At 63.0% G+C, this 111,997-nt stretch carries 114 protein-coding genes, 1 tRNA gene and 1 riboswitch (1 of these 116 cut by a window edge); of the genes, 44 read left to right on the top strand and 71 right to left on the bottom strand.

Annotation, left to right across the window (positions count from 1 at the left end):
- The 3 genes in view from PJL15_RS12955 to PJL15_RS12945 are tightly spaced (each overlapping or abutting the next) and all read right to left on the bottom strand, a layout consistent with a single transcriptional unit that may run on beyond the window.
- On the bottom strand, positions 1-1,349 hold the 5' portion of the coding sequence (locus PJL15_RS12955; protein ID WP_281451544.1) for an ATP-dependent helicase. Its footprint begins 2,179 nt before the window's first position; the window shows 1,349 of its 3,528 coding nt (coding positions 1-1,349); its start codon is at positions 1,347-1,349; its stop codon lies beyond the left edge, outside the window.
- A complete protein-coding gene (locus tag PJL15_RS12950) occupies positions 1,346-4,690 on the bottom strand; it encodes an ATP-dependent helicase (protein WP_281451543.1) in 3,345 nt (1,114 codons plus the stop codon). The genes PJL15_RS12955 and PJL15_RS12950 overlap by 4 nt, the downstream gene beginning before the upstream one ends.
- On the bottom strand, positions 4,687-5,103 hold the full coding sequence (locus PJL15_RS12945; protein ID WP_281451542.1) for an MGMT family protein: 417 nt from the start codon (positions 5,101-5,103) through the stop codon (positions 4,687-4,689). The genes PJL15_RS12950 and PJL15_RS12945 overlap by 4 nt, the downstream gene beginning before the upstream one ends.
- A gap of 66 nt (positions 5,104-5,169) precedes the next feature.
- On the opposite strand from PJL15_RS12945, the gene PJL15_RS12940 reads away from it, so the two are divergent.
- The 4 genes from PJL15_RS12940 to PJL15_RS12925 all read left to right on the top strand — a co-directional run bounded on the left by PJL15_RS12940 (position 5,170) and on the right by PJL15_RS12925 (position 8,663).
- On the top strand, positions 5,170-5,880 hold the full coding sequence (locus PJL15_RS12940; RefSeq protein ID WP_281451541.1) for a 3'-5' exonuclease: 711 nt from the start codon (positions 5,170-5,172) through the stop codon (positions 5,878-5,880).
- Between the two features lie 321 nt (positions 5,881-6,201).
- Positions 6,202-7,152 carry an ABC transporter substrate-binding protein gene (locus PJL15_RS12935; protein WP_281451540.1) on the top strand — a complete coding sequence of 317 codons (951 nt, stop codon included), beginning with the start codon at positions 6,202-6,204 and terminating at the stop codon, positions 7,150-7,152.
- Positions 7,153-7,164: 12 nt separating this feature from the next.
- A complete protein-coding gene (locus PJL15_RS12930; protein WP_189013345.1) occupies positions 7,165-7,929 on the top strand; it encodes an amino acid ABC transporter permease in 765 nt (254 codons plus the stop codon).
- Positions 7,926-8,663: an amino acid ABC transporter ATP-binding protein gene (locus tag PJL15_RS12925; RefSeq protein WP_281451539.1), complete on the top strand. Its 738-nt coding sequence runs from the start codon at positions 7,926-7,928 to the stop codon at positions 8,661-8,663. The genes PJL15_RS12930 and PJL15_RS12925 overlap by 4 nt, the downstream gene beginning before the upstream one ends.
- Positions 8,664-8,771: 108 nt before the next feature.
- On the opposite strand, the gene PJL15_RS12920 is transcribed toward PJL15_RS12925, so the two are convergent.
- The 10 genes from PJL15_RS12920 to hemE form a co-directional block, all read right to left on the bottom strand.
- Positions 8,772-10,046 carry a glycoside hydrolase family 3 N-terminal domain-containing protein gene (locus tag PJL15_RS12920; protein ID WP_281451538.1) on the bottom strand — a complete coding sequence of 425 codons (1,275 nt, stop codon included), beginning with the start codon at positions 10,044-10,046 and terminating at the stop codon, positions 8,772-8,774.
- Between the two features lie 111 nt (positions 10,047-10,157).
- Entirely contained in the window at positions 10,158-11,471 is a 1,314-nt protein-coding gene (hemL, locus tag PJL15_RS12915) for a glutamate-1-semialdehyde 2,1-aminomutase (protein WP_281451537.1), read from the bottom strand.
- Positions 11,472-11,528: 57 nt separating this feature from the next.
- Positions 11,529-12,605 (bottom strand): LLM class flavin-dependent oxidoreductase, encoded by a 1,077-nt coding sequence (locus PJL15_RS12910; protein WP_281451536.1) that lies wholly within the window; start codon positions 12,603-12,605, stop codon positions 11,529-11,531.
- Complete coding sequence (gene hemB / locus PJL15_RS12905) at positions 12,605-13,585, bottom strand: porphobilinogen synthase (protein WP_281451535.1); 981 nt, start codon at positions 13,583-13,585, stop codon at positions 12,605-12,607. Before hemB ends, PJL15_RS12910 begins: the two co-directional genes overlap by 1 nt.
- Positions 13,582-14,376, bottom strand: a complete 795-nt coding sequence (locus PJL15_RS12900; protein WP_281451556.1) for a uroporphyrinogen-III synthase — start codon at positions 14,374-14,376, stop codon at positions 13,582-13,584. Before PJL15_RS12900 ends, hemB begins: the two co-directional genes overlap by 4 nt.
- Positions 14,377-14,491: 115 nt before the next feature.
- Positions 14,492-15,490 (bottom strand): hydroxymethylbilane synthase, encoded by a 999-nt coding sequence (gene hemC, locus PJL15_RS12895; protein WP_281451534.1) that lies wholly within the window; start codon positions 15,488-15,490, stop codon positions 14,492-14,494.
- Positions 15,487-16,710, bottom strand: a complete 1,224-nt coding sequence (locus PJL15_RS12890) for a ferrochelatase (protein WP_281451533.1) — start codon at positions 16,708-16,710, stop codon at positions 15,487-15,489. The genes hemC and PJL15_RS12890 overlap by 4 nt, the downstream gene beginning before the upstream one ends.
- Positions 16,707-17,408 carry a hydrogen peroxide-dependent heme synthase gene (gene hemQ / locus PJL15_RS12885; protein ID WP_281451532.1) on the bottom strand — a complete coding sequence of 234 codons (702 nt, stop codon included), beginning with the start codon at positions 17,406-17,408 and terminating at the stop codon, positions 16,707-16,709. The genes PJL15_RS12890 and hemQ overlap by 4 nt, the downstream gene beginning before the upstream one ends.
- 72 nt (positions 17,409-17,480) lie before the next feature.
- Positions 17,481-18,968, bottom strand: coding sequence for a protoporphyrinogen oxidase (gene hemG, locus PJL15_RS12880; protein WP_281451531.1), 1,488 nt, complete (start codon positions 18,966-18,968; stop codon positions 17,481-17,483).
- A 5-nt stretch (positions 18,969-18,973) separates the two neighbouring features.
- Entirely contained in the window at positions 18,974-20,089 is a 1,116-nt protein-coding gene (hemE, locus tag PJL15_RS12875) for a uroporphyrinogen decarboxylase (protein WP_281451530.1), read from the bottom strand.
- Positions 20,090-20,247: 158 nt separating this feature from the next.
- Here hemE and PJL15_RS12870 point away from each other — a divergent pair, with 158 nt between their 5' ends.
- Positions 20,248-21,570 (top strand): glutamyl-tRNA reductase, encoded by a 1,323-nt coding sequence (locus PJL15_RS12870; protein WP_281451529.1) that lies wholly within the window; start codon positions 20,248-20,250, stop codon positions 21,568-21,570.
- A 21-nt stretch (positions 21,571-21,591) separates the two neighbouring features.
- On the opposite strand, the gene PJL15_RS12865 is transcribed toward PJL15_RS12870, so the two are convergent.
- Positions 21,592-22,581 (bottom strand): SDR family NAD(P)-dependent oxidoreductase, encoded by a 990-nt coding sequence (locus tag PJL15_RS12865; RefSeq protein WP_281451528.1) that lies wholly within the window; start codon positions 22,579-22,581, stop codon positions 21,592-21,594.
- 72 nt (positions 22,582-22,653) lie between these two features.
- Positions 22,654-23,856: a molybdopterin-synthase adenylyltransferase MoeB gene (gene moeB, locus PJL15_RS12860; protein ID WP_281451527.1), complete on the bottom strand. Its 1,203-nt coding sequence runs from the start codon at positions 23,854-23,856 to the stop codon at positions 22,654-22,656.
- A gap of 6 nt (positions 23,857-23,862) precedes the next feature.
- On the opposite strand from moeB, the gene PJL15_RS12855 reads away from it, so the two are divergent.
- From PJL15_RS12855 to PJL15_RS12845, 3 genes are read left to right on the top strand one after another with little or no spacing between them, the layout of a single operon-like run.
- Complete coding sequence (locus PJL15_RS12855) at positions 23,863-24,597, top strand: TetR/AcrR family transcriptional regulator (protein ID WP_218670569.1); 735 nt, start codon at positions 23,863-23,865, stop codon at positions 24,595-24,597.
- A 50-nt stretch (positions 24,598-24,647) separates the two neighbouring features.
- Entirely contained in the window at positions 24,648-24,872 is a 225-nt protein-coding gene (locus PJL15_RS12850; protein ID WP_144659727.1) for a DUF3107 domain-containing protein, read from the top strand.
- Positions 24,873-24,909: 37 nt separating this feature from the next.
- The gene (locus PJL15_RS12845) at positions 24,910-25,212 is read left to right on the top strand and encodes a hypothetical protein (RefSeq protein ID WP_281451526.1); all 303 of its coding nucleotides are present in this window, start codon (positions 24,910-24,912) and stop codon (positions 25,210-25,212) included.
- A gap of 63 nt (positions 25,213-25,275) precedes the next feature.
- Here the strand turns inward: PJL15_RS12845 and PJL15_RS12840 are convergent, their stop codons facing one another.
- The 4 genes from PJL15_RS12840 to thiO form a co-directional block, all read right to left on the bottom strand.
- The gene (locus tag PJL15_RS12840; RefSeq protein ID WP_281451525.1) at positions 25,276-25,620 is read right to left on the bottom strand and encodes a 4a-hydroxytetrahydrobiopterin dehydratase; all 345 of its coding nucleotides are present in this window, start codon (positions 25,618-25,620) and stop codon (positions 25,276-25,278) included.
- A gap of 44 nt (positions 25,621-25,664) precedes the next feature.
- The gene (locus tag PJL15_RS12835) at positions 25,665-26,465 is read right to left on the bottom strand and encodes a thiazole synthase (protein ID WP_281451524.1); all 801 of its coding nucleotides are present in this window, start codon (positions 26,463-26,465) and stop codon (positions 25,665-25,667) included.
- A gap of 2 nt (positions 26,466-26,467) precedes the next feature.
- On the bottom strand, positions 26,468-26,704 hold the full coding sequence (thiS, locus tag PJL15_RS12830) for a sulfur carrier protein ThiS (RefSeq protein ID WP_281451523.1): 237 nt from the start codon (positions 26,702-26,704) through the stop codon (positions 26,468-26,470).
- Between the two features lie 37 nt (positions 26,705-26,741).
- Positions 26,742-28,004, bottom strand: coding sequence for a glycine oxidase ThiO (gene thiO / locus PJL15_RS12825; RefSeq protein ID WP_281451522.1), 1,263 nt, complete (start codon positions 28,002-28,004; stop codon positions 26,742-26,744).
- Positions 27,997-28,116: riboswitch (TPP riboswitch) on the bottom strand. It overlaps the preceding gene by 8 nt.
- Before the next feature lie 27 nt (positions 28,117-28,143).
- Between thiO and thiE the strand changes: the two genes are divergently transcribed.
- The 4 genes from thiE (at position 28,144) to PJL15_RS12805 (ending at position 33,294) form a co-directional block, all read left to right on the top strand.
- Entirely contained in the window at positions 28,144-28,827 is a 684-nt protein-coding gene (thiE, locus tag PJL15_RS12820) for a thiamine phosphate synthase (protein WP_281451521.1), read from the top strand.
- A gap of 132 nt (positions 28,828-28,959) precedes the next feature.
- Positions 28,960-30,459, top strand: a complete 1,500-nt coding sequence (locus PJL15_RS12815) for an RNB domain-containing ribonuclease (RefSeq protein WP_281451520.1) — start codon at positions 28,960-28,962, stop codon at positions 30,457-30,459.
- Between the two features lie 277 nt (positions 30,460-30,736).
- On the top strand, positions 30,737-32,407 hold the full coding sequence (locus tag PJL15_RS12810; protein WP_281451519.1) for a DEAD/DEAH box helicase: 1,671 nt from the start codon (positions 30,737-30,739) through the stop codon (positions 32,405-32,407).
- Between the two features lie 8 nt (positions 32,408-32,415).
- A complete protein-coding gene (locus PJL15_RS12805) occupies positions 32,416-33,294 on the top strand; it encodes a DNA-methyltransferase (protein ID WP_281451518.1) in 879 nt (292 codons plus the stop codon).
- An 11-nt stretch (positions 33,295-33,305) separates the two neighbouring features.
- Here the strand turns inward: PJL15_RS12805 and PJL15_RS12800 are convergent, their stop codons facing one another.
- Positions 33,306-33,914, bottom strand: a complete 609-nt coding sequence (locus PJL15_RS12800; protein WP_281451517.1) for a MarC family protein — start codon at positions 33,912-33,914, stop codon at positions 33,306-33,308.
- 13 nt (positions 33,915-33,927) lie between these two features.
- Positions 33,928-34,773, bottom strand: coding sequence for a PHP domain-containing protein (locus PJL15_RS12795; protein WP_281451516.1), 846 nt, complete (start codon positions 34,771-34,773; stop codon positions 33,928-33,930).
- A gap of 80 nt (positions 34,774-34,853) precedes the next feature.
- On the opposite strand from PJL15_RS12795, the gene PJL15_RS12790 reads away from it, so the two are divergent.
- Positions 34,854-36,428, top strand: a complete 1,575-nt coding sequence (locus PJL15_RS12790; protein ID WP_281451515.1) for an aminopeptidase P family protein — start codon at positions 34,854-34,856, stop codon at positions 36,426-36,428.
- 87 nt (positions 36,429-36,515) lie between these two features.
- Here the strand turns inward: PJL15_RS12790 and PJL15_RS12785 are convergent, their stop codons facing one another.
- Complete coding sequence (locus tag PJL15_RS12785) at positions 36,516-37,355, bottom strand: general stress protein (protein WP_281451514.1); 840 nt, start codon at positions 37,353-37,355, stop codon at positions 36,516-36,518.
- A gap of 76 nt (positions 37,356-37,431) precedes the next feature.
- Between PJL15_RS12785 and PJL15_RS12780 the strand changes: the two genes are divergently transcribed.
- The 3 genes from PJL15_RS12780 to PJL15_RS12770 are packed head-to-tail and all read left to right on the top strand — an operon-like array spanning position 37,432 to position 40,560.
- Positions 37,432-38,715 carry a magnesium transporter MgtE N-terminal domain-containing protein gene (locus PJL15_RS12780; protein ID WP_026266967.1) on the top strand — a complete coding sequence of 428 codons (1,284 nt, stop codon included), beginning with the start codon at positions 37,432-37,434 and terminating at the stop codon, positions 38,713-38,715.
- Positions 38,696-39,427, top strand: coding sequence for a DUF1003 domain-containing protein (locus PJL15_RS12775; RefSeq protein ID WP_281451513.1), 732 nt, complete (start codon positions 38,696-38,698; stop codon positions 39,425-39,427). The genes PJL15_RS12780 and PJL15_RS12775 overlap by 20 nt, the downstream gene beginning before the upstream one ends.
- Before the next feature lie 5 nt (positions 39,428-39,432).
- Positions 39,433-40,560 (top strand): Mrp/NBP35 family ATP-binding protein, encoded by a 1,128-nt coding sequence (locus PJL15_RS12770; RefSeq protein ID WP_281451512.1) that lies wholly within the window; start codon positions 39,433-39,435, stop codon positions 40,558-40,560.
- A 68-nt stretch (positions 40,561-40,628) separates the two neighbouring features.
- Here the strand turns inward: PJL15_RS12770 and PJL15_RS12765 are convergent, their stop codons facing one another.
- The 3 genes from PJL15_RS12765 to sigE form a co-directional block, all read right to left on the bottom strand.
- A complete protein-coding gene (locus PJL15_RS12765) occupies positions 40,629-41,024 on the bottom strand; it encodes a Sec-independent protein translocase TatB (protein ID WP_281451511.1) in 396 nt (131 codons plus the stop codon).
- Positions 41,025-41,055: 31 nt separating this feature from the next.
- Positions 41,056-41,874, bottom strand: a complete 819-nt coding sequence (locus PJL15_RS12760; protein ID WP_281451510.1) for a hypothetical protein — start codon at positions 41,872-41,874, stop codon at positions 41,056-41,058.
- A 100-nt stretch (positions 41,875-41,974) separates the two neighbouring features.
- On the bottom strand, positions 41,975-42,598 hold the full coding sequence (gene sigE, locus PJL15_RS12755) for an RNA polymerase sigma factor SigE (protein WP_281451509.1): 624 nt from the start codon (positions 42,596-42,598) through the stop codon (positions 41,975-41,977).
- Between the two features lie 234 nt (positions 42,599-42,832).
- Here sigE and PJL15_RS12750 point away from each other — a divergent pair, with 234 nt between their 5' ends.
- A complete protein-coding gene (locus PJL15_RS12750) occupies positions 42,833-43,465 on the top strand; it encodes an O-methyltransferase (RefSeq protein WP_281451508.1) in 633 nt (210 codons plus the stop codon).
- An 83-nt stretch (positions 43,466-43,548) separates the two neighbouring features.
- Here the strand turns inward: PJL15_RS12750 and PJL15_RS12745 are convergent, their stop codons facing one another.
- The 4 genes from PJL15_RS12745 to PJL15_RS12730 form a co-directional block, all read right to left on the bottom strand.
- Positions 43,549-43,716 carry a DUF3117 domain-containing protein gene (locus PJL15_RS12745; protein WP_064721643.1) on the bottom strand — a complete coding sequence of 56 codons (168 nt, stop codon included), beginning with the start codon at positions 43,714-43,716 and terminating at the stop codon, positions 43,549-43,551.
- A 228-nt stretch (positions 43,717-43,944) separates the two neighbouring features.
- Entirely contained in the window at positions 43,945-45,120 is a 1,176-nt protein-coding gene (locus PJL15_RS12740; protein ID WP_281451555.1) for a hypothetical protein, read from the bottom strand.
- A gap of 77 nt (positions 45,121-45,197) precedes the next feature.
- Positions 45,198-45,539: a DivIVA domain-containing protein gene (locus PJL15_RS12735; protein ID WP_281451507.1), complete on the bottom strand. Its 342-nt coding sequence runs from the start codon at positions 45,537-45,539 to the stop codon at positions 45,198-45,200.
- Positions 45,540-45,557: 18 nt separating this feature from the next.
- Positions 45,558-46,394, bottom strand: a complete 837-nt coding sequence (locus PJL15_RS12730) for a TIGR00730 family Rossman fold protein (RefSeq protein WP_281451506.1) — start codon at positions 46,392-46,394, stop codon at positions 45,558-45,560.
- A 163-nt stretch (positions 46,395-46,557) separates the two neighbouring features.
- Between PJL15_RS12730 and PJL15_RS12725 the strand changes: the two genes are divergently transcribed.
- The 4 genes from PJL15_RS12725 to PJL15_RS12710 all read left to right on the top strand — a co-directional run bounded on the left by PJL15_RS12725 (position 46,558) and on the right by PJL15_RS12710 (position 49,899).
- Positions 46,558-47,313, top strand: coding sequence for an amino acid ABC transporter ATP-binding protein (locus tag PJL15_RS12725; RefSeq protein WP_018776543.1), 756 nt, complete (start codon positions 46,558-46,560; stop codon positions 47,311-47,313).
- Between the two features lie 75 nt (positions 47,314-47,388).
- A complete protein-coding gene (locus PJL15_RS12720) occupies positions 47,389-48,267 on the top strand; it encodes a glutamate ABC transporter substrate-binding protein (protein WP_281451505.1) in 879 nt (292 codons plus the stop codon).
- Between the two features lie 91 nt (positions 48,268-48,358).
- Positions 48,359-49,009, top strand: a complete 651-nt coding sequence (locus PJL15_RS12715; RefSeq protein ID WP_026539962.1) for an amino acid ABC transporter permease — start codon at positions 48,359-48,361, stop codon at positions 49,007-49,009.
- Positions 49,006-49,899 carry an amino acid ABC transporter permease gene (locus tag PJL15_RS12710; RefSeq protein WP_281451504.1) on the top strand — a complete coding sequence of 298 codons (894 nt, stop codon included), beginning with the start codon at positions 49,006-49,008 and terminating at the stop codon, positions 49,897-49,899. Before PJL15_RS12715 ends, PJL15_RS12710 begins: the two co-directional genes overlap by 4 nt.
- Positions 49,900-49,970: 71 nt before the next feature.
- Here PJL15_RS12710 and dapE read toward each other — a convergent pair whose 3' ends face one another.
- Entirely contained in the window at positions 49,971-51,095 is a 1,125-nt protein-coding gene (gene dapE / locus PJL15_RS12705; RefSeq protein ID WP_281451503.1) for a succinyl-diaminopimelate desuccinylase, read from the bottom strand.
- 85 nt (positions 51,096-51,180) lie between these two features.
- Here dapE and dapD point away from each other — a divergent pair, with 85 nt between their 5' ends.
- Together dapD and PJL15_RS12695 are read left to right on the top strand one after the other, a co-directional pair.
- Positions 51,181-52,206, top strand: coding sequence for a 2,3,4,5-tetrahydropyridine-2,6-dicarboxylate N-succinyltransferase (gene dapD / locus PJL15_RS12700; protein ID WP_281451502.1), 1,026 nt, complete (start codon positions 51,181-51,183; stop codon positions 52,204-52,206).
- 13 nt (positions 52,207-52,219) lie between these two features.
- Complete coding sequence (locus PJL15_RS12695) at positions 52,220-53,062, top strand: hypothetical protein (RefSeq protein WP_281451501.1); 843 nt, start codon at positions 52,220-52,222, stop codon at positions 53,060-53,062.
- A 35-nt stretch (positions 53,063-53,097) separates the two neighbouring features.
- Here the strand turns inward: PJL15_RS12695 and PJL15_RS12690 are convergent, their stop codons facing one another.
- Positions 53,098-53,709: a hypothetical protein gene (locus PJL15_RS12690; RefSeq protein WP_281451500.1), complete on the bottom strand. Its 612-nt coding sequence runs from the start codon at positions 53,707-53,709 to the stop codon at positions 53,098-53,100.
- A gap of 97 nt (positions 53,710-53,806) precedes the next feature.
- Complete coding sequence (locus PJL15_RS12685) at positions 53,807-54,430, bottom strand: TetR/AcrR family transcriptional regulator (protein ID WP_281451499.1); 624 nt, start codon at positions 54,428-54,430, stop codon at positions 53,807-53,809.
- Between the two features lie 80 nt (positions 54,431-54,510).
- Between PJL15_RS12685 and galE the strand changes: the two genes are divergently transcribed.
- Positions 54,511-55,527 carry a UDP-glucose 4-epimerase GalE gene (gene galE / locus PJL15_RS12680; protein ID WP_281451498.1) on the top strand — a complete coding sequence of 339 codons (1,017 nt, stop codon included), beginning with the start codon at positions 54,511-54,513 and terminating at the stop codon, positions 55,525-55,527.
- Positions 55,528-55,666: 139 nt separating this feature from the next.
- Here the strand turns inward: galE and PJL15_RS12675 are convergent, their stop codons facing one another.
- The 3 genes from PJL15_RS12675 to fdxA form a co-directional block, all read right to left on the bottom strand.
- Entirely contained in the window at positions 55,667-56,950 is a 1,284-nt protein-coding gene (locus PJL15_RS12675; RefSeq protein ID WP_024817462.1) for a citrate synthase, read from the bottom strand.
- 231 nt (positions 56,951-57,181) lie between these two features.
- The gene (dapC, locus tag PJL15_RS12670) at positions 57,182-58,330 is read right to left on the bottom strand and encodes a succinyldiaminopimelate transaminase (RefSeq protein ID WP_281451497.1); all 1,149 of its coding nucleotides are present in this window, start codon (positions 58,328-58,330) and stop codon (positions 57,182-57,184) included.
- A 14-nt stretch (positions 58,331-58,344) separates the two neighbouring features.
- The gene (gene fdxA, locus PJL15_RS12665; protein WP_018776555.1) at positions 58,345-58,671 is read right to left on the bottom strand and encodes a ferredoxin; all 327 of its coding nucleotides are present in this window, start codon (positions 58,669-58,671) and stop codon (positions 58,345-58,347) included.
- 134 nt (positions 58,672-58,805) lie between these two features.
- Between fdxA and PJL15_RS22720 the strand changes: the two genes are divergently transcribed.
- Positions 58,806-59,072, top strand: a complete 267-nt coding sequence (locus PJL15_RS22720) for a hypothetical protein (RefSeq protein WP_432443821.1) — start codon at positions 58,806-58,808, stop codon at positions 59,070-59,072.
- Here PJL15_RS22720 and PJL15_RS12660 read toward each other — a convergent pair.
- Together PJL15_RS12660 and typA are read right to left on the bottom strand one after the other, a co-directional pair.
- Positions 58,990-59,406 carry a hypothetical protein gene (locus PJL15_RS12660; protein ID WP_281451496.1) on the bottom strand — a complete coding sequence of 139 codons (417 nt, stop codon included), beginning with the start codon at positions 59,404-59,406 and terminating at the stop codon, positions 58,990-58,992. The two genes, PJL15_RS22720 and PJL15_RS12660, sit on opposite strands and share 83 nt — an antisense overlap.
- Positions 59,407-59,440: 34 nt before the next feature.
- Positions 59,441-61,357 (bottom strand): translational GTPase TypA, encoded by a 1,917-nt coding sequence (gene typA / locus PJL15_RS12655; protein ID WP_281451495.1) that lies wholly within the window; start codon positions 61,355-61,357, stop codon positions 59,441-59,443.
- A 283-nt stretch (positions 61,358-61,640) separates the two neighbouring features.
- Here typA and PJL15_RS12650 point away from each other — a divergent pair, with 283 nt between their 5' ends.
- Positions 61,641-62,483: an SGNH/GDSL hydrolase family protein gene (locus PJL15_RS12650; protein WP_281451494.1), complete on the top strand. Its 843-nt coding sequence runs from the start codon at positions 61,641-61,643 to the stop codon at positions 62,481-62,483.
- A gap of 90 nt (positions 62,484-62,573) precedes the next feature.
- On the opposite strand, the gene PJL15_RS12645 is transcribed toward PJL15_RS12650, so the two are convergent.
- The 7 genes from PJL15_RS12645 to PJL15_RS12615 all read right to left on the bottom strand — a co-directional run bounded on the left by PJL15_RS12645 (position 62,574) and on the right by PJL15_RS12615 (position 69,620).
- Positions 62,574-64,283, bottom strand: coding sequence for a dipeptide ABC transporter ATP-binding protein (locus tag PJL15_RS12645; protein WP_281451493.1), 1,710 nt, complete (start codon positions 64,281-64,283; stop codon positions 62,574-62,576).
- 10 nt (positions 64,284-64,293) lie between these two features.
- Positions 64,294-65,238 carry an ABC transporter permease gene (locus PJL15_RS12640; RefSeq protein ID WP_189013448.1) on the bottom strand — a complete coding sequence of 315 codons (945 nt, stop codon included), beginning with the start codon at positions 65,236-65,238 and terminating at the stop codon, positions 64,294-64,296.
- Complete coding sequence (locus tag PJL15_RS12635; protein ID WP_281451492.1) at positions 65,228-66,157, bottom strand: ABC transporter permease; 930 nt, start codon at positions 66,155-66,157, stop codon at positions 65,228-65,230. The genes PJL15_RS12640 and PJL15_RS12635 overlap by 11 nt, the downstream gene beginning before the upstream one ends.
- Positions 66,158-66,281: 124 nt before the next feature.
- Positions 66,282-67,964 carry a peptide ABC transporter substrate-binding protein gene (locus PJL15_RS12630; protein ID WP_281451491.1) on the bottom strand — a complete coding sequence of 561 codons (1,683 nt, stop codon included), beginning with the start codon at positions 67,962-67,964 and terminating at the stop codon, positions 66,282-66,284.
- Between the two features lie 314 nt (positions 67,965-68,278).
- Entirely contained in the window at positions 68,279-68,446 is a 168-nt protein-coding gene (locus PJL15_RS12625; protein WP_281451490.1) for a HepT-like ribonuclease domain-containing protein, read from the bottom strand.
- 161 nt (positions 68,447-68,607) lie between these two features.
- A complete protein-coding gene (locus PJL15_RS12620; protein WP_281451489.1) occupies positions 68,608-69,051 on the bottom strand; it encodes a helix-turn-helix domain-containing protein in 444 nt (147 codons plus the stop codon).
- 56 nt (positions 69,052-69,107) lie between these two features.
- A complete protein-coding gene (locus PJL15_RS12615) occupies positions 69,108-69,620 on the bottom strand; it encodes a DUF1877 family protein (RefSeq protein WP_281451488.1) in 513 nt (170 codons plus the stop codon).
- 108 nt (positions 69,621-69,728) lie between these two features.
- Between PJL15_RS12615 and PJL15_RS12610 the strand changes: the two genes are divergently transcribed.
- Positions 69,729-69,860, top strand: coding sequence for a hypothetical protein (locus tag PJL15_RS12610; RefSeq protein ID WP_281451487.1), 132 nt, complete (start codon positions 69,729-69,731; stop codon positions 69,858-69,860).
- A 126-nt stretch (positions 69,861-69,986) separates the two neighbouring features.
- On the opposite strand, the gene ychF is transcribed toward PJL15_RS12610, so the two are convergent.
- A complete protein-coding gene (gene ychF, locus PJL15_RS12605) occupies positions 69,987-71,072 on the bottom strand; it encodes a redox-regulated ATPase YchF (RefSeq protein WP_281451486.1) in 1,086 nt (361 codons plus the stop codon).
- A gap of 111 nt (positions 71,073-71,183) precedes the next feature.
- Here ychF and PJL15_RS12600 point away from each other — a divergent pair, with 111 nt between their 5' ends.
- Positions 71,184-72,416, top strand: coding sequence for a DNA recombination protein RmuC (locus PJL15_RS12600; RefSeq protein WP_281451485.1), 1,233 nt, complete (start codon positions 71,184-71,186; stop codon positions 72,414-72,416).
- Between the two features lie 89 nt (positions 72,417-72,505).
- Here the strand turns inward: PJL15_RS12600 and PJL15_RS12595 are convergent, their stop codons facing one another.
- Both PJL15_RS12595 and PJL15_RS12590 read right to left on the bottom strand, forming a co-directional pair.
- On the bottom strand, positions 72,506-73,591 hold the full coding sequence (locus PJL15_RS12595) for a 4-hydroxy-3-methylbut-2-enyl diphosphate reductase (RefSeq protein ID WP_281451484.1): 1,086 nt from the start codon (positions 73,589-73,591) through the stop codon (positions 72,506-72,508).
- A 24-nt stretch (positions 73,592-73,615) separates the two neighbouring features.
- Positions 73,616-74,479 carry a hypothetical protein gene (locus PJL15_RS12590; protein WP_281451483.1) on the bottom strand — a complete coding sequence of 288 codons (864 nt, stop codon included), beginning with the start codon at positions 74,477-74,479 and terminating at the stop codon, positions 73,616-73,618.
- 182 nt (positions 74,480-74,661) lie between these two features.
- Here PJL15_RS12590 and xseA point away from each other — a divergent pair, with 182 nt between their 5' ends.
- The gene (gene xseA / locus PJL15_RS12585) at positions 74,662-75,939 is read left to right on the top strand and encodes an exodeoxyribonuclease VII large subunit (RefSeq protein ID WP_281451482.1); all 1,278 of its coding nucleotides are present in this window, start codon (positions 74,662-74,664) and stop codon (positions 75,937-75,939) included.
- Between the two features lie 99 nt (positions 75,940-76,038).
- On the top strand, positions 76,039-76,302 hold the full coding sequence (locus PJL15_RS12580) for an exodeoxyribonuclease VII small subunit (RefSeq protein WP_281451481.1): 264 nt from the start codon (positions 76,039-76,041) through the stop codon (positions 76,300-76,302).
- Positions 76,303-76,305: 3 nt separating this feature from the next.
- On the opposite strand, the gene PJL15_RS12575 is transcribed toward PJL15_RS12580, so the two are convergent.
- The 9 genes from PJL15_RS12575 to PJL15_RS12535 all read right to left on the bottom strand — a co-directional run bounded on the left by PJL15_RS12575 (position 76,306) and on the right by PJL15_RS12535 (position 85,947).
- The gene (locus PJL15_RS12575; protein WP_281451480.1) at positions 76,306-77,160 is read right to left on the bottom strand and encodes a polyphosphate kinase 2 family protein; all 855 of its coding nucleotides are present in this window, start codon (positions 77,158-77,160) and stop codon (positions 76,306-76,308) included.
- 55 nt (positions 77,161-77,215) lie between these two features.
- Positions 77,216-78,436: a pyridoxal phosphate-dependent aminotransferase gene (locus PJL15_RS12570; protein ID WP_281451479.1), complete on the bottom strand. Its 1,221-nt coding sequence runs from the start codon at positions 78,434-78,436 to the stop codon at positions 77,216-77,218.
- A 120-nt stretch (positions 78,437-78,556) separates the two neighbouring features.
- A complete protein-coding gene (locus PJL15_RS12565; RefSeq protein ID WP_281451478.1) occupies positions 78,557-79,513 on the bottom strand; it encodes an ABC transporter substrate-binding protein in 957 nt (318 codons plus the stop codon).
- Positions 79,510-80,253: an ABC transporter permease gene (locus PJL15_RS12560; protein ID WP_281451477.1), complete on the bottom strand. Its 744-nt coding sequence runs from the start codon at positions 80,251-80,253 to the stop codon at positions 79,510-79,512. Before PJL15_RS12560 ends, PJL15_RS12565 begins: the two co-directional genes overlap by 4 nt.
- Entirely contained in the window at positions 80,250-80,990 is a 741-nt protein-coding gene (locus tag PJL15_RS12555; protein ID WP_281451476.1) for an ABC transporter permease, read from the bottom strand. Before PJL15_RS12555 ends, PJL15_RS12560 begins: the two co-directional genes overlap by 4 nt.
- Positions 80,990-82,084 carry an ABC transporter ATP-binding protein gene (locus PJL15_RS12550; protein WP_281451475.1) on the bottom strand — a complete coding sequence of 365 codons (1,095 nt, stop codon included), beginning with the start codon at positions 82,082-82,084 and terminating at the stop codon, positions 80,990-80,992. Before PJL15_RS12550 ends, PJL15_RS12555 begins: the two co-directional genes overlap by 1 nt.
- A 155-nt stretch (positions 82,085-82,239) precedes the next feature.
- Positions 82,240-83,400: a ribosome small subunit-dependent GTPase A gene (rsgA, locus tag PJL15_RS12545; RefSeq protein ID WP_281451474.1), complete on the bottom strand. Its 1,161-nt coding sequence runs from the start codon at positions 83,398-83,400 to the stop codon at positions 82,240-82,242.
- Between the two features lie 254 nt (positions 83,401-83,654).
- Positions 83,655-84,104, bottom strand: coding sequence for an NUDIX hydrolase (locus PJL15_RS12540; protein WP_281451473.1), 450 nt, complete (start codon positions 84,102-84,104; stop codon positions 83,655-83,657).
- Positions 84,105-84,150: 46 nt separating this feature from the next.
- Entirely contained in the window at positions 84,151-85,947 is a 1,797-nt protein-coding gene (locus PJL15_RS12535) for a glycoside hydrolase family 35 protein (protein WP_281451472.1), read from the bottom strand.
- A gap of 47 nt (positions 85,948-85,994) precedes the next feature.
- Here PJL15_RS12535 and PJL15_RS12530 point away from each other — a divergent pair, with 47 nt between their 5' ends.
- Positions 85,995-87,020: a pirin family protein gene (locus PJL15_RS12530; RefSeq protein WP_281451471.1), complete on the top strand. Its 1,026-nt coding sequence runs from the start codon at positions 85,995-85,997 to the stop codon at positions 87,018-87,020.
- Between the two features lie 63 nt (positions 87,021-87,083).
- Here the strand turns inward: PJL15_RS12530 and PJL15_RS12525 are convergent, their stop codons facing one another.
- The gene (locus PJL15_RS12525) at positions 87,084-88,019 is read right to left on the bottom strand and encodes an N-acetylglucosamine kinase (protein WP_281451470.1); all 936 of its coding nucleotides are present in this window, start codon (positions 88,017-88,019) and stop codon (positions 87,084-87,086) included.
- 41 nt (positions 88,020-88,060) lie between these two features.
- On the opposite strand from PJL15_RS12525, the gene PJL15_RS12520 reads away from it, so the two are divergent.
- Complete coding sequence (locus PJL15_RS12520; protein WP_281451469.1) at positions 88,061-89,095, top strand: nitronate monooxygenase; 1,035 nt, start codon at positions 88,061-88,063, stop codon at positions 89,093-89,095.
- Here PJL15_RS12520 and PJL15_RS12515 read toward each other — a convergent pair.
- Entirely contained in the window at positions 89,070-90,044 is a 975-nt protein-coding gene (locus PJL15_RS12515; protein WP_281451468.1) for a LysR family transcriptional regulator, read from the bottom strand. The two genes, PJL15_RS12520 and PJL15_RS12515, sit on opposite strands and share 26 nt — an antisense overlap.
- 109 nt (positions 90,045-90,153) lie before the next feature.
- Between PJL15_RS12515 and PJL15_RS12510 the strand changes: the two genes are divergently transcribed.
- Genes PJL15_RS12510 through PJL15_RS12500 form a run of 3 tightly spaced genes read left to right on the top strand, consistent with a single transcriptional unit; the run spans position 90,154 to position 92,632 of the window.
- Positions 90,154-91,398: an MFS transporter gene (locus PJL15_RS12510; protein ID WP_281451467.1), complete on the top strand. Its 1,245-nt coding sequence runs from the start codon at positions 90,154-90,156 to the stop codon at positions 91,396-91,398.
- A 31-nt stretch (positions 91,399-91,429) separates the two neighbouring features.
- The gene (locus PJL15_RS12505) at positions 91,430-92,071 is read left to right on the top strand and encodes a TMEM175 family protein (RefSeq protein ID WP_281451466.1); all 642 of its coding nucleotides are present in this window, start codon (positions 91,430-91,432) and stop codon (positions 92,069-92,071) included.
- 54 nt (positions 92,072-92,125) lie between these two features.
- Positions 92,126-92,632 (top strand): Lrp/AsnC family transcriptional regulator, encoded by a 507-nt coding sequence (locus tag PJL15_RS12500; RefSeq protein ID WP_011775479.1) that lies wholly within the window; start codon positions 92,126-92,128, stop codon positions 92,630-92,632.
- Positions 92,633-92,652: 20 nt separating this feature from the next.
- On the opposite strand, the gene PJL15_RS12495 is transcribed toward PJL15_RS12500, so the two are convergent.
- Entirely contained in the window at positions 92,653-93,888 is a 1,236-nt protein-coding gene (locus PJL15_RS12495; RefSeq protein WP_281451465.1) for an MFS transporter, read from the bottom strand.
- 172 nt (positions 93,889-94,060) lie between these two features.
- Here PJL15_RS12495 and PJL15_RS12490 point away from each other — a divergent pair, with 172 nt between their 5' ends.
- Genes PJL15_RS12490 through zapE form a run of 4 tightly spaced genes read left to right on the top strand, consistent with a single transcriptional unit; the run spans position 94,061 to position 97,193 of the window.
- Entirely contained in the window at positions 94,061-94,576 is a 516-nt protein-coding gene (locus PJL15_RS12490) for an Lrp/AsnC family transcriptional regulator (protein ID WP_281451464.1), read from the top strand.
- 19 nt (positions 94,577-94,595) lie between these two features.
- Positions 94,596-95,021, top strand: a complete 426-nt coding sequence (locus PJL15_RS12485) for a DUF1761 domain-containing protein (protein WP_281451463.1) — start codon at positions 94,596-94,598, stop codon at positions 95,019-95,021.
- Between the two features lie 10 nt (positions 95,022-95,031).
- Positions 95,032-96,027, top strand: a complete 996-nt coding sequence (gene corA, locus PJL15_RS12480; RefSeq protein ID WP_281451462.1) for a magnesium/cobalt transporter CorA — start codon at positions 95,032-95,034, stop codon at positions 96,025-96,027.
- Positions 96,024-97,193 (top strand): cell division protein ZapE, encoded by a 1,170-nt coding sequence (zapE, locus tag PJL15_RS12475; RefSeq protein WP_281451461.1) that lies wholly within the window; start codon positions 96,024-96,026, stop codon positions 97,191-97,193. Before corA ends, zapE begins: the two co-directional genes overlap by 4 nt.
- A gap of 37 nt (positions 97,194-97,230) precedes the next feature.
- Here zapE and PJL15_RS12470 read toward each other — a convergent pair whose 3' ends face one another.
- The 6 genes from PJL15_RS12470 to PJL15_RS12445 all read right to left on the bottom strand — a co-directional run bounded on the left by PJL15_RS12470 (position 97,231) and on the right by PJL15_RS12445 (position 101,449).
- Positions 97,231-97,761 (bottom strand): ferritin, encoded by a 531-nt coding sequence (locus PJL15_RS12470; protein ID WP_281451460.1) that lies wholly within the window; start codon positions 97,759-97,761, stop codon positions 97,231-97,233.
- 43 nt (positions 97,762-97,804) lie between these two features.
- On the bottom strand, positions 97,805-98,182 hold the full coding sequence (gene crcB / locus PJL15_RS12465; protein ID WP_281451459.1) for a fluoride efflux transporter CrcB: 378 nt from the start codon (positions 98,180-98,182) through the stop codon (positions 97,805-97,807).
- On the bottom strand, positions 98,179-98,622 hold the full coding sequence (locus tag PJL15_RS12460; RefSeq protein WP_281451458.1) for a fluoride efflux transporter FluC: 444 nt from the start codon (positions 98,620-98,622) through the stop codon (positions 98,179-98,181). The genes crcB and PJL15_RS12460 overlap by 4 nt, the downstream gene beginning before the upstream one ends.
- A complete protein-coding gene (locus PJL15_RS12455) occupies positions 98,609-99,142 on the bottom strand; it encodes a universal stress protein (protein ID WP_281451457.1) in 534 nt (177 codons plus the stop codon). Before PJL15_RS12455 ends, PJL15_RS12460 begins: the two co-directional genes overlap by 14 nt.
- A 77-nt stretch (positions 99,143-99,219) precedes the next feature.
- Positions 99,220-100,932 (bottom strand): ABC1 kinase family protein, encoded by a 1,713-nt coding sequence (locus PJL15_RS12450; protein ID WP_281451456.1) that lies wholly within the window; start codon positions 100,930-100,932, stop codon positions 99,220-99,222.
- A 4-nt stretch (positions 100,933-100,936) separates the two neighbouring features.
- Positions 100,937-101,449 carry a PadR family transcriptional regulator gene (locus tag PJL15_RS12445; RefSeq protein WP_281451455.1) on the bottom strand — a complete coding sequence of 171 codons (513 nt, stop codon included), beginning with the start codon at positions 101,447-101,449 and terminating at the stop codon, positions 100,937-100,939.
- Between the two features lie 231 nt (positions 101,450-101,680).
- Here PJL15_RS12445 and PJL15_RS12440 point away from each other — a divergent pair, with 231 nt between their 5' ends.
- Positions 101,681-102,340 (top strand): DedA family protein, encoded by a 660-nt coding sequence (locus tag PJL15_RS12440; RefSeq protein WP_281451454.1) that lies wholly within the window; start codon positions 101,681-101,683, stop codon positions 102,338-102,340.
- Here the strand turns inward: PJL15_RS12440 and PJL15_RS12435 are convergent.
- Complete coding sequence (locus tag PJL15_RS12435; protein ID WP_281451453.1) at positions 102,306-103,727, bottom strand: MFS transporter; 1,422 nt, start codon at positions 103,725-103,727, stop codon at positions 102,306-102,308. The two genes, PJL15_RS12440 and PJL15_RS12435, sit on opposite strands and share 35 nt — an antisense overlap.
- 217 nt (positions 103,728-103,944) lie before the next feature.
- On the opposite strand from PJL15_RS12435, the gene PJL15_RS12430 reads away from it, so the two are divergent.
- Together PJL15_RS12430 and PJL15_RS12425 are read left to right on the top strand one after the other, a co-directional pair.
- Positions 103,945-104,835, top strand: coding sequence for a helix-turn-helix transcriptional regulator (locus tag PJL15_RS12430; protein WP_281451452.1), 891 nt, complete (start codon positions 103,945-103,947; stop codon positions 104,833-104,835).
- A 519-nt stretch (positions 104,836-105,354) separates the two neighbouring features.
- Positions 105,355-106,968 carry a DUF6119 family protein gene (locus PJL15_RS12425; RefSeq protein ID WP_281451554.1) on the top strand — a complete coding sequence of 538 codons (1,614 nt, stop codon included), beginning with the start codon at positions 105,355-105,357 and terminating at the stop codon, positions 106,966-106,968.
- A 175-nt stretch (positions 106,969-107,143) separates the two neighbouring features.
- Here PJL15_RS12425 and PJL15_RS12420 read toward each other — a convergent pair.
- The 5 genes from PJL15_RS12420 to galU all read right to left on the bottom strand — a co-directional run bounded on the left by PJL15_RS12420 (position 107,144) and on the right by galU (position 110,645).
- Positions 107,144-107,216 (bottom strand) — tRNA-Ala (locus PJL15_RS12420).
- A 36-nt stretch (positions 107,217-107,252) separates the two neighbouring features.
- The gene (locus tag PJL15_RS12415; protein WP_281451451.1) at positions 107,253-108,053 is read right to left on the bottom strand and encodes an SDR family oxidoreductase; all 801 of its coding nucleotides are present in this window, start codon (positions 108,051-108,053) and stop codon (positions 107,253-107,255) included.
- A gap of 6 nt (positions 108,054-108,059) precedes the next feature.
- Positions 108,060-108,947, bottom strand: coding sequence for a hypothetical protein (locus tag PJL15_RS12410; protein ID WP_281451553.1), 888 nt, complete (start codon positions 108,945-108,947; stop codon positions 108,060-108,062).
- A 130-nt stretch (positions 108,948-109,077) separates the two neighbouring features.
- Positions 109,078-109,704 carry a GNAT family N-acetyltransferase gene (locus PJL15_RS12405; RefSeq protein ID WP_281451552.1) on the bottom strand — a complete coding sequence of 209 codons (627 nt, stop codon included), beginning with the start codon at positions 109,702-109,704 and terminating at the stop codon, positions 109,078-109,080.
- Positions 109,705-109,709: 5 nt separating this feature from the next.
- Positions 109,710-110,645, bottom strand: coding sequence for a UTP--glucose-1-phosphate uridylyltransferase GalU (galU, locus tag PJL15_RS12400; protein ID WP_432443820.1), 936 nt, complete (start codon positions 110,643-110,645; stop codon positions 109,710-109,712).
- Between the two features lie 98 nt (positions 110,646-110,743).
- On the opposite strand from galU, the gene PJL15_RS12395 reads away from it, so the two are divergent.
- Both PJL15_RS12395 and PJL15_RS12390 read left to right on the top strand, forming a co-directional pair.
- A complete protein-coding gene (locus PJL15_RS12395; protein WP_281451449.1) occupies positions 110,744-111,358 on the top strand; it encodes a 5-formyltetrahydrofolate cyclo-ligase in 615 nt (204 codons plus the stop codon).
- Positions 111,359-111,599: 241 nt separating this feature from the next.
- On the top strand, positions 111,600-111,869 hold the full coding sequence (locus PJL15_RS12390; RefSeq protein ID WP_281451448.1) for an FmdB family zinc ribbon protein: 270 nt from the start codon (positions 111,600-111,602) through the stop codon (positions 111,867-111,869).
- Positions 111,870-111,997: the final 128 nt, after the last annotated feature.

Genomic DNA, 111,997 nt, shown 5'->3' with positions numbered 1-111,997 from the left:
GCTTCGTCCTCATCCGTTCCGAAGCGGCCGATTACCACGCTGCCATCCACGGCAGCGGGACTGGGGACCAAGGGCGGCACGGAGACTTGCCCTGGGGCTCCCCTCTCCCCTGCAGCCCCACTGGTGGCCGCAGCCTGGTTCAAGGGTGCCGCGATGGTGTTGGCGGCCTGGAGGATGTTCCTCCCGTTCCGCCAGGCTGTAGTCAGATACGAGGTGGGAGCCACGGCATAGGAGTTGGAATCCTCCCCTTCATCTTTGCGTACCACCGGGAATTCCTGCACGAAGTGGAAGAGCTGCCCGGCCGAAGCGCCCCGGAATCCGTAGATGGACTGGTTGGGGTCCCCCACGGCCGTGACGGCATGGCCTTGCCCGAAAAGCCGGGAGAACAACACCAACTGGGCATGTGACGTGTCCTGGAATTCGTCCAGAAGCACGACTTTGTAGCGGGCACGCTCGGTGGTGGCGGCCAAGGGAATGTCACGGGCAATCCGGGCGGCCAGGGCTACGAGGTCGCCGAAGTCGAGGACACCGCGTTGACGTTTGGCGTCCTGGTAACGCACCACCATGTCGGCCACACTGGCGCGCGTGCGGAGCATGGCGGCCAAGTCTCCCGCGGCTTGTGCCGGGTTCTTCTTTGCCCCCGCCACGTAGGGAAGCTGCTCAAAACCCTGGACGCGTTCAAGTACCCATTCACGCACCGCGGCAGGGCCCTGGAGATGCTCGGCACACTCGCCCGCCAACTGGATGACACCGTTGACCAAGGTGGACTTGGCGGCCGTGAAGTGCTCATAGTCGCCGTCGTAGGCCTCCACGACCTGGCTGGCCAGCTGCCAGGACTGTGCCCCGCCCAGCAGGACGACATCGCGCTCGATTCCCAGCCGCAGGCCATAATCAGACACGATTCCACTGGCGTACGAATGATAGGTGGAGACCCTGGGTTCAAGATCATCGGCCCCCAACAGTCCTTCGGGGAAACCGATGCTGCCATCGTCTTCAGCAGCAACGCGTTGAAGGGTGGCCAGCTTGCTCCGGATCCGGCTGGCGAGTTCTCCGGCAGCCTTGCGGGTAAACGTCACGCCAAGGACTTCTTCAGGGCGAACCCAACCATTGGCGACAAGCCACACCACCCGGTCGGCCATCGTGGCAGTCTTGCCCGACCCAGCCCCGGCAATGACCAGGCGCGGCGTCAGGGAAGAGGCAATGATGTGGGACTGTTCGGCAGTGGGGTGGTTCTTCTCCCCCAGGATGTCAGCCAGTTGCGAAGGAGTGAACCGGGGCGCCGGGAGGTCCGGGCTCCCGGCAAAGACGGATGATGGCCGGCCGACGCCGTCGAGGAGTTCTGTGCTCATTCGGTAACCTGCTTTCCTCGGGCACATAACGGGCAAATATCCGGAAGGCGGCAACCATGTCCGCCGTGGCTGCCCTTGCCGGGATCATGCCGGGCTTCGAACGTTGCCCCGGCCATCAACGCAGCAGCCTCATTGACAAGCCCATCTGCCCAGTTGTCGCCACGCTCCAGAGGATCCTGCTGCTGAACGGCCGGACTCTTGGTCTTGGTACCGAGTTGGGCCAGCACCGCACCGCCGGGGACAAGGTTCCTGACCGGTTCGGTGCCGGGCCCGACGTCGGGGTCTTGCCCGACGGGCAGCGCGTCCATGAACGCACCCCTCAGAACGGCAGCCTGATAGGCGCCCAACTGCGGATGGTTCGCGACCTCAGCTTTGCCAGGCTGCCGCTTGCCGGTTTTGAGGTCGACGATGACCAGCCTTCCCTCGCCATCGATCTCCAGACGGTCCACCTGACCACGGAGCACGGCATGGCGTTGAAGGATTGCGGGGTCCGGATGATCAAAGGCGGCAGCTTCCAAAACGACATCCTCCAGCTGGACCTCAAAGTCGTGCTCGACCGCCAGGAGGCTCCTTCCTTCGCTGCGCATGACCAGGACATACTGGGCCAGCTTTCGGACCATGAGTTCAGCCCGCTGGAAATCGAGTTTTCCCTCCCAGTTATCTTTCATGCCCAACGTGGGCCAGCGCCGGACAAGTTCGGCTACGTATTCTCCGCCCGAGGCCTCGGGCATGTCCTGGGCAATGCTGTGGACCAGGGTCCCCAGGCTCCGTGCGAAGTCAGTGGCGGCCTCGCCTCCTGCGGCCTGGACAAACCAGTCCAGCGGGGATTTGTGGACGGCTTCCACCTTGGAAGGTGAAACGGAAACTGTGCCACCCGGAGGCACCACCGGGTCCATGGAACTCAGCGGCGCCAATCCCCACCATGTGTCCGGATCTGCGCCGGGAACCGGGGGCTCCGTGCTGGCAAGCCTGGCCAATATCCGGGCAGCCTCATGGACAATTGGGGCCTCCTGGGCCGAAGACCCGCCCGACTGGACATGCTGCCTCAGCTCGGCGACGAGCGCACGGAGGGTCATGGGACGGTCCACCGGGGTGTAGCCGCGTTTGTACTCGCCCTGCGCCAAAGGAGCCACGTAGTCGAGGAACGCGGAAGGCTGTTCATCCTCGGAAGACACAGCAGTGCAGACAAGGACTTCCCGTGCACGGGAGACGGCAGTGGAGAAACTCCGCAATTCGTCGTATCGGATGTCGCGCAGCCGGCTGAGCGGCCCCCGGCCCAGGGCATAGTCCACGCCGTGCTCCACAGCATCGGCATAGACCGTGCTGCCCAGCAGTTCGCCGCGCAGGCGGGTGTTCGGCCAGACACCTTCCTGCAGGCCTGCCACGATCACCACTGGCCATTCGCGTCCGGCGGCGCTGGCGGGGGTCATGATTTCCACGCAGTCCTCAAGCTGCGCGCGCGCAGCCAAGGTATCCATGGGCAGTTCCTGGTTCAACAGATAGTCAAGGAACTGCTCCGGACCCGAGCCCGGGAGCTGATCCACGAACCGTTCGGCCGTGTGGAACAGTGCCATCATCGTGTCAAGGTCGCCATCGGCGCGGGCCCCGGCCGCACCGCCTTCCAGGGCCGCTTCAGCCCATCGCGATGACAAGCCGGTGGCTTGCCACAACGCCCACAGAACGGACTCAGCATTGGCTCCGGGCTCCGCGGCGGCTGCAGCGCCGGCCGCGATCATGCGCGCAAGCCTGCGGGCCGCGCTTCCCTCGATTCCCAACGAGGCCAAGGCTCCAGCTTCCAGCAGGGCTTCCACCAGCAATGCGTCGCTGGATCGACCACCACCCCCAAGAAGTTCCTCACGCCGCAAGGATTGTCGCAGCCGCCGCAACTCGATAGCGGTGGCCCCGCCGATGCGGGAGGTCAGGAGTGAGACAGCGGTCTCGGGAGTCAGCTTGGCCGGGTCCAATACGACGGCGAACGCCTCGAGCAGCGGACGCACGGCGACTTCGTCGCGAACCGCGGTGTCTGCCACCGGAACCCGAACCGGTATGCCCTGTCCGCCCAGATAACGCTGCAACGTAGAGATTTGGCCGCCATTGCGGACAATCACTGCGATGTCACTGAACTCGCGGCCTTCCCGTAGTTGCGCTTCAAGAATTCGCTGGGCCACATAGCGCATTTCATGGACCGCAGAGGGAAGCACATGTCCTTCCACCCGTCCTTGGCTTCCGGGACGGGATTCCCCGGACGCCGACGGCGGTTGTTCCATCTGTCGGGCCAGCTGACCGCCGGAACGCTGGGAAATACGGGCCGCGACCCGCGTCCATGCCTCTGCCACGGCAGGGGCATGGCGATGGGTGACGGACAGGGGACGCACCGCCACAGACTGCTCCGCACCACCGAGCAGGCTTGGCAACTCAGCCACCAAGTCTGGCCTGGCGCCGCGGAATCCCTGCACGACGGTATCCGGTGAGTAGGTCACCACGACGTCTTTACCCTCAGCGACGTCGGCCAGGAGTTCGAACACTGCCGGGTTGGATTCCTGCGCGTCATCGACGAGGAAAAGCTGTATGCGCTGCCGTTCTGCCGCAAGGAAAGCCGGGGAATCCTGGAAAATCTGCCGGGCAGTGGTAATGATTCCTGCGGGATCGAAAGCCTCCGGCATGCGCAGGTCAAGGACATCCCTGTACTCGCTGTAGAGTTCGGCAGCCGCCATCCAGTCCGGACGCCCGCATTCATAGGCCAGGCCCACGAGGTCGTCTGCAGTCCGTCCGGATTCAATGATGCGGTCGAACAGCTGCCGGATCTCGTGCCTGAACCCGCGGGTGGGAAGGGCTGCTGCAAGATCGTCCGGCCAGGGCAACTGGAAGCTTGGCCGGGAGTGGCCTTCCAGCAGCTCCTTGATGATGAGGTCCTGCTCAGGGCCCGAAAGAAGCTTCGGTGGCCGCGCCAGCGGCAGGACACCTTCGGCCTTTGCCCGCCGGATGACGTCGAAGGCATAAGACGCCCAGGTGCGTGCCGGCGTCGTACTAAGACTGCGGTCCAGCCGCCCCGTGAAGGTGTCCCGCAGGGCAGCGGCAGCATGGCGGCCAGGAGCAAGAATGAGGATCTGTTCCGGGTCCAGTCCGTCCTCGCGGACGCGGCGGACAGCTGACTCCACGAGCACGGTGGACTTCCCGGTTCCCGGTCCTCCGGGGACGAGGATCGGGCCGCTCCCCTGGGGGAGGGACACCACAGCATGCTGGTCGGGCGATAGGACGGGTGCCGCGTAGTGGGTTTCCCGCGGCGGCAGCAGCCGAAGGGCTGCGGATGCTTGGCGTGTTTTGGCAGGAGTTGCGGTCACACAGTCATTTCATCATCGGGGACCGACAATATATGGAGTTGACGCTCCAACTGGTCGGAGATCACATCGAGTTGGTCGAAATCCCCGTCCGTGGGAGCCCACCGGGCCGAGGCGAGATCGACGCGCCAGCGACCCTCGCCGGTCCTGAGGAAGGCCTCATGGGCGCCGTGCAAGGGGGTGGACTCGTCGAGGTAGTGGCGCAGGGCCTGGACCTCGTGGCCCTGAGGCGCTTCTCCACTTGCCCGCAGCACCCGCCACCAGGCAACGGCACTGCCGTAATGGCTCATCACGGCACCAACCTGCCGCGGACCGCCTGCACCCAGGAGCTCAGCGACATCGCCGTACGAGACGGCCGAGCCGCGCGGAACGAGGTCCACGACGGCCAGCACTGCCGTCACATACTCCATCCGCATGTGTTCAGCCTAACGGCAGGAGTGTCTTACCCAATAACGTCGGTGCCAGCCGGTAGCGTGAAAATCATGAGCTCCTGGAACACCCTCGCACGTGCCGCATTCGACCTCGAGACCACCGGGAAGAACTCCCGATCTGCGCGGATCGTCACCGCTTCCATCACCGTTGTGGATGCCCATGGTGAGCTCATGGCCGAGCACGAGTGGCTGGCAGACCCGGGCGTGGAAATCCCGCTCGAAGCCAGCGAGGTCCACGGCATCACGACGGAAAAAGCCAAGGCCGAAGGCCGGCCGGCAGCTGAGGTAACCCGCGAGGTTGCCGCGGTTCTCCAGGAACTGTTCGACGCCGGGACTCCGGTCATTGCTTATAACGCCAGTTACGATTTCACCGTCCTGGCTGCGGAGTCCGCCCGGTACGGTGTTCCCCAACTGACCCGTTTTCCCGTCCTCGATCCCTACGTCATGAACAAGCAGGTGGACCGCTACCGGAAGGGCAAGCGGACGCTGACTGCACTGTGCGAGGAGTATGGCGTGGACCTGGACAACGCCCACACCTCGGCAGCAGATGCCCTTGCCACGCTCCGGGTGTTGGATGCCATGGCCGGCAAGTTCCCCAAGCTCCAGATGCCCGCGCCAAAGCTGCACCAACTGCAAGTAGACTGGGCCGCATCCCAGGCTGCCGACTTCCAGCAATATCTGCGCCGAAGCAAGCCCACAGCCGTCATTGAGGGTGAGTGGCCGGTGCTTCCTCCCGAGGACGCGAGCCGCGGAGGCTTCTAGCTTTCGGCCACCAATACGTGCGTTCTGCGACGCATGTCACATGATTTTCGGGAACCCCCATCAGCGCTGGAGTTCAGGCGTGGATTCCATAGCGGAGGCCGGACTCGGAACAGTCAGCCTACCTAACCCCGTTCCGAGAAACATGATTCGGAAAAATCGAGGGTAAACAACCGTTTCTTCGATTCACCGGGCGCCTGCGGGCTGGTGACATAATTAAGTTTGGCGGGTTGAAGTCTGCTAGGACAGCCAACCCTCGTTCGGCTGCCGTGTTCCCCGCCCACCACGAACATCATTTGTGACCCCGATGAAAGTGATTTCTCCATGAAATTCAAAGCCCCTAAGTGGCTGTCTGTTGCCCCCGTGGCCGCAGCCCTGGTGATTTCCCTGGCAGCATGCGGCGGCGGAAGCTCCGAACCCAGCGGAACAGCCACTGACGCACTCGCCGGCAGTGACCAGAAGTCCCTGGACAGCTTCACCACCGCTGACGTTACTCCGCTGGACAAGATCGACAAGTCCAAGCTGGGCCTCATCACCGATGGCACCCTGCGCGTGGGCACGTTGTCCGACGCCCCGCCGAACATCTTCATCGATCCTTCCGGCAAGTTCACCGGCTACGACAACGAGCTCCTGCGCGCCATCGGCGACAAGCTGGGCCTCAAGGTCGAGTTCGCTTCCACGGACTTCTCCGCATTGCTGTCCCAGGTGGGCAACAAGCAGTTCGACGTCGGATCCTCCTCGATCTCCACCACCGACGCCCGCCGCAAGACAGTTGGCTTCACCAACGGCTACGACTTCGGCTACATGGCAGTGGTGACCAAGAGCGATTCCAAGATCACCGGCTTCGGGGACATCAAGGAAGGCGCTCGTATCGGCGTCGTCCAGGGCACCGTCCAGGACGACTACATGACGAACACCCTCAAGATTGAGCCGGTTCGTTTCCCCGACTACAACACCGTCTACGGCAATGTGAAGAACGGCCAGATCGACGCGTGGGTTGCCCCGTCCCAGCAGGCCGAAGGCCAGGTCAAGGATGGCGACAACACCAAGATCGCCGAGAAGGTAGTCAACACCCAGAACTTCACTGCATACGCTGTGAACAAGGACAACCAGCCGCTGATCGACGCCCTGAACTCCGGCTTGGATGCTGTCATTGCTGACGGTACCTGGGCCAAGCTCACGGCCGAGTGGTACAAGGACCGTCCGACTGCCGCTGAGCAGACCCCCCAGGGTTGGAAGCCGGGCAGCAAGGCCGTCCAGCTCCCGGCCAAGTAACCAAGGCGTTCCATGGATATCCTCAATCAATTAGCCGATACCTTCTTTGACTGGGAGGCGATGGGCCAAGTCATTCCCAAGATGTTCGCCGTCGGCCTGCCAAACACGATCGTTCTGGCTGTGGTCTCCGGCATCATTGGGACCGCGCTCGGGATGCTCCTTGCCCTGATGGGGATTTCCCGGAACGCGGCTGCACGGTGGGTAGCCCGAATTTACACGGACATACTCCGCGGGCTCCCACCGGTGCTGACCATCCTGGTGATCGGATTCGGTTTCGGTCCGATCATTCGTGAACTAACGGGCTCCACCAGCCCGTACCCCATGGCCATCGCGGCGCTGTCCTTGATGTCCGGTGCGTACATTGGCGAGATCTTCCGGTCCGGTATCCAAAGCGTGGATAAGGGCCAGCTCGAGGCCACCCGTGCCCTCGGATTCAGTTATGGCTCCTCCATGCGGCTCGTGGTGGTACCCCAGGGCATCCGCCGCGTCCTCCCGGCGTTGGTCAACCAGTTCATTGCCTTGATCAAGGAATCTTCCTTGGTCTTCATGCTTGGCCTGCTGGCGACTGAGCGCGAAATCTTCCAGATCGGCAAGGACGCAGCAGCCAACAGCGGCAATCTCTCGCCCTACGTGGCAGCAGCCATCTTCTATCTGGCAATGACGATCCCGCTCACGCACTTCGTGAACTGGATTGATGCCCGCATGCGTGCTGGCCGTCCGGAGAAGAAAGAACCGGATGAGGCAGCAGCAGTGGTCGGAAAAGGAGCCCAAGCATGAGTGAATTCGCTTCAGGCACGCTCACCGCAAAGAACATCCACTTGTCGTTCGGCAGCAACCACGTGCTGCGCGGCATCGACCTCCACGTCGAGAAGGGCACCACAGCCTCTGTGATCGGCCCGTCCGGCTCGGGGAAGTCAACGCTGCTCCGTGTCATGAACCGGCTCATCGAACCGGATCAGGGCGACATCCTGCTGGATGGTCGTTCGGTGCTGAAGGACAATCCCGATGAACTCCGCCGCCGCATCGGCATGGTGTTCCAGCAGTTCAACCTGTTCCCCCATAAAACGGTGGCGGAGAACATCTCCCTGGCCCTGCGCAAGCTCCGTGGCATGTCCAAGGAACAGGCCCGCGATGAGGCCCTGGCACAGCTGGACCTGGTGGGATTGAAGCACAAGGCCGATTCACGTCCCGCCAACCTCTCCGGTGGACAGCAGCAACGCGTTGCGATCGCCCGTGCGCTGGCTATGAAGCCCGAGGTCATGTTCTTCGATGAAGCCACCTCGGCACTGGACCCGGAACTCGTCAAGGGTGTCCTTGCCCTCATGACGGACCTGGCACAGGGAGGCATGACCATGGTGGTGGTAACCCACGAAATGGGCTTCTCCCGTAACGTCTCCGACGTTGTGACGTTCATGGACGCTGGCGTAGTGGTTGAATCCGGTCCGCCGGAGCAAATGTTCACCAACCCGCAGACTGAACGCCTCCAAGGCTTCCTTTCGGACGTTCTCTAGGCAGCACCAGCCCACAGGCAGCACCGGGCACAACGCACAAAAGCCCCGCCCTCCCGGACGATCATGCGAATGACCGTACGTGTGAGGGCGGGGCTTCCTGCATCCCGCCTACTCTCCGTTCTTGACGCGCAGCACCGTAAGGGCCGCAGCATCGACCTTGGCACGGAACGCAGGGTCTGCCTGGGCTTTCTTAACCACAGCCTGGTGCATTGCCGGAATGCTGGTGGGGTCGGCGCAGACCAGCATCGTGCCTCCGGCTCCGAAGAAGTTCAGGGCACGGTCGGCATCGGACCAGGCTTCCAGTTGTGCTGCACTGCAGAGGTCGTCCGAGAGGACTATGCCCTTGAAACCGGCGTCTCCCCGCAACATTGTGTCCATCACGATGGGGGAAAACGGGGCGATGTTGGCGGGGTCGATTTTGTCGTAGTAGGCATTCGAGAGCATGACCCACTTGGTTCCCGACTTAATCGCAGCCTTGAAAGGCTCAAGGGCAGGATCCGTGCGCGTAGTGGCACTGTCCCGTACATGGCTGGTGACATCGGTGTTGGGCACCACGCGTCCCAGCCCCGGGAAGTGCTTGACCACAGGGGCCACCCCGGCGTCCTTCATGCCATCGGCGAAGGCATTCCCCAATTCCGAAACAGTTTCCGGCGCAAAGCCGTACTCCCGCTGGAAGTGGCCGATAGGGCCGTTGGAGGGCGCAAATTGCGGGCTGGTAACCGTGTCCAGGACTGGAGCAAGGTTGACGTTGACGCCGGCGCTGAGAAGTTCCCTGCCCCATGTTGCGGCGTCAGAACGGATTTTCGCCGGTCCCGTTGATGCCTGCACCAGTGCGGCGGGAATGGTGGAGAATCCCGGCCCGGAAAGGACCTGGACAAGGCCCCCTTCCTGGTCTGTGGCGACAAAGAGGGGCACGCCGCCGGTTGTCGCAGCTGAGACCGTGCCGGTCAGCGAGGAAACGACGGCGGCCGTGGATGTTGTCCCGGCCTTGCTGCGCCCACTGAGGTACACGTTTCCGGCGTGGTACTTCTTCAGCGCCTCCATTGTTCCCGGCTCGGCGCCCGTTGCTTTCGCCGCCACCATAAACAGTTGCCCAACACGCTGTTCCAGGCTCAGAGCGGAGAGTTGCTGCTCGGCGGCCGACACGGTGGTGGTGGCGGGGGCCGGTGCAGCTGAGGTGGCCGCGGACGGAACGGACGGGCTGGCGCTCGTCGGCGCGTCCGTCGTGCTTGGTTGCGATGAGGACGGTGCGGACGATGTTCCTGCCGCAGACGAAGGCCCTGCAGGTGCCTGTCCGGCGGAACAGCCTGAAGCCAGGGCGATGAACGCTCCTGCGGCGGCGATGGTAACGCTGAGGGATGCAATTGTTTGGGACTTGCGCATGGTAAACCGTGAGTTCGTTGGGGTCGGGTTTCCACCTATGAGCCTACCCTGATCGGGTACGACAATGCCCCGGCCAGCTGCCGTCAGCAGCTGGCCGGGGCATGGGACGTGCTAGGCCGAAGCCGCCGCCTTGGCAGCAGCCGGCAGGGCTTCGATGATGCGGTTCATCGCCGCGTCGTCGTGGGCTGCGGAAAGGAACCAGGCTTCAAAGACCGACGGCGGAAGGTAGACACCGGAATCCAACATGGAGTGGAAGAACGGCGCATAGCGGAAGCTCTCCTGGCCCTGGGCGTCGTCGTAGTTGTGCACGCCCTTGGCCGAAGTCCCGAAAGCAACGGAGAACAAGTTTCCAGCCCGCTGAATGGAGTGATCCACTCCTTCAGCATCAAGGGCGGTTGAGAGCGCCGCTGAAAGTTCCAAGGAACGGGCATCCACGTACGCGTAGACCTCCGGCGTTGCATTGCTCAGCGTAGCGACGCCCGCGGCCATGGCAACCGGGTTACCCGACAAAGTACCGGCCTGGTAAACCGGGCCAACAGGAGCGAGGAAGTCCATGACGTCGGCACGGCCGCCGAGTGCCGCCGTCGGCATTCCGCCGCCGATGACCTTGCCGAAGGTGAGGAGATCAGGCGCCCAGCCTTCCTGCCGGCCCGTAAGGCCCCAGTAGCCGGCGTAGCCGGTGCGGAACCCCGTGAGGACTTCGTCGAGGATGAGCAGCGCGCCGTGTTCGGTGGTGATGCGGGACAGCCCGGCGTTGAAGCCCTCCCCCGGAGTGACGACGCCCATGTTGGCCGGAGCAGCTTCTGTGATGACAGCCGCGATGTTCTTGCCGTGGGCAGCGAAGGCGGCCTCAACGGCGTCGAGGTCGTTGTACGGCAGTACCAAAGTCTCGGCTGCGGTAGCTTCCGTAACTCCAGCGGAACCCGGCAACGCCAGGGTGGCGACGCCGGAGCCCGCTGCAGCCAACAGTCCGTCCAGGTGGCCGTGGTAGCAGCCGGCAAACTTGATAATCAGGTTGCGGCCGGTGAAGCCGCGGGCGAGGCGAACCGCCGTCATAGTCGCTTCAGTACCCGTGGATACCATGCGCAGGCGCTCGACGGCGGACACACGATCCTTGACGATCTCGGCGAGGTTGGCTTCGTCAGGGGTTGAGGCGCCGAAGGACAAGCCCCGGTCCACGGCTGCATGGACCGCGTCAAGCACGGCCGGGTGTGCGTGGCCAAGCAAGGCCGGGCCCCAGGAGCATACGAGGTCCACGTATTCCTGGCCATCGGCGTCAGTGAGGTAGGCGCCCTTGGCGGAGACCATGAATTTCGGATTGCCTCCCACAGAGCCGAAAGCGCGTACGGGCGAGTTCACACCGCCGGGCATCAGGGACCTTGCGCGGTCGAAGAGCTGATCGGACACTGGGGTGTTTGACGTCATGGTTCCTATTCTTTCAGTGTTTCCCGGCGGGCCGTGCCGCCCGGTGGTGGCCGTGGCTTAGGCCGAAGCCAGCAGCTTGGCAACCCGTGGGGCCACCTCGGTGCCGTAGAGCTCGATGCATCGCATCATGGATTGGTGGGGCAACGTCCCGTTGCTGTATTTGAGATCGAAGCGATCCACTCCGAGGTTCCGCTTAAGCAGGGCGATTTTCTGCGCCACGGTTTCCGGCGACCCAACATAGAGGGCACCTTCAGGCCCGCACATGGCATCGAATTCGCCTCGGTTTCCGGGTCCCCAGCCGCGTTCGGCGCCGATCCTGTTGCGCTGTTCAAGCCAGTGCGGGAAGAGCTCCTCGCGCGCGGCTTCGTCGGTATCGGCAATGAAGCCGGGCGAGTGCGTCGCTATCTGGCGCATGGGGTGGCCATACTTGGCCATTGCTTCGCGGTACAGATTGACCAAGGGGGCGAAACGACGGGGTTCTCCCCCAATGATGGCGAAGATGATGGGGTAGCCGTATTCGGCGCAGCGCAACACCGATTCGGGGGTGCCCCCCACTCCGATCCAGGCGGGCAGCAGGTGGTGCTGCAGCTTCGGGTAGACCTGCAAACCGTTGACGTTCGGCCTGGTGCGTCCTTCCCAGTGCACCGGCTTTTGGGCCCGCACTTTGTCAAAGAGTTCCAGCTTCTCTTCAAAGAGGACCTCGTAGTCTGCCAGGTCCAAGCCAAACAACGGGAACGACTCGACAAACGATCCCCGCCCGAGCATCACTTCAGCCCGTCCGTTGGACAGTGCGTCGACAGTCGCGAACCGCTGGAAGACCCGGATGGGGTCATCGGAACTGAGGACAGTCACAGCCGAGCCAAGCCGGATCCGCGACGTCGCCGCTGCGGCGGCAGCCAGGAACACTTCGGGCGCCGACACCGCAAAATCGCGGCGGTGGTGTTCGCCCACACCAAACGCATGGATCCCGACGGCGTCAGCCAGTTTGGCTTCCTCCAGCAGCTCGCGCAGGACTTGCGCGTGCTCCTTCGGGTTCCCGTCGGCGTCGAGACCTGCATCGCCGAAGGTGTTCACGCCGAGCAGGATCTGGTTGGCAGCCACCGGCGTCGTCGGATCGGAGGGTACGGATGTCATCAGGACTCCTTCAGCCAGCCTGCCAGTTCGGAGGCCCAATAGGTAAGGACGGTATCGGCACCGGCCCGCTTGATCCCGAGCACGGATTCGGTAATCGCACCGCGCCTGTCGATCCAGCCGTTGGCGGCGGCAGCTTCGATCATGGCGTACTCACCTGAAATTTGGTAGGCCGAGACCGGGACGGGGCTCATGGCAGCAACGTCCGCGAGGATGTCCAGGTAGCTCATGGCCGGCTTGACCATCACCATGTCCGCGCCTTCCTCCAGGTCCAGCTCAACCTCAAGAATGGCTTCCCGGCGGTTGGCGGCATCCATCTGGTAGGTCCGCCGATCACCCTTGAGCTGGGAATCGACGGCCTCACGGAAGGGGCCATAGAACGCCGAGGCGTACTTGGCTGCGTAAGCAAGAACTGCAGTGTTCTTGTGCCCGGATTCCTCCAGCGCCTGGCGGATCACGGCAATCTGGCCGTCCATCATGCCCGATGGTCCCAGCACATGGGCGCCCGCTTCGGCCTGCGCCACGGCCATCTGGCCATAAATCTCCAAGGTGGCGTCGTTGTCCACGTAGCCTTCGGCGTCCAGCACGCCGCAGTGGCCATGATCAGTGAATTCGTCAAGGCAGACATCGCCCATGATGACCAGTTCGTCGCCGACTTCGGCCTTCACGTCGCGGATGGCCTTGTTCAGGACGCCTTCGGGATCGAGGGACGCAGTGCCCTGTGCATCCCGTACAGCTGGCACGCCGAACAGCATAATGCCGCCCACGCCGAGCTCAACTGCCTCCGCGGCTGCCCGCTTCAAGGAGTCGGTGGTGTGTTGGACGACGCCGGGCATGGAACTGATGGGGCTCGGTTCCGTCAGGCCCTCACGGATGAACGCCGGGAGGATCAGGTCAGCCGGGGCCAACCTGTTTTCCGCGGTGAGCCTGCGCATGGCGGGAGTGGTGCGCAGACGGCGGGGACGATGGTTTGGAAAGCTCATTGCGGGTTCCCTTCGTTGGCGAAAACAGATTGCAGGGCGGCCACGATGCCGTCCGGGGTTGGTTCCTGGGCGGTCGCTCCCACGGTCATGCCGAGCCGTGAAGCTTCAACCGCCGTCGGACGTCCGATTGCCACGAAACGGCAGGTCCCCAGGGTCGGAAACATCGCGGCGAGGCGCCGGGCGGCACTTGGTGAGGCGGCAACCAAGGCGTCTAGAGTCCCGGCGTCGAAGGCCTTACGAACGTCGTCCGGGTTGAGGACAGCCAGCGTCCCGTTGCCCGGATTCACGACGGCGGCAGGAACTTCCGCGGTAAGGCGCGCTTCCTCGCGGGCCGGGTAGTCCACGGTGTGGTAGGCGACAACCGCGGTGACGTCCGCGCCCTTGGCGGCCAGGCCCTCCCTCAGGCCGGGCGCTGCAATATCGGCTTGCGGGAGGAAGACCCTCGACGAAGCCTTTTCCCACACCTTCAATAAGCCATCGGCGGACTGGACATCGCCGGGCACCAGGTCAACGGTGAGCCCAACGGACTCCAGGACGTGGCGGGACGAGGTGCCGATAGTGGCAACCTTGGTTCCAGCCGGAACCAGCTCTGCCAGGGGAACGCCGCGCTCCGCGGCTTCGGCCAGCAGGACCTGTACCGTGGTGACGCTGCTGACCACCAGCCAGTCGAAACCGCCCGCCGCGAGCCGGTCGAGTCCTGCATCCAGGGGAGCTGGGTCGGCTGCCCGTTCGAAGTCGATGAGTGGCAGGACCAAGGGCTCCGCCCCCAGGTGCTGCAGCAGCGCAGCCAAGGGGCGGGCGCGGTCGGCGCTCCTGGTGATCAGGATCCGCCGACCGGCAAGCCCCGCCGCTTTGGCATGCTCCGCTTCGGCATGCGCGGGTGTTGATTGCCCGGGCCTGGATTGCTCAGGACGCTGCAAGGTCCGCGATCTCCGCGGCGCCCGCCGCGAGCAGAAGCTCAGCAACTTCAATGCCCAGCAACGTAGCTCCGACTTCGGTCAGTCCGTCGGTGGCTTTCTTTTCCCGGACGGTCTTAGTGCCGTCAACAGCGCACACCACGGCTTCCAGGTGCAACATGCTTCCCTTACGGAAGGCGTAGGCACCAACAGGCGCGGCGCAACCGGCCTCGAGCCTTGCCAGCACCGCACGCTCGGCCGTCACCGCAAGGCGGGTGTCGTCGTCGTTCAGGGCCGCAAGCGCCTGGGCAAGCACGGCGTTGGAACCGTCGCCGGACGCTCCCTGCTGCGGCGCATCTTCCGCACGGCATTCGATGGCCAGTGAACCTTGTCCAGGAGCAGGCAACATCACATCGGTAGCGAAGAACTCGCTGACCGCGTCCAGCCGATCGATGCGTTCCAGGCCGGCGGCTGCAAGCACCACGGCATCGAGGTCGCACGTCTTGCCGGGGACAACCTCATCGGTCGCATTTCCGGGGAGCCCGGGTACGCGGCCCAAGCGGGTGTCGACGTTGCCGCGGATGTCAAGGACTTCGATGTCCGGGCGGGCGGCCCGCAGTTGGGCTGCACGTCGGGGTGAGCCTGTTCCCACTTTGGCCCCGCCCGGCAATTCCGCGAGCGTCATGCCGTCACGGGCACAGAGGACATCCCTGACGTCCACGCGCTGCGGAGTAGCGGCAATGGTCAGGCCAAGCGCAGCTCCGGTCGGAAGGTCCTTGAGCGAATGCACGGCGACATCGCACGTTTCGGCGAGCAAAGCATCCCGGAGCGCGGCAACAAACACACCAGTACCGCCCATTTGGGAGAGGGATCCGGTTTTGACGTCGCCCTCGGTCTTGATGTGCACCAGCTCCACAGGGAAGCCACCCACCGCAGCCAGCTTGTCTGCTGTTTGCTGGGTCTGCGTCAGGGCAAGCTTGCTCGCCCTGGTTCCGATCCGGACTCTCACTTGGCGGCCTCCGCAGCGGGGTAGGCGTCGTGGCCTGTGCCCACCGTGCTGCCCACCTCTGAAATCACCGGCTTGGCACCACGGAAGTTCTCGCAGCAATTCGGGCGGCAGACGTCATACCAGGGGCCCAGATCCGTCACATGGGGTCGTTCGGCGATGTTGTTATCGACGGTCCGCTCACAGATGAGGTCCACAAGTCCCGAGACGAAGGCAGCGTGCGTGCCCGGCGTGGGAACGCGGGTTGCCGCAATGTCCAGGTTCTTGCAGGTTTCCAGTGCCTCTGTATCGAGGTCCCAGGCAACTTCCATGTGGTCACTGACAAAACCGAGGGGAACGATGACGACGCCGCGGACGCCTTGCGGGGCAATTTCTTCGAGGTGGTCGTTGATGTCCGGTTCCAGCCAGGGAATGTGGGGCGCGCCGGAGCGGGACTGGTACACGAGGTCCCATGCCACATGCGGTGCCACGGTGTCCATGATGGCCTTGGCGTTGGCAAGGTGCTGGGCCGCGTAGGCAGACCCCTCTGCGAATTCGCGGGGCTCGTCTTCGGACCGTCCGGCAGCCTCTGCGTCACGCGTGGGGATTGAGTGCGTGGCGAACAGGACCCGGATCTTGGAATCCGGATCTGCTTCGCCGGCTGCGGTGAGCTTGTTCCGGATCTCCTCAAGGCCAGCTGCGGTGCCTTCCAGGAAGGGCTGGACCACGCCGGGGTGATCGAAGTACTGGCGGATTTTGTCCACCTGCAGCTTGCCGTCCAATCCAGTTTCGGTCAGGGCGACGCCGATGTCCTCGCGGTACTGGCGGCAGCTGGAGTAACAGGAGTAGATGCTGGTGGTGAGCATCAGGATGCGGCGGTGACCCGCGTCGTAGGCGTCCTGCAGGACCGGCGCGATGTACGGGTCCCAGTTCCGGTTGCCCCAGAGGACCGGCAATTCAATGCCGCGCCCCGCGAGCTCGGCCTCGATTGCAGCCTTCAACTCGCGGTTCTGCTGGTTGATGGGGCTGATGCCACCGAAAGCGCGGTAGTGGTGCGAGACCTCTTCGAGGCGTTCGTCCGGGATTCCGCGGCCACGGGTCACGTTGCGCAGGAAGGGAATGACATCTTCCTGCCCCTCGGGACCACCGAATGATGCCAGGAGCACGGCATCATAGTTCCTTGGTTCCTGGCGGCCGCGTTCGGTCACTTCGTTGGGGGCGGTGGAGATGGTGGGCGTGCTCATGCGAGGACCTCGGCAATCTCTGCGGCGGTGACGCGGCGGCCGGTGTAGAACGGAATTTCTTCACGGACGTGGTTGCGGGCGTCAGTTGCGCGGAGGTGGCGCATCAGGTCCACAAGGTCCACGAGTTCAGGAGCTTCCAGGCCGAGGATCCATTCCCAGTCGCCCAGGGCGAAGGAGGAGACCGTGTTGGAGATGACCTGCGGGAATTCGCGGCCCAGCATGCCGTGTTCGCGCAGCATGGCGCCACGTTCTTCGGCGGGCAGGATGTACCACTCATAGGAACGGACGAACGGGTAGACACAGAGCCAGGTGCTGGGCTCAACGCCGCGGGCATAGGCCGGAACGTGGCTCTTGGCGAACTCCGCTTCGCGGTGCACGCCCATGGCCGACCAGACGATCTCGGTTCCGGCGAAGAGCTTGCTCCGGCGGATGGAACGGACCGCGGCCTGCAGGTCCTCCGGCTTGGCCCCATGGAGCCACACCATGATGTCCGCGTCCGAGCGCATGGCCGAGACGTCGTAGCTGCCTCGGAGGACCACCCCATCGGCGGCAAGTTTTTCTACCAGGGCTTCGAATTCCTGGGCAGCATCGCCGCTGCGCAGGACGTCGGCCGAGCGCTTGAATACAGTCCAGAGCGTAAAGAACTGCTCTTCGGATTCAGCAGTTTTAGTGACAGATTCGACAGAAGTGTGGCTCATGGTTCAAGTTTGCCCCGTGCCAGCCGCTAAGTCGAAACGGATCAGTTCTACATGGCGTAGAAGTGACATAAATCACGGAATTGCCGGTTCGTCCGCGCTTCCTTGGGCCAGTTGCCTCCGGGTGTCCGCCACTACGGCCGCCAAGCCGTTTCCGGCCAACCAGCCACCCACGACCACCAAACCATCGGCCGCGGCACAGACCTTACGCACCTGGGCTACGCGCTGTTTATGACCGACGGCAGCGAAGGGCAATGCCCCTGCCCACCGCACCACGTCCCAATCAACGATGTCGGCACGGGATACGGGTACGGTCAGCAGGGCCGAAGCGTCCTCCAGGGCCGCGGCGAGGAGCGAGTCGTCGTCCAGGACTAGATCCACTCCCCCACCGGCCTCCTCGCGGCGGCCATAGGAAAGGCGCAGGACATGCGTCCCGGGGCCGGCTTCCTCAGCCAGCCAGTCCCATTTGGCCGTGGCATGGGTCAGTGCCTTGGCCTTGATCCCGGGCGTTTGGGGCGCCACCAAAATTCCGGTCCCACGCGGGCGGCTGTCGAGCTCGGGCAGATCCACTACAAGGGTCACCAGGCTTACCAGCGGCCCGGGTGCCGGGCGCAAGTCGGCCAACCCAGCCACGGACTTCTCCAGGAGCCCGACGGCGGCGGGGCCGTCCAGCGCAACCACCAGCCGGTCGGCGTCGAACGTGGAACCGGCGGCGAGGACACGCCAGCCGTTCCCGGTCCTCAGTACGTCCTCGGCACGCTTTTCCGTGATCAGTTCAACGCCGCGGTCCCGCAGGTCGGCAACCAAGGCCGCAACCAGCGTGTTCATGCCGCCCTTCAAACCGGCGACGGCGGAACCCGCCTTTGCCGGTGCGGTTCCGGCAGTTCCAGCACCAGCAGTTCCGGCGCCGGCTTTGCGCTGGGCAGCTACCGCGGCAGCAAGCGAACCATGCTTGCGGAGGCCTGCCCGGAGTCCGGGGGCCACCATGTCCACATCCAGGAGGACGGGATCGGCCGAGTGGACGCCTCCAACCACCGGCGAGACAAGTCGCTCCAGGACCTTTTTACCCATCCGGGCGCGGACCAAGGCAGAAACACTGGTGACTTCCGAAGATGTACCTACGGACGCCGGAAGCCAACGGTCCAGGGATGCACGCAATGCCCCTGCGAATCCCAATGAGCGCCGCACTTCCGGGTCCCAGGGGTTCGCGGGGATTCCAAGGACACCTGTCTTGGGGAGTTCCCGTGCGCCGTCCGGTAGCTGCACCCAGGCACCTCCCGGATGTGGGGCGACGATCTTCTCCGCCAGGCCGACCTCGCGCGCGAGGTCGGCTACGGCCTGGGAGCGGGTGGCGAAAGATTCTGCTCCGCTGTCCAGGTGCAAACCGGCAACTACGTGGCTGCCCACGCACCCGCCCCACGACCCGGTTGCTTCCAGTACGGTGACAGACGTGCCGGCGATGGCCAGTTCCCGCGCAGCGAGGAGCCCCGAGATTCCGCCGCCCACCACCACTGCCGTGGCGCCTGGCGTGCGTGGCTTGTTCGTTGCGTGGCCGCCGCGCATGCGCCCTACTTGGCGGGGATCGAGTGGATAAGTTCCACAACCCGTGTGAGCACCGTGGGATCCGTTTCCGGGGGCACTCCGTGGCCGAGGTTGAGGACATGGCCAGGTGCTCCGGCGCCGGCGGCGATGACTTCGCGGACATGCGCCTCAAGCACCTCCCACGGGGCCGAAAGCAGCGCGGGGTCGATGTTGCCCTGCAACGGAACCGTCCCGCCCAAGCGCCGGCTGGCTTCATCCAGGGGAAGCCGGTAGTCAACTCCAACGACGTCTACCCCGACATCGCGCATGGCGACAAGGAGCTCGGAGGTTCCGGTACCGAAGTGGATCAACGGAGCGCCCAGGCCGCGGACGTGGTCCAGCGCGCGGGTCGAGGCCGGTGCCACGTATTTGGTGTAGTCGGCCAGGCCCAGGGAGCCGGCCCAGGAGTCAAAGAGCTGGCCGGCAGAGGCACCGGCTTCGAGCTGTGCCTGGAGGAACAGCCCCGATGCATCGGCGGCCCAGTTGGCCAGCGCAGTCCACGTTTCGGGATCGGCGTGCATCATGGTCCGCGGGCCGAGGTGGTCGCGGGAGGGCTTTCCCTCCACCATGTATGCGGCAAGAGTGAACGGCGCGCCGGCGAATCCGATGAGCGGTGTGGTGCCAAGTTCGGCGACGGTGAGCCGCACGGCTTCACGAATGGGTTCAAGCGCTTCCCACGTCAATGTGGGAAGGGCTGCGACGTCCTCGGCGGTACGCACGGGCTTGTCCAGGACCGGGCCGACGCCCGGAACGATGTCTACGCCAACACCTGCCAGCTTCAGGGGAATGACGATGTCCGAGAAAAAAATGGCGGCATCGACGTCGTGGCGCCGAACGGGCTGAAGGGTGATTTCAGAGGCCAGCTCCGGCCTCAAGCACGAATCCAGCATCGCAACGCCCTCACGGACCTTGAGGTATTCAGGCAGGGAACGGCCGGCCTGGCGCATGAACCACACCGGCCTGCGCGAGGGCGTGCCGCCGCGGTAGGCCGTGATCAGCGGTGAGTCCGAGGTGCGGCCGTCCTTCAGCGGGTGGTTGGCGTCGAGGCTACCCGCCGGGGAGTTGGAGGCCGTACTCTGGGATGCTGCCGAGCTAGAAGTCATGCCTTTGATTGTGCCGAAAATCCGGGCCAAAAGATAACGACAAACTGTCACGTCCCGGCCCAACCCCGGCGTTGTGACACGGATCACCGAACCCCGTGGGGATTCCCACGGCGCCATATTGTTCTACCGGCCTACGAAAAAGCTATGATTGGGGTGCTGTGGTTCTTTTCTCATTGGTGGCTACACACGCCGACATCGACCTCGAAACCGTCGCTCAGTTGAGCAACGGTTCCTCTGGGCTTGCCTCGGCGGCCCTGACAGATTCCCCCGTGGTGTCCGGAGCAGTGGTGCTGGCCACCTGCAACCGCTACGAGGTTTACGGCGAAACGGCCAACGGGGCTGACCTCGAAGCAGCCCGTTCCGCCCTCGTTTCCCAGATCAGCGAGTTGAGCGGCCTCAACGAACAACTTGTCTCACGCTCCTTTGCTACCCACACGGGTCCCGAAGTCACCCGCCACTTGTTCGCAGTGAGCGCCGGACTGGACTCCGCCGTGGTGGGTGAACGCGAAATTGCAGGCCAGGTCCGCCGGGCCCTCATCACTGCCCAGCAGGAAGGGACCGCGAGCTCCGGGCTCGTCCGGCTCTTCCAGGCCGCGTCCAAAACGGCCAAGGATGTTGGCGCACAAACCGCGCTCGGTTCACGTGGACTGTCCATCGTTTCAGTTGCCCTGGACCTCGCCACGGACCTTGCCGAGAATGAAGACTGGTCCACCAAGAAAGTGGTGGTCTTCGGCACAGGCGCCTATGCCGGCGCCACCATGTCCCTCCTGCGGGAACGTGGTTGCACGGACGTCTCCGTCTACTCTTCTTCCGGCCGCGCGGAAGCATTCGTCGCCACTCGCGGCGGTAACGCGCTCGACGCCGATACCCTCCCGGCCGCAGTGGCCGCAGCTGACGTCATGATCGGCTGCAGCGGCTCGGACAACCGGGTGGAAGCCGCCGACCTTGCCCGCGTCCGGGCCAACTCCGGCAAGCCGTTGATTGCAATTGACCTGGCCCTGACCCATGACTTTGATCCGGCCGTTGGCGAACTGGAAGGCGTGGAATTGTTGACCCTTGAGTCGGTACGCCTCGCCGCTCCCCAGGAGCAGTCAGAATCGTTGTCGCAGGCCAGCGCAATCGTCACAGGCGCAGCAGCTTCCTTTGAATCCGAACGCGAAGCCCGTTCCGTGGACACAGCCATCGTGGCGCTGCGCCGCCACACCATGAATGTCCTGGACGCCGAGATGGAGAAGGTCCGTGCCCGCCACGGTTGCACAGCTGCAGCCGAGGAGGTGGAGTTCGCACTTCGCCGCATGGTCAAGCAGCTCCTCCACATCCCCACGGTCCGTGCCCGCGAGCTTGCCGCCAACGGCCAGCAGGACGACTACGTCGCAGCCCTCGAGGCACTCTATGGAATCCAGGTGGAGCAACCGCAGGCTGCTGCCGCAGCCCCGGAATGCCCCGTGGACCACGACCAGCTCCGTTCCGAAAGCGCCTGACGAGTACCCTGCGCCACGCGCCTACGCGAAAGCGTTGACTCCCGTCAGTTCCGCCGACAACGCCCACAACTTCCTGGCGTCAGCCTTGTCCACGGCGTGCGCGTCCACTCCCTGGTAGCGCGCCAACGGGGATGCCTTGTCCGTCGGATTCGCTATGTCGCAGTCCTCGCAGTAAACGCCGCCCTTCCCGTTGAGGGCTTCCGAGGTGGCTGCCCACACGGATGTCGCGGCCCCTTGTTCGGGAGTCTTGAAACCCTCGCGCACGTTGCCCTCGGCGTCCATCCAGCCCGCTGCCACCATTTCTTCCTTGGGCAGGTGCCGCTGCAGCTCGGTCATGATTCCGCCGGGATGGACGGCGAACGCGCGCACGCCTGAGTCCCGGCCCAAGTGGTCGAGCTCCACGGCAAAGAGGGCATTCGCTGTCTTGGCTTGCCCGTAGGCCTGCCACTTGTCATAACCGGCGTTGAAATTGAAGTCATCGAACCGGATCGACGAGATCTTGTGCCCCGTAGAGGACAACGAGACAACGCGTGCGTTACCTGAGGCTTTCAAGGCCGGCCACAAGGTGTTGACCAAGGTGTAGTGCCCCAGGTGGTTGGTGGCGAACTGGGCTTCCCAACCCGGTCCCACGCGTTGTTCCGGGCTGGCCATGATGGCAGCGTTGTTGATCAGGATGTCCAGCTTGTCGTGTTCGGCCACGTAGCGCGCGGCGAATTCCTTGACGCTTTCCTGGTCGGCGAGGTCCATGTGCTCCACGTGCACATCCTCGGAAAGACCGGCCTCTGCCAGGACCGAACGGGCGTGCTCAAGGCGCCGTGCAGGTACGGTCACATCCGCCCCCGCCGAGACCAGTGCCCGCACGGTCTCCAACCCCAACCCGGAATATCCTCCCGTGACGATCGCCGTCCTGCCGCGCAGGTTGATCCCCTCGATAACTTCCATGGCGGTGGATCCGTGCCCGAAGCCGGAACCAATGGGCCGCTGCACTGTCTCTGTCTGCTCTTCACTCATGCTTGAGCTTCCCAGACAAGCCTGTGAACGGGCAACGGTCAGTGGATTGGGCCGGTCAGTGAACGCGCCCGGTCAGTAGACGGGCTTGGCCGGTTCCACCTGCCGAACCCAGGCGAGGATGCCGCCGTCGAGGTGTTTGACGCGGCTGTAACCGGCCTTCTGCGCCGCTTCCAGCACAGTTGCCGAGCGGGTTCCGGCCTTGCAGTGGAACACGATGTCCTTGTCCTGGGGCAGATCCACCCAAGCTTCGCCGGACAGGATGCGGCCCTGTGGGATGAGCACCGAGCCATCGATACTCACAATGCTGTGCTCGCCGGACTCACGGACGTCCACGAGTTCAAAGTCCCGCTCCCCCGATTCGCGTTCGGCAAGCATCCGGGCAAGCTCCGTGGCGGTGACCGTGTGGTCCTGGTCCGTTGCGGCAGCGGGCGTCACACCGCAGAAGGCCTCGTAATCGGTCAGCTCGGTGATGGGCTCTGCTTCCGGGTCCTTGGATACCTTGATTTCGCGCCAGCTCCCGCCCAGGGCGTCGAACAGCGCCACCCGCCCCAACAAGGAACGCCCGACGCCGGCAATCAACTTCACGGCTTCGGTCACCATGAGCGAACCCACGGCTGCGCACAGCATGCCAAAGACGCCGCCCTCGCCGCAGGACGGTACGGAGCCTGCTGGCGGCGCCTCGGGATAGAGATCCCTGTAGCTGGGTCCGTGCTTTGCCCAGAAGACGCTGACCTGGCCATCGAAACGGAAAATCGAGCCCCAGACGTAGGGTTTGCCGAGGATGGCGGCGGCGTCATTGACGAGGTAGCGGGTGGCAAAGTTGTCCGCGCCATCGAGGATGAGGTCGTACTGGGCGAAAAGCTCCAGCGCGTTGGAGGAGTCCAGGCGGATGTTGTGGAGGACAACGTTGACCAAGGGATTGAGTTCCGCAATCGCATTACGAGCCGACTCAATCTTTGGCGTGCCCACGTCCTTCACTCCGTGGATGACCTGGCGCTGCAGGTTGCTGAGGTCGACGTCGTCGTCGTCAACGATTCCGAGCGTTCCCACGCCTGCGGCAGCCAGGTACAGCAGGGCGGGCGAGCCGAGGCCGCCGGCGCCGATGACAAGAACTTTCGCATTCTTAAGCCTGCGTTGGCCCACGGCTCCGATTTCCGGAATGATGAGATGCCGTGAGTACCGCTCCACCTCGGCCGGCGAGAGCTCGGCGGCCGGTTCAACGAGGGGTGGCAGGACAGTGGGCGCAGCGGAGTGGGCAGCAACAATTGAGGCCATACCCCAATGTATGCCTGCCGATGCCGCCCGGTCATATTACCCACCGGTAGAGTGGTCATAACTGCAAAGGAAAGGCGGCAGACTGTGGCTGACGGCACACGGGCAAACGATGGGGCACCCGCAAAGCAGGAACGGACCGGTTCACCTCGTTCACCAAGGCTGCCGCGCGACGAGCGCCGGGCGCAGTTGCTGAACGCTGCCTTGGAAGTGTTCGTTTCCAATGGCTTCCACGGCGCCGCCATGGACGAAATCGCCGAGACGGCACACGTCAGCAAACCGGTGCTCTACCAGCACTTCCCGTCCAAGCGTGAGCTGTACATGGCGCTGCTGGACAGCCACCTGGCCACTCTGACGGACCTGATGCTCGGCGCGCTGAACTCCACCACGGACAACAAGGAGCGCGTCAAGGCCGTCATGCGGGCCTACTACAGGTTTATTGCCGACGACGACCAAGCGCACCGGCTGGTGTTCGAGTCCGACCTCATCAATGATCCCGACGTCAGCTCCCGCCTGGAGACGTTCAACAAGACCTTCGCCGACGCCGTCGCGCACGTTATCGCCGAGGACACCAAACTGCCGCCGCTTGAAGCCCAGCTCCTGGGCCGCGGCCTGGCCGGAATGGCCCAGGTCAGCGCCCGGTATTGGCTCGAAACGGACGGAAACCTGGACCTCGATGTCGCCAGTGATCTGATCTATCGTTTAGCTTGGCGCGGAATCAGTCGATTCCCCAAAGAGTCCTAGGCTACAAATAGAGGACTGACTTAATACTTGATTGGCTTGGAGGCCTTGCTGTGGAAGTAAAGATCGGCATTCAGAACGTTGGCCGTGAAATTGTGCTCGAATCCGCCCTCGATGCTGACGCAGTAGCCAAGATCGTGGCCGAAGCCGTGTCCAAGGGCTCGGAACTGCGGCTTACTGACGAGAAGGGCCGTCAGATCATCGTTCCCGGCAACGTCCTGGGCTACGTGGAAATCGGTGCCGAGGAAGTCCGCAGGGTCGGCTTCGGCGCACTCTAGCGAATTCCGTCCTGCTCTCATCCGCTAAGGAGTCCCCATGCTTTCACTCGTCATCGTGGTCCTGGCCACCGTCGCCACAGGTTTCATTGTGTGGGCAACCGACAAGCGGCACAGCAGGTATGGGATCGCGTTGCCGGTGGGCATTTCGGCCGCAGTAGCAACGCTCAGCTGGATCGCGTTCATCAGCGCGGGTCTGGGCTACCAACCCGGCGCCACCTGGATTCCGTGGGTCCTGCCGATTGTTCTGGGTACGGCCGTGGCAGCAGGCGTGGTGGTCTATCTGGGACGCACGCGTACCAAGCGCGACACAGAGGCGCTGACAAAAGCGCTGCGTCTCTAGGCACTGGTTCCAGGCACGAAAACAACGACGACCATCACCCTGGCGGGTGATGGTCGTTTTTGTTCAGCTGCCCTCTGCGCCTGGGTAGCGCCCCGGCTCGGCGACGGCGCCCAACGCCGAGGCTGCCTCGCTCACGGAGGCTGCGGCGTCGAGGTCCCGTTGCGTCAGCTCCCCGCCTGCGTCATGGGAAACGTAGCGGAGGAAGACCCTGTTGTACCGCCACTGAAGATCCGGGTGGTGGTTTTGCTCTTCGGCGATGCGTCCTATCTCTGCAATCAGCGCCAAGGCGTTGGCCGCCGTCGAGCATTTGTACACGGTGACGAGGCCGTCCCGGAGTTTCCATCCGGGGAGGTCCCTCAGGGCGGCTTCAACCGCGGCATCGGGGACGGGACCGTCCGTACCAGCCATGACTGCTCCTTCTTCGGGAGAACCTCAAGGGGAGAACCTCAAGCTCAGAGGAACTCTGCCCGGCCTTCCATGGCCGAGGACGCGAGGGCGTGCTCACGGCGCGGAATCCGGCCTGCCTGCCTGGCCAGCCTACCGGCGATGACGGCGTGTTTGAAGGCCTGACCCATTTGGACAGGGTTCTGTGCCCTGGTCACGGCGGTGGCAAGCAGGACCGCGTCACATCCGAGTTCCATGGCGAGGGCGGCGTCCGAAGCTGTGCCGATCCCGGCATCCAGCACCACCGGGACTGATGCCCGGGACACGATGAGTTCGATGTTGTGCGGATTAAGGATGCCCAGTCCGGTTCCAATGGGCGAACCAAGCGGCATGACGGCCGTGGCGCCGAGGTTTTCGAGCCGGAGCGCAAGGACGGGATCGTCATTGGTGTAGGCAAACACGTTGAAGCCCCGGTTTACCAGTTGCTCGGTGGCTTCCACCAGCTCCACGGCGTCCGGGAGGAGCGTGTGTTCGTCGGCGATGACTTCCAGTTTGACCCAGTCGGTCTCCAGCGCCTCACGCGCCAGTTCTGCCGTCATCACAGCGTCCTTGGCCGTGAAGCAGCCCGCTGTGTTAGGCAGGACCCGGATGTTGTTGTCCACGAGCAGCTGGAACAGGGAGCCCGTTTCGGCCGGCGAATAGCGCCGCATGGCCACGGTGGTGAGCTCGGTTCCCGATGCCAGGAGCGCGGCTCCCAGGCCATCCAGGCTCGGCGCGCCTCCGGTGCCCATAATCAGTCTGGAGCCGAATTCGACGCCGTCAATCACCAGGGCGTCGTCGGTGCGAATGTCGGTGCTTGCTGTTGTCATTTTCAGCCTCCCTGTACTGCTGTAACGAGTTCGAGTTCATCGCCGTCGGCCAGCGGAGTCGCCGCCCATTGGCTGCGCGGCACCACCTCGGAGTTGCGCGCGACGGCGACACCCAGCTTGCCGCCGTCGGCCGCTTGTCCCCGGAGGTCCAGGGCACGGCCGGTGACGGAGGTGACCACACTGCTGACGGACGCGTCATCGGACACTTCGTGGACGGCGCCATTGATCTTGATGTTCATACTGTTTCCTTGATGTCTGAATGAGGGCAACGCGGGGTCACTTATGGCCCCCCGCAGGGGCTTCCATGGGCCACAAGTGACCCCGGGTTGCGCTGAAACGGTCGGGTCGGAAGATGGACCAGCGGGAATCTGCGGAACCACTGATCAATTGGCCCACGATGTGTGCAGCTGCGGGGGTGAGAAGGACACCGTGGCGGAAGAAACCGGTGGCTATCACCAGGCCTTCGACCTCGCCCGTGGGCTCAAGGCCGCCTGTGGACTTGCAGACGCGGCCCAGCAACGGGGCGTTGTCCGGGGTCCCTGGCCTTGCACGGGCAGTTGCCTCCAGGAGTTCAAGTTCAGCAACCGCGGGAACGAGCACTTGGGCGTCGCGCAGGAGCTGGTAGACACCTCCGGCGGAGACAGCGTTGGACGTCGCTGACAAGGCGTCTTCGCGCTGGGTGGCTCCGATCACCACGGTTCCGTCGTCCCTGGGCACGATATACACGGGAACCCCGCGGACCATGCCACGGACCGTGGCCGTGAGAAGAGGCTGTAGATGCCCAGGGACCCGAAGCCTGAGGATGTCACCGTAGACCGGCCTGACCGGAAGGTTGAGTCCCTCCGGCAGGCCTGCCAGTGCAGGGGCGCCCAAACCATTGGCCACCACGGTTTCCCCGGCAAGGACAGTGCCACCGGTTTCAAGTTCGACGCCGGAAACGCGGTCCCCGTCCCACAACAACCCCCGCGCGGAGGCGGACACTGCGAAACCTTCCTTGGCGCCGCCCACCCAACTGCGATCCCTGGGTGAATGCGCCGCCAGCCCCGCCAGGAAATGGTCCGTCAGCTTTCGGGGATCCACTTGGTGGTCGGCCGGGATATCAAAGGCGCAGGAAATTTGCGGGCTAAGGAGTGGCTCGCGATCCCTGGCCGTGCGCAGCGACAACGGCTCCACCTCAAGCCCAGCGGCAAGCTGCACCGTGCGAAGGTCTGCGAGCGCGCGCCGGTCCGCAGCGTCGGCACCCACGGCGAGGGTCGGCGTCGTGCGGTATCCGGTAGCGGCCCCGCCGTCGGACATTCCGTCCACAAAGGCAGGCCAGAGCCTGGAGGATTCGAGCATGAGTTCCAGGAGGTCTTCCTCCTGGTAGTGCAGCTCGCTGACGGGCGCCAGCATGCCGGCGGCCGCAAATGTCGCGCCCGTTGCGGGCGCGGGATCAATGAGGGCCACGGATTGGCCCAGTTTCCGTATCTGGTGGGCGATGCCCAGGCCTATGACGCCCCCGCCGATGACGGCGACATCTGCGTGTATGGCTTCTGCCATGTATTTCCTTCCCTACGCCGGTACTAGCCGGATCAGGTCAAGCGGTCGGCTCTGAAGCCCTCTCAGCCGGACAGTCATAAAGTGGCATGTCCCGGCTCCCGCAGTACGTGCCCAGTTTAGAGGAACTACTGTGGTTTCCATGACCCAGCACGATGCCCTTGCCAGCGCCCGCCTCTACCTGTGCACCGATGCGCGCAAACGCCAAGGCGACTTTGAAGACTTTGTAGACGCCGCGTTCGAAGGCGGTGTGGACATCATCCAGCTCCGCGACAAGACGATCGAGGCTGCCGAGGAACTGGAATTGCTGGCCGTCCTGCGCAGTGTCGCGGAAAGGCACGGACGGCTCTGGGCGGTCAACGACCGGGCCGATGTCGCCAGTGTTTCCGGGGCGCCTGTGTTCCATGTGGGCCAAAAAGACTTGCCGTTGGGGGTTGCCCGCTCGTTCCTCCCCCGGCCGGCGGTGATCGGTCTTTCCACGCACACACCAGAGCAGGTTAACGCAGCCATTACCGCTTCGCCGGGCGAGCAGGGACTGGACTACTTCTGCGTCGGGCCCGTGTGGGCAACTCCCACCAAACCTGGCCGCGAAGCTGTTGGAACGGGTTTGGTCACATACGCCGCGGAAGCCATCAAACGCGCCGAAGAGACCACGGGCGGCGCCGTGGAACTGCCATGGTTTGCCATCGGTGGAGTCGACCTTGGCAACGTCGAACAAGTACTGGCTGCGGGAGCCAGCCGGATCGTCGTCGTCCGTGCCATCACCGAGGCGGAGGACCCGACGGCGGCAGCGAAGTCGCTGCTCGAGGCCCTGGACAGCGTTTAGAAGCCCTCGGGCGGAACGCTGTCAGAAGGTCAGGCCTGTCACCTTGCGCGTGCGCTTTTCCGCAAGGCCTCAGGTCAGTCGAAGTGCCTATAATCCAAGACTATCGGCCTGTTTCGGGCTAACCTGATTTTCGTGTCACATCATCGGATAGCGCCCAACGTCGACGACTCATCGGACCAACTCGCGGCTGCCCTTGCGGCCCTGAGGACCGAGTTGGAACTGCCCGGTGATTATCCGGCCGCGGCCGTACGGGAGGCAAGGAACGCCGTCGAATCCCGCCGCCTGCCCGACCGGGACCTGAAGCACATCCCGTTCGTGACAATCGATCCCGCCACGTCTACTGATCTTGACCAGGCCTTGTTCATTGAGCGTGCCGGCGACGGATACAAGGTTCTCTACGCGATCGCCGATGTGCCGTCCTTCGTGGCTCCGGATGGAGCCCTGGATGCTGAAACCAGGCACCGGGGACAGACGTTCTACGCGCCCGACGGACGCATCCCCCTGCACCCTGAGATCATCAGCGAAAACGCCGGCAGCCTGCTGGCCGGGCAGGACTGCGGAGCGTTCGTCTGGGATTTCGACCTTGACGCCGAAGCGGAAGTGCTGGGTGTCTCCGTTGCCCGTGCCACCGTTCGCAGCCGCGCCAAGCTGAGTTACAAGAGCGCCCAGCAGCAAATCGACGACGCAACAGCCCCGCCCGTCCTTCAACTTCTTAAGGAAGTGGGTTTGAAGCGGGTTGAGCTGGAGAGGCTGCGTGGAGGCGCAAGCCTCAACATGCCGGAGCAGGAAATCGTCCAAGCGACCGACGGCGGCGGGTACAGGATCGTCGCTGCGCCCTCACTGCCGGTGGAGGACTGGAACGCACAGATCTCCCTCATGACCGGAATGGCTGCGGCCAAGCTGATGCTGGACGGAAAAGTCGGCATCCTTCGGACCATGCCCGCGCCGGATGAGAGATCGCTGCAGCACTTCAAGCGGCAAACGGCAGCATTGGGCAAGCCATGGGACGGCCAGGTCACCTACGGCGAGTACCTGCGGACCCTGGACGCCTCTGATCCGAAGCAACTGGCCATCCTGCACTCGGCCGGGACGCTGTTCAGGGGCGCCGGCTACACACCGTTTGACGGCGAAGTGCCCGACACTGTCACCCAGGCAGCCATCGGCGCCCCCTATGCCCACACCACCGCTCCCCTGCGGCGGCTGATTGACCGGTTCGTCCTGGTGATTTGCGATGCCCTTTGCAACGGCAAGGAAATTCCCCGCTGGGCACGTGAGGCCTTGCCTTCCCTGCCCGAAATCATGGGCGCCTCCGACCAATTGGCGGGACGGCTGGAGCGTGCCGCACTGGACACCGTGGAAGCCGCACTTGTAGCAAACCATGTGGGCCAGGAATTCGATGCAGTGGTGATTTCCGGCTCCAAGCCCTCCAACGGGAACGGAAACAACAACGGCAAGGGCAAAGGCAACGGAAATGGAAACGGCAACGGCGGCCCCTATGGCGTGGTCCAGATCGCTGAGCCTGCAGTCACGGCCCGCTGCGACGGCGAATTGGAGTCCGGCACCAAGGTCCGGGTGCGCTTGGTGAAAGCCGAAATTGCCAGCCGTGAGATCCGGTTCGAACTCCTGAACTGACGCGCTTCAACGCATCGATCCGGGCTTTATGGCTCCCAGAGGATAGACTGGCCATGTAGTAATGGATGCCCGGTCGTTGATTCAGTTAATTTTTGAACTCAACAAGCCCGCCCCTACGCGATCTTGAGATGTACCAACTGGTCACCAGTGCCAGTACTTAGATAGCCCGCGATCGGCTTCCACTGGACTTGCTTGCGCGCCCGTTCTGCTCCGGTACGGCTCCGCCGCCCCCGTTGAGCATGCAGCGCCAATGCCCAAATGAATAAGGAAACTCCCTGTGAGTGAATTGCACACCCATGAAGTCCTGACGGACTCCACCGGAACTGAATCCATCGAACCCGAGGAAACGATCATCTCGGATGAGACGCCCCACGAGATCGAAGAGAAGTCGTTTGCGGACTACAACGTCCGTGCCGACATCGTTGAGTCGTTGGCCGACGCCGGCATTACGCACCCCTTCCCCATCCAGGCCATGACCCTTCCGGTCGCCCTGGGCGGCCACGACATCATCGGCCAGGCAAAGACCGGTACCGGTAAGACCCTCGGCTTCGGTATCCCGGCTCTGCAGCGTGTTGTCGGCCGGGATGACGCCGGCTACGGGAAACTTGCTGTCCCGGGCGCCCCGCAGGCCCTGGTGATCGTCCCCACCCGTGAATTGGCTGTGCAGGTCGCCAACGATCTCCAAGCCGCCTCCCGCAAGCGGAACGCCCGCATTGCCACCATCTACGGCGGCCGTGCCTACGAGCCGCAGATCGATGCCTTGCAGAAGGGCGTTGAAATTGTTGTGGGCACCCCCGGGCGATTGATCGACCTCTACAAGCAGAAGCACCTGAGCCTCAAGAACGTCAAGATGGTCATTCTGGACGAGGCCGACGAGATGCTGGATCTCGGCTTCCTCCCGGATGTGGAGACCCTGATCGCCGGTACGCCGGCCGTTCGGCAGACGCTGCTCTTCTCCGCCACCATGCCCGGCCCCGTGATCGCCATGGCACGGCGCTACATGACGCAGCCCACGCACATCCGTGCGGCTGATCCCAACGATGAAGGCTTGACCAAGCGCGATATCCGCCAGCTCATCTACCGTGCGCACAGCATGGACAAGACCGAGGTGGTAGCCCGCATCCTGCAGGCCCGCGGACGCGGCCGGACCATCATCTTCACCAAGACCAAGCGCACTGCCGCAAAGGTAGCCGAGGAACTGGTTGACCGTGGCTTCGCTGCAGCGGCCATCCACGGCGACCTGGGCCAGGGTGCCCGCGAACAGGCCCTTCGCGCCTTCCGCAACAACAAGGTGGATGTCCTCGTGGCTACCGACGTCGCCGCCCGCGGCATCGACGTCGACGACGTCACGCACGTGATCAACTACCAGTGCGTCGAAGACGAAAAGATCTACCTGCACCGCGTTGGCCGCACCGGACGCGCCGGCAACAAGGGCACCGCCGTCACGTTCGTTGACTGGGACGACATGCCCCGCTGGGGCCTCATCAACAAGGCCTTGGGACTCAGCGTTCCTGAGCCTGTGGAGACCTACTCCTCCTCGCCGCACCTCTACACCGACCTCGACATCCCCGAGGGAACCAAGGGCCGCCTGCCGCGCAACAAGCGCGTCCTTGCGGGTGTGGATGCCGAGGTTCTTGAGGACCTGGGCGAGACCGGCAAGAAGAACGCCCGCTCCGGCGGTTCGGGTCGCGACGGCGGCCGTGGCCGCACCGGCAGGTCCGGCGACGCCAGCGAGTCCAAGGGCGACGGCGGACGCAACCGCACCCGTCGTCGTCGTACTTCCGATGGCGAAGCAGCTCCGGCTGCAGGTGCCGGCGAAAACCGCACTACGACTACGGACAACGCCGAGAAGCCTGCCCGTACGCGTCGTACCCGCACCCGCCGCCGCAACGGCGAAGTTGTTTCGGGTGAGGCAGCAGCAGCACAGCCTGGCAACGCCGAGGCTTAAAACCTTCAATGACTGAAAATGTTTGGGCGCCGGACGGCGGCAATATGGTGGTGCACGCGGATAACGCGGAATTCCTTCCAACGCTGCCGGACGGCGCCTTCACACTCATTTACGTGGACCCGCCCTTCAACACGGGCCGGGTCCAGCGTCGCCAGGAAACCCGCATGGTCCGCAACGCTGACGGCGACGGCGACCGCGTGGGCTTCAAAGGCCGCTCCTATGACACCATCAAGGGCGCCCTCCACAGCTACGACGACGCCTTCAGCGACTACTGGTCGTTCCTTGAGCCCAAGCTGGTGGAAGCGTGGCGGCTCTTGGCCGATGACGGCACCCTGTACCTGCACCTCGACTACCGCGAAGTGCACTACGCCAAGGTGATGCTTGACGCCATCTTCGGGCGCGAATGCTTCCTCAACGAAATCATCTGGGCCTACGATTACGGCGCCCGTGCCAAGAACCGCTGGCCCACCAAGCATGACAACATCCTGGTGTACGTCAAGAATCCCACCAAGTACCACTTCGACAACGCCGAAGTGGACCGGGAGCCTTACATGGCACCGGGCCTGGTCACTCCGGCCAAACGCGAGCTAGGCAAGCTGCCCACCGACGTCTGGTGGCATACGATCGTCTCCCCCACTGGCCGCGAAAAGACCGGCTACCCCACGCAAAAACCTGAAGGACTGGTGCGCAGGATCGTCTCGGCTTCCAGCCGTGAGGGCGATTGGTGCCTCGATTTCTTCGCAGGTTCAGGGACGCTCGGTGCAGTGTCCGCCAAGCTGGGCCGCCGCTTTGTGTGCGTGGACCAGAACGAACAGGCCATCGAAGTCATGCGGAAACGGCTGGGCAGCTCGGCGGTATTCCACCAGGTTCACGCCACGGCCCTCTAAGCCAGGGCCCGTCAGGCCACACCCTTGACGAAAGCGGTCACGGAGTCTGCAATCATCTGCACGGCGATGGCCGAAAGCAACAGTCCGGCGATCCGGGTGACCAGCTCCACGCCGTTCTCCCCCAGGACGCGTTGAACCACGCCCGCGAACCGCATGGCCAGGTACAGCGAGGCGAGCACCACCGCGATGCCCAGGCCCACTGCGAGGTACTCCGACAGCTCGCCGGACTGTTGGACGAACACCATGACCGCGACAATGGCGCCCGGCCCGGCCATGAGCGGCGTTCCCAACGGCACGAATGCCACGTTCTTGTACTTGGCGGCGTTCTCTTCCCCGCTGGTGGAACCGGTCAGCAGCTGCAAGGCAATGAGCACCAGAAGCAGGCCACCGGCTCCCTGCAGAGCTGCCAGGGAAATGTGCATGTAGTTCAGGATGGACTGGCCAAAGATGGCGAAGACGACAATCACGCCCGTGGCAACCAAAAGTGCCTGGAACGCCGAGCGGTTACGGTCCTTCGCGGATAGCTGCGCAGTCAATGACATGAAGATCGGCACCGTACCTGGTGGGTCCATGATGACGAACAGGGTGACGATCACGGACGCCAGCAATTGCAGATCCATCAGCAGGTCCCTTTCACCGAACCACCGTGCTGCCCGTTGCCAGCTCTTCAATCCGCGCCAGCACCTGCGGTGTCGTCAGGTTCTCGCCCAACAGGTTCGGCTTGCCGGTTCCGTGGTAGTCGGAGGAACCGGTCATCAGCAGGCCGTGCTCGGCGGCAAGCTCTCGGAGGAACCTCCGGCCCTCTTCAGGGTTGTCCCGGTGTTCCACTTCCACACCCAACAAGCCGGCGTCGATCATCTCCTGATATGTATCCTGCCCCACCGTGCGTCCCCGGGACGACGCCACGGGGTGGGCGAAGACGGGAACGCCTCCCGCCGCCCGGACAAGCTCGACGGCGGTTGCCGGGTTGGGTGCGTAATGCTGCACGAAGTACCGCGAATGGGAGGTCAGGATGGAGGTGAAGGCTTCCGTGCGGTCCGCAACGACACCCGCCGCCACCAAGGCATCGGCAATGTGCGGCCGACCCACCGTGGCACCGGGGGCCACGTGGTGGATGACGTCATCCCACGTCAGCGGATAATCCTCGGACAACAAAGTCACCATGTGCTCGGCCCTGGTCAGGCGGGCATCCTTGGACTTCGTAATTTCCTCAAGCAAACCCTTATGGGTGGGATCGTGGAGGTAGCTGAGCAGGTGGACACTGATCCCCTTCCCGGTCCGACAGGAAATTTCCATGCCCGGGACGAACGCAATACCGTGCTCCCTGGCCGCGGCAGCTGCGGAATCCCAGCCGTCCGTGGAATCGTGGTCGGTCAAAGCAACGGCATCCAGTCCGGCGGCCACGGCGGAAACAATCACGCCGGCCGGTGGCTCCGTTCCGTCGGAAACATTCGAGTGTGCATGCAGGTCTATCCTCACTTCCCCAGCCTAGGGGATGCAGGCCCGCCAGGAGCGTTGCGCCGTTGGCCTCCTCAAGGAACTGGTGGGACGATGTAACGGTGAACGATGCCGAAAACACCCAGAACTCGTCCTCCCAGCCACTGCAAGAGCGCGTCAACAACCGCTCGCAAAGGCCCACTTCCGATGCCTTCAAGGCATTCATGGCCAGCAATTGGGCTCCCGCCCCGCAGGTAACCCCTGCGCGTGATGCCGTTGCAGACCACGCCGCGCGCCGCCGTCGTACCATTTCCGAACTGTTCAAAGGCGAACGGCTTGTCATCCCCGCCGGTCCGCTGAAGGTCCGCTCAAACGACTGCGACTACCGTTTCCGGCCCCACTCCGGCTTCGCGCACCTTACCGGCCTGGGCGTGGACCACGAACCAGACGCAGTGCTGATCCTTGAGCCGGTTGCTGAAGGAAAGGGCGACGACGGCGGTCACCACACCGCCACGCTTTACTTCCGGCCGCTGGCCGGCCGCGATACCGAACAGTTCTACGCCGACTCCCGCGCCGGCGAATTCTGGATCGGCGCCCGTCCGACACTCGCGGAATTCGAAGCCCGCCTTGGCCTGCCCACGGCACACATTGCCGAACTGGAAATGGCAATCACCAAAAACGTGGGAGCACCCGAAATCGGTGGCATCTCCATCCGCCTGGTCCGCAAGGTGGACGAGAACATTGATGCGCTGGTGGACACCGCCCGCTACAACACCGCCAAGGATCCCGAAACCCTCGACCTCGGTGAACTCGATGCCCTGGATGAAAAGCTCAGTGAAGCCCTCTCCGAGCTGCGCCTCATCAAGGACGATTGGGAAATCGAGCAGATGAAGATCGCGGTCGACGCCACGGTTGAAGGCTTCGCGGACGTCGTCCGGGCCCTTCCCCGCGCGTTGACCCACCCCCGCGGCGAGCGCGTTGTCGAGGGCGCCTTCTTTGCCCGTGCCCGCGAGGAAGGCAACGAGCTCGGATACGACACCATTGCAGCGTCCGGCAACAATGCCACGGTGCTGCACTGGACGCGCAACTCGGGAACCGTCAACGCCGGCGAACTGCTTCTCCTGGATGCCGGCGTGGAAGCTGATTCCCTCTACACCGCCGATGTCACCCGTACGCTGCCGGCCACCGGTAGCTTCACCGATGTCCAGCGCAAAGTCTACGAGGCAGTGCTGGATGCAGCCGACGCCGGTTTCGCCGCTGCGCAGCCGGGCGTGAAGTTCCGCGACATCCACACCGCCGCCACCACCGTTCTGGCCGAGCGCCTGGCGGAGTGGGGTCTGTTGCCCGTTTCGGTCGAGGAAGCCATCAGCCCCGAGGGCCAGCAGCACCGGCGTTGGATGCCGCACGGCACCAGCCACCACCTGGGCCTTGATGTCCACGACTGCGCCCAGGCCAAGCGGGAGCTGTACCTCGACGGGATCCTCACTGAGGGCATGGTCTTCACGATCGAGCCGGGCCTCTACTTCAAGGACGAGGACCTGGCCATTCCGGAGGAATACCGCGGGATTGGCGTCCGGATCGAGGACGACATCCTTATGACCGCCGACGGTCCCGTCAACCTCAGCGCCGCGCTGCCGCGCAAGGCCGACGACGTCGAGTCGTGGATGGCAGGCATCTACCAGGAAGCACAGGGCTGATCCCCGTACTTCGAGTCAAACAAAAGTGAAGGCCACCGGTGATCCGGTGGCCTTCACTTTTTTGGTGCCTGTTATTTCTTGTGTGCGCTATTGCTTGGACGAGCCTTCATGGCCTGAGTGCTGCGCGGCTTCGTCCTGTGAAGCATGGTCCTGCGGCGCATGGTTTTGCGGCGCGTCATTCTGTGTTTCGGTGACCCTGACCCCGTACTGCGGACGGCCGTCCGGGAGGTCCGGGTAACGGACAGCAGCCGGCGTCGGGTTCTGCACAGGCTGGTGTCCGGAAGGTGCACCCTGGCCGTCCGCGCCCACGGGGTCGGCAGCGCGCTGGCCGTAGGGGTCGTTCCAGGTGGCGGGGCGCTCCGGAGCTTGGCCCGGCTGCTGGAAGGGAGGATTCTGCGGCGTGTAGTTGCCGCTCTGGTGCGTGGCGGCCTGCGAGGTATTCATCGGCAGTTGCTGGAGCAGGCGGCGAGCTTCATGGGCTGCTTCCCGGGCAACGATGACGTCGTAGTTCGTGGCTACAACCTGGCTGGTGGACGTGAAGTCTCGCTTGCCGCGCTGCGTTGCGTACGTCACGATGCCGAACAACATAAAGAAGGCTGCGCCCATCAGGACGGAAGTGATGATGGAGAACGGACCGCCCGCCGGGGTGAAGAAGGAGAGCATGACGCCGACGAAAAGGCCGAACCACATACCGCTCAAGGCCCCGGACAATGCCACCCTCGGGTAGCTCAGGCGTCCGGTGACCCGCTCCACCATTTTGAGGTCGTTGCCCACGATCGACACCAGCTGGACCGGGAACTGCTGGTCCGCAAGGTAGTCCACCGCCTTCTGGGCATCCAAATAAGAGGTATACGAACCCACGGTGTCGCCTTGGGGCACGCTGCGGGATTCCTCAATGGCTTTGGGAGCACCAAAAATGTTAGACATAGCCCCATTGTGTCCCATGGACATGTGAAGCGGCTGGAATTCAGCTAAAAGAGAGCAGACTCGGTAGCCTGTAAACATGAGCACACATCCTTCACGCGTCTTTGTGGCGCGCCTTCTGGGCTTGGACGTCTTCGACCCCCTGGGCGATCGTCTGGGCCGGTTGCGGGACGTCGTGGTGCTCTCCCGTGGAACCCGCGGCGCGCCCCACGTAGTTGGCATCGTCGTCGAAGTCCCGGGCAAGAAACGGGTCTTTGTTCCCATGACGCGCATTACTTCCATCGACCAGACCCAGATCATCTGCACCGGGCTGGTAAACCTGCGCCGCTTCGAGCAGCGCGGTGCCGAAACGCTGGTGGTGGCCGAAATGTTCGACCGCCGCGTAACGCTCGCCGATGGCAGTGGAGACGCCACCATTGAAGATATCGCCATGGACCAGCACCGGTCCAAGGACTGGTTCGTCAGCAAGCTGTTCGTGCGCCGTGGACACTCGCTTTCCCCGCTAAGCAGGCTCCGCCGGAACGAGACCCTGATCATTGATTGGGCCGACGCCCAGACCGGAGGCCACAACGAGCCCCAGGCGGCTACCCAGTTCGTTGCCACCCACGAAGACCTCAAGCCTGCCGACTTCGCAGAAGCCCTGCAGGAAATGAGCGACAAGCGGCGCTTTGAAGTAGCCAGCGAGCTTCAGGACGAGCGGCTCGCCGATGTCCTCCAGGAGCTTCCGGAGGACGACCAGGTCACCATCCTTTCGGCGTTGGATGTGGAACGCGCGGCCGACGTCCTCGAGGAGATGGACCCGGACGACGCCGCCGACCTCCTGGCAGAGCTGCCTTCGGCCCAGGCGGAAGAACTGCTGCAGCTGATGGAACCCCAGGAAGCTGAAGACGTCCGCCGTCTCCTTGAGTACGACGAAGACACCGCCGGTGGCTTGATGACCCCTGTTCCGGTGATCCTCCCGCCCGAAGCCACTGTGGCGGAGGCTCTGGCCCACGTTCGGCGCGAGGAACTCTCGCCGGCCTTGGCCTCGTCCATTTTCATCGCCCGCCCGCCCTTGGAAACACCCACAGGGCGGTTCCTCGGAGTGGTGCACATACAACAGCTGCTGCGCTTCCCTCCGCCGGAGCCGCTGGGCAATCTCGTCGACAAGAACCTGGAGCCCCTTTCAGACCAGGCCCACATCAGCGAGGTGGCCCGTACCCTGGCCACGTACAACCTGAATTCGCTTCCAGTCGTGGACGACGACGGCCGCCTTGTGGGGGCGGTGACTGTTGATGACGTGCTGGATCACTTGTTACCGGATGATTGGCGCGCCCACGAGGACGATGCCCCTATAAGGAAACTTGGAGGCCGCATTGGCTGACATCAACGCCACCCGATCCCCCAGGAACACAGCACGCCAGGGCAGCAGCCTGGATACGCCACTGAGCGGTCGTCAACGGATCCTTCCCAAGTTCTCCCCCAACCCTGACGCCTTCGGAAACGCAACAGAGGGTTTTGCCCGTTTCATGGGTACGCCGACTTTCCTCGTCTACATGACGGTGTTTTGCGTGTTCTGGCTGGCCTGGAACTCCTTCGCGCCCACGGAGTGGCAATTCGACCGCATGGAGCTCGGGTTCACTCTGCTGACGCTGATGTTGTCGCTCCAGGCATCGTATGCCGCACCGCTGCTGCTGCTGGCCCAGAACCGTCAGGATGACCGGGACCGTGTCTCGCTTCAGCAGGACCGCCAGCGCGCTGAACGCAACCTCTCCGACACCGAGTACCTCACCCGGGAGCTCGCCTCGCTCCGCATCGCCCTGCGCGAAGTGGCTACCCGCGACTACGTCCGCGCCGAGCTCCGCAGCCTGCTTGAAGACATCATCGACGCCCAGGAAGAACTCCGCGAGAGCGAAACCTCCTCCGATGGCAGCGAATCGGCCGGCGAAAAGGTCAAGGAAAAACTCAAAGAGAAGCGGGACAAATCGCGTGGCCCGCGAACGCAGCAAATCCCCAAAGTGCGCCCGCCCCGCGCCGCCGGCCCCCAGCATTCCACCGCCAAACCGTCCACTGACAACCCTGAAAGCCGGGCCTGAACGTTATGAGCACCGCAACTGCCGAGGCGCTGCAGGCTGCCCTGGCAACGGTTATTGATCCCGAGCTCCGACGCCCCATCACGGAACTTGGAATGGTGGAATCGGTCTCTGCCGCCGATGACGGCACCGTGCACGTTGCCGTTCTGCTGACGATTGCAGGATGTCCGCTGCGCGAAACCATCACCCAGGACGCCACCGACGCCCTGATGCGCGTGAACGGCGTTGCAGGCGTCGACGTCGAGCTGAAGGTCATGACGCCTGCCCAGCGCGATGCCCTCAAGGAACAACTCAGGGGTCCGGGCGGCCAACGCGGCATTCCCTTCACCAAGCCCGGGTCTTTGACCAAGGTCTACGCGGTTGCCAGTGGAAAGGGTGGCGTGGGCAAGTCGTCCGTCACCGTGAACCTGGCCACCGCACTGGCTGCCCAGGGACTTCGTGTGGGCATTGTGGACGCGGACGTCCATGGGTTCTCCGTGCCGGCCCTGATGGGCATCACCCAGAAGCCAACCCAGGTGGATGACATGATCCTGCCGCCTGTGGCTTACGGCGTGAAAGTCATTTCCATCGGTATGTTCGTTGACGGCAACCAGCCGGTAGCCTGGCGGGGTCCCATGTTGCACCGCGCTTTGGAACAGTTCCTCACCGATGTCTATTTTGGTGATCTTGATGCCCTCTTCCTGGACCTGCCTCCGGGCACCGGCGACATCGCCATCTCAGTGGCGCAGCTGCTGCCCAACGCGGAGATCCTGGTGGTTACCACCCCGCAGGCGGCAGCTGCGGACGTCGCTGAGCGCGCCGGAACCATCGCCACGCAGACCGGTCAGAAGGTGGCTGGCGTGATTGAGAACATGTCCTTCCTGGAAATGCCCGACGGCGGCCGCATGGAACTGTTTGGAAGTGGCGGAGGTGCCATCCTGGCTGCGCGGCTGAGCGCCAGCGTAGGCAGCGACGTTCCGCTGCTGGGACAGATCCCCTTGGATATCCGCTTGCGTGAAGGCGGCGACGCGGGTACGCCCGTGGTCTTGGCGGCTCCCGACTCCGCGGCTGCGAAGGCCATGGAAGGCATCGCTTCGACACTGGCCTCACGGCCCCGTGGACTGTCCGGAATGTCGTTGGGGATCGAGCCTCGCTAGGAGGCGTGCGGCCGGCGTCCCTAGGAGGCGTGCGGCCGGCGTCCCTAGGAGGCGTGCGGCCGGCGTCCCTAGGTGGCTTCGGTGTCGAAGGGAGCGGCTTCGCCTTCTGCGAGCCTCTCGATCACGCGGACAGGCGCCTTGGGCTTGGTGTCGGCGGCAACCGCAGCCGTGGCCGCGGCAACTGGAGCCCCTGCGCTGACAGGTTTGGTGTCGTCGTCCAGCAGGGCATCCTTGATGATGCGCCGGGGATCGTACTGGCGGGGGTCGTATTTCTTCCAGTCGACTTCATCAATGTCGATGCCGACTTCTTCTTTGATCTGCTCGCGGGCGCCGGAAGCCATCCGCCGCACTTCCTTGACCAGGTTGGCGAGCTTTTGAGTGTATTCGGGCAAACGGCTGGGACCGATGACGAGTACGCCGATAATCAGAAGGAGTATGAACTCCGGGCCGTTGATTCCAAGCACGCTACGAAGATTACCTTGTCTGTGGTGCCGCTCATAAACCAGCGGGGCGAAGGAGGGTCTGAAGGCCGCGGAGCAACCGTGGGTACCAGGACTCGGATCCCTCGGGGCTGGGAGCCTCAGGCACGGACTCGCCGGCCCGTACTATTTCCGGAACGGCGTCATCGGCGCTCTCTGCAGGGAGATCGGAAGAATAACTGATCACGGCCGCCGGAGTGGAGTACACGGCTTTCCAGGGCGTCCCCTGCGTGACGGAGAGCTGCCCGGACGTCGACTGTCCTGGAACATTCTGATCCGCTGGGCGGTGTTCCTCCACAATGGTGGCGAAGTGACCGTTGCTCTCAAGACTCAATTCAACGGCGGGGTGGCCGTGGACCATGGTGGCCTGGGCAGAGACAATGCGGAAGCCCATTCCGGCCAGCTCCGGGCAGGCCCAACCCTCGTCCCTGAGTGCCTCCAGCTGGGCGGCACTGAGGGTGATGGTGGAGCCAGCCTTGAAGGCCGGTGCCACGGCGGACTCCGCTTGCCCGCCCGTCCAGGCACCGGCGAGGACGCCGGCGTCGTTCGTTTCTACAAAAGCCTGCGGGGCCTCATCGCCAGCCACAATGTATGCCGACCCAGCCAGCGCACCGGCGGAAACCGCCAAGGTGCCGGCAGCGATGGCCGTGATCCGCAGACCGCGACGGACCCCGCTCCGGGACGGCTCGTCAAAGGGCTGCGAGGGGTGGTTGGCAAGCCGTTCGGTGTGCTGGATCAACCTCGCCGCGAGATCCTGGCTCGCTTCAGGAACGGCAGCAGAGCGCAGGCGTTCGATGTACTGCCGCTCCTGGCGCAGGAGAGCACGGCATTTCACGCATTCCTGCACATGCTCCGGGCTCCGGGTATGGCGCAGCGAAGCCAACTTACGCCGGGACGAAACTCCCGGGCGGTGAGGACGTCGGGGCATCGACAACCTAAAGGATGCTGGCGATGCGAGGCATCTTCAAGCGCGGCTTGCGGGCCTCGGCAGGACGCGGGTCACGGTGGGCCAGTTTCTCGCGCAGCATGGTCCGGCCGCGGTGGATGCGGGACCTCACGGTCCCGAGCTTCACGCCAAGGGCCTCTGCGACTTCGTCGTAGGAAAGTCCTTCAAGATCGCACAGAACGACGGCGGCGCGGAAGTCGGGCGGGAGTTCCTCCAGCGCACGCTGGACGTCGAGATCGAGATTGTTGTGTTCGAAGCTCTGTTCAGGACCGGGCTCGCGGCCGGGTAGTCGTGATTCCGCATCCTCGGCCAGCGCATCGAAGCGGATCCGGCTCTTGCGTCGGGCCTGGTCCAGGAACAGGTTGGTGGTGATGCGGTGCAGCCAACCGTCCAGTGTTCCCGGCTTGAAGTTCTCCAGCGAGCGGAAGACCCTCACGAAAACTTCCTGGGTGAGGTCTTCGGCGTCGAACTTGTTGCCGGTCAGGCGATAGGCGAGGCGATATACCTTGGCGGAGTGGTTGGAAACCACTTCCTCCCAGCTGGGCATGACCCAGTCAGTAGCGGCCTCAAGGCTTTCCGATGTCAGGACTGGCGCAGCATGGGATGCCGGCATCGTCCACTCCCCTCAAACTGTGGTTCACCGATTATTCGGTGCCGCCCACCTCATGGATGACCGGAGCAATATCATCCCAAGTTTGTCTGGGAATTTCCTGACTGGACGCCATTTTTCCCGCAAGGCTGAAAACATGCGCGGACACAGTGCCTGGGCGTTTCCCAACAGCGGATTACCGGGACGGACACAGTAGTCTGGTACAAACACCCCTACCCGCGGAAAGCGAACCCCTTCATGAGTGCCGACAAGTCAAGCAGCTGGTCCTACGCAGAAGATCTGCCGGCTGAGGATGACGTCATGTTGCGCGCCCGCGAGCGTTCGTTTGAGTTGGGTGTAACGCCCATCAGCCCGGGTGTAGGTGCCGTCCTGACGGTGCTTGCCGCGGCGTCCAAGGCTCAGACAGTGGTGGAAGTTGGTTCCGGAGCCGGAGTGTCCGGCGTTTGCCTGCTACGCGGTTTGAGCCCCCAGGCCGTCTTGACCACCATCGACGTCGACGTTGAACACCTTAAGGCCGCAAGGGAAGCCTTCCTCGAATCCGGCAGCCCGGCCAACAGGACCCGCACCATCTCCGGTCGCGCCGCCGATGTCCTGCCGCGACTGACCGACTCGGCCTACGACCTCGTGTTCATCGACGCCGACAAGCCCAACTTCCCCAAGTATGTGGAGCAGGCCATCCGCTTGCTGAAGTCCGGAGGCACGCTGGTAATCAACGACGCCCTGGACAAGGACCGCGTCTCCAATCCGGCAGCGCGGGACTCCACCACCGTGGTGTTGCGCCAGATCGGCAAGGCAATCCGCGACGACGACCGGCTGGCGTCCGCAATGCTGCCCACCGGCGACGGGCTTTTGGTAGCAGTCAAGAAGTAGCCTGTCCGCGTAACTACCGGAGGCCGTCCGAGGGGTTAAACAAAAGCAGGGCTCCAGCTAACGCCGGGCCCTGCTTTGCAACTCTATTCGGTCACACCTACGAGGCATTCCTTGAGGTTTTCCGCTTCGGCGGCATTGAGCTCGACCACAAGCCGTCCGCCACCTTCGAGCGGCACACGCATGATGAGGCTGCGTCCCTCTTTGGTAACTTCCATAGGGCCGTCGCCAGTCCGTGGTTTCATAGCCGCCATTAGGAAAATCCCCTCCATTTGTCCCAAGTCACGCCCAACCCGGCCGGGCTGGATCCGCATCGCAATTGCAGCCGGCGGCACCGCTTGGGAGGCCGCCATGGCCGGGCACTGTTAGGTGCTTTGTCCTTGCTCTTGGTCCATTATCCCGTACTTACCCGCCCGTAGCGAAATCAACGGCCCTTTTGTCCGGGCTTTGTACATATTCGCGTTGGCGGACAAAGGTCCACGTCAGGGCGGATAGTCGCCGCCTCCAGGCAGTTGGGCCCAAGCCCAGAGCCACACGACCCAGACAATTTGGAGGAGGACGAACATCACCACCACGGTCCCCCGGTACGCCTTGGACTTCGACAACCCGGCCACCCCAAGGGCAAGGGGGAACAACGGCAGGAGCATCCGGAAGGTGCTCGTCTGCGGGTGCAGGAAAACCAGGAGGTAGCCCATGTAGCAGGTGCACCACAGTCGCAGTTCCGTCCCCAGGGCCCGCACAGGAGCGGACATCATGACCAGCACGAAGAGGCCGGTGAAGACAAAGGGGGCAAGGACACCGAGCACTGGACCGAACAGCATCCGGCCGGTGTCGAACCACGGTTTGAAGGGCACCAGGTCATGTCCGCGCCAGGCAGTTTCAGTCCGTGTGTATGCTGCGGGGTCCCCGGTCACCGCCCAGGCTATGGCCGGCCAGGCAAGGGCTCCGATTCCCGTTGCCACCACCAGCGCACCTAGTGAGAGCAGGCTGCGGGTGGAAGACGGCGAAGTGGAGGGAAGCCGCCTGAACCGCTCCCAGAGCCGCCAGAGCAAGAGCAAACCCACCATGGCGGCGAACGGCACTCCTGTAGGCCTGGACAGGCACATCACCAGGACAACGGGGATGGCTGTCAGATAGCGCCGCCTGACCACCAGGAGCAAGGACGCGGCAAGCAGCAGCAGGTTCAGAGACTCTGCGTAAGGCACTTGAAGAATGGGTGATACCGGGAACGTGGAAACGAAAACGACGCCCCAGATGGCCGTGCGCTTCCCTGCGAATTCTCGGAAGAGCTTGAAGATCACCAATGCCGCGCCCAGCCCGGCCAGCATCGCGATAACCGTGAGGGCCTGCAAGGTGCCAAGACCGGTCATGGCCGCGAGTCCACGGCCCAGGAACGGGAACAGTGCGTAGAAGGCCCAGGCGTTCTCCTTGACCACCCCGTTGGCATCTACAGGCAGGACCGAGGGGTAGCCGTTATCGGCAGCTTGCTGGTACCAGCGGCCATCCCAGATCGTGATGAAGTTCCAGTAGTCGGGCGCGGGCGGGAACCATGGGCTGGTTCCCTGCTGAAGTGCGGCAGCCATGAAGATGCAGGCGCTCACCAGGCGCGCAGCAACGAAGACCAGCGAAACCTGGAGCCACCAGGGCCATCCGGACATCCTTGACCCCGCGTCCGCTACGGCACGGGAGAGCCGTGCCGCGGGTCCCTCGCCGGTGCGGGCCTGCGCGGGAGCAGTCACTGTTGGGTCCGGCCGGCTTCGCTGTTCCCGGGCTTCTGCCGCGCCAGCGCACCGAGTCTCTCAATTTCCAGGTCCTTGGCCCGCAACTGTTCCTTGAGGTCATCGAGGACCTGGTCCACCTGGTCCATGCGGTAACCGCGCAAGCCCAGCGCAAAGCGCAGGGAATCGACGTCGGACGGCTGGGCCTCCGCCGGCAACAGCACAGGAGGCAGGTTGGGAACGGGGTCGTCGAGACCCGTCCCCAACGTACGCCCCCGGGCGATCCCGGCGCCGAGATACAGCGCCGCGCCGACCAGGACAATCGCGAGGAATACCAGGAAAATGCTCACAAGGTCCATCGTGCCAGAAACACTGTGCTACTCAGGGCGCTGTTCTCCCGTTGGCGTGGGAAGCGGAGCCCCGTGCAACACCCGGTGGACGGCGTCGGCCGGGTCATCCACCAACTGGATCAAGTCGAGGTCCTTTTCGGACACCATGCCCTCCGCTACCAGGGTTTCCCTGATCCACTCGATCATGGGACCCCAGAACCGAACACCCAGCAGGACGATCGGGAAGGAGGTCACCTTTCGGGTTTGCACCAGGACCATGGCTTCAAAAAGCTCGTCAAGGGTCCCAAGTCCACCCGGCAGGACCACAAAGCCCTGCGCATATTTGACGAACATGGTCTTGCGGGCAAAGAAGTACCTGAAGTTGATGCCCAGGTCCACCCATTGGTTGAGCCCCTGCTCGAAAGGCAGTTCGATTCCCAGGCCAACGGAGACCCCGTTGCCCTCAACGGCGCCCTTGTTCGCGGCCTCCATGGAACCGGGTCCGCCGCCGGTAATGACGGCAACTCCGGACTCTGCCAGTTTGCGCCCCACCTCCACGGCCATCTCGTAATACTCGGTGCCGGGCTTGGTGCGGGCAGAACCGAAAACACTGACGGCGGGGCCAAGGTCGGCCAGGGCTCCGAAGCCTTCCACGAACTCGCTTTGGATCCGCAGGACGCGCCAAGGATCGGTATGGATGAACTGCCCGGCACCACTGGTATCCAGCAGATGCTGGTCCGACATTCCCGTATCCGCCTGTTTGCGCCGCAGCTCCAGGGAGCCTTTGTGCTTGGCGGGTGCTATCTCCGAAGGCAGTGGCACGTGGGTGGTCCTGCCGTGGCCGTTGGCATCCGGGTTGGGAATTGAGTGCTGGCTGATGCTCATTGCCCAAGGCTAGCGCTTATGGACGCCGGCTCCATCGCAGCGACCCACTACTTGCATTGCAGTCTGGTATATAGCTGGGGAGCAGGTTTCTGTTCAGTCACGATCTTCAGGAAGTTGCCGTGACCGTGGTCATATTTGCTTCTTTGTTCGCTAGATTCTTCGTATGACTACTCAAGCGTCCGGCGATGCCCTCGTCTCCCTGAACGGCGTCAACAAGCACTACGGTCAATTGCACGTCCTCAAAGACATCAACCTCCAGGTTCGGAAGGGCGAAGTCGTGGTAGTTATCGGACCCTCCGGGTCCGGTAAGTCCACGCTGTGCCGTGCGATCAACCGTTTGGAAACGATCGACGACGGCGATATCGCCATCGACGGGAAGAAGCTTCCCGAAGAAGGCAAGGACCTCGCCCACCTGCGGGCCGACGTCGGAATGGTCTTCCAGTCCTTCAACCTGTTCGCCCATAAGACGATTCTTGAGAACGTCACTCTTGGGCCGATCAAGGTCAAGAAGGTTGCCAAGGGAACCGCGGACAAGGAAGCCATGGCGCTCCTTGAGCGTGTCGGCGTCGGGCACCAGGCTCCGAAGCTTCCTGCCCAGCTGTCGGGTGGACAGCAGCAGCGTGTGGCGATCGCCCGCGCCCTCGCCATGAAGCCCAAGGTGATGCTGTTCGACGAGCCGACGTCCGCGTTGGACCCCGAAATGATCAACGAAGTCCTGGACGTCATGATCCAGCTGGCCAAGGAAGGCATGACCATGATCGTGGTAACCCACGAGATGGGCTTTGCCCGCAAGGCCGCTGACCGCGTGGTGTTCATGGCCGACGGCCAGATCGTGGAGGATGCAACTCCGGAGGAGTTCTTCACCAACCCTAAGAGCGACCGCGCCAAGGACTTCCTGTCCAAGCTTTTGACCCACTAGCTCCTTACAGCCCGCACCCCCGGCCGTAGAGACCGCACCCAGGCCGTACGACGGCCAACCAATGAAAGGAATGTCATGAAGGCTTTTATTACCCGGAGGAAGACACTCCTGGTGGCAGCGTCTGCTGCTCTTGCCCTCTCGCTGAGCGCCTGTGGCGGCGGCGGAAGCTCCACCACTCCCCCTGTCGCTTCGGCGACCTTCGACGCCGGCACCACTATGGAGAAGCTGAACAAGGCGCAGAAGATCACCATCGGCACCAAGTTCGACCAGCCGCTCTTCGGCCAGAAGGGCCTTGATGGCAAGCCTGTCGGTTTCGACGTTGAAATGGGCAAGGCAATCGCCGCCAAGCTGGGTATTCCCGCTGACAAGATCGAATGGGTGGAGACTGTCTCCCAGAACCGCGAATCGTTCATCGAGCAAGGTCGCGTGGACCTGGTGATCGCTACGTACACCATCAATGACGCGCGTAAAGAAAAGGTCTCTTTCGCAGGTCCGTACTACGATGCAGGCCAGGCGCTTCTGGTGAACAAGGACGACAACTCCATCACCAAGCCTGAAGACGTCAAGGGCAAGAAGGTCTGCTCCGTGACTGGTTCCACCCCGGCCAAGACGATCGCCGAGAAGTACGGCGCCGAGGTTGTGCCTGCGGCCACCTACACCGCTTGCCTGGAGCCGCTGCGCAACAAGCAGGTAGTTGCCGTCACCACGGACAACGTCATCCTCGCAGGCTATGTGGACAAGGAACCGGACGCCTTCAAGCTTGCTTCGGACGAAACCTTTACCAAGGAGCCCTACGGCATCGGCCTGAAGAAGGACGACACAGTCTTCCGCAACTGGATCAACGACCAGCTTGAGGCCCTCCAGAAGGACGGCGATTACAAGAAGGCTTGGGAAGCCACTGCGGGCAAGGTCATCAAGACCACTCCTGAACTGCCTGCGATCAACCGCTACTAGTCGGGATCCGTTGACTGCCGCCGCCCGCCTGGCGGCGGCAGTTGACGACTCCAGGACCCAGTTCCCTGATTAGCTGCAGCCAAAGGAAGCCATGGACGCCGTCATAGCAAGCCTCCCCGAATACTGGGACGGATTTCTCCGAACCCTGTATCTCTCCGTAATTTCAGGAATCATTGCCCTCATTGTCGGCACACTCCTGGCGGCCATGAGGGTTTCCCCCGTGGCAGCACTCCGCGGCTTCAGCATGTTCTATGTTGAAGTAGCCCGTAACACCCCGTTGACCATCATTTTCTTCTTCGCAGCCATCGTTCTCCCCCGGCTGGGCGTCAAGTTCGAACAGTTCGAAGTTGCCGCCATCATTGCGCTGAGCAGTTACACGGCCGCCTTCATCGCCGAAGCCGTCCGTTCCGGTGTCAACAGCGTGCCAGTAGGTCAGGCCGAAGCTGCCCGCAGTATCGGCATGACCTTTACCCAGGTCCTGGGCTTCATTGTCCTTCCCCAGGCCGTGCGTACCGTCATCCCCCCGCTGATCAACATCCTGATCGCTCTGGTGAAGAATTCCTCGGTAGCCGGCGCGTTCTTCGTCCTGGAGCTTTTTGGTTACGGCCGCAAGCTCTCCAACGACTACGGCGACCAAGTCCTCTGGATCCTCCTCGGGGTGGCCTTCTTCTACCTCTTGATCACGGTTCCGTTGGGCCTGTTGGCGCACTTTGTTGAACGAAAGGTGGCGATTGCCCGATGACCTCGGTCCTGTACGACGTGCCCGGGCCCAAGGCCCGCCTTTACTCGCTCATCGGTTCCGCGGCAGGAATCCTGATCATCCTCGGTGTCCTGGCCATAGCCGTCACAACCCTGGCGCAGCAAGGGATTTTCGACGCCGACCGTTGGGAGATCTTCTACGGTCCTATGGCGCCGGATGTTTGGAACCTGATCGGTCAAGGCATCCTTTCCACGCTGGCAGCGGCAGCCGTCGCAGCCGTCATCGCCTTCCCACTGGGAATCGCGCTCTGTTTGCTGCGCATCTCCCTGATCGCCTGGGTCAGGATTCCTACGCAGGTGGTTCTTGAGTTCCTCCGCGGCATGCCCGTGGTCCTCATGATGTTGTTCATCCTGCTGGTGTTTGCCACAGGCCAGTTCCAGGCCGTAGTGGTGGGCCTGACCCTCTACAACGCCGCCATCTTTGCTGAAATCTTGCGCGCCGGCATCCAGTCCCTCCCCAAGGGACAGCGTGAAGCCGGCCTGGCCATAGGCTTGCGTAGCTTCCAGTCGCGGATGTCCATCGAGTTCCCCCAGGCAGTGCGGCGCATGCTTCCGTCCTTGGTGGCGCAGCTGGTGGTACTGCTCAAGGACACCTCGCTCGGCTACATCGTTGGCTATGAAGAACTCCTGCGGAAGATCCAGATCATGGCAGACTTCCTTGGCCCGGATTTCCTCTTCCCGGCATTCTTTGTAGGCGCTGCCATCTACATCCTGATCAACCTCACGGTGTCCCGGATCGCGATCATGATCGAACGCCGCGGTTCCAAGAAAGCCGCCGGCGGTGTGGCTGCACCGAGCCTCCGCACCGGCCTCATGGTGGGCGGAAACGACCCCCTTGCCAAGGATTCGGTAGAGGGTCCGGACAAGAAGTAGACCCGCAACAGAAAGAAGGTCCGCAGCCAACCCGGCTGCGGACCTTCTTTTCGTTGTGCGGAGACCCCGGACTACGGCGCCAGCCACGTCCGCAGTGCACGCAGGCACTCACGGATGGCATCGGCGTCGACGTGTTCGTTGTCTTTGTGCGCCAGCAGCGGATCGCCGGGACCGAAGTTCACCGCCGGGATTCCCAGCTCGCTGAAACGCGCGACGTCGGTCCAGCCGTATTTGGGCTTGGGCTCGGCACCCACGGCGGCCACGAAGGACGCGGCAGCAGGGTGGTTCAATCCGGGGCGCGCGCCGGCAGCGGCGTCGGTCCGGACGACGTCGAAACCCTCGAGGAGTTCACGGACGTGGGCTTCTGCTTCATCGGGTGTCTTGTCCGGGGCGAAGCGGTAGTTGATCTCCACGACGCAGCGGTCCGGGATCACGTTGCCGGCGGTCCCGCCGTTGATTTTCACGGCGTTAAGGCTTTCGCGGTAGTCGAGGCCGTCCACGTTGATGGTCCTTGGCTCGTAGGCGGCCAACCGTTCCAGGATCGGGGCGGCAGCGTGGATGGCGTTGACGCCCATCCATGCCCGTGCGGAGTGGGCGGTTTCGCCCACCGTGGTGGCCTCGAAGCGGCTGGTTCCGTTGCACCCGCCTTCGACTGTGCCGTGCGTCGGCTCAAGGAGAATCGCGAAGTCGCCCGTCAGCAGCTCCCCGTGGTTTCGTACCAGCCTGCCCAGGCCGCTCTTGACCGCTTCCACTTCCTCGTGGTCGTAAAAGACGAAGGTGACATCCTTGTCCGGCTGCCGCCCGGCGTCGAACAGTGTTGCCGCAAGCGCGAGCTGAACCGCGACGCCGCCCTTCATGTCCGTGGTGCCGCGGCCATAAAGCACGCCCTCCCCCGGTGTCCCCGATTCCCAGGTTGCCGGGACGGTACCCAACGATCCCTCAACTGTGGGCAACGGAACAGTGTCCAGATGTCCTGCGAGAATGACGCGTTCCGGGCGGCCAAGCTCCGTGCGGGCGATGATGGCGTCTCCGTCGCGGACCACCGTGTAAGAGCCGATCGCTTGCAAGGCGGCCTCAACGGCGTCGGCCAGTTCGGTCTCGTTGCCGGAGACACTGTTGAAGTCGATGATTGCGGCAGTCAGAAGGGCAACGTCCTGGCGCAGGTCAAGAAGGGCGGGAGCAGGGTTCAGGGTCACCCCTTCAGCTTAATGCCAACAAATGCGACCCCTACGGCATGAGACGGGTTTCAGCCGACCTCCGCCTGCTGGATAGACTTGGCCCATGACTGAAACTGCTTCTTCTGCTGCGCCCGCAAACGCGCCCGCCAACGATCGATCAGCTTACGGATTCGGCCTCGCCACCATAGCCACTTCGGCCTCAGGGGAAGCAACCGTTCTGGACGTCTGGTTCCCGGCACCATCGCTTGGCGTTGCTGCCGAGACCCTGCGCGACGTCGAAAACGCAGACCCCGCACTCACTGCCTTGGCCGAAGAGGGCAAGGACGCCGACCGTGGCACCGAGCAGAAGGTGGTCTTCGCACAGATCGACCTCGACGCCGCCCCGGCAGACACCGCCGACGCCTACCTGCGCCTGCACCTGCTCTCCCACCGCCTGGTCAAGCCGAACAGCATCAACCTCGACGGCGTCTTCGGCAAGCTTCCCAACGTGGTCTGGACCAACTTCGGTCCGGCTGCCGTTGACGGCTTCGAACTGACCCGCGCCCGCCTGCGCAAGCGGGGCAACGTCGTGGTCTACGGCGTGGACAAGTTCCCGCGGATGGTGGACTACGTTGTCCCCACCGGAGTGCGCATCGCCGACGCCGACCGCGTCCGCCTCGGTGCCCACCTCGCCGAAGGCACGACCGTCATGCACGAAGGCTTCGTGAACTTCAACGCCGGAACCCTCGGCACGTCCATGGTTGAGGGCCGCATCTCCGCAGGCGTCGTGGCCGGCGACGGCACGGACGTGGGCGGCGGCGCCTCGATCATGGGCACGCTCTCAGGTGGCGGCAAGGAAAAGATCTCCCTGGGAGAACGCGTACTCCTGGGTGCGAACTCCGGTGTTGGCATCAGCATCGGCGATGACTCCGTGGTGGAAGCCGGCCTCTACGTCACCGCAGGAACCCGCGTCCGCGTGCCGGGCCCCAAGGACGAGAATGGCGAAGACACCAGCCAGATCATCAAGGCCGTGGAACTCTCCGGCGTCCCCAACCTGCTGTTCCGTCGCAACTCCACCACCGGCGGCGTGGAAGTCCTTCCGCGCAAGGGCCAGACGGTGGAGCTGAACGAAGCCCTTCACGCCAACTAGCAGGAGGACATCCGTGCGCCGGTTCCGCCGCGCCATCGTTGCGGTGCTGGCCCTGGCCCTGGTAGCAGGCGCCATCTACGCGATCGTCGCTGTACTGCAGCGCTCCGAGACCCTGGTCACGGAGCGCTGCGTCGCCGTCGTCGGTTCTGAAAGTCACGAGCTCGCGACGGACCAGTCCGCGAACGCATCGCTCATCACGGCCATCTCCGTCAAGCGTGGCCTGCCGCCCAGGGCGGCAAGCATTGCGCTGGCAACCGCAATGCAGGAATCCAGGCTACGCAACATCAACTACGGTGACGACGCCGGGCCGGATTCCCGCGGGTTGTTCCAGCAAAGGCCCTCCCAGGGCTGGGGCACCGAGGCGCAGATCATGGACCCCGTCTACGCTACGAACGCTTTCTACGACGGCCTGGTGAAGATACCTGGCTACGAGACCATGGAAATCACCCAGGCCGCCCAGGCGGTCCAACGCTCAGCCTTTCCCCGCGCTTACGCCCAACATGAGCCCATGGGCCGGGCGTTCGCATCCGCATTGACAGGACACTCGGAGTCCTCGCTGAACTGCGAACTGCGCATGCCCGAAGCGGCCGGTGACCCTTCCGTCGTCGTCGATGAACTCACGACGGCGTTCGGCACCCAGGCGGCCACCGTCCAGGGCCGCTCGGTCCAGCTCGACATCACGGGAACGCAGGCATGGGCTGTGGCGCATTGGGCCGTGGCAAATGCCAAGGCCCTTTCCGTCACGCAGGTGGACGTGGCTGGCCAGACCTGGAACCGGGAAAAACGCGATGGCTGGCACGCTGCTGCTTCCCCCTCGGACACCGTCACGATCACGGTCTCGGCGCCTTCCACGTGAGTCAGGCTTCCACGTAAGTCAGGCTTCCATGTGAGTCAGGCGAGCATCTCCACCACGGGTTGGACGTAACTACGGAAGGCATCGGGCTCGGACATCAGCCGGTGGCTCATGATCATGGTGTCGGGCTCCAGGTACCAGGCACGGGGCTCGTTGAGCGGCAACTCAATAATGGTGAGATCAAAATCCCGGGAGCTGCGCCCAACTTCCAGCAGCCTGTCCTCCACCATCTCGTTGAGGAGCAGCGTCATGCCATTGGCTTCACGCTCGGCTTCAAGGTGTGCGTACTCGTCGATCCTGTCCGTGGCCCAACCCAAGGCCGAACCGAAATGGGCCTGAAGGACCCGCTGGAGGGCCGGGGAGTTACCGAAGGCCTTGAAGCTTGGCGGCGCCAGTTCAGACACCGGGTTGGGGTAGGTCTTCAGCAGGCTCTCCCACCAGGCTTCCCATTCGGTCTTGAGGGCATTGATGCCGCCTACATCCGATGTGAGATGGCTGTGGTCTGCGTGCCGGACTTTGGGATCAGCGTGGGAAAGGCTCGGTCTTCCCGCACCGTCCAGTCCAGCAACATCGCGCAAGTACAGAGCAATGAGCATCGGTCCCGAGGTGTCCATGGTGATGCGCCACCCCTGGCCGTCTGATACGTGCATCCCAAGACCTTCCGCAGCAGGATACCGACATCTCCCAGTCTATTCCTGATGGGCTGCCGTGTCCCATGCTGGTCTCAGGACGACTGTTTAAGCGGTATCAGCCCGCCGTCAGCGCCGACAACGACCTCAGGTGCGCAGTCAGGACGTCGCTGCACACCTCGGCAGTCATCCACTCGGGCTGCAGCAACGCGTGCATGCAGAGCCCGTCCATGGTGGCCAGAAGCCGCTCTGCCTCGGTGACCAGGGTTTGCTGGGCATCGATCTGCCCGGGGTTCAGGAGCAGGATCAGGCGGCCCACCACGGCCGCCACCGTCCGGTGGCTCCGCTCCGCTTCCGGCGCCAGCACGGGCTTGATGCGGGCAGCATGCCGGAAGGCCATCCAGACGCAGGCGTCAACAGCCAGTTCTTCGTCCAACGGAAGGAACTGGCCGAGCAGGTTCAGGACGGCGGCCTGGTGTTCCTGGCTGCCGGGGACTTCCTGCTCTACCGCGGTCAGTGCTGTTTCAAGCCGACCCGCGATGCGATCTACAACTGCCCCGAAAGAGAAGACCAAGAGTTCATCACTGCTGGCAAAGTAGTGGCGGACCGAGCCCACGGCCAGCCCTGCCTCATCTGCTACTTCCCTCAGGGATGCCCGTTCCAAGCCATCACTGGCGATGATCCGAAAAACAGCTTGGACAACTTCCTGGCGCCGGGCTTCGGCATCAACAATTTTGGGCACTAATTGTTTTTAGCACGAACGTGCTTCCACACGGCTCAACACTGAGCGGCGTGGCTTCGATTTCCGATAGCGTAGGGACCATGAAAATTCTTGTCACGGGTGGCACCGGCTACATCGGCTCCCACACCGTCTTGTCCCTTCAGGAAGCCGGTCACGACGTCGTCGTGCTGGATAATCTGGTGAACTCCAGCGAGGAGTCCCTGCGCCGTGTATCCGAACTCACGGGCAAGAGCGCGGCCTTCCACAAGGTAGACCTCGTGGATGAGCCCGCCGTCGAGGCCGTGTTCGACCAGCACCAGATCGATGCCGTGATCCACTTCGCGGGACTGAAGGCTGTAGGAGAGTCCGTCCAGGAGCCCCTCGCCTACTATTACAACAACATCGTGGGCACCCTGAACCTGCTCCGTGCCATGGACAAGCACAACGTGCGCTCCATCGTCTTCAGCTCGTCGGCGACCGTGTACGGGGAGCACAACCCCATCCCCTACATCGAGAAGATGGAAATCGGCGCCAACAACCCATACGGCCGCACCAAGGAACAGATCGAAGACATCCTTTCGGACCTGGGCAACGCGGACGATCGCTGGCATATCGCACTGCTGCGCTACTTCAACCCCGTTGGCGCCCACCCGTCCGGCCGCATCGGCGAGGACCCCCAAGGTATCCCCAACAACCTCGTACCGTTCATCGCACAGGTTGCAGTGGGGCGCCGCGAGAAGCTCATGGTCTTCGGTGGCGACTACGACACCCCTGACGGCACCGCACAGCGCGACTACATCCACGTGGTGGACCTGGCAGAGGGCCACGTGGCAGCCTTGAACTACATCGCCGACCGCGCCGGCGTCCGCCGTTGGAACCTTGGCTCCGGCCGCGGCTCTTCCGTCCTGGAGGTGCTGCGCTCCTTCGAGAAGGCCGTGGGCCAGCCGATTCCCTACGAGATCACAGGCCGCCGCGCCGGTGACCTCCCGGCCTTCTGGGCCGATGCTTCCTCAGCCCTCGCCGACCTCGGCTGGTCAACCACCAAGACCGTGGACCAGATGTGCGAGGACCACTGGCGCTGGCAGAAGAACAATCCATTCGGCTACAACGCTTCCTGACAACGCGGGGTCACTTATGGCCCTTTGGGGACCCCAACATGGGCCATAAGTGACCCCGCGTTGCTGGTTACGGGCCGGAACCAACGACGGCGGCCGCCTACCTCACGCGAGGTAGGCGGCCGCCGTCGTTATTGGCTTATCAGTTGGCCGGGTAGTTGCGCTCCGGCTCCCCTGTGTAGAGCTGCCGCGGGCGGCCGATCTTGGTCTGGGGATCGTTGATCATTTCGCGCCACTGGGCAATCCAGCCCGGGAGGCGGCCAATGGCGAACAGGACGGTGAACATCTTCTCCGGGAAGCCCATGGCCTTGTAGATCAGGCCGGTGTAGAAGTCGACGTTCGGGTACAGCTTGCGCTGGATGAAGTAGTCGTCCGCCAGCGCCTTCTCTTCGAGGCGCATGGCAATGTCCAGCAGTTCGTCGTTGCCGCCGAGCTTGCCAAGGACTTCGTGTGCCGTTGCCTTGATGATCTTGGCGCGGGGATCGTAGTTCTTGTAGACACGGTGTCCGAAGCCCATGAGGCGGACGCCGTCTTCCTTGTTCTTGACCTTCTCCATGTAATCCTCGGGCTTGATGCCGTCGGCCTGGATCTGGCGGAGCATCTTCAGGACGGCCTCGTTGGCGCCACCGTGGGCAGGACCAAAGAGGGCGTTGATTCCTGCGGATACCGATGCGAAGAGGTTCGCATTCGAGGAGCCCACCAGACGCACTGTGGAGGTGGAGCAGTTCTGCTCGTGGTCGGCGTGCAGGATGAGCAGCAGATCCAGCGCCTTGACGACTACCGGGTCCATTTCGTACTGCTCAGCCGGGAGGCCGAAACTCAGGCGCAGGAAGTTCTCCACCAGGTTCATGGAGTTGTCCGGGTACAGCATCGGCTGGCCGATGGACTTCTTGTGCGCGTAAGCCGCAATCACCGGCAGCTTGGCCATGAGGCGGATGGTCGAAACTTCAACGTGCTCGGCGTTGAAGGGATCCAGCGAGTCCTGGTAGAACGTGGACAGGGCCGAAACAGCTGAGGACAGCACCGGCATGGGGTGCGCGTCGCGCGGGAAGCCGCCGAAGAAACCCTTGAGTTCCTCATGCAGAAGCGTGTGGCGGCGGATTTTCTGGTCGAACTCTTCCAGCTCCGTGGGAGTGGGAAGGTTGCCGTAGATCAGCAGGTAGGAAACTTCGAGGAAGCTCGAGTGCTGCGCGAGCTGCTCGATGGGGTAACCGCGGTACCGCAGGATGCCTGCGTCGCCGTCGATGTAAGTGATGGCCGAGGTGGTGGCCGCTGTGTTCATGAAGCCGGGGTCATAGGCAACGGCGCCCGTCTGCTTCAGCAGCTTGGAAACGTCGTAGCCTTCGTTTCCTTCTACAACCTTGATGCGCGGCAGTTCGAGTTCGCCGCCGGCATGGCGCAGTGTCGCGCTGGTGGTCTCAGTCATGGAGTCCCCTTCATGAGGCCTTTGGGCCTCTATCGAACGCTTGTCAACCACCTTCTGGTGCCGCCGCCTTCGGCCCCGCTGTTGCAGGGCTCCAACGGCCGAAGTGCATTCTTGGAGAAGGCCACCATTGATAGTCAGTTAAAAAGCTACCGCCAGTAACCCTGCGGAACTAATCCGTAGCCTCCGGTTACTGGCGGAATGACGCTAATAGTGGTGCAAGTCACAGCATTGTTATGCGTTGGCGACAAGCCTCTCAACGGCGGCATCGATTCGCTCGTCGCTGCCGGTCAGGGCTACCCGGACAAATCCATTGCCGGCATCGCCATAGAAAACTCCGGGGCCCACCACAATGCCAAGGTCCGCGAACCGTGCAACGGTGTCCCAAGTAGCCTCACCGGCCGTGGACCACAGGTACAGCCCGGCCCTGGACTCGTGGATCTGGAGCCCGAACTTCTCCAGGGCAGGGACGATCCGCTCGCGGCGAGCCCTGTAGAGATCCTTCTGCGCGAGGACGTGGCCGGCATCGCCCAGAGCCACCCGCATGGCTTCCTGGACCGGGAAAGGAACAATCATGCCCGCATGCTTGCGGCTGTTGACCAGATTGGCCATGATCGCGGAATCACCAGCGACGAAAGCCGCCCGATAACCGGCAAGGTTGGACTGCTTGCTCAGCGAGTAGACGCACAGCAATCCATCTGTGGAGCCGCCGGTAACACGTGGATCCAGGATGCTCGGTACAGCTTCTCCCCCACGCTGGGCATCCCATTCGCCCCAGCCCAGTTCGGCGTAGCATTCGTCCGAAGCCACCACGGCCCCCAGTTCGCGGGCCTGGCCCACGATCCGGCGGAGCGACTCGACGTCGCGGACGCTGCCTGTCGGGTTGCCCGGGGAGTTGATCCAGACCAGACGGACCTTGGCACGGGTGGCTGGATCGAGTTCGTCCAGGTCGTCGGCAGCAACCGCCGTCGCACCTGCCAGCGTGGCACCAATGTCATAGGTGGGGTAAGCGACCGTAGGGCGGACGACGACGTCACCGGCGCTCAGTCCGAGCAGGAACGGCAGCCACGCCACAAGTTCCTTGGAACCCACGGTAGGCATGACGTCCTTGGGATCCAGTCCCGGCACGCCGCGCCTGCTGGCGAACCAGTCCACTACAGCCTGGCGCAATGCCTCCGTGCCGTGAACCGTCGGATAGCCGTGGGCATCCGCGGCGTTGGACAGCGCATCCCGGATCAGTCCGGGCGTCGGATCCACCGGCGTTCCGATGGACAGGTTCACCGCACCGCCAGGGTGTTGGGCTGCCTTGGCAACATAGGGTGCCATGGCTTCCCAAGGGTAGTCAGGCAGGTTCAGGCCGAAAGCCGGTGCCGCTGAAATCAACCTAGCTACCGCCCTTAGTGGTCTTGGTTCTGCGGGGGCAGGGCAGCGATGAAGGGGTGGTCCTTGCCCGTGTTGCCGATCTTGGCTGCACCACCCGGGGAACCGAGGTCATCGAAGAACTCGACGTTGGCCTTGTAGTAGTCGGCCCACTCTTCCGGGGTGTCATCCTCGTAGTAGATGGCCTCTACCGGGCATACGGGTTCACAGGCACCACAGTCGACACATTCGTCGGGGTGGATGTAGAGGGAACGCTCACCTTCGTAAATGCAGTCGACAGGGCACTCTTCAATACATGCCTTGTCCTTGACATCCACACACGGCTGCGCGATTACGTACGTCACGTCCCAGACCTCTCCACGGTTTGTCCCGGCAATGGCCGGGTAATACTGCCGGCATCATGCCGGGCACTCAACTTCTGAGCCTATTATCCAACAGTGCGATCACGCCAACCTAGCTCGCGTCTTAGTATGAAACGGTGAATCCCCCACACTTGCCTCCCCGACAATTCCTGCTCAACGCAACGCCGGGCACCAGGGTGGTGGTGCGCTACAGGATCGACGACGGACTCACCGACGCTTTGGGCTACCTGCTGGGCAGCGACGACGCCGTCTGCACGGTTCGGACCCGCACAGCCGACGTCGAAATTCCCCTGGCGATGGTCATCGCCGCGAAAGAGGTTCCCCCGCCACCGCCGCGGCGGCAGGCTTCGCGGCCCGGACCCGGCTTGCCGCCACCAGCATGACCAGCGTCACTGCCCCGATCCCGAAGACCCAAACGTTTCCAACGGCGTCTCCCAGCACCAGCTGCTTGGTGGGACCCGCGGCGGACAAAAGGCCGACGGCGGCATAGCCCACCACGCCTGCCACCGCCGTCGGGACGACTGAACGCGACCAGGCAGCCAGCCACAACTGCACCGACGCCAGCAGCAGCAAGGCCGCAGCAACGCCCCAGAAAACCTCGACGCCGGCCCACTGGACGGTTTGCCGGTGCAGGGCGGTTCCTGCCGCAGCGACGAAAAGAGCCGCCGGTACGGCCACGGCAATGCCGCGGACCGCACTGGCGGCTCCTCTCTTCATCAAGATGTACCTGAAGGCTTCAGAAGCCTGCGGGCTATGCCTTGGCGCGGGCGCGGTTGGCCTTGGCGCGCTCGTTGGAGTCCAGGATGACCTTGCGGATACGGATATCCTCCGGGGTCACCTCGACGCACTCGTCTTCACGGGCGAATTCGAGGGACTCTTCGAGGGTCAGGTCGCGCGGCGGCGTCAGGTTCTCGAAGGTGTCGGACGAAGCAGCACGCATGTTGGTGAGCTTCTTTTCCTTGGTGATGTTGACGTCCATGTCGTCTGCGCGGGAGTTCTCGCCGACGATCATGCCCTCGTAAACCTCGGACGTGGGCTTCACGAAGAAGGAGCCGCGTTCCTGAAGGTTGATCATGGCGAACGGGGTAACAACACCGGCGCGGTCGGCGATCATCGAACCGTTGGTGCGGTATTCGATGGGGCCGGCCCACGGCTCGTAGCCCTCGGAGATGGAAGCTGCGATACCGGCACCACGGGTGTCCGTGAGGAACTTGGTGCGGAAACCGATCAGGCCACGGGCCGGAACGATGAATTCCATGCGGCACCAGCCGGTTCCGTGGTTGGCCATGTTGGTCATGCGCCCCTTGCGGGCAGCCATGAGCTGGGTAACGGCGCCGAGGTACTCTTCGGGCACGTCGATGGTCATGTGTTCCATCGGCTCGTGGATCTTGCCGTCGATGGTCTTGGTAACAACCTGCGGCTTGCCGACGGTCAGTTCGAAGCCTTCGCGACGCATCTGCTCCACCAGGATGGCCAGGGCGAGTTCGCCACGACCCTGGACTTCCCACGCGTCAGGACGCTCGGTGGGGAGAACCTTGATGGAGACGTTACCGATCAGTTCCTTGTCCAGGCGGTCCTTCACCTGGCGGGCGGTGACCTTGGCGCCCTTGACCTTGCCGGCCAGCGGCGAGGTGTTGATACCGATGGTCATGGAGATCGCGGGATCGTCCACGGTGATCAGCGGAAGCGGCTGCGGGTTCTCGGCGTCCGTGAGGGTTTCACCGATGGTGATTTCCTCGATACCGGCTACAGCGACGATTTCACCGGGACCGGCCTCTTCGGCAGGCACGCGGGTGAGCGCCTTGGTGGCCAGCAGTTCGGTGATCTTGACGTTCTTCAATTCACCGTTGGCACGTGCCCAAGCCACGGTCTGGCCCTTGCGGAGAGTGCCGTTGTAGATGCGGAGCAGGGCGAGGCGGCCAAGGAACGGCGATGCGTCCAGGTTGGTCACGTGTGCCTGCAGCACGCCGTCCGGGTTGTACGTGGGAGCGGGGATGTGCTCGATGATGGTCTTGAAGAGGGGCTCGAGGTCCTCGTTCTCAGGGGCCGAGCCGTTGGCCGGCTGGTCCAGGGACGCGCGGCCAACCTTGGCGGCGGCGTAGACAACCGGAACTTCGAGGACCTTGTCCAGGTCCAGGTCCGGAACTTCGTCCGCGAGGTCCGAAGCGAGGCCCAGGAGCAGGTCCATGGACTCGTGGACAACCTCGTCGATGCGGGCATCGGGGCGGTCGGTCTTGTTGACCAGGAGGATAACCGGCAGGTGCGCTGCAAGGGCCTTGCGGAGCACGAAGCGGGTCTGCGGCAGGGGACCCTCGGAAGAGTCAACCAGCAGGACGACGCCGTCAACCATGGACAGGCCGCGCTCCACCTCGCCACCGAAGTCGGCGTGGCCGGGGGTGTCGATCACGTTGATGGTGATGGTCTCGCCGTTGGACGACGGGCCGTTGTAGGCAACCGTGGTGTTCTTCGCGAGGATGGTGATGCCCTTTTCGCGCTCCAGGTCACCGGAGTCCATGACGCGGTCCTCAACCTCACCGTGGGAAGCGAAGGAGTTGGTCTGCTTGAGCATGGCGTCGACCAGGGTGGTCTTACCGTGGTCAACGTGTGCGACGATCGCGACGTTGCGCAGATCGCTCCGCGACGCAGTGTTGGTGATGGTTTCAGACATGCGGTAATGACTCGATTCAGTGGTGAAGTCAGCTGTTTGTATCCGCGCGCATACCTGATCGACTTGATCGGAACACACAGCGAAAAGACCCCGGGACACAGGGCACCTGCATCCAGTCTAAACGCAGATGCATTTCTGAGCCTAAAAAGCAAGCCATTGAACGCCGGATTGTGGCGTCCATCACAACAGGTCACGTGTTCGTAAACACAAGTCAAGATGCTGGATTTTCCCGCTCCGGTGCCCGATGATTGCAGCAGAACCAGTGCCTCACGGAGACCAATCAATGCGTCAATCTTCGGCCGTGTTCCGCATGATCGCACCATTGATCGCCGTCGGCGTCCTCATGGTCGGCTGCGGACCAAGCCCAGCACCCAACAGTGCCCCCTCCCTTTCACCCATGCCCGTGCCGGCCCAGACGGCGGCCTCCGATAAGCCACTCAGGGTCGCTCCTGCACCCAGCGCCCTGACTCCCCCTGTCGGTTCCCTGTACAAAAACCCGACGAACAACCGCAACGAATTGGTGCTGGCGGACGTGCGCCACACTGCAGTGATCATCGGCGACTCCCAGGCCATGCCCGCGGGCTCCTGGCCGCAGCAAGGCGTCGCAGCCCTCGGATACAAGCTGCACGTGGCGGGTATGGGCGGTACCGGATATGTGGCCGGCAACGGCAAGACAGGCAACTACATCGACGCCCTGCAACGCGGCGATTGGGTACTTCCGTACGGAGAGCCGCCCCTGATCGTGATCGAAGGCGGCGGAAACGACGCAACGCAGCACGCGACAGACGCGCAGATCACCAGCAACGCGGACCGGCTGCTTGCCGCCCTGAAGACCCGCTACCCGGGCTCACGCCTGGCGATGATCGGCACCCTCGCCCGCGGGATCAACAACGGAGGCGGACGTCGCACGGAAGTGGATGCCCTCCTGGGCCGGATCGCAGCCAAGCATGGCGTTCCTTTCGTCAGCGCAGGCGACTGGCTGACCCGCTATGACGCCATCGGAGACCTTCAGGACGGTGTCCATCTGCGACCAGCAGGGCACGCAAAGATCGGCGTTGTCCTGGCGCAAGAGCTCACCGCGCTGGGTCTCGCCGCCCGCCCGGACAGTGCCCCGGCGGCCAAGTAGGCCAACGGCTTTAACGGCAAGAGCCGGTGGTTCCCTTTCGGGAGACCACCGGCTCTTCTGCTGTCGGATCGTCCAAAGGACGACGCCGGATCAGGCCACCGCGGGCGGCAGGAGGAGCGAACCACCGGGAATGGCGTCCAGGAGGGCCTGGGTGTACGCCTCGCGGGGGTTGTCGAAGACGCCGTCAGTGCTGCCCGTTTCCACGAGCTTGCCCTTCTCCATGACGCAGACGTGATCCGCGATCTGGCGGACTACGGCGAGGTCGTGGGTGATGAACAGGTAGGTCAGCCCGAGGTTGTCCTGAAGGTCGGCCAACAGGTTCAGCACCTGGGCCTGGACCAGGACGTCCAGTGCAGACACGGCCTCGTCACAGATGATGACTTCCGGATCCAATGCCAAGGCACGGGCGATCGCAATGCGCTGGCGCTGGCCGCCCGAGAGTTCATTCGGGTACCTCTGCATCATGGACTGCGGCAAAGCCACCTGGTCCAACAGCTCGCGGACCTTCTTTTCACGGCTGGCCGCATTACCGATCTTGTGCACCCGAAGCGGCTCTTCGATGGTCCTGAAGATGTTGTACATCGGGTCCAGGGAACCGTAGGGGTCCTGGAAGATGGGCTGAACACGGCGGCGGAACTTGAAGAGTTCCTTGCCTTTGAGCCCAGCGGTGTCCACACCGTCGAAAACGATCTGGCCCTCTGTGGGCTTTTCCAGCTGGAGAACCATCTTGGCCACGGTGGACTTACCCGAGCCGGACTCCCCCACAATTGCCGTGGTGGTCCCACGCTTCACGGTGAAACTGACGTCGTCAACTGCAGCGAAGTCGGACGCCTGACCGAGGCCCTGGCGCAACTTGTAGATTTTGCGCAGGTTCTTGATCTGGAGTATTTCATCCGTTGAGCGTTGCTTGGCAACAGCTACGGGAGCCAGCAAGTCTTCCGCTTCCACGCCCTGTTCCTTTGCCACCTGGATTCGGCGCGAAGCCAACGAAGGTGCGGACTCGACGAGGCGTCGGGTGTAGGGGTGCTGCGGGTTGCGGAGCAGTTCCAGGGAAGGCCCGGCCTCCACCACGTTGCCCTGGTACATCACGATGACTTTGTCCGCGCGTTCGGCGGCAAGGCCCAGGTCGTGGGTAATAAGCAGTACAGAAGTACCGAGCTCGGTGGTCATCTTGTCCAGGTGATCCAGGATCCTGCGCTGAACCGTGACATCCAAAGCGGACGTCGGCTCGTCGGCAATCAGGAGCTTGGGTTGGCAGCTCAGCCCGATGGCGATCAGGGCGCGCTGGCGCATACCGCCTGAGAACTCGTGCGGATATTGCTTGGCACGCCGTGCCGCATCAGGAAGACCGGCTTCGGCGAGCACGCGGGCAACGTCTTCCGGACCGTCCGGACGACCGTTTGCCTTCAGGGTTTCACGAACCTGGTAGCCGATCTTCCAGACCGGGTTCAGGTTGGACATGGGGTCCTGGGGAACCATGCCGATGTGGCTGCCACGGAGTTCGATCATGCGCTTTTCAGGCGCATGGGCGATGTCTTCGCCGTCGAGCAGAATCTGCCCACCGGAGACGCGGCCGTTGTTGGGCAACAAGCCGATGGCGGCCAGCGCCGTCGTCGACTTTCCTGAACCCGACTCACCCACGATGGCGACCGTCTCGCCCGGCATGATGGTCAAGTGGGCGTTCTTTACCGCCTTGACCTCACCGGAGCCGGTCTTGAAGGTGATGGCCAGGTCCTTGATCTCCAGGATGGGCCGTACTGGTGCAGTGGCTTCATCAATTCTGATGTTGGCAGAAGTCATGTTCGCCTCCTTAGCGCTGACGGCTCTTGGGATCAAGAGCATCGCGGACGGCGTCGCCAAGCATGATGAAGCTCAGGACGGTGATGGACAGGGCAGCTGCCGGATAGAGCAGGATTCCGGGGTTGGTGCGGATGGACGCGTTGGCCGCGGAGATGTCGTTACCCCACGACATCACGCTGCCTGGCAGCCCTACACCAAGGAACGACAATGTGGCTTCGAGGACGATGAAGACGCCCAGTTCGAGAGTTGCCAGCACGATCACCGGAGCGAGGGCGTTCGGCAGGGCGTGCTTTACCAAGGCACCGAATTTGGAGACGCCCAGCGACCGGGCGGCCGTGACGAAGTCCGCGTTGCGTACTTCAATGACCGCGCCTCTGGTGATACGCGCCATCTGAGGCCACGCCAACAGGGATATGGTCATGACCACGGTCCAGACGCTCCTGTTCTCGCGGAACAGCGGAAGCTGGGTGATAACCAGGGCACCGAGGATGATCGGCAACGCGAAGAAGATGTCACCGAGGCGGGCCAGTACGGCATCCAGCCAGCCGCCGTAGTAACCAGCCAACGCACCCAAGGTGACACCGATAATAACGACGGCGAGAACGGACAGGACGCCTACGGACAATGATGCTTGCGTGCCGTGGATGACCCGGGAGTAGACGTCGCAGCCCTGCAAGGTAAATCCAAGCGGGTGGCCCGCAGTGGGCGCGCCCTCCGAGTTGGACAGCTGGCAGTCGTTGTTGGGCTCAACACTGGTGAAGAGACCCGGGAACAGAGCCACCGTCACAAGCAGGAGGATCAGCAATGAGGAGACAATGAAGAGGGGCCGGCGGCGCAGCTTGCGCCATGCATCAGCCCAAAGGCTCAGTGGCGCCTGATCTGTCTTGACAGCGTCGGTTGCCAGAAGCGGTGTCTCCTCGACGGGAGCCACAAAGTGTTCAGTATTACTGGTCATAGCGGATCCTCGGGTCAAGCCAGGCGTACAGGAGGTCAACCAGGAGGTTGGTGATAACAAAGACCAGGACCAGGACGCTGACGATGGCTACGATGGTGGGGCCCTCGCTGCGCTGGATGGCCTGGAACAGTTTGTTTCCCACTCCCGGCACGTTGAAGATGCCCTCCGTGACGATGGCACCGCCCATGAGTCCGCCGAGGTTGGCACCCAGGTAGGTCACCACCGGAATCAACGAGTTCCTGAGAATGTGGGCAATCACAACGCGCGGACGGGAAAGTCCCTTGGCGGTGGCCGTACGGACGTAGTCCGCGTTCATGTTTTCACTGACTGACGCTCGCGTGAGGCGAAGGACGTAGGCGAAGGAGACGAGTCCCAGGACCACTGCCGGAAGAATCAGGTTGCCCCAGTCCGCATTCGCGCCCACGGTTGGTTTGGCCCAGCCGAGTTGGACGCCGAAGACGAGCTGGAAAACGAAGCCGAGAACGAACGTCGGCACGGCGATCACCAGCAGCGAAACGACGAGGACGGTGGAGTCAAACAGCTTGCCCTTCTTCAGCCCGGCGAAAACGCCGAAGGCGATGCCAAAGACGGCCTGGATGATGAGGGCTTCAATCGCCAGCATGGCAGTGACGGGGAAAGCCCTGGCCAACGCAGCTGCGATGGGCTGCTGCGTGAAGTCGACGCCAAGGTTGAAGGTGAACAGATTCTTGAGGAAGAGCCCGTACTGAACCCAGAACGGCTGGTCCAGATTGTATTGGGCGCGCAGTGCGTCGATGACGCTTTGCGGGGGCTGGCGCTCACCGAAGAGCGCGGCGATGGGATCGCCGGGAAGGGCGAAGACCATGTAATACACGAGGAGCGTGGTCCCCAGGAAAACCGGGATGACCTGGAGGAGCCTGCGGAATATGAAGCGAACCACCGGTCACCCCTCTCCATTTGTTGGGCGTTGGAATTTCATGTGTGCCTTCCTGCCAAGCAAGCAAGGGGGGCCCGGCGCGTTGGCCGGACCCCCATTGCCTTACGGCAAGTTCAGATCCTGAGGACTACTTGGCCTCAATGTCGAAGTAACGGATGCCGCCGTTCCAGCCGGTTTCGGCTGAGACGACATTGTTGCTCCAAACGATCGGGGTTGCGCGGTACCACAACGGCAGGCCGGGGAGGTCCTTGAAGAGGATTTCCTGTGCCTGGTTGAACTTCTTGTTGGCGTCCTCGGGCGTCTTGGCTGCAAGGCCTTCCTTGAGCAGCTTGTCGAACTCAGGGTTCGAGTACTTCTCGTAGTTGGACGATGCGTTGGTGGCCCATACCGGTCCCAGGAAGTTGTACAGCGACGGGTAGTCACCCTGCCAGCCGGCGCGGGTCAGACCCGGGAGGGACTGCGACTTGCGCAGGTCCAGGACTTCGGCAAACTTGGCGAACGGCTGGATTTCAGCCTGGATGCCGAGGTTGTTCTTGAAGCCGTTTGCAACGGCGTCGATCCATTCCTTGTTGCCACCATCAGTGTTGGAGGCGATGAGGAGCGGCTTGGAGCCGTCGTAGGGCTTGATCTTCTCAGCCTGTGCCCACAGATCCTTGGCCTTCTGGACGTCGAACTTCAGGACGTCGCTGCCGGGGATGGAGTCGTTGTAGCCGTCGAGCACCGGTGCAGTGAACTCGGTGGCCGGGGTACGCGTGCCGTTGAAGATGACCTTGGTGATTTCTTCACGGTTGATGGCGTGGGACAGAGCCTGGCGACGCAGCGTTCCTGCTTCACCCTGGAAGTTCGGGTTGTAGCCCGGGATGTTCAGGGTGGAGTTGTTGGCGTTCGGACGGGTTGAGTTACGATCCGGGAAGTCCGTGGTGTAGGTCTTCAGCGCGTTCGAAGGCACGACGTCGGTGACGTCGAGGTTGTCAGCCTGGAGATCCGTGTATGCGGGGCCCGGATCGGTGTAGAACTTGAAGGTCACGCCACCGTTCTTGGCTGCACGCGGGCCGCTGTAGTCAGCGTTCTTGACCAGGGAGATGGACTGGTCGTGTACCCAGGCGCCTTCCTTCTCAAACTTGTACGGGCCGTTGCCGATCGGGTTCTCGCCGAACTTCTTCGGGTCCTTCAGGGCCTCGGAGGGAAGCGGGTAGAAGGCGGAGTAGCCAAGACGGAGGGACCAGTCAGCTTCCGGCTGGGAGAGCTTGACCGTGATGGTCTGGTCGTCCTTCGCAGCGAGACCGGACATGGTCTGTGCCGTCGGCGCCGGGGTGGAGGTCTTCTTGCCGTCAGCACCCGTGGTCTCGTTGACCGCGCTGACGTCGGCGTAACCCTCGATGGACTCGAAGAAGAAGCCGTTGTTCTGGAGGTTGGTGCTCAGTGCGGCGAAGTTCCAGGAGTCAACGAAGGTCTTGGCCGTGATGGCCTCACCGTTGGTGAACTTGGCGCCGGACTTGACCTTGATGGTCCAGTTCTGCGAGTCGGTTGTCTCAATCGAATCCGCCAAGGCGTTGACCGGCTTGCCGTCGGAGTCGTAGGCGCGAAGGCCTTCGAACAGCAACTCGACGACGCGGCCACCGTACACCTCGTTGGTGTTGGCCGGCAGCAGCGGGTTCTGCGGTTCGTTGCTGTATGCGGAGATGACCTTGTTGGGGTCAGCTGCGGCTGAGCTGTTCGTGTTGCTGCCGCCGCCGCCGCCGCAACCGGTCACTGCGAGGGCGATGATCGCCGCTACGCCTAGAGCTTTGGAAGTGCGCGAGAAACGCATTCCGCCTCCTATGAGTCGGGAAGATGGTCAGGGGAAGTTTCGTGGTTTCCCCCAGGCAAGGCACAGTTTCCTACTGTGACGTTGCCTACATGTGAGTGTAAGCCTACCCACATTGTGTCCGGATGTTGGAACATGCTGGCCAAACTGTAACCGTTCCGCAACCTCCACATGCCTAAAACGGCGGGAATTTCAAGTCAAACGTTACTCGGTGGTAGCATTCGCTGTCTGACAGCAGGACAGGAAGCATACTGGGCAAAAAAGGACCCGGTTTCGTACCGACGAGGTTCGACTTGACTGGAGCTCATGAGAAGGAGCTAGATAATCGGGCTGATGTGATTCTTTATCGCTGGCAGGTCAGCTACAAGGGTGTCCCAGACCGCGTCGTAGTCCGTGCCCTCGTAGTGATGCGCGAGGCAATCCCGCATCCGTTTGATCAGCGACCACGGAACCTCGGGGTATGAGTCAGTCGTGTTGACACTCAAACGTGCGACGTTTTAGCCGATTTTGATAATCAACGATTCAGCCGCCAGCCCTGGCACATTGTCAGCATCGCCGATGTACCAGGCGCGGCCACGCATGACGAGGGCACCCGCGACGTCACACAAACGAACGATCTCCCCGAGTGCGGCTGTGTCCCCTTGATTCATAGTGTGACGGCGGTAGTCAGGATTTCGTGATCTTCATGCAATCCGCCATCGGTGACGACGTCAACTTCCACCCCAAGCAACTCACTTGCTTCCGCGGCAAACGCCGCAACAGTCAACAATCCGACCCCGGGCGATCGTGTGACCAGGAGGTCGAGGTCGCTACCTGGGCGGTCGGTGCCCCGAATGACTGAGCCGAAGACACGCGGATTGCTGAGTCCGAAGCGACCGGCCAGGTTAGCCAATTCCCGGCGGTGGGCGTCGAGGGCTTCATGCGGGAGGGGGCGGGCGGCGGCTCGCAGACGCTCAACCATCTGCGCGGATGCCCTACGCCGACCAGCTTCGTAGGCTGCAATGTTGGGCTGAGCCACGCCGGACCGGGATGCCAGCTCTGCCTGGCTGAGTCCGGCGGCTTCCCGAAGTTCCCGCACGACGTTGGTCACTCCAAAATAATATCGCGTGATATGTCCAACTGGCATGACGGAAGCCAAGTTCTCGCTCATCCGATCAGATACACCATTCCGCGCCGGCTCGTCACAAGGTTCGAGACAAAGCTCTTCGCCCGCTGCAGATAATGAACTGCATAGCTCACCTCAGATTCCTGGTCGGCGCGCGGTGCAGCGGGTAGCCGCTGCCTCAGATCGTTCTCGGAGATGCGATTCAGGTCCTGCGACACCGCCGCCATTTCCCCTGGCGTGAGAACGCGCAACCATGAGTCCCATCCGTCGTAATGCATAGTTACTTGGCCTTCAAACATGCGAAATGCCGGTCTCGCCTCCATTCCAGGTGCAAGAGGCGCGGTGCACGCCTGTAGCTGCCGCCACGCCTTATCCAGATAGAGCATGTCGCACTCAGGCACGGACTGTTTGAACGTGGCGATAGTAACCCCGTCTGCACATTCAAGGCCCCAAGCGTCGGCTAATGGATCCGACGATAGAAAACGTCTCGGATCGGCAAGCACAAGGTCGGTGACATCGTGGTCAAAGGCGTACGCGTAGTATCTGATTCCCATAGGCCAAGTGTGCTCAACAGCATGGTCGAAAGGGACAGGCCAAAAGCCGTATGTGAATAACTCTCACCGAGGCGGGCTACGGCGCATCGGCGCCACTATGCTTGGCGCATGTCTACAGATGAAGAGAAGGATCCTCCCGTACCTGCCGACGTTGAGGGCAAGATCCCCAAGAAGGTTCACGACGATCCGGAAGCTGAGAAGAAATCCGTCTCCGTCTCCGACGAATCCAACGAATCCTGAAAGACAGGACGCCACCCCAACACCGGCGGTCCAGCTGCGACAGCAAAGGCCGCAGGCCATGAAGTTTGTAAGACTCCATGACCTGCGGCCTGCTAAGGCGCCAGGGCTGACTGGCTGCGGTTCCACCTAGACGTTGAAGCGGAACTCCACCACGTCGCCGTCGGCCATTACATACTCTTTGCCTTCGATGCGAACCTTGCCACGGGACTTTGCCTCGGCCATGGAGCCGGCATCGATGAGGTCGTCGAAGGAGACGACCTCGGCCTTAATGAAGCCGCGCTGGAAGTCTGAGTGGATCACACCGGCCGCCTGGGGAGCGGTGTCACCCTGGCGGATGGTCCAGGCCCGGGTTTCCTTGGGGCCGGCCGTGAGGTACGTCTGCAGGCCAAGGGTGTGGAAGCCGACGCGTGCCAGCTGGTCAAGGCCGGATTCGGACTGGCCGTTCATTTCCAACATCTCGCGGGCCTCTTCCTCGTCCAGTTCCACGAGGTCGGATTCGAGCTTCGCATCGAGGAAAACGGCGTCGGCCGGAGCAACCATGGCACGCAGTTCGTCCTGCTTGGCGGTATCGCCCAGGATGCCTTCATCGGCGTTGAAGACGTAGATGAACGGCTTGGCCGTGAGGAGTCCGAGTTCCTTGAGGTGGCCCATTTCGAGCTTGTCGCTCTTGATGGAGGAGAAGATGGTGTCGCCACGTTCCAGTACAACCTGGGCTGCCTTGATGGCGGCCAGTTCTGCTGCGTCGCGCTTCTTGATCTTGACTTCTTTTTCGATGCGCGGGATGGCGTTTTCGATGGTCTGAAGGTCAGCGAGGATCAGCTCGGTGTTGATGGTCTCCATGTCGGAGCGCGGGTCGACCTTGCCGTCAACGTGGATGACATCGGGGTCGTCAAAGACGCGGACAACCTGGGCGATCGCTTCAGCCTCGCGGATGTTGGCCAGGAATTTGTTGCCCAGGCCTTCGCCCTCGGACGCGCCCTTGACGATACCCGCGATGTCCACGAAAGACACCGGAGCGGGCAGCAATTTCTGCGAACCGAAGATCTCGGCCAGCTTGGCCAGACGCGGGTCCGGAAGGTTCACGACGCCAACGTTGGGCTCGATCGTAGCGAACGGATAGTTCGCAGCGAGCACCTGGTTGCGGGTCAGTGCGTTGAAAAGGGTTGATTTGCCGACGTTGGGCAGTCCGACGATGCCAATAGTAAGAGCCACGAGCATTGATTCTACCCGTAGGATGCGCGTCCCCGCTTGTCCGGGCCCGCCGGAAGGCCACTTACCGGGCGCCTCGCTAAAACTGTCGTACCCCTGTGACAGGGTTGCCTCATGGATGGATTTGGATTGGTTTTGGCCCTGCTGATGCTGCTGATTGGCGCTGCGGTCGGCCTCGCCGCTGGCTACATTGTTTTCCGACGCCGCGGCGCCGGGTTGGAAGAGGACTTCGACGCCGTTTCGTCACGGCTTTCCGAGGTGACGGCCCAGTTCGCAGCGGCCGACGCCGAGCGGCGGCTTTTGTTCGCGCAGAACCGCGAGTTGAGTGCGGCCAGGAACTCCGATGGCAGCGTTCTTCGCGCATTGGCTCCTGTAGCCGAAAAGCTCACGGCCGTGCAGCAGCAGGTCTCACTGCTGGAACGCGACCGGGTGGAGCAATACGGGCAGCTTGCCCAACAGCTGCAGGATGCCCGCCTCTCCGATGAACAACTACTGAGGTCTACGCACGCCCTCGCCTCCGCCCTCCGTTCCAACAGCGCACGTGGCCAGTGGGGCGAGGTCCAACTCCGCCGGGTGGTGGAGGCCTCCGGTATGCTGCGGCACGTCGACTTCCACGAGCAGGTACATTCCGGCAAGACCGAGAACACGCTGCGGCCTGACCTTGTGGTTCAACTGCCCGGCGGGAAACAACTGGTGGTGGACGCCAAGGTCCCCTTGGCCTCCTACCTCGCAGCCCAGGAACAGCTGCACGGGGATGGCTCCTTCGGCGAATCCGTCACGCCTGCCAGCAATCACGACTCCAAAACGCTTCTGGCACAACACGCCAAGGCACTCAAGGCCCACATCGATACATTGGCCGCCAAGAAGTACTGGGATATTCCGGGCAACTCTCCCGAGCTGGTGATCTGCTTCCTCCCGGCCGAGTCGATCCTTGCCTCGGCCCTTGAAGCCGACCCTGCTTTGCTGGAGCACGCTCTGTCCCGAAACGTCGTTCTGGCCTCACCCGGCACGCTGCTGGCGGTCCTCAAATCGGTTGCTTTCACTTGGCGGCAGGATGTCCTCACCGACAGCGCGCACGAGCTCTTCGAGCTCGCCAAGCAGCTCTATGAGCGCATGGGCACACTGGGTGAGAATGTCAGCAAACTCGGAAGCTCCCTCAAGACCTCCGTGGATCGCTACAACGCCATGGTCGGCACCCTGGAAGCGCGCGTGCTCCCCACGGCCCGCAAGCTCAACACCATGGACGATGCCGGCCTCACGGCCCCGCCATCGGTGGAAGTTGTCCCCCGGGCACTGGCAGCCCCTGAACTCCTGGAGGACAGGGAAGACCGCGAGTCTGCTGCCTGAACGAAAGTCGCGTGAACGAAAGAGACCCACAGCGGGCCGCCATGATGGCCACCCGCTGCGGGTCTCTCTTTGGTTTTAGCGCTCCTGGGCTAGGAAGCTGAACGGTTCCCGCGGCCACCCAACGCGCGCGTCACGTCGCCGGCCTTCTTCAGGGTTGCCCGCAGTTCCTTGGGCAGTGAGAAGAGAAGGTCTTCCTCGGCAGTGACGACTTCCTGGACCTCCCCATAACCGTAGTCGGCGAGCAGTCGCAGGACATCCTGCACCAGAACTTCAGGAACCGACGCGCCGGAGGTTACGCCCACAGTCGCGACGCCTTCGAACCAGGCCTCGTCCACTTCGTTGGCGAAGTCCACACGGTACGAACTCTTGGCTCCATACTCGAGGGCAACTTCAACCAGGCGGACCGAGTTGGAGGAGTTGGCTGAACCAACAACAATCACCAAATCAGCTTGGGGCGCAATCTTCTTGATGGCCACTTGGCGGTTGGTGGTGGCGTAGCAAATGTCGTCGCTGGGCGGATCCTGCAGTGTGGGGAACCGGTCCTTCAGAAGGCGGACCGTTTCCATGGTCTCGTCCACGCTCAGCGTTGTCTGGGAAAGCCAGATGGTCTTCTCAGGGTCACGGACAGTGACCTTGTCTACCTCGTGGGGGCCGTTGATGATCTGGATGTGCTCGGGAGCTTCACCGGCCGTTCCTTCGACTTCCTCATGGCCTTCGTGGCCGATCAGCAGGATGTCGTAGTCGTCTTTGGCGAAGCGCACAGCTTCTTTGTGGACTTTGGTCACCAGCGGGCAGGTGGCATCGATGGTGCGAAGACCACGGTCCTCAGCGGACTGGACCACAGCCGGCGAAACGCCGTGCGCCGAGAAAATCACCAGAGCGCCCTCGGGAACTTCGTCGGTTTCTTCCACGAAAATGGCGCCCTGTTCTTCCAGGGAACTGACCACGTGGACGTTGTGGACGATCTGTTTCCGGACGTAAACCGGAGGACCATAATGTTCCAGGGCCTTCTCCACGGCGATGACAGCCCTGTCAACGCCAGCACAGTAACCGCGCGGGGCTGCCAACAGGACCTTCTTGGGACCCGTGACCGGGGCCGCTGCCTGTACCTCTTCCGGAGATCGCCGTCTGCGCGGCACCGTGGGCATAGGAATGGAAACTGCTGTGCTGGTCATGCCTCCATGCTACCGGCCCGGCCTTTAGCTGCGGGCAGAACGTGACCGTTGTCGCCCTGAGACCACCGCAGCTATGACACCCGCCACAAGAACCGCGCCGGACACGAACGCCGACACCGCAACCCATTGTCCAAAACCTGCCCGGGCTGCAGTGAGGAACTCATCTTTGAACAACTCCGCCACTCCGTTGGCGCTGTCAAGGTTCCCCACCACTCCCCCTGCAAGATCAGCCCCGGCAGACCACACGGCCGCGAGTGCCAAACCGCCGATCCCAAGGAACACCCACACCAGGGATCGCCGACGCGATGCAACGAGGGCCAGAAGGGCTGAAACCACAGCGCCAAGGGCAGCCACCCACCACAAAGGTGCGAAGGCAGCGACGCGCTCCACGAGTTGGCGGTGGGAAGGCTGTCCCAGCGACACCAGGCTCTGGTCCGGAACATCAATGCGGATGGTCGTGGCCTCGGCAAAGTGATCGCGGACCAGCTTCACCATGGGGCCTATGTCGAGGACCAAGGCTGTACTGGCGGAGGCCTCTTCCGGTTGATTGACCGTTCCGAAGTTGAGTTTGTGGCTCTTCCTGACCGTATCTTCCCAAGCCTGCGGGTAGTCGCTCCAGGACTGCATTCCGGAGGCAGCTTTCTTGAGGGCGTCAGAGGCCAAGGACTGAATGGGATCCGGCAGGTCCACGGAGGACTCAAAGGTGCCTACGGCCGCTGCGGCGAGCCTCTCCTGGAACCCGGCGTCGTTTCCCAAAGATCCTGCAATGCGGACAAACCCTTCTTCCTTGACGATGTTCTGGTCCACCCACGCAGTGGGAACGGCAACGGCCGTGAGGAGCACGGCGAGGACCACTCCCACTACTGAGACAAAAGTACGCAAGGTCATCCTCGGGGGTTGGGGGCTGTGCCACCATCCTAGGACTGTCCACATGATAGGAAAAATGTCGGGGCCGGGGATAAAGCTATGGATAGAGTTGGAAGGCGGCCGGCATCCAAGGACGCACCCCTGAGCGAGGACTTCAAGAATGCAGCTACAACCGCAGTCACCGGGACAGGCACGGAACAGCCATGTCCGCTGAAGCGACGCCGGAATCAACCCTTCCCGGAACCGCTGCCGAGACCAGCCCGGAGAATCCGTGGCCACTGCAGCTGCTGTCCCGCAAGCTCAAGGCCCACATCGAGCGCGCGCCGGCGGCGTGGATCGAGGGCCAGGTCATTGAGATGAACCGCAGGGGCGGCAACGCCTTCCTGACGCTTCGGGATGTCGATGCCGAGATTTCCCTGCCAGCCTCCGTATGGTCCACCGTATTGGACCGACAAAAGATTCCTTTGGAGCGCGGATCCCGGGTGGTGGCGCTGGTCAAGGCGGACTTCTGGGTCAAAACGGGACGCCTGAACATGTCAGTCAAGGACATCCGGCCGGTAGGACTCGGTGACCTGCTGGTGCGGATCGAAAGGCTGCGCCAGGCATTGGCCGCCGAAGGCCTGTTTGCCGACTCCCGGAAGAGGAAGCTGCCCCTGCTCCCCCACCGGATCGGCCTGATCACCGGCAGGGACTCCGACGCCAAGAAAGATGTGATGCGCAACGCCGCCTTGAGGTGGCCCGCAGTTGAGTTCGATGTCCGTGAGGTGGCGGTCCAAGGCAACACGGCGGTCTCCCAGATCATCGCTGCGTTGAAGAAGCTCGACGCTGATCCGCACGTTGACGTTATTGTCCTCGCCAGGGGCGGCGGCGCACTGGAGGACCTTCTCCCGTTCAGCAATGAGGACCTCATCCGTGCGGTGTCGGCTGCCACCACCCCGGTGGTCAGCGCAATCGGCCATGAAGCGGACCGTCCCATTCTGGATGACGTGGCGGATCTCCGGGCATCCACGCCCACTGATGCAGCCAAGCGCATTGTTCCGGATGTCGCAGAAGAGTTGGCCATGGTGCGCCAAGCCAGGGACCACCTTCGCCGCGGGATCAGCCGCATGGTGGACCGGGAGACGGACAGGTTGCATTCCCTGCAATCCCGGCCCGTGCTGGCATCACCAGCCACCATGGTGGATGCCCGGGCAGAGGACATCCATCGCCTCCAGCGCAGGACCCATTCGGCCGTCAGCACTGCCGTTGTCAGGGCACTGGATCAGGTGCAGCACTTACGGGCCCAAGTTCGCGCGTTGTCACCGCAGAAGACCCTGGACCGAGGCTACGCCGTAGTCCAGCTCGTCGGGGAGGACCAGGCAGGCCACCACGTAGTCAGCAGTCCCGATGAGGCGCCGGACGGCACTGAACTCGCCATTCGCGTCGCCCACGGGCGGTTCAGGGCCGCCTCCTCGGGACATGGCGAACTCGTCGAGCCCTGAATCCTGAACCCTCGAGTCCTGAACCCTGACCGCTGAAACCCCTGAACTCCGGACCCAAACTCCGAACCTGAGCCCTCCACCATCCAAGAAAAGGACATAATGACCGACAACAATTCAGAAGCCGCCGGGCCCGGGTCCCTTGACTCCCTGAGCTACGAAGAAGCGCGCGAACAACTGGTGGCCGTCGTCAGCCGGCTTGAAGCAGGCGGTGCAAGCCTGGAGGAATCCCTCGCCCTCTGGGAGCGGGGCGAGGCCCTTGCCAAACGCTGCGAAGACTGGCTGGAAGGCGCACGCAAGCGACTGGCAACGGCCCGGGACGCCGGGAGCGATGGCGCAGCTCCGGGCGCCAATCTCCAGAAGTAATACCTAGGATTCCGCCACGAGCGCACGTTCGGCAGCGACGTCGAAATCCGCTTTGGGCCAATCCAGCTTCATACCTTCCAATGCTTCGAGAAGAAGCTCTTGGACAGCGATCCGTGCGTACCATTTCTTGTTCGCCGGCACCACATGCCACGGAGCGACATCCGTGGAAGTCTTCTCGAAAGCGATGCTGTAGGCCGCCATGTAGTCGTCCCAATAGGCACGTTCCGCAAGATCCCCGCGGCTGTACTTCCAATGCTTGGCGGGATCGTCCAACCGGGCAGTCAGGCGCTCTTTCTGTTCGTCCTTGCTGATGTTCAGCATGACCTTGACGATTGTGGTGCCCTGCTCCGCAAGGCGCGCCTCAAAGTCGTTGATGGCCGCATACCGCCGCTCCAACTCCTTACCGTCTGCCCAGGCGTGGACACGGTGGATCAGGACGTCCTCGTAATGGGACCGGTCAAAAACCCCCACCATTCCAGACGCGGGCGCTTCTTTCTCGATCCGCCACAGGAAGTCGTGCGACTTTTCCTCGTCCGTGGGCGCCTTGAAGGCCGCCAGGTGAACGCCCTGTGGGTCCATTGCGCCCACCACGTGGCTCACAATCCCGCCTTTGCCTGCGGTATCCATGGCCTGCAGGATCAGCAAAAGCCGCTTGGAGCTACCGAACTTTCCCTCGGCAAAGAGCTTCTCCTGCAGTTCGGCCAATCGCTCGTCCTGGGCGGCCAGCAACGCCTTGCCGTCCGCTTTGTTGCCCGTGTACCCGGGAGTGGATTGAGGATCGACGCCTGCCAGCGAAAAGCCGGGCCCAACCCTCAGAACTTCGGCCGGACTCTTGGCGAACTCAACTGCAGCAGCCATGTGGCGCACCCCTTCTGCCCGGTCGCGCCCTCATGGCGCGGCTATGAACCTCAGGCTAGTTGCCCGGGTACCTCGACAGGAAGTCCGCCATGCGGCCAATCGCTTCTTCGATGTCCTTGACGTTGGGCAAGGTCACCATCCGGAAGTGGTCCGGACGAACCCAGTTGAACGCCCGTCCGTGGGAAACCAGGATCTTCTGCTGCTTCAGCAGGTCCAGGACAAATTTCTCGTCATCCCTGATGTGGTAAACCTCGGGATCGAGCTTGGGGAACAGATACAGGGCACCCCTGGCCTGCTGGGTGCTGACTCCGGGGATGGCGTTGAGGAGATCGTAGGCCTTGTTGCGCTGCTCCAGGAGCCTGCCGCCGGGGAGGATGAGGTCGTTGATGCTCTGGTAGCCACCGAGCGCGGTCTGGATGGCGTGCTGGGCAGGAACGTTGGCGCACAAGCGCATATTGGCCAGCAGGTTGATGCCTTCGAGGTAGTCGGCAGCGTCCTTCTTCGGCCCGGAGATAGCCATCCAACCGGCACGGTAACCGCAGACCCGGTAGGCCTTGGACAGGCCGCTGAACGTCAAACAGAGGACGTCGTCACCGGTCAGACCGGCGAGGTTGGTGTGGACGGCGTCTTCGTAAAGAATCTTTTCGTAGATCTCATCTGCGAACAGCACCAGGCCGTGCTTTTCGGCCAGGGCGACCATCCGCTTGAGAGTCTCTTCCGGGTAAACCGCCCCGGTGGGGTTGTTGGGGTTGATCACCACGATGCCCTTGGTGCGGGGCGTGATCTTCGATTCGAGGTCATCAAGATCCGGCTGCCAGCCGGAGTCCTCGTCGCAGAGGTAGTGCACCGGACGGCCCCCGGCCAGTGAGACCGAGGCAGTCCACAGCGGGTAGTCAGGAGTGGGAATCAGGACCTCGTCGCCGTCCTCCAACAAGGCCATGAGGGACATGGTGATGAGTTCACTGACGCCATTGCCGAGGTAGATGTCGTCCACGTGGATGTTCTGGATGCCGCGGGTCTGGTAGTACTGCGATACTGCGGTCCGGGCGGAGAAGATGCCGCGGGAGTCGCTGTAGCCCTGGGCATTCGGAAGGTGGCGGATCATGTCCACCAAGATGGCGTCAGGCGCTTCAAAGCCGAACGGGGCCGGGTTTCCGATGTTCAGTTTGAGGATCCGGTGACCCTCCGCCTCCATCTGCTGGGCGGCCTGAAGAATCGGTCCACGGATGTCGTAGAGGACATTATGAAGCTTGGTGGACTGCTTGAAATTCGCCATTCCTCAAATATGCCATACGGGTGATGTAGTTCAGTTGAGACTTAACTCACATAAACGACGACGGCGGTGACGGACCCGCGCGGGTCCGTCACCGCCGTCGTACGCGGTTTTGTCAGGAAGTTACTTAACGATGCCCTTGTCCTTCAGCCAGGCAGCTGCAGCATCCTTGGGTGCTTGCTTCTGGTCGCCGCTGACAGCCCTGTTCAGGTTGATCAGGTCATCGGTGGTGAGGATCTTGGAAACGTTGTTGAGCGCTTCCTTGGCCTTGTCCGTCATCTTGGCCTTGCTGTAGAGCGGCAGGACCTGCTGGGCCTTGAAGTTGTTCTTGGGATCTTCGAGGACCACGAGGTCGTTGTCGACGATGGAGGGCGTGGTGGTGTAGATGTCGGCCACCTGCACCTTGTCCTCCAGCAATGCCTGCAGGGTCAGGTTGCCGCCGCCGTCACTGAACGGCTGCAGTCCCTTGAGCTCGCAGTTGTAGTTCTTCTTCAGGCCCGGGAAGCCGTACGAGCGGGTCTCGAACGTGGCCGGGGCAGCCATGGTGAAGTCCTTGCACACCTTGGCCAGGTCTTCGATGGACTTCAACTGGTACTTCTCGGCCGTGGCCTTGGTGACCACCATGGCGTCCTTGTCCTCGGCCTTGGAAGCGTCCAGGACACTCAGGCCTTCGGGAAGCTTGCCGGGGAGGGCCTTGTAGACGTCGTCGGCCGAAACTTCCGTGGCCTCGGTGTCCACATAGGAAAGCAGGTTGCCGGAGTAGTCCGGGACGAGGTCGATGGAGCCGTCCTGCACAGCCTTGAAGTAGATCTCGCGCGAACCGATGTTCGGCTTGGAGGTGGCTGTGAGTCCTGCCGCGTTGAGGGCACCAACATAGATCTCGGCGATGACCTGGCTTTCGGGGAAGTCGGCGGAGCCTACCACCAGGGAGCCTCCACCGGAGGAGCCACTGGGCGCCGCTGACGACGGGCTGGCCAAGGGGCTGCCACCGCATGCGCTCAAGGCGAGGGCCACACCCACGCCGGCGGCAAGGCCGCCGAGACCACGGCGTGTAAGGGTCATGGGGACGGGGTTCTTCATGGTGTACCTCCTTGAACGGCAGCCCCGGCTGGAGCCGCGGCTGTGAGATCTTCGGCTGCCTTATGGCCGCCTTTTGAGTCGAGGGTAAGGCCCGGAGAGAGGACCAGCCTTTGCACCGCCGCGAGGACCAGGTCCACGGCGATGGCGAGGCCGGCGATAAGCAAGGAGCCACCCAGCATCCTGGGGAAATCCTGCAGGACAAGGCCATCGAACAGGTAGCGGCCCAACCCGCCCAGCGGCAGGTAGGCGACTACGGAAACAGTTGCGATGACCTGCAACACGGCTGTGCGGATGCCACCGAACATGACCTGCAGGCCGTTGGGCAGTTCCACCCGGAAGAGAATCTGGAGTTCTGTCATGCCCACAGCCCTGGCAGCGTCAACCACGGTGGAATCAACACTGGAAATGCCGGCATAAGTGCCCGCCAGAAGCGGCGGCACGGTAAGGATCACCAGTGCCCAGACCGGCGGCATCAGTCCACTGCCGGCGAGCAAGGCGAAGAGCACCAGCAAGCCAAGGGTGGGTAAAGCACGCAGGGCCCCGGCCACGGCGACAGCCACCACCCGGCCCCGTCCCGTGTGTCCAATAAAAAGGCCCACCGGCACGGCTATGACTGCGGCGATGAGCAGGACCAGGCCGCTGTACTGCAAGTGCTCGAGCAAACGGGTAGGAATCCCGCCGGTTCCGGTCCAGTGCTTTGGGTCGGCGAGCCACGCGATGGTGTCCGAAAAAATGTTCATCCGGAGGCCCCCGTATCCGGCCGGAGGGCCGCCTGCGGCATTGCCGGCCCGGCCTTGGGCTCAGTCAACAAGGTGGTGGCGTCGGCGCCGGAAGACTTGCCGCCTGCTGCCCGGGTCCAGGGCGTCAGGAGACGTTCCAACACCACAAGGACGGCATCCATCGCCAAAGCCAGGACCAGAATCGCTATGATCCCCACAATTACTTCCGTGACGAACGTCCGCTGCAACCCGTCCGTGAAGAGAACACCGAGGTTTCCCACGCCCAGCAACGCGGCGACACTGACCAGGGAGATATTGCTGACCGACACCACGCGCAATCCGGCGAACATCACCGGCAAGGACAACGGCAGGTCCACCTGGAAGAACCGGGCCATGGGTTTGAAACCCATGGCGACTGCAGCATTCCGGAGATCATCGTCCACCGAGTCGAAAGCATCCATGGCTGCGCGGACCAGCAAGGCGACGGCGTAAATGGTCAGGGCCACCACTACGTTCAGTGGATCGAGGATCCGCGTACCCAGAATGGTGGGGAGAATGATGAACAGGGCCAGCGACGGAATGGTGTAAAGCAGTGACGTGGCCGTAGCCACTACCGAGCGGAGCGTGCTGTTGCGCCGGGCAAGCTGCGCCAGGGGAACAGAGATCAGCAATCCGAGAACCATGGGAATGATCGCCAGCACCAGGTGCTGGCCGGCCAACCCCAGGACCATTCCGCTGTTGGCAAGGAACCACTCCATCAGGTGGCGTCCTCCCTGTGGTGCCGGACTTCCTCAATCAAAGCCAGGACTTCCGGCGCCTTCAGGACTCCGGCCACCCGGCCGTCGTCGTCCACTGCCACGCCAAGGCCCGACGGCGACGACAACGCGGCATCCAGGGCGCGGCGCAGTGTGTCCCCCTTGCGGAAGAGCGAACCTCCGGGGATCAGCCCGGCACCGTCCCGGGGCGAGGACCATCCCAAGGGACGGGAGTCCTCGTCCACCACCAAAGCCCATTCCCCTGAGCTGCGTCCGGCGTTCCGGCCATCCGCGAGGCTGACCATGGTCACAGGGTGCAAAGTCACAGCGTCTGCCGGGTTGAAGGCCAGGTGCCGGAATCCTCGGTCGCGGCCCACGAAGGAGGCAACAAAGTCGTTCGCGGGAGCCCTGAGGATTTCCTCGGGCGCGGCGTACTGGGCCAGCTTGCCGCCGACGGCAAAAACGGCCACTTTGTCGCCGAGCACCGTGGCTTCGTCGATGTCGTGCGTGACGAACACGATGGTCTTTGCGAGTTCGCGCTGCAGGCGCAGCAGTTCCTGCTGAAGTTCGTCGCGGACCACGGGATCCACCGCGCTGAACGGTTCGTCCATGAGCAGGACAGGCGGATCAGCAGCGAGCGCCCTGGCAACCCCGACGCGCTGCTGCTGACCACCGGAGAGTTGGCTCGGGTACCGCTTCCCGAGAACCGAAGCCAGCCCGACGACGTCGAGCAGTTCCGCCGCGCGTTTCCGCGCCGCAGCCTTGGGTACCCCGTTAAGCCGCGGAACGGTGGCAATGTTGTCCAGCACGGAGCGGTGCGGCAACAGGCCGGAGGACTGCATAACGTAGCCCATGGAGCGGCGGAGCTTGGCCGCCGGAACCTGCGATACGTCCTCACCGGCCACTGTGATGGTTCCACTGGTGGGCTCGACCATTCGGTTGATCATGCGCAGGGATGTGGTCTTGCCGCAGCCGGAGGGCCCCACGAACACGGTAATGGCACCTTTGTCGATGGACATGCTAAGCGTGTCCACAGCCGGTTGCCCGCCCTGGTATTTCTTGGTTACGCTCTGGAACTCAATCATGGCTTCGGCCATACCCGGGCTTACCTATCTGTGGTCGAGAACATCGGTAGAGCCTGATGATCATATGCACTCTTATTACTTGGCTGCAAAGCAATCTTCACCCAGCGTAGCCAGCACCACCGACGATGTCAGCGGCGCCACGAGTTCCGTAATCAATCGGCAATGTTTCAGCGTTTCCGTCGCTTGCCTCCCCGTTCCTGGGCTTGGTCATGCTTATGGCGTTCGACGGCGCGTTGGCCCCTGTCTGCCGACATCACCTTCTGGTGCCATTCACGCTGGTAGGCGCGGCGGGCTGCGGCGTCGTGCTTCCGGTTCAGGGCAGCCAACTCGCGTTGCAGCTTGAGGTAACTTGCCCATCGGCGCGGATCCAGAGTCTCCTCCGCGAGGGCCTGCTGCACGGCGCAGCCCGGCTCCGCTTGGTGGGCGCAGTCCGCAAAACGGCACTGGGCGAAGAGCTCGTCCAGATCCCCGAACATCTCCTCCATCCCATCCTCCGCATCAAAGAGCCCGAACCCGCGGACCCCCGGAGTGTCCATCAGCACGGCCCCACCTGCCATGGGCACCAATTCCCTTGCGGTTGTGGTGTGCTTGCCTTTGCCATCGCCCGCACGGACGGCACCGGTCTGCTGGACGTGGCGTCCCGCGAGCGCATTGATGAGCGTTGATTTGCCCGCGCCTGAAGGTCCCAGCAGCACCAACGTAGCGCCGTCGGGGATGTGCTGCATGAGTTCATCAAGCCCATCTCCGTGCTCGGCCGACGTAGTGACCACCTCCACGCCGGCGGCCTGCTTGATTACTTCCCCCACAACGTCATCGGCAAGGTAGGCCAGGTCGGCTTTAGTTATAACCACCAAGGGCGTGGCTCCGGAATCCCAGGCGGCCACCAGGGTCCGTTCCAAGCGGTTGTGGGTCAGTGGGCGGTCAACTGGGACCACCACCGCCACGATATCGATGTTGCTGCCAAGGATCTGTTCCTCGGATGATGCCTCGAAGGCCCGCTTCCGGCTCAGCGCTGAGTAGCGGGGCAGGACGTCGACGACGGCCGGCTCGCCTGCGCTGTTGTGGCCGATCCAGACCCAGTCCCCTGTGGCCGGTACCAGTCCTTGGGCGGGATAGGGCAAGTGGAGAAGGCCGTCGGCGGATGCCACGAGCACCCGGTTGCGGTCCAGCCGGACCACCCTGCCCGGGCTGGTCGTGTGCTGCTGGCCGGGCGGAGTGTGGGCGCTGAAGAGTTCTGCTGTTTTTTCGGTAAAGCCGTATTCCGCGGGTCCGCGGAATCGCATGGTGATGCTGGCTGATGGGTTGCTTGAAGAAGCGAAAGTATTCAATGATATGCCTCTGCTGAGGCCCGGCTGCCTGCTACTGGCGGGCGGATGCCGGGACAGGATGAGTGGTGTGATGACGGTGCGCCGCCGCGTGCGGGGCGCGCGAAGTTATGGCAATCATCAAAATCCACCTCCTTGGGCATCTGGGCCGGCAGTATTGGCCGGCAACGTTGCCCAGCCTAGCCAAACCCAGGGCAGCTTGGCTAGCCCTCCGTGCTGGGCTTTTTGTTCAAGGCTTGCCGTTCAAGGCTTGCCGTTCAAGGCTTTCCGTCTGCCGGGCGCTCACTGTGGAGGCGCAGTGCCGTGTCGACCAGTGAAACCCTGTTCAGCTTCCCGACGTCATGCAAGGGAATCCACGCGGCATGGGTAGTGCTCCCATCCACCTCGTATGTCAGTTCTCCGCCCACCACGGTGGCCTCGTAGACAATACGAAGGGCCTCGAAGCCCCGAACAGAGCCGTCCTCCTGCGCCTCCCCCGGCCAGTGTCCGACGTCGATCCCCAACATGCGGTCAATCCTGGCTTCGTAGCCGGTTTCCTCCAAGACTTCGCGGCGGCATCCGTCCACGGGGTGTTCAGCGAAATCCAAGCCTCCGCCGGGAAGGGTCCACCCCTCCTTGTCATCCTGCTTCCAGTAGGCCAGCAGGATCCGCTCCTCCTTGACGATGACGGCGTAGGCTGCGGGACGGGTGTCGAACTGCGGGCTCATCGTGCCAGCATAATTGGCTTTGCCTCGTCCCAAGGGCAGCTCGTCGCTAGGGCAGTTCGGCAGCGGCGATGGGCCCGGGTTCTTCAGGGCCAAGGTCCGGTTGTTCGCGAAGCTCGACGACGGTTCCGGGCTTGCCGAGTTCAAGAACCTTGATGCGGTTGAGACCAGGTTTCAGCAAAGGCGCCGGCGCGTAGAGCGTCACCTGCGGCCCTTTCTCCCAGTACCTTCCCAAAAGGAAGCCGTTGAGCCAGACGAAGCCCTTGCCGGAATCGGGCAGGGCAATGTAGGCATCGGCGGCCTCCCCCAGCTCGAAGTCTGCTCCGGCCAGGTTTTCGAGTTCCTGGCTCCCCCACCCGGAGAGGGCCAGCGGAATCTGCGTCCAGTGGAAGGTGTAGCGCTGGTTGATGAGGACTCCGCCCAGGATCCCCTTGCCCTGACCTGTCAGGGGTCCGTAGTTGATGCGGCCGAGGTTCTCCACCAAAATGTCGAGCCTGGCCGAAACTCCCGTGCCTGTGACCGGCAATCCTTCGGCTCCCGTAACGTCATCGAGCACCCCGGCAAATTCGCCATCCACCCATATACACGCGCGGTCATTCAAACCTGTGATCTTCAACCGGCTCTCGCTGGGGGCGTCGGCCCGGCCGGGAAGGGTGGCGTCGGCTGAGTACAGGACCATACCGGCGTCGAGGCCCAATTGTTCGAAGCTGAGGGGTTTGACACTGCTGACGGGATCGCCGGCGTTGCGTGCCACCTCCAACAGATCCGGCCCTTGGCTCAGCGGCAGCGACTGTGCCGGAACGGCGGGAGGATCCGCGAGCAATTCAACCGGGAGCTCGGGAGTGTCCTCGATGCCCTGTGCCCGGAAGAACTCCGCCCGGAAGGCATGGAATTTGGGGGTCAGTGCGCCGTTCTCGGCGATGGGAGCGTCGGAGTCATAGCTAGTGACTGTCGGCTGCAATCGGGAGCCATCGTGGTTACTGCCGGATCCGAGGCCGAAGTTGGTCCCACCGTGGGCCATATACACACAGACCGAGCCGCCCAGGTCAAGCATTTTGCGGACTTCAAGTGCGGCATCGGGGGCATCGCGGCGGTGGTGGTGTTCGCCCCAATGGTCGAACCATCCGCCCCAGAACTCGACGTTGAAGAACGGCTCATCCGGCCGGCGTCGTTTCCAAATGGCCACGGCTTCGTCGCCCCGGCTTCCCAGCGTTGCGGTAGCCCAGGTACCTTCCACTGAGCCGCCGTCGAGAAAGTAGTCGGTGCCGCCGTCGGCTGTGAACAGCAGTTCGGTGATGCCGCGATCCTCCAGGACGCGACGGTTCCAGCGGATGTATTCGTGGTCATCGCCGTAGCTGCCGTATTCGTTCTCGATCTGCACGGCCACCACCGGGCCACCTGCGGCGGATTGGCGGGACGCAATGACCGGAAGGAGGTGATCGAACCAGTCCTCGATGGCGTCGGTGAAAACCGGGTCCATGCAACGCAGGCCGATGCCCGGAATGCCGGTCAGCCACGAAGGGAAGCCGCCGTTGTCCCATTCGGCGCAGATGTACGGACCCGGGCGGACGATGACGTCCAGCCCTTCCTCTGCCGCGAGGTCGATGAAGTGCCCCAGATCGCGCCAGCCAGTGAAGTCGGGGGCTTCATCGCGCTTAGGCTGATGGAAGTTCCAGGCGACGTAAGTGTCAACGGTGTTGGCGCCCATGGCCTTGAGCCGGCTCAACCGGTCCCGCCACAGATCGGGGTGGACCCGGAAGTAGTGGATGGCTCCGGCGAGGATGCGATACGGTTCACCCGAACGGTAAAGGACTGCGTCGTGGTAGCTCAAAAGGGCGTTGTTCACATGGAACAGATTAGCTCAATTTCCAACATTTATGCACAGGTGATGACATGACCAATCTTGACACTTCCCCAGCCCAGGAAGTCTGCCCCGCGGCCCCGGAAGGTCAAGGTCCCTGCGTCCAGCTATGGCCCGAGCGCGAAGTTCCGCTTGGTGGCGTTCGCGCCATGAACGTCATGAGGACATTGCCGCAGCGGGGACTCCCGACTGTCGGGGCCTGGTGCTTCCTGGACAGCTTCGGCCCGGACCGGGTGGCCATGAGCGTCCTCCCCCACCCGCATTGTGGTCTCCAGACAGTCACGTGGCCGCTGGAAGGTGCCGTCCGGCACCGTGACAGCGTGGGAAGCGATGTAGTGGTCCGGCCGGGCGAACTGAACATCATGACCGCAGGCAACGGCATTTCCCACTCGGAATTCTCGGTCCTTCCTGCCGCAGACGGCTCGGGACCTTTGGTGGAGGAGTTGCCGGTTTCGCGGGGACTCCAGCTCTGGGTGGCCCTCCCGGACGAACATCGCCACCGTGCGGCGTCGTTCGAGCAGGTCCGGGACCTCCCCGTGGCTGCGGGTCAAGGCTTCACCGCCACGGTGATGGTGGGCGAGTTTGCCGGGCAACGATCCCCCGCCACCATGTTCAGCCCGATCGTTGGAGCCGACATTGTAGGTTCGGGCCGCCTGGAGCTGCCGCTGCGGCCCGACTTTGAACACGCGGTCCTTGTCCTTGACGGGCATCTGGTCATTGATGGCCAGGACATCGAGGCAGGACCGCTTGCCTACCTTGGCGCCGGTCGGACCGGCCTGGCCGTGGAGGCCCAGCCCGACACCCGCTTCATGCTCCTGGGCGGAGAGCCTTTCGGCGAGGACCTCCTCATGTGGTGGAACTTCGTTGGCCGCACCCACGAGGAAGTGGAACAGGCCCGCGAAGAATGGGAAGCCGAAGGACTGCTCGACGACGACGCTGCCGCGGCATCGCGCTTCGGTTATGTCCAGGGCCACGGCCCCGACGCAGGTCCCGAAGCGGGACGCATTCCCGCACCCCCGCTTCCCGGCGTCAAGCTGCGCCCCCGAACGCGGGGCTGAGTTTTTGTACGTCTGATGTGCCTAAAAGGGGCTTCTTATGGTCATCAGCTGTACAAAACCCGGTCAGGCGGTCTGCTCGGCCACCAGCCGGGGAACGCCAAATACGGGATCCTGCCGGAGGATCCGCACATCATTGATCCCCTGTTCGGCCAACGCAGCTTTGAAGGATTCCTGCAACCGGGATACGTTCATGCCCAGCCCGCTGCCCAGAATCACCGGGCCGTCAAGCCCCAGCTGCCTGACGGCCTGCCCGGCGAGTTCGGCAAGGTCGCGCCCAGCCTGCACCACCAGGGCCTGGCTTGTTTCGTCACCGGCGTCGGCTGCTTCCACAACCAGCCTTGCCTGCTGTGCCCAGTAGCGGCGGCCGGTGTCCGGTGAGTGGAAGAGGGCGATCAGCTTGCCCGGTTCATCCACCCCGCAGGAGTCCAGCAACGCCTGGCTCAGCCGGTCGGGCTCCAACCCTTGGTTCATCCGGCGCAGGCTGTGACGCACGGCTTCCCGTCCCAGCCAGTAGCCGCTGCCCTCGTCCCCCAGGAGGTAGCCCCAGCCACCCGCCCGGGCTTCCTCGCCGGCGTCGTTCTTTCCCCACGCGGCCGAACCAGTCCCGGCGATGACAGCCACGCCTGTGCTCGCACCTCCGGCCGCCAGGAGCAGCCTTGAATCGTGGACCACGGTAATGCGCGCCCCGGGTGCGTGCGGGGCGATCAGGTCTGCGAGCGCCTGGGCATCCTCGTCGGTATCGATCCCGCCCGCACCTGCGTACACCTGGTCAATGCGGCCCCCACCGATTTTTCCGAACAATTCAGCCAGGTTGGCCGCAGCCTGGTCCCGGCTGACATTCTGGACATTGGAACTGCCCGCTGTTTCGTCCCGGACCGGCTCGCCGTCGTGGAATCTCACACCCCGGGTTTTGGTACCGCCGATGTCGAGCCCGATAACGGTGCCGCTCACGGCCTCGGAAGGGGCATGGGAATGCAGGGCAGAGTCATGATTGTTCACCGTGAAAGACTAGCTTGGAGCGTCCGGAGGAGGAACCGACCATGCCCGAATCCCTTTTTGGCACACCATTTATTGCGGCCCCCATGGCGGGAGGAACATCGACGCCGTCGTTGGTCCAGGCCGTTCATGAGGCCGGCGGGCTGGGTTTCCTTGCTGCCGGGTACAAAAGCCCCGAGTCCATGGCAGCGGAGATTGCGGTCGCGAGGACCATGGGGATGAGGTTCGGCATGAACGTCTTTGTTCCTGACCCGGGCGCACTCTCGCCGGGACCCGAGGCGCTGGCGCGGCTCGAGGCTTACCGCGCGGAGCTGGAACCGGAGGCGGCACGGTACGGTGTCGCTTTGCCTCCCCTTCGCCTCGATGACGACGACGCCTGGCAGGAAAAGATAGACGCACTCCTGGCGGATCCTGTGGAGGTTGTCAGTTTCGCCTTCGGACTCCCGGGGCGCGGGGTGGTCAAGTCCCTGCAAAAGGCCGGGTCGCTGGTGATCACCAGCGTCACCAGCGTTCAGGAGGCCCTGGCCGCAGCGGAGGAGGGTCCCGACGCGCTGATCGTCCAGCACTCCTCGGCTGGCGCCCACAGCACGGCCTTCCTTGAGGGCAGTTTGGGAGCCCCGGCAGCCAGCACGACGGCGGAACTGGTCACCCAGGTGCGTTCCGCCGTCGGACTTCCGCTGATAGCGGCCGGCGCGATCATGGACAGCAGCGCCCTGCGCGGCGTGTTGACCGCCGGTGCGGTTGCCGCCCAGATTGGCACCGCCCTGGTCCGCACGGAGGAGAGCGCAGCGAGGCAGGTCCACAAGGACGCCCTTGGAGACCCGGCTTTTACAAGAACTGCCATGACCCGCGCTTTTACGGGCCGCCAGGCTCGTTCCCTGGTGAACGAATTCGTGCAGGATCATGAGGGTGCACCAGAGGGCTACCCGGCCATCCACCACCTGACGGCTCCGATCCGTGCTGCGGCGTCCGCTGCAGGTGACCCACACCGCCTCAACTTGTGGGCAGGCACGGGCTGGCGGCACGCACGCACGGGATCGGCGCGGGACGTGGTCACGGAGTTCCTGAACGGGCTCTGACGAGTTCGGCCAAGAGTTCCCCACCCTCGGTCACCACCAGTTCGCGGAACAACCGGACGGCGTCGGGCTCGAAGTTCCGCGCCCGCCAGGCAATACCGATTTGCCGGAAAGCCAAGTCCGACTCGATAGGCACTTCAACGAGCCCGAGTTCGGTCTCCGGCAGGAACTGGCCCGTCCCGTAGCCGGGCCCAGCGGGCGGAAGGATGCTGAACCCCAGGCCGGCTGAAACCAACCCGCGGGCTGAGGTGGATTCCTGGACCTCGAAGGCAATGCGTGGCCGGAAGCCCGCTTCGCGCAAGAGGGCCTCCCCCAGCGCCCGGAGGCCGACTCCTTCCGGGAGCGTCACATAGGGATCGTGCCGCAGCTCTGAAAGATGCACGCTGGACCGCCCAGCCAACGGATGCCGGTAGTGCAGCACGGCCCTGAGCGGCTCGCGATACAGCGGGTGGGAGCGGATGCCCCTGCCCTCCGGCGCGATGGGGGCCGTCAAGGCGAAATCCATCTCACCGCTTGCCATGTGCTGCAGGCAGTCGTCGCGGGGACCCTGCCAGAGTTCGAAGGCCGCATGGGGATGGCGGCCCCGGAAGGCGCTGATGAGGAGGGGAAGGGTCGCTTCGCCAAAGGTGTGCTGAAAGGCAACCCCGATCCGGCCCCGCACCACATCCGATTCATGGCGTACGCGGTCCAGGCCGGCCTGGAAGTCCTCCAATGCAGCGTCGATATACGGAAGCAGGGCCTTGGCGGCGGAGGTGAGCCGGATGCCGCGGCCATCGCGCACGAGCAAATCCATGCCAACGATCGCACTGGCCCGGGCCACAGCCCTGCTGACCGTCGACTGCGGCACCCCGAGTATCTCAGCGGTCTCCGTCATGTGTTCGGTGCGGCCCAGCTCTGCAAGGACCGGGAGGAGCGGCAGGAGCTGGACAAGCTGATGGTGATCCGGTTCCACGAAGTTCCCCTTCAACTCATTGTCGGCGCGCAAACTCATGCAATTCTGCATCAATTATAAGTAACCCATGCATTGGTGTGGGTAGTTGGGGTCGTCCTACGCTTGGCTGGTGAGCAAAACAAACCCGGGCAGAACCAGCCGTGTGCCAGCCGTCGGTAGCTGGGACGGCCATGCCAAGGGTTCCTCTGGCTACAGACGCGTTCTGGCGGCGTTGGCCCTTGCCGGCGTCGCGACATTCGCCCAGCTGTACTCCACGCAGGCTGTGCTGCCGCTCATGGCCACCGATCTGCACATCACGGCTGCAGAGGCCGCACTCAGCATTTCCCTCGCCACTGTGGGTCTCGCCGTCACTGTGCTGCCATGGTCGTTCGTCGCTGACAGGATCGGGCGCGTGCGTGCGATGACCATCGGCATAGCGGCCGCTACGTTGCTGGGGCTGCTGGTTCCGCTCGCTCCGACAGTTCCTGTCCTGTTGGGACTGCGAATGCTCGAAGGCATGGCTTTGGGCGGCATTCCTGCCATCGCCATCGCCTACCTCAATGAGGAAGTCACCAAAATCCACACCGCGCTGGCCGCCGGAAGCTATGTCGCAGGCACTACCCTCGGTGGCCTTGCCGGGCGACTTGTAGCAGGCCCTGTCGGCGAATTATGGGGCTGGCGCGCGGCGGCCCTGGCCGTTTCCTTGCTGGCTGCAGTCTCCGCTGTCCTGTTCCTGGTGCTCGTTCCCAAACAACAGCGCTTCATGCCTGCTCCAGCCACGGGTTTCCGCGGCGCCATCCGCACGCTGGGCGGACACTCACGCAATCCGAAACTGGTGTCTTTGTACCTGCAGGCGTTCCTGCTCATGGGTGGTTTCGTCGCCGTCTACAACTACCTGGGCTTCCGCCTGCACGCCGAACCTTTCGGCCTGCCAGCCACAGTGGTCAGCCTCATCTTCCTGGCCTACTTGTCAGGCACCGTGAGCTCCCGATGGGCAGCCGGGCTCACCACCAGGTTTGGACGACGCAACGTTCTGCTAGCCGGGATAGTCATTCTGTCGGCCGGGCTGACTTTGACGCTGGTGGAGAATCTTGCAGCCATCCTGGCCGGGCTGGTCATTTTCACCGGCGGCTTCTTCGCGGCCCACAGCGTAGGTTCAGGCTGGACCGGGGCCATCGCCACCACCGGCCGGGCCCAGGCGGCATCGCTTTACAACCTCTCCTATTACCTCGGTTCCAGCGTTATCGGCTGGGCTGGAGGGCTGGTGTTCCAAGGTTTCGGCTGGACAGCTTTGGCGGTGGGCGTCATCGCCCTTTCCTGCACGACGGCGGCAGTCACCTTGGCGGTTCACCGACGGCCGCGGCAATCACCCTGATTCCGGCCCGGCTGGTCCTACAATCGGAGGCATGACACAGCTCGCGAAATCACGGGATTTGTCGTCGCCGGAACGATTGCAGGCGTTTACCGATGCCGTGGTGGCGATTGCCTTGACCCTGCTGATCCTTCCCCTCATGGAGAGCGTTGGGGAACTGGCGGATCACCACGGAACCACGGCCGCGTGGCTCGCGGAGCAACAGTTTGCGCTCCTGGGTTTTGCCCTCAGCTTCATCCTCATTGCCGTCTTCTGGTTGCACCACCACCGGCTGTTCCGCAAAGTCCGCCATATCGATACCGGCTTGCTGTGGCTGACCGTCGCCTGGATGTTCTTCATAGTGGTGATGCCTGTGGCAACATCGCTCTCCACGCAGATGGACGCCGACTGGGCCCAGCCCTTGGTGTACATCGGAACATTGTTTGGTACCAGCCTGATGCTCCTGTTGGCACGCTTGTACCTCAGATCGCATCCCGATCTCCACGACATGGATCCTGTTGAGACGCGCTCGGGGATCCGGGCCGGCGCCATCGTTGCCGGGCTTTTCCTCGCTGCGCTGCTTCTGGCCGTCGTGGTCCCTTCCGCGGGAAACCTGCCGCTGCTGCTGATGCTGCTCAGCGAACCGCTCCAGCGCTTGGACCGACGGAGGGCTCGCGCCAAGCCCGCAAAACGATAGTCACCTGAAGAATTCACCGCTTAGGATGGGTGAAAGGCAATTTCAGGAGGATCCGTGAGCAACCCCACGAAGAATGTTCGGTCAAGCACGGGCAGCGCAGAGCCGTTGGACGCCATCGACGAGCGAATCCTCGCAGCCTTGGTCGATGATGCCCGCATTTCGAACAAGCAGTTGGCGGAACTCGTGGGGATCGCCCCGTCCACGGCGCTGATGCGAACCAGGGCCTTGTCCGAGCGCGGCATCATTGAAGGCTTCGAAGCCGTGCTGAGCCTGCCGGCCATTGGACGCTCAGTGCAGGCGTTGATCGCTGTCCGCCTTCGCGCCCACGACCGTGACCAGATCGACCGCTTCACAGCCCGCGTGCCCAAGCTTCCGGCGGTTATTTCGACGTTCCACACCACCGGTTCCGTGGACTACCTGCTGCACATCGCCGTCGCAAATACGGACGACCTCCGCAATTGGCTCCTGGACAACCTGGCCACAGACCCGGTGGTTGGCCACACGGAAACCACCATGGTATTCCAGCACATTCCCGGCAACCGTGGACCGCTGCCCGAATAATCCCCCAGGCCCTCCGGCCATCAGCCGCGCAGTGCACTCCTCATGGACACTGCCGCCAACGTCAGAGCCGCAACGCCGCACAGCGCAGTGAAACCCACGACGGCGGTCTGCAGGCCCAACGCCGTGACTGCGATTCCCAGCCCAATCACCGGAACGGCGCTGCCCAGATACGTAATGACGTAGACCGTGCTGATGACTTGGGCGTGACGGGCGGCCTCCACTTTTCCAGCGACCTCGTTGAATACCTGCCGGAAGGCAACGCCCTGGCCAAACCCGGCGGTGATGCTCGCGGCCACCAACAGCCAAGGACTTGACCACGCTGCGGCAGCGCCCACCAGGACTACGGATACGCCCAGCACCGCGAGCGCTACGGGGACAACAAAGCGCCCGCGCACCCCCAGCAACTGGCTGAGCGCTGAAGCGCCCAATGTGATGCCGGCCAACACACCAATCAGGGGCCGGGAGTCCGCGTGAACCACTGTGGCGAAGTACCCCGGCGCCAGCGACAAGCAGAAGCCGAACACCGCAAAACTCAGGAATCCCGTTGCCGCTGCCATCCAGAAAGCGCCCCTGGCATCCTGTGAGATGGACGGTTTGCGCGGGGCCAGGACCCTGTGGGCTTTGGGACCTGCCGCTGGGGCGATCGCGGGCCTTGCTTTCAGGAGCCACAACGGAATGAGCGCCGCCAGCAGCACCGCTGAATGGACGTAGTAGGGCGTGCGGGTAGGGTCAGGCAAGAGTGACAAGAGACCGCCGATGGCAGGACCGGCGGCCACGCCGCCTGCCGAGGAAAGCAGGGTGAAGCGGGATGCCCAATCCGGGCGTTGGGGCAGCAACTCCCGCAGGGCTGCCGAACTGGCTCCGGTGGCGAGCCCTACCGCAACACCTTGCAGCGCCCGGCCCGCGCTAAGGGAAAGCAACGAATCGGCATTGGCGAAGATCACCCCGCCCATCAGGCCCACCAGCACTGCCAGGACCAACGCTGCCCGCCGCCCAATGTGGTCCGACCAGTGTCCGGCCACCATGAGCACGGCGACCAGCGCCAGCACATAGCTGGAAAAAGCCACGGTCACATCGAGTGAGGACAGGCCGATCCTGGCTTGAAGCAAGGGGTACAGGGGTGTGGCCAGGTTGGCGCCCACCAGCAACGTAAAGATCACAACCCCGGCCAGGACCAGCCTTGCCGTGGTGGAGGCATCCCATCCCCAGCGTTCGGCGGTGGCCGGACGCATGCGGAGTTCGCTCAAGACAGTCATTTCCATGCCTTCGGACTCAGTTGCCGGCTTTGGTTTCCTTGTGGGAAGCGCAGGTCCGGCCAATTAGTGATGGCAATAGAATGCAGGAGCACTGATCTTCAAGAGCTGCAAAGGTGCAAGGATTGAGCAAAATACTCAAAGACGTAGTAGCCGAGTGATCTGGAGTGACCATTTGAACACCCTCGACCCCATGGACCTGAAGATCCTGCTGGAACTCATCAAGGACCCCCGTATCCAGATCGCCGAATTGAGTGACGGGCTGGGCATCGCGCGGAACACCGCCCAAAGCCGGCTTAAGCGCCTGCTGCGCACCGGCGTCCTGCAGGCCGCTGGACGGGAGGTCGACCTCGAAAAGGTGGGTTACGACGTCGTCGCTTTCGTCACAATTGAAGTCACCCACCGCGAACTCGACGGCGTAATTGGCGCCTTGCGCCTCATTCCCCAGGTCCTTGAGGTGCATGAAATCTCCGGGCGCGGGGACCTGTGGTGCCGCGTAGTAGCAACGGATACCCACAATCTGCAGTCCGCTTTGCGATCGGTCCTGCGCACCAAGGGAGTCATCCGGACCGAGACGGTGCTGGCACTTCACACGCACATCCCCTACCGCACAGAGCCGCTCATCGGGCGGATGGCAGCAACACCAACACGCGGCAGGAACGACAACCAGAGCCCGGGGGCGGAGGCCTGAACAAACTAGGATCTTAGGCATGGATTGGCTCTCACACATCTCCCACATCAACTGGTTCGCTGTTCTTCTGGCCTTCGTTTCAAGCATGGTGATCGGATTCGTCTGGTACATGCCGGCCGTTCTTGGACGCAGGTGGATGCAGGCGATCGGCAAGACCGAGGACGACCTCAAGAACATCGAAGGCGGCGCGGGGATTTGGGTGCCCATGATGCTCGCTGCTGCCGTGACCAGCATCCTCCTGGCCATCCTGGTCAGCGCATTGGAGCTGAACACGTTCTGGGCAGGCGCCCTCTTCGCCCTGATCCTCGCCGTGGTGTTCCGCGCCGGCGGCCACGTGATCCACAACGGCTTTGCAGGGCGTCCCTCGGCCGTGACCGTGATCGATTCAGGGCACGACATCGTTGCCATGACTGTTGCGGGCGCCATCATCGGGGCCATGCAGTAGCGTTCAACCTGTGACCATTATCGACAACGCCGTTTACGTGGACGGCGTCCGCACAGCCACCCCGCACAGCCTCGAGCAGACCTTCGAGACCCTGGCCAAACACGGTGGCATGGCCTGGATCGGCCTCTATCGCCCTACCCAGGAAGAAATGGCTGCGGTAGCCAAGGAGTTCGGCCTGCACAGGCTCGCCGTGGAGGATGCCGTTTCAGCCCATCAGCGGCCCAAGATTGAACGCTATGACAGCAGCTTGTTCACCGTCCTGCGGCCCGCGAGGTATCTGGACGACACCGAATCCGTGGAGTTCGGAGAGCTGCACATCTTCACCGGCTCCAACTTCGTGGTGACCATCCGCCATGCCGAAACCGGCGGAGTAGCGCGTGTCCGCCACAGGTTGGAAGCCCGGCCGGACCTGTTGTGCCACGGCCCCGAAGCGGTCCTCTACGCTCTCCTGGACCAGGTAGTGGATGACTACGCGCCCGTGGTTGCGGGTTTGGAGAACGACATCGACGAGATCGAAGACCAACTCTTCAGCGGCGACAGCGCCGTGTCCCGAAGGATCTACGAACTCGCCCGCGAAGTCATCCAGTTCCAGCGCGCCATCCAGCCCCTCCCCGACGTCATGTCCTTGCTGGAGAAGGGCTTTGAAAAATATGGCGTGGACATCGAGCTGCAGCGTTCCCTCCGGGATGTCGAAGACCACGTGCAGCGCGTCATTTCCCGGGTGAACTCTTTCAGGGATTTGCTCCAGAACGCGTTGACGTTGGACGGCACGCTGACCGCCAACCGGCAAAATGAGGCCAGTGCCGCCCAAAACGAGCAGGTCAAGAAGATCTCCTCCTGGGCCGCCATCCTCTTCGCGCCGTCGTTCGTGGCCGGAATCTACGGGATGAACTTCGACAACATGCCCGAACTCCACTGGGACTTCGGCTACCCCATGGCCATCGGCCTCATGGTGGGCGCGGCGCTGCTCATGTACCTCATCTTCAAACGCAAAGGCTGGCTGTGACGCCTCTTTTGAGGCCGGCTCCGCGGGCAGCGCAGGACACTGCCAGGACGTTGCTTGACGGGATAGTCCTCGACGCCGGGCGCTCGGGCTTTGCGCTGGAAGAAAGCCAGCGGCAAGCAGCCGGGCGGCTGGCGGCCCTGGGCGCGGAGGTGACGGTCCGGCGTCGGACCCTTTCCCGGAAGGCGCCACGGAGCCTCTACCTCCACGGGCCGGTGGGCCGCGGAAAGACGTGGTTGATGGACAGCTTCTACGCACACTTGGGAGTGCGCAAACGGCGCGTGCATTTCCATGACTTCTTCCGCAAGCTCCACGCGGGTACCCACGATCCGCATGCAGGCAGCGCAACGGCCATCCAGCATTCGGTGGACACGCTGCTTGAGGGCATCGACGTGCTTTTCTTCGACGAATTCCACGTCCACGATGTTGGTGACGGCATGTTTATAGCGCGTCTCCTTCGCACCGCCGCCCAGCGCCGTATCCCGCTCGCGGTCACCTCGAATTACGCACCGGACGATCTTCTGCCCAATCCCCTGTGGCACGAGCATTTCCTGCCCACCATTGAGGCCATCAAGGAGATGATGGACATTGTGAAGATCGATGGGTCCTCGGACTTCCGACGCTTCCCGGCCGCAGGGTCCCACCCACCCCAAGGGTTCGAATCCTTCAAGACCGGACGGATAGTGACGCCGGGTACGCCCCGGCAGCTTGGCCGGCTCGGCCTGTTCGCCCCGTCCGCCTCGCAAAGCCGGGTACTGACCCCTACAACCCAACCGATCGTGGTCAAGAACTCAGATCCCGAGGTCCTTTGGCTTGGATTCGAGGAGTTGTGCGGAGGGCTGACCTCCACGTCCGACTACCTGGTCCTGGCCGAAACGTTCACCACGTGGGTAATCGACGGCGTCCCCTCACCTGCGGCGTCCACGGCAGCATCGGCGCCCGCCTGGCAACGGTTCAGCAACGTCGTGGACGTGCTGCACGATCAGGACATCACCTTGTTCCTGATAGGCAAGGGGCCATTGGACTGGGACTTGGAGGTGGGTACGGGCACCGAGGCGCCGGGCACCGGCCTGCCGGTGGACCTCGCACGCATTGCCAGCCGACTGTCCTTGCTCAGCCGTTCACTCGACGACGATGACGCTGCACGAGAAGAGGCCGCCGGAAGCTGAGCCTCCGACGACCTCTTCATGGCGTGGGCTTTGGTCCCTAGAGGACGCCACCGGCGGCCGAGGGAGCGCTGGCGTCATGTCCGCCGTCGCCGACTGCTTCGCGGGCGACGTAGTTCTCGATGTCGAAGAGGTTCTCAGCACGCTCGGTGATGTTCAGGAGCGTGGTCATCGATGCGACCTCTTCCACCTGCTCCTTCAGGAACCACAACATGAACTGCTCACCCAAGGCGTCGCCCTCGGCGCGGGCGGCGCGGAACATCTCCTCAATGTTGCGGGTGACTTCCTTCTCCTGCTCCAGGGCCAAGGCGATGGGTTCCTTGGCGTTGGAGAAGTTGTTGCGCACAGGGGCGATGCCCGGGATTTCCACGTGCACGTTACGGTCCAGCATGTACTGGACCATCATCATGGCGTGGTTGCGTTCCTCCAGCGATTGCCGGTAGAAGTGCCGGGCAAGCTGCGGCAAGTCTTCACCGTCAAAGTACACAGCCACGGCGATGTACTGCTGGGACGCTGCAAACTCGTTGGCAACCTGGGTGGACAACAGTTCATTGAAAGTCTTCTTAGCCATGGCTCGATCCTACAGCCGGGCAGGTGCCTCTTTCAGGGGTCTCTCACTGGCCCGGCAAGAGGTAACTGGCGCCCACACCCGCCGCCGCAGCAAGGACACTGGCGGCCATGGACCCTACACCGTTGACCAGTGCCAGCCCGGTCCTCCCGCTCTGGATCAACCGGATAGTCTCCAGGCTTGCGGTGCTGAATGTTGTGTAGCCGCCCAGGAAGCCGGTCCCCAGGACCAAATACAGGGACTCGGGCGCCTGGCCACGCATCATGAGCCCAGCGAGGAAGCCGAGCAGCAGGGAGCCTGAAACGTTGATCAGAATGGTGCCCCACGGGAGGGCGGTCTTTAACCTTGCACGGATGAGGCCGTCCACCATGAATCTGGCAGCAGCACCGGTTCCCCCGGCCAAGCCAAGCAAGAGGACCATCACGCCCGGGCCCCTGAAGTCAGCCTGTGATGCCAGGCGCCGAGCCAGATGCCAGCAGTGGTGGCAGCGGCCCCACCCAGCAGGCTCGCAACCAGGTAGCCCGCCGCCGCGGGGGCCGCATCGGCGGCCACCAAGTGGACGGCGTCCACCGCGAGGGTGCTGTAGGTGGTGTAGGCGCCCAAGAACCCCGTGCCCAGCGCGAGCCGCAACACGCGGCGGCTACCGACGTCGGGCCCCCTCCGTGAGAGTGCCTCCAGAAGGGCGCCAAGGGCCAAAGCACCCGAAAGGTTGATAACCAGCGTGGGCAAGGGCCAGGCACCTGGCGCAGGGATCAGCAACCCCAGGCCGTAGCGGGTCATCGCCCCCAAGACCCCTCCGGCTGCAACGATGCCCATGAATCCCCAGTGCAGGTGTACCGGACGTATGGCCTTATTCCTGGTCATCGTCGTTCGGGATCCGAGGGTTCACTGGCACCACGAGCACTGGGCGGTGCTGCCGATGAGCCAGATGGCGCGCCACCGAACCGGCCGTGATGTCCTTGAGCGTCGCGGTCAAACCGTGCTGACGGGTGCCCACCACGATCATGGACGCATCCAACTCCTCAGCCTCGCGGGCCAGCGCCTTTGCCGGCTCACCCGCCAGAGGGACGATGCTCCACTGGAGGTCCGGGGACGGCAGCTGTTCGGCGATCGTCTTCTTCAGGGAATCGAGGGCGTTGCCGGCTTCGGCGTCGTCTCCGTCCACGCCGTCAGGATCGATTGGCGCGGCCGGTCCCCCAGTGGTCCCGTCCACCGGGTAAACCGTGACATCGGCGTAAGCGAACACGAGTGCAAGGCCTGCACTGGCGGCCACTGCGGCCGCTTGCTCCACCACCATCGGATGCTGACCAGGCATGACGCCAACCAGAACGGGTCCGTTCATGCCGCCGGATACCTCACGACGACGGGCGGGGGTCTCAGTCACAGGGCAATTCTACGGCGCCCCCATTCAACCGCTGTCCTGTCAACGGCCGTCCCGTCAGCCCCTGTGCCGACGACCCGTCAGCCCCTGTGCCGACGACCCGTCAGCACCGCCGCGAGCAACGGGATTACAGACACGATCATCAGCACGTTGCCCAGCACCATATCCCCACCCCGGACAACGGATCCGGCAATCAGGAGCGCCCCAAACATCAGCGCCGCTACGCCTCCGCGTGCCAGCCGGATGAGTCTGGCCATCTGGCGTTCCAACCGCCTGTTGGAAAACTGCAGCGAACCGTCCTCCACACGGGTGATCAGTCCGTCCAGCCGTTTGGGCAGGCGAAAGGCCAACGCTGCGGCCTCGACGGCCTGCGCTGCGACGTCGTTGACCAGATTGCCGCGTTCATCCCGTAACAGCTGCGCCGCAAACGGTTCCACCGAATCCCACAGGTTGAAGCGGGCGTCCAGCGAACTGCAGACTCCGGAAGTCAGGGACATGGCACGGATGATGAGCAGGAAATTCTCCGGCAGCTGGAAAGGCAGTGAGCGGATAACGCTTCCGAACTCCGCCCCGAAATCGCGGAACTCCCGCGGGTCCACGTCACGAAGCTCTGCGAAGCCCATGCCTCCAAAACGCGCGAACAGCTGGGTCATGGCCCGTTCCAGTTCGCCAGCGTCAGCCGAGGGCATCAGCACGCCAATGTCGCTGATGGCGGCCACCAATCCCTTACCGTCCCGCGAAGCCGCAGCGATCAAAAGCTTGCGAAGCCCGGACCGTGTCTTCGCAGGAACCTCGCCCATCATCCCGAAATCAATGAAGGTCAGCTTCCAGGGATGGTCCGATGTGCGGTCGGTGGGTGTCACGAAAATGTTGCCAGGGTGAGGATCGGCGTGGAAAAAGCCATTGGTAAAAAGCTGGTCAAACATCACTGAGGCGAAAACGGGGGCCACAGCGGCGGGGTCGATGCCAGCCAACCGGAGCGCCTCGGCGTCTGTGATCTTGATGGCGGTGACGTCCTCGAGGGTAAGCACCCGGCGGGTGGTCCGCTCCCACACCACCCCCGGCACGGTTACCCGGGCATCGTGGGCGAAGTCAGTGGCAAAACGCTCCGAGTTCGCCGCTTCATTGAGGTAATCGATCTCCTCCAGGCTGGTCTGGGCAAACTCCTTGATCAGCGCCGGGACGTCGGCACGGTCAGAGACGATGCGGATCCGGCTCAGCCACCCTCCCACTTTCCGCAGCGCCGCCAAGTCGATGTCCACAATGGCCTGGATGCCTGGCCGCTGGACTTTGAACACCACGCTGCTCAGCCCTGTGTCCTCCGCATTGCCGGGAAGGAGCTTGGCGCGGTGGGCTTGCCCGAGGGACGCTGCAGCAATTGGCGTCTCCTCGATGGAGGCAAACACCGCTTCCAAAGATGCTCCCAGTTCGGCTTCGGCAAGTTTGCGAATGGCCGGGAACGGGACGGGCGGCACCTCGTCCTGGAGACCCTCCAGTTCGGCGGTGATCTCCGGCGGCAGGACATCCAGCCGCGAGGACATGAACTGGCCCACTTTGATCATCAGGCCGCCGAGTTCCACCGCGAGTTGATGGAAGCGCTGGGCAAAACGCCTCATTCTCCGTGAACGATTGCGTTCAGTCAGCCGGCGAAGGCCCAACCGGGGCAGGAAAAGCTCGAACCACCACGTCACTGCGAGATGCCAGGCCGCAAACCGCAGAATGCGGCGGTAACGCGCACTGGCACTCACTGCGCCGGGTACATGCTCTGCCTGATCGGGTCGGTCCGACGTCACCCTTTCAGTCCTGGGCGAGGATCGAGTACAAGCGGCGGCGGGCATCTTCGAGCACCGTCACCGCGTCCCTGACCTGTTGGGGTGTGCCTGTCCGGCCCACTTGGGCTGCGGCCTGGGCCAGCTCTACCCCGGCTTTGGGCAGTGCAGCGAACCCTGGGCCCGATGCCGAACCCACAGAGCCCCAGGGCGCGGCGGTCTCCGAACTTGCCACATCTTCCCTGCCCGCTTCGGTCAGTGCATAAATCTTGCGCCCGCTGGCTTCCTCCGAACTGACGAACCCCTCATCAGAGAGAAGCTGGAGAGTCGGGTAAACGGAGCCTGCACTTGGCTTCCAACTGCCACCACTGCGCTCCTCGATTTCCCGAATGATCTGATAACCGTGCATGGGGCGTTCAGCCAAAAGGGCCAGGATAGCCGTCCTCAGTTCGCCGCGGCCTGCCCGGCCGGCGGAACGCTTCTCGAATCTTGAACGAAACTCGTCCACGGCCTGCCACATGCCGTCAAAGTTGTTTCCCATAAAACCGTTTGAAGGAAATGAATTGTGCATCAAGCCCACCTCAGGAAGTCGCGAACGATACTGAACGATATAGCTAACGATATACTCGTGGTCCACCCGAGGCAATGGGTCAGTTGGCATCGTGCCGCATTGGGTGCCGTGCGCCGCCGTCCGCTGTCGACGAACCGCGTTGCCCGAGAGTATTCGTGGCAATAGCGTTGAGGGAGCCGAAGACCATGAAAGGGCCACGAGTTGATCAGCGCACTGAGAGTCCCCGGTTCGACCGAAAACCTGACCGGCATAGTGGGAATCGCAGCCCAGGTGATCGACGCCCTGGGCGAATGGGGCGTTGGGTTGATGACGTTCCTGGAGACCGTCTTTCCGCCCATTCCCAGCGAGGTGATCCTCCCACTGGCAGGGTTCCTTACCCAGCAGGGCAGCATGAACATCGTTCTGGTGTTCGTAACCAGCACGCTGGGCGCTTATGCGGGCGCGTTGTTCCTTTACTGGCTTGGATACAAAATTGGCTTGGAAAAGTCCATCTCATTGCTTTCGAAGCTGCCTCTGGTGGACAGGGAGGACTTCGAAAAGGCCTCCAAGTGGTTTGAACGCCACGGCAAATCCGCGATTTTCTTCGGCAGGCTTCTGCCCGGCGTACGAAGCCTCATCTCCCTGCCGGCGGGCGCCGAACGGATGAACCTCCTGACGTTTTCCATTTTCACGATTGCCGGCGCGGGCCTGTGGAATGCCTTGCTGATCGGCTTAGGGTCCTTGCTGGGCACGCAGTATCACCTGATCGAGCAGTATTCGCGGTTTCTCAATTACGCGGTGTACGCAGCTCTGGCGGTATTCCTGGGCTGGCTTATTGTCCGGAGTGTCAGGCGTCGTCGGAGGTCAGCCGAGCGCCGGTAGTGCTGGCGGGACGGTCCCGTGTCGGTTGTCGCAGAAACACACCCATAAGAAGGGCCGCCAACAGGCACAACCCGGCGTTGACCCAGATAGCGGTGGTGACGCCGCTGAGGACCGGCACCGCACCGTGGTCTCCAATGATCTGCGCAGTAAACACGGCGCTCATGACCGGTATTCCCAGGGTGATTCCGATCTGCTGGCTCATGGTCGCCAGTCCGGTGGCCAACCCCTGTTCGGATTCGGGCAGACCAGAGGTTGCAGTAACCATAAAGCCGACAATGACTACAAGGTTCGCCACTCCCCCGATGAACGTTGCCGCCAGCAACAGGCCGATGGAAGCAGGGTCCGTGCTCAGCAGCACCAGCGTGCCGGTAGCCGTTGCTTGGACGAGGAATCCATAAACTATGGCCTTCTTGCTCCCGATCTTGGCGATGATCTTCGGCCCCAGGACACCGCCAAGAACAGTACCGAGACCCAGCACAGCAAAGGCCAATCCTGCGCCGAGCGGGGTGTAGCCGAGGACTTGCTGCAGGTAAAGGGTCAGGAGGAAGACCAGTGACGTCTCAGTGACGAAGGCCAGAATACCTGCGATGTTCCCCCAGGCCACCGTCGACCGCTTCAGAATCTCCATCGGTACCAACGGCGACGCGGCCCGGAGTTCGACGGCCACGAAGATGACAAAGAGAACGACGGCGGCCCCAAGGGAACCCAGCGTCAGAGGATCGCTCCACGAGTGCTCGGCCGCGCGCGTGAGTCCAAAGACCAAGGCCAGGAGGCCCAGCGTCACCGTGATGGCCCCCGGCACGTCCAACCGCAACCTGGCAGTGGGCTTGCTCTCGGCCAGGACGATCGGGGCTATGACAAGCACGGCAACGGCCACTGGAACGTTGATGAAAAAGGCCCATCGCCAGCTGAGCAGATCCGTCAGGAGGCCTCCTAGGATGGCGCCGGTGGTGAAACCTGCAGCCATGAGGGATCCGTTCAGGCCCAGCGCTTTGTCCCTCAGCGGTCCTTCCGGGAACGAAGCAAGCAACAGTGACAAGGCAGCGGGAACGACGATTGCCGTGGCGATGCCTTGGCCCACGCGGGCTATCAGCAGCACGGCTGGGGCGACCGCCAGGCCACCGGCCAGCGAGGCTGCACCGAGCAGGGCCATGCCGGTGAGGAACATTGTGCGACGGCCTACGATGTCCGCTACACGTCCGAACAGTAAAGTCAGCCCAGCGGCGCATAAGGCGAACGCCGTCGCGATCCATTGGAGGTTCTCCAGGCTGAAGCCGACGTCGGCTCCAATGGCTGGGAGTGCGACGTTGAGGATGGAGAAATCAACGGCCAGGGTGAAACTGGCAGCGAGCAGGACAACAAGTGCGAGCCTCTGCCTGCCTGTCATTCGCCCCGTTTTGGCGGTTGCAGGTCTGGTTTCGGTTGAGGACGGGCTGTCCGGTCCTGCTGCAACGTGTGAGGTCACTGGCGTTGTCCTTCTGTGGAGGGGATGCTGCATCTTGAAACTCCACTGTCATGGAATGCCCGGGGAACAACCACACCCTCTCTTGCCTACCACTGGCAGGGACAGGACAGTGTCCCTGAAGACCGGCAGAATGGGGTTCATGACCAACCACAGCGAACTTGGGGAGTTCCTTCGTGTCCGTCGAGCTGCACTGCAGCCGGAGGACGTCGGCCTGCTCAACTACGGCATTCGCCGCGTGCCCGGGCTCCGCCGCGAAGAGCTGGCGATGCTAGCCGGGGTGAGCAGCACCTATTACACGCGCCTGGAGCAGGGCCAAAGTGCCAATGCCTCCGAAGCCGTCATTGATGCTATCGCCAGGGCCCTGAACCTGAACACCGATGAGCGCGCACACCTCTTCAACCTTGCGCGGCCGGTCGCCAGCAAGCGGCGGACGTCGGCCCGGGCGGACAAAGCCAGGCCCGGAACATTGCGACTGATCCAGTCCATGCCCAACACTCCGGCCATCGTGCTGGGGCGCCGCAGCGAAGTGCTGGCGTGGAACCGACTCGGTCACCGGCTGGTTGCGGGGCACCTGGATTTCGATGCCCCGTCATCGCCGGCCACGCGGCCCAACATGACAAGACTGCTGTTCCTCGATCCGCACACCCGCGAGTTGTACACGCGATGGAGGGAGGAAGCCACGCGCGCTGTTTCATCCCTGCGGTTGGTTGCCGGGCGCTCAAACGATGACGCCGAACTGGCCTCCCTGGTGGGCGAGCTGACCATGAACAGCGAAGAATTCGCCAAACTGTGGGCCCGTCACCCGGTTGAAAACTGCATGTCCGGACTGAAATACCTGCACCACCCCGAAGTCGGTGACCTTGAGCTCCACTTCGAAGTCCTGACCCCTCCGGACGAGTCAGGCCACCGGATTCTTATGTACGCCGCTGACCCGGGGTTACCCGCGGCGGAAGCCCTTCAGCTGCTGGCGTCCGCACAGCCAGTCGCAGATCTTGAGGCGGACCGCCCCCTGGGATCCAGGCCCCTTTAGTCCGCGGGGTTCAGCTGAGCCGCCCAACTGCCTGTACACCGCGATGGCCTCTGTAGGAATGGAATCGCCGTCCTCGGCCCGCGCACAACGCTTTTCCACGGCGTTCAGGGGGTAGACCAGCATGTTGTTTTGCTCGGCGTGAGGCGCCAATTCCCGCCCGAGGGAGTCGCCTGCGGACCGCGCCTAAGCCCTTAGCGGTGGCATCGAACGCCACGAGACGTATCCCTACGCCGCACTCGTACAGGAAAGCGGAGTCCATCCGGACCGGAATGGTCTAGTGCCCGTCGCCAAACGGCATGAGGCGCGTCGGGTGACCGTTCGGCACAAAGACCACAGGGAGGCCCATGCAGCGGTACTGCGAAGTGCAGGCACGCCCTCTCGCTCAACCTGCCGGCGATCAGGGACTCTCACCCCTACAATAGCCTCAACCCGGCTGGCCGGGTGTTAGACAATGATGACGAGCGCAGTGACCGCTGGCATCGAATCACCTGGGGGAACACTGTCGTGGCAGCGAAGTCGATGTCGATATATCTACTAAAGTCCGGCGTGAGCATCGAATCGGCAATAAAAGATGACAGCGGCTACAAAGAAGTCGATGTATCGGCCAGCACCATTTCGAATCTCCGCGTATTTCTTAAACCAGGAAGTCCGAAACAGCCATGGTGGAAGACATACCTCGGCCTCGGTGTTGATCTCCTCCAGCAGTCAAACTCCGCAACAGCTTTCGTGGGCATCAAAAAACAGACGTTTGCGCTGACCTTCGGCTCAGGGCAGCATCTATTAAGGGAGGACTCGTATGTCCACGATTTCGGAACCCGCGTTGTTCTCAACTCCGTGGACCCTAACAAATTGAAAAGTGCGGACACTCTCGATCCTGAATCTTCACAACGACGACGGACTCAAATTCCATATGACGGCGACCTCGCGCTCCTGAGCTTTACCAGTGATAGCTCTGTCCTCAGGAGCTTGACCGGGAAAGCAAAGGCGGAGCATAACGACCTAGTCCGCAGCGTGACTGGCGCTGCCTGCCTCCGGGTCACAACTCCAACAGAACCTGGTGACCTCGTCGTACTTCTGAAACGTCTACACAAGCTCTATAAGTCGAAGGGATTCCGCAAAACCTTTCCTGACATCGCCCAGATTCGTCCAATCACCGATCCTTCGACGATTGACCCGCTCAATCAGCAGTTGGCCGCCGCTGTCTTCGACGTCTCCGCACCCATAGTCCTCACGGTGCCAGATGTCTTGGACTACGGGGACGAAAGTTACGTCCAGTTTTCTGGGCGTGGCGTCAGTGAGATGTTCGACGACGTCTATATCAAGCACTACCGCGAATACCTTGAAGGAAAGGGCATTACTTCAGAGACCTTCGCCGTCGACGACTTAAAGCACGATGAATTGGTTCTTCTCAACGGGAGCCACGAAGCAATGCAACGTTGGAGCATCTTCCGCTCCCTAGTTTTCGAAGCCCAGGCAGATGAGGGTTACAGCTACCATTTCAGCGATGGAGCTTGGTTCCGGGTAGCAACAGGCCTTCTTGAATCGCTCCGGGATTTCCTTGATCCTTACTGGATCGAAGCGACGCTGCCAGAACACCAATGGGCCAGCGAGGCCGAATACAACGCCGAAGTCTGTTTGGCCAACGGAAGCGTCTGCCTAGACCAGACAAACATCAGCCCTTCGGGACAAACCCAGGTGGAGCCGTGTGACATTCTACGGATCGGACAGGAGCATGTTGAATTCGTCCATGTCAAGATTGGAACCAGCTCATCAATGCTCAGCCACCTCTTCAACCAAGCGGCTAACTCAGTGCAACTCCTCCGAACAAGCGACGAAGCGTCGAAGAACCTCCTGAAACTCGTGGAAGAGAGGGCTGACGCCGCTGCAGCAGAACACGTCGCTAAGGCGCTTGAGACCAATTCGTATACTGTGTCGATCGCTATCGTGAGCCACAAGCGGACGCCGGAGCGCAAGTCCGCAAACCTTCCTATCTTCTCGCGGATCTCTCTACGTCGCGCACTAGTCGCCCTAAAAGCAATGGACGTTACAACGACCGTCCAGCTGGTGCCAGACGCTACGAATCGAGCCGGAAAACAGAAACCACGAAAGCTGCGCGTCCGGCCCGCGACGTAGCTTGTGCGCGAACTTCGGGCTTGTCGAAGCTAAGAGCGTAAGAGCCGAAAATTCACCAACGGCATCGGAATTCACCGTAGATGTAGAGGTCAAGCTCTGACTTGCTGGACCGTGCGCCGCACTGGGCGCTACACCAGCCGCAACCCGCCAAGGGGAAAGGCGACTGACAATATTGTGGAGCTAAGGAGATTCGAACTCCTGACCTCTTCGATGCGAACGAAGCGCTCTACCAACTGAGCTATAGCCCCCTGGCCAGGAATTTCCGCCGGACCGGTGTCCCTAGGCTACAAACTTTCCCGGCGCTTTTCCAACCACGACACGAACGTCTCCATGCCAACCGCATGCTCCGGGACGAGATGGTGGCCGGCGCGAAGAAAAGCACCCATGGAACCCGGCAAAGGCACGCTGATAATCCTCCCCCGCGTCCCAGTAGTGGCCTTCCACTGCTCGGCCATTGAACGCATTGGCAGCACGTCAGGCCCACCCACGGTCCGCACCCGCTGCCCAGTCCCAGGCGAATCTGCCAACGCCTCCGCCAGCAACTCCCCTGCAACATCGGCAGGCGAAATCGTCTGGAATGCCACACCCTTGAACACCGGAATCAATCCCACACGGGCCCCGGCCGCGAAGATCCCGGCAACCAAGCTGTGGAACTGGGTTCCCCTGACCAGCACGGTTTCCAGCGGAGACGCGGCATACTTCCGTTCCTTCTCCGCTTTCGAAACGTAATAGGAAAAGTCACTCAGATCGCAGTTGATGATGGACAGCAACACAGCCTTTCGGGCGCCACCAGCAACCGCTGCCGCAAGAAGCCGCTCACCGCCGTCGGCAAATTGCTTTTGCGCCTTCCCGAACTGGCCTTCAAGGCAATCGATGACGACGTCGGCACCCGCCACCGCGGCAGCCAGTCCAACGCCAGTGGTGACGTCGCCGGCGAAGTACGTGGCGCCGTCGTAATGGGCCGGAGAACCAACAGCCGGAACGTGCCGGCTAAGCACTGACACCTCGTGCCCGGCGGCCAAGGCGAGCCGGACAACCTCACGGCCCACCTGGCCTGTACCACCGGCAACGCAGATGGAACTCATGCGGTGTTACGCGCGGCGTCTCTGGAGGACATCGTCCAGGTTGCTGAGGGCACTCTGGCCCTTGACCGAAGCTGCGACCGTTGCCGCTGCTTCAGTTTGCCCTGCGGACTGCTTCAGGACGGGCTTGCCAACAGGCTTCGGGGCCTCAGGGAGGTCCAGGGGCTCAGGGGCCGGGCGTTGGGCCTTCGCTGCATCAACGTAGGTAGGCTTCGGAACCTCGACGGGCTGCCAGCTCGCGCCTTTGGACTCTGCCGCAGCTTGCGCCGACTGGTCCCCCGCGGCAACCGCAACAGCAAGAGCCGCCTGGCGCAGCTCCACCGCCGACAAGCGGGCTTCGCGACTGCTGGCTTCGGCGTCGAAAACGGCAGTTTCCTTCGCCTCAACCACAGGTTCTTTGGGCAGGTAGCGTGCAGGCGTTGGGATGCGCGACGCCTGGGCAGCCCGGCGGGCGCGCCGTTCGCGAAGATCCCGGAGCGCGAGTTTACGCAAAACCACGACGGCGACTACCGCACCGATGAGCGACACCAGCGGCAACCAGACCGAGCCGGTTCCGAAAAGGCGAAGAATTCCGGAAACCAGTGCCGTCACCAGCAGGGCGAGCCCGGACAAAGCCAGAGTGAGCCGCGCATAGCGGATGGTGAACGGAGTGGGGGCCGGCTTGGTCGCCGAGGACTCGGCCGCGCGGGATTCCTGGGGCGACGCCGGTGCTTTGCTGTGCATGGTCTCCATCGGTTTCTCCTGCTGAGGTGCCAAATTCAGTACCACCCCTGCCTGCGGTTCGTCTGGTTCGTCGTCGAAAGCCTCTGCTGGAACAGCGGCCGCTTGGACTTGTTGCCGCCTGTTCCGCAGAACGTACGGCGCCACCCAGACCATCCACAGCGCGACAGTGACCACAAGTATCACTGAGCTGCTGAGAGGGAAGTCCACATTCAAAACCGTAGAAGCAAATCACCGGGGGTGGCGGCATTGCGGCCGGTGTGTCGTGGTCGAGTCCGCAAATGACTGGAGAAAGGGCCGAAAAGCCCTATGACCTGCCCGTTTGCCCTTTGAGCCACCTGCGCAGCAGGCCCTCCGGGACTTCCTCCGACGTCAACGCGAAGGAGCGGTGATCAGCCCACTGTCCGTTGATGTGCAGGTACCTTTCCCGGTATCCCTCATCGCGGAATCCGAGCTTCTCCACCACGCGCAGGCTGGGCGCGTTTTCCGGGCGGATATTGATTTCCATCCGGTGCAGCCCCAGCACATTGAAGCAGTGGTCGGTGGCCATCGCCACGGCTGTCGGGGCGATGCCGCGCCCGGCCCGGTCCTTGTCCACCCAATAGCCCAAGGTGGCCATCATGGCCGATCCCCAAACAATCGAGGAGACAGTCAATTGACCAACGATCGCGGGCTCCCGGACGCCGGCTGTGCGTTCAACGATGACGAACGGCAAGGCGGTGGACTGCCGGGCCTGCTCGTTGAGGGACGCGACCATTTGCCGGTAGCTGGGAAGGCGTCCACCCGGAGCCGGGTTGGACGCCTCCCACGGTGCCAGCCAATCACTGTTCCGGGAGCGGACCTCAGACCATTCCCGCTTGTCGCGATAGCGGATGGGCCGAAGTGCCAGGTCTCCGCACTCCAGCGTTACCGGCCAGATCGCAGAGCCGTACATCCGTATTACTGAGGTAGCGTCGCGGTGAAGTTCGGCAGCCACTCGCGCAGCTCAGGACCAAGATCCTCACGGTCGCATGCCAGCTCAATGCAGGCTTTGAGGTAGCTGAGCTTGTCGCCGGTGTCATAGCGTCGGCCGCGGAAGACCACGCCGTACACGCCGTAGCCCTCCCCTTCACCGGCAGCGAGGACCTCGAGGGCATCGGTCAGCTGGATTTCTCCACCCCGGCCGGGGCCGGTCTGCTCCAGGACTCCGAAGACAGCCGGGTGCAGCACGTAACGGCCAATCACGGCGAGGTTTGAAGGTGCTTCTTCCGCGGACGGCTTTTCCACCAACTGCTTGATGCGGACGTAACCGTCTTCCCCGATGTCCTCGACGTCGGCGCAACCGTAGGCGCTGATCTTGGAAGGCTCAACCTCGATCAGGGCAACCACGGAGCCGCCGGTCTTCTGCTGGACAGCGATCATTTCGCTCAGGAGGTCGTCGCGGGCGTCGATGAGGTCGTCACCCAGAAGAACGGCAAAGGGCTCGTGGCCGACGTGCTGCTTTGCACGAAGGACAGCGTGGCCAAGGCCGTTCGGGTCACCCTGCCTGACGTAGTGGATGTCGCCAAGGTTGGTGGCGGATTGAATGGCTTCCAGCTTGGCGGTGTCGCCCTTTTCAGCCAGGGTCGCTTCGAGCGCAGGAACGCGGTCAAAGTGATCTTCCAGTGCGCGCTTACTGCGCCCTGTGATCATGAGGACGTCGTGCAGGCCCACCTTGACCGCTTCTTCGACGACGTACTGGATGGCGGGCTTGTCCACCACAGGCAGCATTTCCTTCGGCATCGCCTTGGTGGCGGGAAGGAACCGGGTACCAAGACCCGCTGCGGGGATGACAGCCTTACGGACAGCGTTGTTATCGAGAGTCACCGGACTAATGTAACGGAAGTAAGAGATCATCAGCTAAACCCCCCGCCGCGCAGGCCGGACATTTTCTTACCGGCTCAACATCAGGAAACAATTATGCCGGACCCGACGAACCCCAGGATGGGAAAAAGATGGCATCGAAAGAAGACATCCGCCGCAACCGGCGACTCTACAGAAGGGGCCTGACTCCTGAGCAGATCGCGGCAGCCGGCGAGTCCCTCGCCCACCATGGAACTGCTTGGGCCAAGTCCGTCACTTCCGGCGAAGCGGCAACGTTCGCGGTGTACGTAGGGGTCGCCTTCGAACCGCCCACCATGCCTCTCCTTGAGGCGCTTCATGAAGCGGGCCACGAGGTCCTGCTTCCTGTCTGCGAGCCGGACCGACAGTTGAGTTGGGTTTACTGGACACCGTCCACGGTCTTCGTGCGATCCACCTACGCTCCCATTGACGAACCAATGGGCGAGCGATTGGACAGTTCAGTGGTTGCCTCAGCGGCCGGAATCTTCATGCCTGCCACCGCCGTGGATCGAGACGGGAACAGGATTGGCCAAGGCGGCGGATATTACGACCGGCTCCTGCAAGGCCTGGACGCGTCAGGCCGGCGGCCGCCCACCATTGCAGTGGTGTACGACGACGATCTGTTGCCTTCGGGCTCGATACCCGCCGAGGCGTTTGACCGCCCCGTGCGGGAGGTACTGACGCCTTCCGGCGTCGTGCTTCTGGAGGATGCGCCCGAAACCGACTGACTGATTTCTTCCGGATGCCCGCCCGGATGCTCGCCGGGGCGCTCCGGGGTGCTCCGGGGCGCTCCGGGGCGCTCCGGCGGGTTCCGCCCAGGGCTCCGCCATGGGTGAGTTGGGGCACATACACTGGCGAACGGCACCCGATCGAATGATAGAATTGGCACTCAGGCCCTGGGACTGCTAATGCGGAAGATATTCTGCACAGTGGAACAGGACCTGAACTTTGTCCTAAAGGAGGAACTCAGTGCCCACATACGCATACGCCTGCAAAGACTGTGACCATGCCTTCGACATCGTCCAGTCCTTCTCAGACAGCTCCCTGACAGAGTGCCCGGAATGCAAAGGCACCCTGCGCAAGAAGTTCAACAGCGTTGGCGTTGTCTTCAAGGGCTCGGGTTTCTACCGCACCGACTCCCGTGACGCCAAGGGCAGCACGGTATCCGCTGCGCCGGCAGCTCCGGCCGCGCCTGCAGCATCGGCCACTCCGACTCCCGCAGCCGCAGCAGCCAGCTAGCTGTACTGCCCAGGGAGATTGGTTGAGGCCGTGTGAGGACACGGCGTGAGATTTCCGGGATGACGAAGGCCTCCCGGTGTGGAGTGGAGCTGTCTAAGAAACCGCTGCACACCCAGGAGGCCTTCGTG

Origin of the sequence: Paenarthrobacter nitroguajacolicus, assembly GCF_029952445.1 — a bacterium.
GTDB classification, from domain to species: Bacteria; Actinomycetota; Actinomycetes; order Actinomycetales; family Micrococcaceae; genus Arthrobacter; species Arthrobacter nitroguajacolicus_B.
The sequence above is the reverse complement of the archived record's forward strand: the minus strand, read 5'-3'. Positions and strand labels throughout refer to the sequence as shown.

Excerpts from the sequence above, each read along its gene's own strand:
- PJL15_RS12495 (WP_281451465.1), bottom strand. The coding sequence starts at position 93,888 with ATGACTGTCTTGAGCGAACTCCGCATGCGTCCGGCCACCGCCGAACGC.
- PJL15_RS12930 (WP_189013345.1), top strand. The coding sequence starts at position 7,165 with ATGGATATCCTCAATCAATTAGCCGATACCTTCTTTGACTGGGAGGCG.
- PJL15_RS12920 (WP_281451538.1), bottom strand. The coding sequence starts at position 10,046 with ATGCGCAAGTCCCAAACAATTGCATCCCTCAGCGTTACCATCGCCGCC.
- PJL15_RS12610 (WP_281451487.1), top strand. The coding sequence starts at position 69,729 with ATGTCTACAGATGAAGAGAAGGATCCTCCCGTACCTGCCGACGTTGAG.
- hemG (WP_281451531.1), bottom strand. The coding sequence starts at position 18,968 with ATGCGCGGCGGCCACGCAACGAACAAGCCACGCACGCCAGGCGCCACG.
- PJL15_RS12415 (WP_281451451.1), bottom strand. The coding sequence starts at position 108,053 with ATGAGTTCCATCTGCGTTGCCGGTGGTACAGGCCAGGTGGGCCGTGAG.
- PJL15_RS12735 (WP_281451507.1), bottom strand. The coding sequence starts at position 45,539 with ATGGACCTTGTGAGCATTTTCCTGGTATTCCTCGCGATTGTCCTGGTC.
- PJL15_RS12580 (WP_281451481.1), top strand. The coding sequence starts at position 76,039 with ATGACCGACAACAATTCAGAAGCCGCCGGGCCCGGGTCCCTTGACTCC.
- dapD (WP_281451502.1), top strand. The coding sequence starts at position 51,181 with ATGACTGAAACTGCTTCTTCTGCTGCGCCCGCAAACGCGCCCGCCAAC.
- PJL15_RS12740 (WP_281451555.1), bottom strand. The coding sequence starts at position 45,120 with ATGTCCGGATGGCCCTGGTGGCTCCAGGTTTCGCTGGTCTTCGTTGCT.
- PJL15_RS12935 (WP_281451540.1), top strand. The coding sequence starts at position 6,202 with ATGAAATTCAAAGCCCCTAAGTGGCTGTCTGTTGCCCCCGTGGCCGCA.
- PJL15_RS12660 (WP_281451496.1), bottom strand. The coding sequence starts at position 59,406 with ATGAAGAGAGGAGCCGCCAGTGCGGTCCGCGGCATTGCCGTGGCCGTA.
- PJL15_RS12675 (WP_024817462.1), bottom strand. The coding sequence starts at position 56,950 with ATGACTGAGACCACCAGCGCGACACTGCGCCATGCCGGCGGCGAACTC.
- PJL15_RS12615 (WP_281451488.1), bottom strand. The coding sequence starts at position 69,620 with ATGGGAATCAGATACTACGCGTACGCCTTTGACCACGATGTCACCGAC.
- sigE (WP_281451509.1), bottom strand. The coding sequence starts at position 42,598 with ATGCCGGCATCCCATGCTGCGCCAGTCCTGACATCGGAAAGCCTTGAG.
- PJL15_RS12940 (WP_281451541.1), top strand. The coding sequence starts at position 5,170 with ATGAGCTCCTGGAACACCCTCGCACGTGCCGCATTCGACCTCGAGACC.
- typA (WP_281451495.1), bottom strand. The coding sequence starts at position 61,357 with ATGTCTGAAACCATCACCAACACTGCGTCGCGGAGCGATCTGCGCAAC.
- PJL15_RS12890 (WP_281451533.1), bottom strand. The coding sequence starts at position 16,710 with ATGAGCACGCCCACCATCTCCACCGCCCCCAACGAAGTGACCGAACGC.
- PJL15_RS12425 (WP_281451554.1), top strand. The coding sequence starts at position 105,355 with ATGTCGATATATCTACTAAAGTCCGGCGTGAGCATCGAATCGGCAATA.
- PJL15_RS12590 (WP_281451483.1), bottom strand. The coding sequence starts at position 74,479 with ATGACCTTGCGTACTTTTGTCTCAGTAGTGGGAGTGGTCCTCGCCGTG.
- PJL15_RS12690 (WP_281451500.1), bottom strand. The coding sequence starts at position 53,709 with ATGCACGTATCAGACGGCCAGGGGTGGCGCATCACCATGGACACCTCG.
- hemL (WP_281451537.1), bottom strand. The coding sequence starts at position 11,471 with ATGACGTCAAACACCCCAGTGTCCGATCAGCTCTTCGACCGCGCAAGG.
- PJL15_RS12470 (WP_281451460.1), bottom strand. The coding sequence starts at position 97,761 with ATGGCTAAGAAGACTTTCAATGAACTGTTGTCCACCCAGGTTGCCAAC.
- PJL15_RS12745 (WP_064721643.1), bottom strand. The coding sequence starts at position 43,716 with ATGGCGGCTATGAAACCACGGACTGGCGACGGCCCTATGGAAGTTACC.
- PJL15_RS12835 (WP_281451524.1), bottom strand. The coding sequence starts at position 26,465 with ATGACAACAGCAAGCACCGACATTCGCACCGACGACGCCCTGGTGATT.
- PJL15_RS12945 (WP_281451542.1), bottom strand. The coding sequence starts at position 5,103 with ATGCGGATGGAGTATGTGACGGCAGTGCTGGCCGTCGTGGACCTCGTT.
- PJL15_RS12445 (WP_281451455.1), bottom strand. The coding sequence starts at position 101,449 with ATGGGAAACAACTTTGACGGCATGTGGCAGGCCGTGGACGAGTTTCGT.
- PJL15_RS12540 (WP_281451473.1), bottom strand. The coding sequence starts at position 84,104 with ATGAGCCCGCAGTTCGACACCCGTCCCGCAGCCTACGCCGTCATCGTC.
- PJL15_RS12565 (WP_281451478.1), bottom strand. The coding sequence starts at position 79,513 with ATGAAGAACCCCGTCCCCATGACCCTTACACGCCGTGGTCTCGGCGGC.
- PJL15_RS12405 (WP_281451552.1), bottom strand. The coding sequence starts at position 109,704 with ATGTACGGCTCTGCGATCTGGCCGGTAACGCTGGAGTGCGGAGACCTG.
- thiE (WP_281451521.1), top strand. The coding sequence starts at position 28,144 with ATGACCCAGCACGATGCCCTTGCCAGCGCCCGCCTCTACCTGTGCACC.
- PJL15_RS12460 (WP_281451458.1), bottom strand. The coding sequence starts at position 98,622 with ATGACCAGGAATAAGGCCATACGTCCGGTACACCTGCACTGGGGATTC.
- PJL15_RS12575 (WP_281451480.1), bottom strand. The coding sequence starts at position 77,160 with ATGGCTGCTGCAGTTGAGTTCGCCAAGAGTCCGGCCGAAGTTCTGAGG.
- PJL15_RS12720 (WP_281451505.1), top strand. The coding sequence starts at position 47,389 with ATGAAGGCTTTTATTACCCGGAGGAAGACACTCCTGGTGGCAGCGTCT.
- PJL15_RS12730 (WP_281451506.1), bottom strand. The coding sequence starts at position 46,394 with ATGAGCATCAGCCAGCACTCAATTCCCAACCCGGATGCCAACGGCCAC.
- PJL15_RS12570 (WP_281451479.1), bottom strand. The coding sequence starts at position 78,436 with ATGGCGAATTTCAAGCAGTCCACCAAGCTTCATAATGTCCTCTACGAC.
- PJL15_RS12865 (WP_281451528.1), bottom strand. The coding sequence starts at position 22,581 with ATGAGTGAAGAGCAGACAGAGACAGTGCAGCGGCCCATTGGTTCCGGC.
- PJL15_RS12505 (WP_281451466.1), top strand. The coding sequence starts at position 91,430 with ATGACACAGCTCGCGAAATCACGGGATTTGTCGTCGCCGGAACGATTG.
- PJL15_RS12645 (WP_281451493.1), bottom strand. The coding sequence starts at position 64,283 with ATGACTTCTGCCAACATCAGAATTGATGAAGCCACTGCACCAGTACGG.
- PJL15_RS12785 (WP_281451514.1), bottom strand. The coding sequence starts at position 37,355 with ATGTCTAACATTTTTGGTGCTCCCAAAGCCATTGAGGAATCCCGCAGC.
- PJL15_RS12805 (WP_281451518.1), top strand. The coding sequence starts at position 32,416 with ATGACTGAAAATGTTTGGGCGCCGGACGGCGGCAATATGGTGGTGCAC.
- PJL15_RS12600 (WP_281451485.1), top strand. The coding sequence starts at position 71,184 with ATGGATGGATTTGGATTGGTTTTGGCCCTGCTGATGCTGCTGATTGGC.
- PJL15_RS12435 (WP_281451453.1), bottom strand. The coding sequence starts at position 103,727 with ATGACAGGCAGGCAGAGGCTCGCACTTGTTGTCCTGCTCGCTGCCAGT.
- PJL15_RS12725 (WP_018776543.1), top strand. The coding sequence starts at position 46,558 with ATGACTACTCAAGCGTCCGGCGATGCCCTCGTCTCCCTGAACGGCGTC.
- PJL15_RS12715 (WP_026539962.1), top strand. The coding sequence starts at position 48,359 with ATGGACGCCGTCATAGCAAGCCTCCCCGAATACTGGGACGGATTTCTC.
- PJL15_RS12800 (WP_281451517.1), bottom strand. The coding sequence starts at position 33,914 with ATGGATCTGCAATTGCTGGCGTCCGTGATCGTCACCCTGTTCGTCATC.
- PJL15_RS12550 (WP_281451475.1), bottom strand. The coding sequence starts at position 82,084 with ATGGCCGAAGCCATGATTGAGTTCCAGAGCGTAACCAAGAAATACCAG.
- PJL15_RS12910 (WP_281451536.1), bottom strand. The coding sequence starts at position 12,605 with ATGACATCCGTACCCTCCGATCCGACGACGCCGGTGGCTGCCAACCAG.
- xseA (WP_281451482.1), top strand. The coding sequence starts at position 74,662 with ATGTCCGCTGAAGCGACGCCGGAATCAACCCTTCCCGGAACCGCTGCC.
- PJL15_RS12560 (WP_281451477.1), bottom strand. The coding sequence starts at position 80,253 with ATGAACATTTTTTCGGACACCATCGCGTGGCTCGCCGACCCAAAGCAC.
- galU (WP_432443820.1), bottom strand. The coding sequence starts at position 110,645 with ATGATCTCTTACTTCCGTTACATTAGTCCGGTGACTCTCGATAACAAC.
- hemB (WP_281451535.1), bottom strand. The coding sequence starts at position 13,585 with ATGAGCTTTCCAAACCATCGTCCCCGCCGTCTGCGCACCACTCCCGCC.
- PJL15_RS12840 (WP_281451525.1), bottom strand. The coding sequence starts at position 25,620 with ATGGCTGGTACGGACGGTCCCGTCCCCGATGCCGCGGTTGAAGCCGCC.
- moeB (WP_281451527.1), bottom strand. The coding sequence starts at position 23,856 with ATGGCCTCAATTGTTGCTGCCCACTCCGCTGCGCCCACTGTCCTGCCA.
- PJL15_RS12640 (WP_189013448.1), bottom strand. The coding sequence starts at position 65,238 with ATGACCAGTAATACTGAACACTTTGTGGCTCCCGTCGAGGAGACACCG.
- galE (WP_281451498.1), top strand. The coding sequence starts at position 54,511 with ATGAAAATTCTTGTCACGGGTGGCACCGGCTACATCGGCTCCCACACC.
- thiS (WP_281451523.1), bottom strand. The coding sequence starts at position 26,704 with ATGAACATCAAGATCAATGGCGCCGTCCACGAAGTGTCCGATGACGCG.
- PJL15_RS12595 (WP_281451484.1), bottom strand. The coding sequence starts at position 73,591 with ATGACCAGCACAGCAGTTTCCATTCCTATGCCCACGGTGCCGCGCAGA.
- hemQ (WP_281451532.1), bottom strand. The coding sequence starts at position 17,408 with ATGAGCCACACTTCTGTCGAATCTGTCACTAAAACTGCTGAATCCGAA.
- PJL15_RS12520 (WP_281451469.1), top strand. The coding sequence starts at position 88,061 with ATGCCCGAATCCCTTTTTGGCACACCATTTATTGCGGCCCCCATGGCG.
- PJL15_RS12485 (WP_281451463.1), top strand. The coding sequence starts at position 94,596 with ATGGATTGGCTCTCACACATCTCCCACATCAACTGGTTCGCTGTTCTT.
- PJL15_RS12750 (WP_281451508.1), top strand. The coding sequence starts at position 42,833 with ATGAGTGCCGACAAGTCAAGCAGCTGGTCCTACGCAGAAGATCTGCCG.
- thiO (WP_281451522.1), bottom strand. The coding sequence starts at position 28,004 with ATGGCAGAAGCCATACACGCAGATGTCGCCGTCATCGGCGGGGGCGTC.
- PJL15_RS12780 (WP_026266967.1), top strand. The coding sequence starts at position 37,432 with ATGAGCACACATCCTTCACGCGTCTTTGTGGCGCGCCTTCTGGGCTTG.
- PJL15_RS12770 (WP_281451512.1), top strand. The coding sequence starts at position 39,433 with ATGAGCACCGCAACTGCCGAGGCGCTGCAGGCTGCCCTGGCAACGGTT.
- PJL15_RS12630 (WP_281451491.1), bottom strand. The coding sequence starts at position 67,964 with ATGCGTTTCTCGCGCACTTCCAAAGCTCTAGGCGTAGCGGCGATCATC.
- PJL15_RS12855 (WP_218670569.1), top strand. The coding sequence starts at position 23,863 with ATGTATGCCTGCCGATGCCGCCCGGTCATATTACCCACCGGTAGAGTG.
- PJL15_RS12710 (WP_281451504.1), top strand. The coding sequence starts at position 49,006 with ATGACCTCGGTCCTGTACGACGTGCCCGGGCCCAAGGCCCGCCTTTAC.
- PJL15_RS12845 (WP_281451526.1), top strand. The coding sequence starts at position 24,910 with ATGCTTTCACTCGTCATCGTGGTCCTGGCCACCGTCGCCACAGGTTTC.
- PJL15_RS12430 (WP_281451452.1), top strand. The coding sequence starts at position 103,945 with ATGACCAACCACAGCGAACTTGGGGAGTTCCTTCGTGTCCGTCGAGCT.
- PJL15_RS12650 (WP_281451494.1), top strand. The coding sequence starts at position 61,641 with ATGCGTCAATCTTCGGCCGTGTTCCGCATGATCGCACCATTGATCGCC.
- PJL15_RS12395 (WP_281451449.1), top strand. The coding sequence starts at position 110,744 with ATGGCATCGAAAGAAGACATCCGCCGCAACCGGCGACTCTACAGAAGG.
- PJL15_RS12555 (WP_281451476.1), bottom strand. The coding sequence starts at position 80,990 with ATGGAGTGGTTCCTTGCCAACAGCGGAATGGTCCTGGGGTTGGCCGGC.
- hemE (WP_281451530.1), bottom strand. The coding sequence starts at position 20,089 with ATGACTTCTAGCTCGGCAGCATCCCAGAGTACGGCCTCCAACTCCCCG.
- PJL15_RS12530 (WP_281451471.1), top strand. The coding sequence starts at position 85,995 with ATGACCAATCTTGACACTTCCCCAGCCCAGGAAGTCTGCCCCGCGGCC.
- PJL15_RS12925 (WP_281451539.1), top strand. The coding sequence starts at position 7,926 with ATGAGTGAATTCGCTTCAGGCACGCTCACCGCAAAGAACATCCACTTG.